Origin of the sequence: Marinobacter sp. Hex_13 (genome assembly GCF_001566815.1) — a bacterium.
Classification (GTDB): domain Bacteria; phylum Pseudomonadota; class Gammaproteobacteria; order Pseudomonadales; family Oleiphilaceae; genus Marinobacter; species Marinobacter salarius.
In genome coordinates this window covers 1-94,236 of record NZ_LSMM01000084.1, presented here as the reverse complement: position 1 = coordinate 94,236, position 94,236 = coordinate 1, and the positions used below count along the sequence as shown (strand labels likewise).

The window sequence follows — 94,236 nt, the reverse complement described above, 5'->3', positions numbered from 1 at the left end:
GTAGGCCTTGGACACACCATTGAGCACGAAAGTGCGATCGTACAGCTCCGGCGTGGCGTTCAGGATGTTGCAGAACGGCTGACCGGTCCACAGGATCGGCTCGTACATGTCGTCCGTGGCGATCATGATCTGCGGATGCTTCTTCAGCACTTCGCCAATTGCCTTCAGCTCGTCCAGGCTGTAAGCCATGCCACTTGGGTTGGACGGGCTGTTGATCACGAACAGGCGGGTGCGCTCGGTGATGGCACTTTCCAGCTGCTCCGGGGTGATCTTGAATCGGGTGTCGGCGCTGGTTTCGATGATAACCGGTTTGCCTTCAGCCACCAGTACCATATCCGGGTAAGATACCCAGTACGGCGCGGGAATAATGGCTTCGTCGCCCTTGTTCAGTGTGGCCAGCGCGAGGTTGAAAAAGCTCTGCTTGCCACCACCACTTACCAGGATCTGGTTGGCTTCGTATTCCAGGCCGTTGTCCCGTTTGAACTTCGCAATGATCGCCTTTTTCAGAGCGGGCGTACCATCCACGGCGGTGTACTTGGTCTGGCCGTTGTTGATGGCTTCGATGGCCGCCTGTTTGATGTGATCCGGGGTATCGAAGTCCGGCTCGCCGGCACCCAGGCCGATAATGTCCTGGCCAGCAGCGCGAAGTTCCGCTGCCTTGTTGGTGACTGCGAGGGTGGGAGAGGGCTTGATTGCCTGTACTCGGCTGGAAAGTTGAAGGTCCAAACTTGCGCTCCTTAAAGCTGCGTCTGATAGGGCTCCGGCGGCGTCGGGGTAGTGGTTTCCACCATGTTCAGGCCGCCTTTGACGATTCAGATGGTATCATGAAGCCCGCGTGACGATAAGTTTCTCTGCAGATTGCATCTTTTGATATTCGCGGTGCAATGCGTTGCCCAGATCACTTTTGATTGAACGAAGGATGTCTCCAGACTATGGCCACTTCAGAAACCGGCGCGCTCATGAAAGACGGCGCCTTCAAGGTGGATTCCCCGTTTCAGCCAGCTGGGGATCAGCCCAAAGCCATTGATGGGCTGGTGGACGGTATCCACTCCGGCCTGGCACACCAGACGCTGTTGGGTGTGACCGGCTCGGGCAAGACCTTTACCATTGCCAACGTCATTCAGCAGGTGCAGCGGCCGACTATCATCATGGCCCACAACAAAACCCTGGCAGCCCAGTTGTACGGCGAGTTTCGTGAGTTTTTCCCGGACAACGCGGTGGAGTATTTCGTTTCCTATTACGACTACTACCAGCCCGAAGCCTATGTACCATCGTCCGATACGTTCATCGAAAAAGACGCCTCCATCAACGAACATATAGAGCAGATGCGTCTGTCGGCGACCAAGGCCCTGCTGGAGCGGCCGGATGCCATCATCGTTGCCACCGTATCCTCCATTTACGGCCTGGGTGATCCCCAGTCCTACCTGAAAATGATGTTGCACCTGGACCGGGGCGACCAAATCGACCAGCGTCACATCCTCCGGCGCCTCGCCGAGCTGCAGTACACCCGCAACGATGTCGAATTCCACCGGGCCAATTATCGGGTGCGGGGAGATGTGATCGATGTGTTTCCGGCAGAATCCGAGAAAGAAGCCATCCGCATTGAGTTGTTCGATGACGAGGTGGAAAACCTCAGTTACTTTGATCCCCTGACCGGTGAGGTTCTCCGGCGTGTGCCCCGTGTCACCATTTATCCGAAATCCCACTATGTCACGCCAAGACAGAAAGTGCTGGATGCCGTTGAGCGCATTAAGGTCGAGCTGGATGAGCGCCTGCAGCAATTAAGGGACAACAACCGCCTGGTGGAAGCGCAGCGTCTGGAAGAGCGCACCCGGTATGACATTGAGATGATGTTGGAGTTGGGCTACTGCAACGGCATCGAAAACTACTCGCGGTACTTGTCCGGTCGCCAGCCGGGCGAAGCGCCTCCGACGTTGTTCGATTATCTGCCAGCCAATGCGATGCTGGTGGTGGACGAATCCCACGTCACCATTCCCCAGATCGGCGCCATGTACAAGGGCGACCGGTCCCGTAAGGAAACTCTCGTGGAGTACGGCTTCCGACTGCCTTCTGCGCTGGATAACCGGCCCATGCGCTTTGACGAGTGGGAACGGATTGCGCCGCAGATGCTGTTCGTCTCCGCCACCCCCGGTAACTACGAAGCCGAGCATGCAGGGCAGGTGGTTGAACAGGTGGTGCGGCCAACCGGCCTGCTGGACCCGGAAATCGAAGTTCGCCCGGCCTCTACCCAGGTGGACGATCTGCTCTCGGAAATCCGCTTGCGCACTGACGTCAACGAGCGGGTTCTGGTGACCACGCTCACCAAGCGTATGGCCGAAGATCTGACAGACTTCCTGATGGAGCATGATATCCGTGTGCGTTACCTGCATTCGGACATCGATACCGTAGAGCGTGTTGAGATCATCCGTGACCTGCGCCGGGGCGAGTTTGACGTACTGGTAGGCATCAACCTGCTGCGGGAAGGTCTGGATATGCCAGAAGTATCGTTGGTGGCTATCCTGGATGCCGACAAGGAAGGTTTCCTGCGTTCGGAACGTTCGCTGATCCAGACCATTGGGCGGGCTGCGCGTAACCTCCATGGCAAGGCGATTCTCTATGGCGATCGGATCACCGGTTCCATGCAGCGGGCGATCGACGAAACCGAACGCCGCCGAACGAAGCAGGCGGCCCATAACGAGGAGCATGGCATCACGCCGCAGGGTCTGAACAAGAAGATCGCGGATATCATGGAAGGCGCCGGTGGTGGCGGTGGTCGCGGTCGCCGTAAGGCCGAGCGTCCGGGCGAGAAGGCTGCCGAGGAGGCAGAGAAGTACCGTGCCAAGGCGGGTAACCGCTCTCCGGAAGAGGTTCTCAAGGAGATCACCCGCCTGGAGGACGATATGTACAAGGCCGCTGCGGATCTCGACTTCGAGACGGCTGCCAGGTTACGGGATGATATTTCCGAGCTTAAAGAGGCTGCCTTGCGGACTGGCTAACGCCTTGGTCCTACTATGACCGCTGCCTGCAACGGTTGGATCTTGCCGTAACGGGACATGCGGTCGAACACCCGGCGGTCTACCGGCAGGTATTGCTTGTCAGCGACGGTCTCACCAACGTCCGTGTCGATTTCCGGGTCGTGCAGGTATACAAACTGATCATCCATCGCACACACCGTCACCCAGTGGGGCACGCGGCTGCGATTCAGTTGCCAGGTGCTGATCAGGATCACCGGCACGCGGCCATCGTGGAGCGCAGCCTCCATACCATCCAGGGTGAGCGGGTCGTGATGGAGTTCGATGCCGGTCTGGCCGATGTCGTAGAGAAAGCCTTCGTGCACCAGCTCCAGAACCCGCTTCTTGTCGTCGTTGCGAACCGTGTCCTTGAATAGGGCACCTTCTTTGCTGATGTAGGCGCTGGCGTGGAACCCGCGATGCCAGGCCGCCAGTGCCAGGCCGTGGGGGCCGCAGCCGCCGTGGCCGGCGAGCATAAAGATGGTGGTGGCCTCACGCCAGAGTTTCAGTTCTTCCAGGGTGGTCATCGGCTGCTGTTCATCCAGGGCCGCCATGGCCATGATCAGGGCTGCCGGGCCGCAGGAGAATTCTGTGGTCTGGGGGTAATAGGGTACCGCCGGAAATTCCCGCGAAGGTTCGTAGAACAGGATGCGACGCTCGAAGCGCAGCGCGGTGCCGTGGTCTTCGTAGTAGTCCCGATAGGTGCCGAACTGGCGATAGCCCAGGCGTTGGTAGAGCCGTATCGCCGGGGAGTTGTCTTCCCGCACTTCGAGTCTCATCACGATGCGGCCGGCGTCGACCGCCGCAGCTTCCGCCTCACGAACCAATTGCTCGCCGATATTGCGGCCGCGTTCGGCTGGCGACACCGCGATGGAATAGATTCGCGCCAGCCGGGTGGCCGCGCTCATCAACACCAGGCAGTAGCCCACAAGTTCGTCGCCGGCCAATGCGACAATCAGGCGATCCCGCGGCATATCCAGGAAGCGCCGGAAGCTGCGCCGTGAGATCCGGTCTTCGGTGAAGCAGCGGTTCTCCAGCTTTACCAGTGCGTCCAGATCATCGCTTGTGGCGTGACGAAAAGCGAGTGATGTCATAGTGAAAGAACTCTGGATAACTCAAATGTGGCGGCTTCGCCGGATTCAGCTTTGACGGCTATTATGAGTGAGTGCCGACGTTGCCGATAGCATGCAATCATGCGTAAAAGCACGCATTTCGTGCTAATTGTAGGCTAGAGCGTTCCGGCGTATTGTTGCGAGATTGTACAGGCACCGTCGACGCATGGTGGGCCTGTGTTCCCCAAGCTTCCGGCACTGCCTTCATGGAGGAATGCCACTGATGTCACGATTGTTGATTGTTGTTGACCGCGCCAAGGACTGGGCACCGTATTACCCCAGTGAAGACGTGCTGACTTTTGATCAGTATCTACAGTTTTCCGCGCCCACTTCCAGTCGGGTGCGGGTGATCAACCTGTGCCAGAGCGCCCGGTACCTCAGTCGTGGCTATTACTGTTCACTGCTGGCTGAGGCTCGTGGCCATCATGTGGTGCCGTCTGTGATGACGCTCAACGACCTCAGCCGCAAAGGGCTGTTCTCGCTGCAGTTGGATGAACTGGATGCGAGCGTGATCAATTGGCTTGAGGAAGCCGGGGCTGAGATCGAGCCCGCCGGTGACAATAACCACGCCACGCGGGAAGTGCGTGTCCGCACGTACTTCGGGCAGGCGGAACATGGGGATTTGAAGCCGGTTGCACGCGCGTTGTTTGATCGTTTCCCGTGCCCGGTTCTGGACGTGGTGTTCCGCCGTGGCAAAACCTGGCAGATAGCGTCCATGAAGCCAGGCTGTCCCGCCGACCTGAAAGGGAAAGAACAGGATGCCTTCGCGGCGGCGTTTGACCGTTTCAGCAGCATGGTCTGGCGCAAGCCCCGTACCCGCCGTCGTTATCGGTTTGATCTTGCGATGCTGGTCAACGAGGACGAGGAAATGCCTCCCAGCGACAAAGAGGCGCTGGAGAAATTCGAGAAGGCTGGCCGTAAGCTGGGGATTAACGTGGAGCAGATCGGCCGCCGTGATTATATGCGGCTGCCGGAATACGACGGCCTGTTTATTCGCGAGACTACTGCCATCGATCATCACACCTATCGTTTCGCCCGCAAGGCCGAGGCCGAGGGCATGGTGGTGATCGACGACCCGGTGTCGATCCTGCGTTGTACCAACAAGGTCTATCTGGCGGATCTGTTGAAGAACAACAAGATCCCGACACCAAAAACCCTGATTCTGTCGAAAGATCAGAAAGACAGCGCTGAACAGGTGATTCGTGATCTGGGCTTTCCTGCCGTTATCAAGATTCCTGACGGTGCCTTTTCGCGGGGAGTCACCAAGGCGGAGGATGAAAAAACGCTGCGGGCGGGCCTGAAAGAGCTGTTCAAACAATCGGCACTGGTACTGGCCCAGGAGTACCTTTACACCGATTATGACTGGCGTATCGGGGTGCTTGGCGGCCGGGCCATCTATGCCTGTAAATACTACATGGTGGAGGGACACTGGCAGATCTACCAGCACGGTGGCGCGGAAGTGGACAGTGGTGGTTTCGATACCATGCCGACGTACGAGGTGCCCCGGAACGTCATCCAGGCAGCGCTCAACGCCACACGTCTGATCGGCAATGGCCTTTACGGTGTGGACATCAAACAGTCTGGTAACCGAGTGGCAGTCATTGAGGTAAACGACAACCCCAGCATTGATGCCGGGGTTGAGGATCGATTCCTGGGAGGGGAGTTATACACCCTGATCATGCAGGAGTTCCTGTCCCGCATGGAGGAAAAGCGGCGTCGCTAGACAGACGCCCTGTCAGTTCTCGGTATGGGCGTGCCATATCCTGAGGCTGCCGAACCACGCGTAGCGGCCAAGGTCCTCGCTGATCTGACGGGCGTCAGGAAGTGCCTCAGACTCAGGAATCTCCATAAACAGTTCCATATGGACCCGGTTGCGGAGGTAATGCAGCCGTAGCCGGTTGTTGGACGGCAGGTTTTCTATGTGTTGGTGAAGTACCTCGCGGATTTCCGCTCGAGCGGGCAGTTGCTCGGAGGTCTGGGGGTGGATTTCGTCGTTCTCGGCATCAATGTGGAAATTGATGTCGAGAATGTTGTCCAGGGCATTGCGCATGGCTTTTACCACCTGCATTCCTATCTGATGCCCTTCGGAGACACTGATCTCCGGCGACACCACGAGGTGCACATCCAGCAGGATGTCATGCCCCATGCGCCTGCTGCGAAGTTCATGCACGTTGCGCACGCCGTCGGTCTTACTGGCGATGTGTTTCAGTGCTTCGGTATCTTCCGGGGACAGGCCTGTATCGACGAGTTCTTTCACGCTGTCGCGGGTGAAGCGCCAACCGATGTGAATGATGATCCCGGAGATAATCACTGCCGCGAGAATGTCCAGCCACAGATAGCCCAGCATGGCGCCGATGGTCGAGAAGAGCACCACCACGGAGGAGAGGGCATCAGTGCGGCTGTGCCAGGCATTGGCGATGATCAGGTCCGAACGGATCGCTATGCCAACCCGGCGTGTGTAGCGATAGATCCATTCCTTGCTGGCAATGGAGATGACGGCTGCCACCAACACCGGCCATTCGGGAATGTTCACAGCGCCGCCATCAAGCAGTCGCAGGGTGTTATCCCAGGCCAGGGCCGCGCCAACGGCAATGAGGATGCTGCCGAGCACCATGGTGCCCATGGTTTCTATGCGTTGGTGGCCATAAGGATGGTCCTGGTCTGGCGCTTGACGGGACACCCGCATGACACCCAGTACGACCAGGTCCGATGCGACATCCGTAAAGGAATGAATGCCATCCACCAACAGCGCCTGGGAATGAAACAGCGTTCCGGCGATGACCTTGAGAATGCCCAGTACACCATCCAGTAGCATTCCGATAACGGTTACACGCGATGCTGCCCTGCGCTCCTGGGGGAGTCCCTTGGGTTCTTGGGAGGAAAAGGTCTGCTGGTCCGTCATTGAGGTTCTCCGTGGGCCTGATCGTCAGTATAACGAACCTGCCACTGTATGTTTTATGCACATGGGCGGAATCGCTGAATGACGTAACATTCTGTGACTGAACTGCCTGTCGTGACAGAAAAGTCTCCGTAACTATTTGATATTTATAAATAAATAAACTGATCAAAAAATGATCAATCTGTAGGCTGGCGCGAATATCAAGGGTTCGGCCGCGTTGCCCCGCGATTTTCAACAGGGTTATCCACAGATTCCGTGGAAAAGGTCACAAGAGCTTAACGCTACAGACATTTAGCCGTCATATTTAAGGTGTAGGGCGATGCTGTGGAAAACTTCCGGTATACTCCGCATCGTTCTCGATCAGGGAGATTGTGTATGTATGGCATTATGCGCGAACTGCTGTTCCGGCTGCCACCGGAGACTGCTCATAACCTGACGTTGTCGGGGCTCGATATGGCAGGAAAGCTCGGGTTGCTCCAGGCGCTCGTCAGCAAGCCGGAGCCGCTGCCAACCAAGGTGATGGGCCTGGAGTTTCCCAATCCCGTTGGGCTGGCTGCAGGGCTCGACAAGAACGCTGATCATCTGGATGCCCTGGGCGCATTGGGATTTGGGTTTATCGAAGTAGGCACTGTCACGCCTCTGGCTCAGCCCGGCAACCCGAAGCCGAGAATGTTCCGGCTCCCTGAGCACAGCGCCATTATCAATCGGATGGGTTTTAACAATCATGGCCTTGAGCACCTGCTGGATCAGGTGGACAAGCGTCGTTACGCCGGCGTACTGGGTATCAATGTCGGCAAGAACAAGGCCACACCCAACGAGGAATCCGAGTCAGATTATCGCAAAGGTATCGCGGCGGTGTATTCCCGCGCTGACTACATCACGGTGAATGTATCATCCCCCAATACGCCCGGTCTGCGGGATCTTCAGTTTGGCGACTCTCTAAAGGGCCTGATGCACGCCATCAAGGAGGAGCAGGCACGTTGTGAGAAGGAACATGGGCGCTACGTGCCGTTGGCGGTGAAGATCGCCCCGGATATGGACGACGACGGAGTGCGCTTTGTGGCCAACGCTCTGAAAGAGTCGGGGCTGGACGGTGTCATAGCCACCAATACCACCATCAGCCGCGAGGCCGTTGCCGGGCATCGGTACGCGGAAGAAGCTGGGGGGCTCAGCGGGGCGCCGGTAAAGGCGTCTTCCACCCGGGTGATTCAGGCTCTGTATGCGGAACTGGGAGAGTCGTTACCGATTATCGGGGTAGGCGGCATTACCGACGGTGACAGCGCGGCTGAGAAAATTCGTGCCGGCGCAAAGTTAGTGCAGATTTATACCGGTTTTATCTATCGCGGTCCGGCGCTGATCCGGGAGTCGGTCGACGCGATTCGGCGTCTGACTTGATGCGGTGGTGAGAACGGTGTGCCATGAGGTGTGCCAGGAAGTGAGGCCAGAAATAAAGTGGGCCCGCTTAGCGGGCCCGTGCGGGGAATAAACCCCGTGGCGTTTCATCGCATGGTACGGGTCGGGAGGACCCGTTTGGGTTGCTCTGGGTACTGCGCCAAATTGTGTGTTGTTGAAAGATCAGATTAAAGATTCGGGGTGCTGACAAACAACGTTATGCCGTTACGTTTGCCAGTCTGTGGATGCCGGATACGCCGGTCATGCCCTCCCATTGATCTGTGCGGCCTTCTCGCCACCCGTTGAGCCATTCCTGGCGAACTTCCGGCTGTTCCAACGGGCAACTGTCTTTTGCTTTACCGGACACGCCGGCCAGGTAACCCCGTTTGAATGCACGAGCGTACATATCTCTTTTCTGTCTTTTCATGCCGTTCCTCACTGATGGATTAACAGAACAAGCGTGTACACATCTGCCGTGGCCGAGACTTGGGGCAACCCTTCCGGGGTAACCCACTATTGTCAGGTATGGCCAGAGCAGTCAGGATCCTGTTAACAGAGAGCCCTTTGTTGGCTCCCCGGAACGACGCGTCACCTACAAGGTAAGACTAAGCCAGCGCCCTTGTACACTATTTATTTCATCTATATGAAGCTTCTCTTATAGTTGTGTGACATAACAAGCCAGTGAAAACCTCGGAAAATGCGCTAATCCCACGACCTTAGCCATCGTAGAAACGACTCAGGAGTCGAACGTGTCAGACCTTAACTTTTTCGTAACCTGCCCCAAGGGCCTGGAGTATTTGCTGGAGGACGAACTGCGTACCTTCGGCATGGACCCGGTCCGGAACGCACCGGCAGGTGTCTGGGCCAACGGCACCCTTGAAAGTGGCTATCGTGCCTGCCTGTGGTCGAGGCTCGCAAACCGGGTCATCCTTCATCTGGCGGACGTGGATGCCACCTCCGGTGACCAGATGCTGGGGGGGGTGACGGATCTGGAGTGGCAGCAGCATATTCCGATGAATGGCAGTTTCCGCGTCAACTTTGTGGGTCAGAACGAAGCCATCCGAAACACGCAATATGGTGCCCAGCGAGTCAAGGATGGCATTGTGGACCGTCTGCGCAGTGCCAGTGGACAGCGGCCTTCCGTGGACGCCAAAAACCCGGATGTAACGGTATCCGCACGCCTGAATCGCGGCAAACTGTCGGTAGGCATCGACCTGAGCGGCGACAGCCTCCATAAGCGGGGCTATCGCACGGAAAAGGGGGCAGCGCCACTGAAGGAAAATCTGGCGGCGGCTCTGCTGACGAGGTGCGGTTGGCCGGAGCTGGCGAAAGCCGGCGGCGATTTCATCGACCCTATGTGTGGTTCCGGCACGCTGGTGATTGAGGCTGCCATGATGGCTCTGGATCTGGCGCCCGGCCGCAAGCGCGAACGTTTCGGTTTTGAGCGTTGGCTGGGCCACCAGCCGGACCTGTGGTTGTCACTGCGCCAGGAAGCCGAGAAGCGCGCCTATACAGGCAAGCAGGGCATTGAGGGGCGCGTTCCTGCCTTCCTGGGCTTTGACCAGGATCGAGGGGTGATACAAACCGCAGGGAACAACCTGCAACGGGCTGGCCTGGAAGGCATCGTAACCATCAAGCAGCAAGGAGTTGACCAGTTCAGCCGCGAAGAGGCCTGGGCCGAGACTGGCCTGGTGTTGGTTAACCCTCCCTACGGCGAGCGCCTGAGCGAACGCAAGGAGCTGGGCGGTCTTTATCGCAGCCTGGGTGAAGCCGTTAAGGAAGCGTTGCCGGGCTGGCGGTTTGGCGTATTCACCGGTGCGCCCGAGTACGGCAAATCCATAGGCCTTCGCAGCTACAAGCAGTACCGTCTCTACAACGGCAAGTTGCCGGCGCAGTTGCTGTTGTTCAACGTGGATGACGCCAGCGCCATGACACCGCGGGAGCCCGATGTACCTGGCGAGGTGACGCCTCGCATCGCCAATGAAGAGCGCGCTGCGATGCTGCGCAATCGCCTGAAGAAAAATATGAAGACCGTCGGCCAGTGGGCCCGCAAGCAGGGTATCGGCTGTTACCGCCTGTATGACGCCGATATGCCCGAGTTTGCACTCGCTATTGATGTCTACGAGGGTCGTGTCCACGTTCAGGAGTACGCTGCTCCCAAGTCAGTCGACGAGCGTTCCGCACGGGAACGGTTGGCCGAGGCTCTGGCGGTGATTCCCGACGCCATCGGTGTCGAGCGGGAAGACATGGTCTGCAAGCAACGACAGCGGCAGACAGGTACCAGCCAGTACGAAAAGCAGGCAGCCAGCGGAGAGTTTTTCAACGTTCACGAACATGGTTGTGTTCTGAAGGTGAACCTCAAGGATTATCTGGATACGGGCCTGTTCCTGGACCATCGACCAGTACGCAACTGGATTCAGCAGAATGCTGCGGGCAAGCGGTTCCTGAATCTTTTCTGTTATACCGGAGCGGCCACCGTGCACGCAGCGGTCGGCGGCGCGACCCGTTCACTGAGCCTGGACATGTCGAAAACCTATGTGAACTGGGCTCAGGAGAATCTCGCGCTTAACGGTGCGGATGCATCCCATCACCGGGTGGAGCAGGCGGATTGCCTGGCGTGGCTGGCGGGCAAGCCAACCAGCGATCAGCGTTTTGACCTGATTTTTATGGACCCGCCCACCTTCTCGAATTCCGCCCGCATGGCCGGGGTACTGGATATTCAGAAAGACCATGGCAGGTTGATACGCCAGGCGATGCAGCGGTTGACCTCAGAGGGCCTGCTGATTTTCTCGACCAACTTCCGGCGCTTCAAGCTGGATGAGAGCCTGGAAGAGGAGTTCGCCATTGAAGAAGTGACCCGGGATACCCTGGACCGGGATTTTCAGCGCAATGCCCGAATTCACCGGTGCTGGCAGGTCAGAACTCGTATTTAAAACCGGTTGAGAACTGGAAGGTGTTCGCGCCGGTTTCGGTGTCTTCAAATAACCGGCCACCTTCCAGGACGATGAAACCGTTATCGATAACCTCGAAATCCAGGCCAAGCAGCCAACTCACGCTGAAGGAACTGTCCGGATATTCGTCCGCGATTGAGGCGTAGGGCGAGTCATCGTCAGGATCGGCTTCCCGGGCCTTGCCCAGCGGAGTCAGAGTGGCAACCCCCTGGACGTGGGAAAACCCGAACTGGGCATAGGCGTTGGCGTAATCGGTGATCGGGTAATGGCCGCCGATGTACCAACTGGCGAAGTACTCGATGTCCAATTCCAGTTCGTTGTCGATTTCGGCGGTGGTGGTACCCGCACCTGCGCGGATCTCCACGTGAAAATACTCGGAAATATGCGTTCCAAGCACCATGGATCCTGTGGTTGACCAGGCTGTTTCGAGGGTGTTCTGGCCTACAGACCGGTGGTTGAGTCCGGTGGCCAGAATGCCGACGTAGGTCATGCCTTCGCGGGGAACTTTATCCTGTGCGCTGGCCATGACCGGTGTGAGCAATGCTGCGGAAAGCGTGGCGGCCGTGAAGAGGTGTCGCAACAGCGTGTTCATTGTTATTGGGCTTCCTGGCGTTGTCGGATTCCGACAGATTCTGCCTTCTGTAACTGTTTGTTACGTCGACACAAGTCACAGTTCGCATTGCCAGCGACGTTGTAGGATGGGGTTCAGTCGAAGAAGCCTTCCTCACGTGCAATCAATAACAGTGCATAGACCCCGTTTTCGGGCAGTTGAGGTTCCAGGCCTTCGTCGGACAGCAGTTGCCTGCGTCGGTCGTCCAGCGCTTCCCGGGGCAGGGACGTGACCAGTTCTTCCATGCCCGCGATTTCGAAGGGCGCGTCCATGGCGACGGCGGTGAAGATCAGATCCACCAGGATTTCGTCCGGGTCCATGCCGTCCACGTAAACCGTCTGGTCGGGCAGGTCCTGATGAAGCTCCTGGGCCAGTTCGATCAGGGGTACGCCCTGTTCTTCCAGGTAGAGCAGGTCGATATCGCCCAGGTCGGCGTCTTCCGGTATCCATTCGTCGGCCGGGGCGATGACGACGGTTTTCATCTGACCGTCTTCCAGTGACCAGGCCATGGCCACGGGGAACAGAACGTCGTCGGTCTGGCAGTATTCGATATCAAGAAAACGCGGTGCGGGCAAGGTACACTCTCCGGGTAGCCGGGCTGCGCGGGCAGCCGTTTTGTACGGATATGACGTCGGGCGCCATCATGCCATACTGGCGCCGCAATTATCAGTTTATCAGGGACATCATGGAACACGCTGAATTTAACACCAATCTGCTCGAATTTCTGAACGCATCACCGACCCCCTGGCACGCTGTAGCCAGTATGAAGCATCGTCTTGATCAGGCGGGTTTCAAGGCCCTGGATGAGAAAGAAGACTGGGAACTGGAAGCGGGGCAGGGCTATTACGCCATCCGTAACGGCTCATCCATCGTGGCGTTCCGCACTGGTCGCCGCGACCCCGCGGAAGCCGGTATTCGTATGGTGGGTGCCCACACCGACAGCCCCTGTCTGAAGGTGAAACCTAACCCGGAACTGCGCCGCAAGGGGTTTTTCCAGTTGGGTGTGGAAGTGTACGGCGGCGTGTTGCTGAATCCCTGGTTTGATCGTGACCTGTCCCTGGCGGGTCGGGTCACTTACGTGGATGAGTCCGGGTCGGTGAAAGACACACTGATCAATTTTCGCAAGGCCGTGGCGTATATACCCAGCCTCGCCATTCATCTGGACCGGGAAGCCAACAGCAATCGCACGGTTAATCCACAAACCGATCTTCCGCCGGTATTGATGCAAGTGCCGGAGGACGACACCACCCGCTTCACCGATCTGCTGACCGACCAATTGGCCACGGAGGCCCCGGGTGTCCGCGTTCGTAAAATTCTGGGCTATGAACTTGGCTTTTACGACGCCCAGCCAGCATCGCTGGTGGGGCTGCGCGAGGACTTCATTGCATCGGCACGGCTGGATAACCTGCTGAGCTGTTACATAGGGCTGCAGGCTTTGATTGAATCTTCCGGAGACGAACCGGCGCTGCTGGTGTGCAACGACCACGAGGAAGTGGGCAGCATGTCGGCGGAAGGGGCTCAGGGGCCGTTCCTGTCAGCGGTTCTGGACCGTTGGTGCGGTACGGGTCGGGCGCGCGCGATTGCCCGCTCGATGATGATCTCTGCGGACAATGCTCATGGTGTCCACCCCAACTACATGGACCGGCACGACGAGAACCACGGCCCGCTTCTGAACCAGGGGCCAGTGATCAAGGTCAACCATAACCAGCGTTACGCCACCAACAGCCGCTCAGCAGCGTTGTACCGCCACATCAGTGATGAGCTTGACCTGCCATATCAAACTTTTGTGGTGCGCAGTGACATGGGGTGTGGAAGCACGATTGGCCCGCTCACTGCCGGTAATCTTGGGGTGACAACGCTGGATATCGGTGTGCCACAGTTTGGCATGCACTCAATCCGGGAAATGGCAGGAACCAGAGATGGGGTGACGTTGTTCCGGGTGCTGCGGGAGTTCATGCAGCGAGAGGAGGTGCTGTAAATGGCTCCCCGAGCTGGGCTCGAACCAGCGACAAACGGATTAACAGTCCGTTGCTCTACCAACTGAGCTATCGGGGAACAAAGTCGGAATGGCGCGCATAATAGGGACTTTGCCCGGCGGCGTCAACCCCATGAATTGAAAGGTTAAATTTTGTACGACCACAATCTGTATTACAAGCCACCGCTGTGGTTGCGCAATGGCCACGTCCAGTCTGTCTGGCCGACTCTGTTTCGCAAGGTGTCACTGACAGAGCCGGTCAGGGAATCGCTGCCAACAGAGGACGATGACGAGTTACATCTGGATTGGTATCGCCAGGGGAACGACCGGTTGGCGGTGTTATCCCACGGCCTGGAAGGGCACAGTCAGCGTCCTTACATGCAGGGATTGGCGCGGGCGCTGTTGAACGACGGCTGGGATGTATTGGCCTGGAACTTTCGTTCGTGCGGCGGTGTGATGAACCACCAGCCCCGCTTTTACCACAGCGGCGCAACCGGCGACCTGGACAGGGTCGTGCAGCATGGACTTGCTCAGGGGTATGGAAAAGTGATGCTCTCGGGCTTCAGCATGGGCGGTAACCTCACTCTGCTATACCTCGGGCAGAAGTCAGAGCAGGTGGATAGCCGTATCTGCGGCGCTATCACCTACTCCGTACCCTGTGACCTGGCCGGCAGTGCCGATACGCTGGCCCGGCCCAGCCGGCGTATCTATATGCAACGTTTTCTGCGTGACCTTCACGCGAAGATGGAAGAGAAGTCGAAACGATTCCCGGGGCTGATCGATATTACCGGGTTCGAAAAGATTCGCAGTTTCCATGAGTTTGATGATCGCTACACCGCCCCGTTACACGGTTTCCGAGATGCCAGGGACTATTGGGACAACTGTTCTGCCTTGTGGACTTTAAAGGACATCCGTGTGCCGGCGCTGATGGTTAACGCTGCCGATGACCCGTTCCTGTCCCGGCAATGTTTTCCAGAATCCCGTGCGCAACTGGGCGCTTACGTGAGGCTGGAAGCGCCCCGCTGGGGCGGCCATGTCGGCTTTGTTGAGCACGTTCAGGATGGCTATTACTGGTCGGAGCGGCGGGCTGTGGCGCATGCCCGCACGCTGGTGGCTTAAAGCAGGGCTATTCCCTGAGCATGGGTTCCAGTACTGGCCAGATGTTATCGAGCAACTGACCCTGCGCTTCTGCCGTTGGATGAATGCTATCGCCCTGCATCATGCCTTCCTGGTCATAGATACCTTCCAGGAAAAAGGGGAGTAGTTCGGTCTCGTACTGGTCAGCAAGTTCGGGGTAAATGTCCGCGAAGGCGCGGGTATATCGCTGACCGTAATTGGGCGGAATCTGCATGCCCACCAGCAGGGTTTCGGCGCCCGCCTCCTTTACCTGCTCAATCATCCGGGCCAGGTTCTGGCGGATAACGTTGGGCGGAAATCCCCGCAAGCCATCGTTACCACCGAGCTCGATGACAACAACGGCGGGTTCGTTCTTATCCAGAAGATCCGGCAGGCGGCGCAGACCGCCGTCGGTGGTTTCGCCGCTGATGCTGGCGTTCACCACCTGCCAGTGGTCCAGGCCCTCGCCCTCGAGCCGTTCCTGAAGCAGAGCCACCCAGGATTCCCCGGTTTGCACGCCATAGGCTGCGCTGAGGCTGTCGCCAACGATCATCAGTGTGCTCTGGCTGGCCTGAGCCTGGGCACCAACACACATTAAAGCGAGAAAAACTATTGATCTCAGGCGTAAAAATACCGTATGCATAGAGGTCCTGTGTTCAAGACAACCGTTGTGGAGAGCTCGTGAGCGACTTAAGTGATCACAAACCGGATAATGTTAGCCCCATGCTGAAAGTCAGTAACCTGACGCACAAGGTCAGCCTGGAGACAGATACGTTGACGATCTTGCAGGGGGTCAGCCTGGAAATCAACCGGGGTGAATCCGTCGCCATTGTCGGGCGCTCCGGCTCCGGGAAAACCACGTTGTTGGGGCTGTTGGCCGGATTGGATACCCCATCTGATGGCACCGTTGAACTTGATGGTTCGGTGATCAGCAAGCTCAGTGAGGATGAACGCGCGAAACTCCGGTCCCGCCGTGTTGGCTTCGTGTTCCAGTCATTCCAGTTATTGCCGGCCCTGACCGCGCTGGAGAACGTTATGCTGCCGCTGGAGCTGGGCGGTTTCGATTCTCCGAAAGCCAAAGCAAAGGAGTTACTGGAACGGGTCGGGCTTGGCGAACGGCTCTCTCACACCCCGAGGCAGCTTTCCGGTGGCGAACAGCAGCGGGTGGCCATTGCTCGCGCCTTTGCCTCCGAGCCGGCCATCCTGTTTGCCGACGAACCCACGGGCAATCTCGACAACCGCACTGGCGCTGACGTATCCGACCTGTTGATGACCCTGAATCGGGAGCAGGGCACAACATTGGTCATGGTGACCCACGACGAACGGCTTGCCGCCCGCTGTGGCCGACAATTCAATATCGAGGCCGGTGTATTGACCGAGCCCTCGACGGCCCCTCAGCCAGAAGCGGTGAACTGATGGCGGCTTCAAAGAAACTCATGTCGGTCAAACGTGACTGGCGGGAACGGGATGTTCGTGTGGTGCTCTCGGCACTGATCATCGCGGTTGCCACGGTAGCAACCATTGCCCTGTTCGCCAGCCAGTTGCAGCGTACCCTGGTGTCGTCAGCCAGCTCTTTTCTTGCCGCGGATCGCCAACTGGAAGCGGAAAACGGCCGCCCGATTCCTGAGGGTTGGATGCAGGAAGCCGAGCAAAGAGGGCTGGAAACGGCCCGTATGGTCGAATTCTCCACGATGGTCTTTGGTGCCGGGAATTTCCAGCTGGTGTCGGTCAAAGCGGTGAACAACGCATACCCGCTGCGGGGCGAAGTGGAATACCAGGAGGGTGCGGAGGCGCCGAGGCAAACGGTTGCCCATGGACCTGCGCCGGGCGAGGTCTGGATCAACCCGCGTTTGCTGCGACTCCTGGAGCTCGAATTGGGAGACACCCTGGAGGTTGGCAATCAGGGGCTGATCATTTCTGGCCTGCTGGTGCGTGAGCCGGACGGCGGCTTCAATATGTCCGCTCTGGCGCCGCGGGTAATGATGCACGTGGATGACGTTGGCGCCACCGGTGTGATTCAGGAGGGCAGTCGGGTTGAATACGTGTACCTGTTTGCCGGTGAAGAAGCGCTGCTCGACGATTACTACGGTTGGCTGCAGCCACGTCTGGAGCCCAGCCACGAGTGGGAGGGTGTGCGAGACGGCGAGACCTTCTCCCGCTCCCTGGAACGGGCTGAGCGTTTTCTGTTGCTGGGTGGCAGCCTGGCGGTGATGTTGGCGGCGGTCGCCGTGGCGGTCGCCAGCCGTCAGTACGCGTTATCGCAACGGGATACTGTCGCGCTGTTGAAAACCCTGGGGGTTCGCAGCCAGGGAATAGGCCGCCTGTACCTGCGTCGATTGGCTCTGTGGGGTATTGTTGGTGCCGTTGGCGGCCTGTTGGTGGCCTTACCTCTGTATTGGCTGCTGTCCAGCGTGTTGGGGGATGTGCTGGAGCGGCAGATAGACTACCAGATTGATCCCAATGCGTTGGCGCCGGCGTTGTTGACAGCGCTGGTGTCGCTGTTTGCCTTTGCGTATCCGCCCATCCGAAGGCTGCGGAATGTACCGGCGATGCGGGTGTTGCGAAGCCAACCTGGCGAATCCGGCCGCGAAGCGATTCCCGACCTGGTGATTGCAGTCGTCGCAATCTTTGGCTTGGTATGGATGTATGCCAGGGAAGTGTCCCTGGTGTTGTCCCTGCTTGGTGGGCTTGCCTTGCTGCTCGGTACTCTGGGCCTGCTTGGGTGGTTGATGGTCACTACGCTGCGCCGCATCAGTGGTGGTGGGAACGCCTGGCGGCTGGCACTTGTGGGTCTGTACCGGCATCGCCGAGCCAGCCTGTCCCAGATTGCGGTCTTCGCCATGACGTTGATGCTGGCGGCCACGCTGATCCTTGTCAGAACGTCCCTGCTGGACGACTGGCAGTCGCAATTGCCTGAAGACACGCCCAATCACTTCCTGATCAACATCGCCCCGGAGGCGGTGGATGAGGTGGATGCATTCTGGGCGGAACGCGGGCACCCACTGGAGAAGCTGTATCCCATGGTCCGTGGCCGGCTTACCGAGTTGAATGGGAAGCCGGTGAAGGAAGCCGTGACCAAGGACGAGCGGGTCGGTGCCCTTAACCGCGAGTTAAACCTGACCTGGATGGAAGAATTGCCGGAGGACAACGGCATTGTTGCTGGCCAATGGTTCACGAACGGGCAGACCGACGGTGTCTCCATTGAAGCGGAACTGGCTGGAAAGCTCGGTGTAGAGGTGGGGGACGAGCTTGGCTTCACCATTGGCTCGGAGAAGATCACGGAAACCGTGACCAGTGTTCGTACGGTCCAGTGGGACAGCATGAAACCCAATTTCTACATGGCGTTTCCTCCGGGAGGTGGGCTGGAAGACATGCCCGCCACGTGGATTACGGCATTCTATTTGCCGGCAGACCTGAAATCCCAGCTCAACGATTTTTCACGCCGGTTTCCCACGGTTTCCGTACTTGAAATCGACCATGTGATTGAGCGTATTCAGGAAATCGTACGGCAGGTTACCCAGGCTATCGAAGCGATATTGGCGTTGATCCTGGCCGCCGCTCTCGTTGTAATGGCTGCGGTAGTCAGTGCCACTATGCAGGATCGGCAACGGGAAGGTGCACTGCTGCGGACTCTGGGCGGCCGACAGACACTGCTGGTAAGGAGTACCATGCTGGAATTCGCGTTGCTGGGATTCTTTGCCGGTATTCTCGGCGTTGCGGCTGCGGAAGGCGCCGTCTGGGCGTTGCAGTTCCGCATGTTTGAAGGCGAGTTCCGTTGGCACTGGCAGACCATACTGCCCATCCCACTGTTCAGTGCCCTGGTGTTGGCGCTGTTCGGTCGCTGGCAACTGAAGCCCGTATTGAGCGTATCGCCGATGCTCCTGCTCAGGCGACTTGAATAACAGAGGCGATTCGGGAGTTAACGGTAGTTGGAGAGAATTTCATCCAGTGTGCCGTTCTCCCGGAGGGCTTGGAGTTCCCGGTTAAACGCGTTGGCAAAAGGTGCCCACTCCTTCCGGAGCATCAGTCGGAAACCGTATTCGCTGAGCTTGGTCGAGGTAGTGGTGAACTCTCTCTGGAGCCCCTCGTTCCTCAGGATCCACTTGCCAACCAGGCGATCTGCGATCGCGGCGTCGAGATCTTCGCCATGGAGAACGTACAGGAACATGTCCCGGTCCTTGGAGACGTCAAAGCGCCTGATGTCTCCTGACTCAAAGTACGGTTCCAATGCGGGGTAATGGTAACCGAGGTGGGTTACCAGGGTTTTCGAAAGCAGATCTTCAGGCACTTCAAACTGAAACGCTGAGTCTTTCGGCACAAACAGGACTTCTTCAATATTCACCACGGGATCTGTGAAGACAAAATCCTCGGGGTTGTCAGTCCATTCCTTCGCCCGGGTGGTGCCGTCTATGTAGCCGTCCATCAGCATCTGATCGACCCGTTTGCGGGGAATTTTTTCGGCGACAACGCGATAATCCAACTGCTTAGCCACCAGGACAACCACGTCCCACATGATGCCGGACTGTTTGTCGCCTTCTGTGATCAGGTAAGGGGGGTAGCCATTCGGCGAGACGTTAAATCGGAATACTCGCTCTGCGTCCTGTGAGGGAGCTTCCTCGTTAGCGAATGCAGTTGCGCCGCAGAGGGACGTAAACAGGAGTGCCAGTGACGCAAAAGAGATCAGGATGTGCCGACTGGATGAGTCTTTGCGCATAGATGCGAGGCTCTGTTTCAAGGAGATATTCTAATCCGGCTACATCCCTGCCAGCTACTGCGGAATTGTCACTGTTTATCCTGTCAATTTCAATGACATGATTTGAATGTTTTTGTAGCGTTGAGTGTCGGCCTGTATTCCCTGAAAGGCCTGAAACACCCGGCCTGAGCCGGGTGCCGGGCGTTACCCGATCAGGCCCAGGCGCGCTTCAGAACCGCGCGAGCATCTTCGAGGCTAACCTCTTTCGGATTGAACATCATGGCGCCGTCGTCCATGGCCATTTCGGCGATGGTATCAAGCTGGTGCTCCTCAACGCTGCCGGTTTCCTTGAGAGTGCGGGGCAGTTTGCAACGTTTGTGGAGCTCGTCTCGCAGTTTGCGCAGGGCTGATATGCTGGCTTCTGCGCGGCGGCTGGCCGGTGTGGCGGAATAGACATCGGGTCCTTCAAGGTAGAGCAGCAGCTCGCCCAGCGGTGCCCGGATCGACTCGAGGTTGTACTCCAGTACGTAAGGCAGGTACAGGCTCATGCACAAACCATGGGGCAGGTGGCAGATGGCGCCGGTGGCGTGCCCGAGGGCGTGAACCAGTCCCACCATGGAGTTCGAGAACGCGATACCAGCCATGGTGGAGGCCTGCGCCAGCTCCAGCCGGCCATCGCTGTCCTTCGGGTTATCCATGACCTGCAGCAGCGAGGTGCTGATCTTTTTGACCGCCGCTGTGGCATAGGCATCACTCAGCGGGTTCTTGGCCATGCAGGTAAAGGCTTCGGTGGCATGGGTCATGGCGTCCATGGCGGTGGCAGCCGTGATGTGCGGAGGCAGTGTCAGTGTCATCCTGGGATCGATCACGGCCGCATTGGGCAGCAGGAATGACGAAGTGAAGGGGAGTTTCACCGATTTGGTTGTGTCAGTGATGACGGCTACCGACGTTACCTCCGAGCCTGTACCGGCGGTGGTAGGAACCACCAGGAACGGTTTCAGGGGATGTTTGATCACCCCCGCGCCGCTGTAGGCGGCAATGTCATCTCCGCCTTCTGACACCAGAATGTTCACGGCCTTGGCGGTATCGATGGCAGAGCCACCACCCACCGCAATGATGGAGTCGCATTTCTCGCTACGATAGATGCCGGCAATGTCCCTGACCACGTCGGTGGACGAATCCGGCGGTACATCGTCGTAGATGCTGATAATTTCCAGCCCGCTTTCCTCGCAGGCCGCGACTACCGGGTCCAGAAGGCCGGCGGCTCTGACACCCTTGTCGGTTACGATCATCGGGCGCTTGGCGGCGAGGCCGGTGAGCTCGTAAGGAATATGCTCAAGAGCCGCTTTGCCGGCGATGACTTTGACCGGGCAGAAAAACTCGTAATATTGGTTCGTCATTATGCTCTTACCGTCTCGACAAAATGGGTTGCAACCTTGAGGTAGATACGGGCTGCGCTGAGGAGTTTCTCAGGCAGGTGAAGGTTTGAGGGGTATTCCTTTACCGCACGTTTCGCCACCAGCTTGGGCAGGATGAAGGTTTCAAGCCGATTGAGGACGCGGGTCATGCGAATGGCATAACTGATATCGCCATCCACCAGCATGCGGTCATTGGCGAACGCCACCGAGGTTTTCTCCTGGAACGAGAGCACCAAGAAGGCGTGAGCGATGTGCTTGAACTGAATGGACAGGTCCACCGGGCGAGGTGCGGAGTCCCCATGGTAATGAAAGCGGCCATTCCCGGTGTGCTCAACAATGAGTCGTGACCCGTCTGGCATCACCATCATTTCAAACAGGAAGCCATCGGGCAGGGCCCGGGCTTCCTTTTGCACCGCAGAATCAATTTCACTGACAGCCTGGAGCGCGCGCCCCATCACCTGGAACATCAGCTCCACATAAAGCCGCCGGGCCTGGAACACCATCGGCTGGATACGTTTCGCAAGCATGGCAATCGTCCGATTGTTGTTTAAGTACATCGATTTTTAGAGTTATTGCTCTAAAAGTCAATGCGGACGATGACGTCAGTTCTGCGTCAGTTGGGCCAGCTTGCGTTTTGCTTCCTCGGCCACCTCACCGCCGGCCTCTGCTGCGGTGCTGTAATACTGGATGGCTTCCTGGCGTTTACCCTGCTTGACAGCAACATCACCCAGCCGCAGGTAGGCGATTGATGTCGGCACAACCTGATTGGCCTGGCTCAGGTGTTCGCGGGCTTTTTCATAATTGTTCAGCTCCAGGGCATTCAGGCCGCTGTGAAGCTGGTAAGTGAACATCTCCGGATACAACGACGTGGCCTTGTCGAAGTCTGCGGCGGCTTTATCAAGGTTTTCTTTGGCCCGGTAGATGCGCCCACGAAGTGAGTAGAAAGCGGCTTCTTCCGGTTCTACCTTGATGGCCTCATTCACTTTGGCGAGAGCTTCGTCCAGCTTGTCGTTGCTGGCCAGTTTCATGGCTTCGTCATAGGCATCGTAAGCAGGCTGGCGGCTGCGCAGGAACGACAGCTTTTTCTCGTAGGTTTCTTCGCCCCGATAGCCGCCCGCGCCAATTTTATTGACCAGTTCCTGGTTCTCACGAACGCGTTTCTGTGACGGCGGGTGAGTGGCGAACATGCCTTCAATGAAACTTGTGTCACGGTCCTCAGAGAGCCGCACAAACACTTCCTGCAACTCCACCGCTGCCTGTGGGTCGTATCCGGCGGCTTTCATGTAACGAATGCCGTAGTGGTCGGACTCCAGCTCATCACCCTGGCTGTATTGGGCGAGTGCGAGTTGCGCCCCCATGGCCGCGCCGCCCATAATCAGGCCGGCCCATTCGTTATCAGAGAGGGCAAAACCCAACCCCGCCACGCCTGCGCTGATCAGCATGCCTTGCTGCATGCGCTGGACACTGTGGCGAGCGGCGGCGTGAACAATTTCATGGCCAAGGACTGATGCCAGCTGGGCTTCATCTTCCAACTCCATCAACAAGCCACGGTTGATGGCAATCTTGCCACCCGGGAGCGCCCAGGCATTGGGCACACTGCTGTTCAACACCACGAACTCGTAGGGCAGGTCGGGCCGATCACTGACCTTTGCCAGCTTCTGGCCTACCTGGCTGACGTACAGATTCAATTCCGGGTCGAGATAGAACTGGCCGCCCTGGGTTTGCTGAGTGGGCTTGTACTGCTCACTGCCAATGGAGAGTTCCTGGCTCTCGGGAATCAATGACAGCTGCTTTTCGCCGGTTACCGGGTTGACTGAACAACCGGCGAGGAAGGCCACCAGCACAAAAACGGAAAGATGTCGAAAGCCTTTGTGAACGTTCACGATAAACTCCTTGTTTGAATACCTGGGCAGACCCTGGCAGATATCCGCGGTCGCCATTGCTGGGCATTGGGATGTTTATACCATATCCCTGTGAGCGCCTGTGATACTACCCGTAAGAGCTTGTTGTGTGGAGGCTTTGTCGGCTTTGCGGTATGATCAAAGACTCCAATTCCCGTTTTATACCGCATCCGGAACGACTTCATGAGCAACTATCTGGAACTCATTGCCCTGGTCTGGTTTTTGATCTGCTGGCTGGGCTATTCCGAGTATTCCAGGCGCAAGGCCAATGATCGACCCTGCCTGTCCAACACACTCGACCTATACCGAGAAGACTGGATGCGCGTGATGCTCCGCCGGGATAACCGCATATCCGACGCGTCCGTGGTTGGCAATCTTGAGCGCAACGGGGCCTTTTTTGCATCCAGCTGCCTGTTGATCCTGGCCGGTATCATTACTGCGCTGGGATACACCCAAGAGGTCATGGAAGTGTTCAGTACCATGCCGTTTGGCACCTTGCCCAGCCGGGAAATCTGGGAAATGCGGATGGTCGTGTTGATGGTGATTTTCATCTACGCGTTCTTCAAGTTCACCTGGTCCATGCGGATGTACAATTTCGTCTCCGTGCTGATTGGCAGTGCACCGCTGACAACCGATACCAAGGCAAGTCCTGCTGCCCGGGAAGCCTTTGCAAAGAGCGCCGGAAGGGTTTGCAATCTTGCGGGCGATGCCTTCAACCTTGGGTTGCGCTCTTACTATTACGCGTTGGCCGTGGTTTCCTGGTTTATCCACCCGCTGGTATTCATGGGTGCCTCTACCTTGATCGTCATCGTTCTGTACCGTCGGGAGTTCCGTTCTACCGCGCTGAGGGCGCTGCGAGACGGCAAGGTGTTCGAGGAGCCGCTGCCAAAGTCGGACACTGAGAAAGACTCCGGTAAAGAATCGGATAAAGAAACCCAACACTGACGTGATGAGCCGAACGTTATGAAAGATTCCATTGGGATGGATCGGGTGCGCCGGTTTATCGACACCCTGAACCAGGGGCGAGAACTGGGTTTGACGGTAACCGCGGTAAAAAATGGGCAGTTGACGCTGTGCCTGCCGTACAGTGACCGTATCATCGGTAACCCGGACACGGGAGTGATCCACGGTGGCGCCATCACGACGTTGATGGATACGGCGTCTGGTTCCGCGACCCTGTGCGCCCTGGACGAATTCGAGCTATGCCCGACTCTGGACCTGCGAGTGGACTACATGCGCCCGGCCGAGCCCCGTAAACCGGTATATGCTCGGGCGGAAGCCTACAAGGTTACCCGCAACATTATTTTTACCCGTTGCGAGGCCTTCCAGGACCCCGGTGAGACCATCGCGAACTGCGTGGGCACCTTCATGCGGATCGGCAGGGAAGCAACCCCGAAATCCTTCCGCGATCTGATTACCGGAGGCGAAGAATGACCAACCCGGAAATCCTCCGCTATACCCAGGAAACCGGTGACTTCTCCCGCATGCTGGAAAGCATCCCTTACGCCCGGTTTATCGGCCTGGAGTGTGATCGCTATGGCGATGACCTGATCTTCCGCCTGCCGAAGAAGGAAGAAAACCTGGGCAATCCGATACTGCCGGCCATCCATGGCGGGGTGATTGGTGGCTTCATGGAGCTTTCTGCGTTGATTTACCTGATGATGTCCCAGGAAACCCTGCGCATGCCCCGCATTGTGGATTTTTCCCTGGATTACCTGCGTGCCGGCCTCGACCGCGAGACCTTTGCGGAATGTCAACTCACCCGCCAGGGCAACCGCGTAGCCAATGTGATGATCACCGCCTGGCAGAAGTCCCGCTCCCAGCCCATCGCGACCGCACGGGCGCACTTCCTTCTGGAAGACTGAATTCGTTGGATCGGGGTTGAAATGCCCCGGTCTAGCCCCATTTCTGGTTCTAACAACTCAGGCACTGGTGCAGGCAAGCAGTTGAGGATGGGCTTACGAAACACGCCTCGAGACGTCCCTGTGCGGCTCGGGCTCCGCCATCCATGGCTCCGCACGGTTTCGTAAGCCCATCCTCAACTGCTCGCCCGGGCTCCGTGCCAGAATCAGTATTACTCAATAGTCGGGTGGCGTGGGTTTGAAGCCCTGTCCAAAACCGTGTGGAGCCATGGATGGCGGAGCCGAGCGTACATGGACGTATTCACAGCGTGTTTTGGACAGGGCTTCGAACCCGCGCCGCTCCACCGAAGCAAACACAGCAGGAGACAAAACAAGCCATGACGGTTGAATCGCAAAAAGAGACCCTGGGTTTTCAGACCGAAGTTAAGCAGCTGCTTAACCTGATGATCCACTCCCTGTACTCCAACAAGGAAATTTTCCTTCGTGAGTTGATTTCCAACGCGTCGGATGCGGAAGACAAACTGCGTTTCGCTGCATTGAAAGACGACAGCCTGTTCGAGGGCGACCCGGAACTGAAAATCCGCCTCGACTTCGATGCAGAAAAGAACACCGTCACGCTGAGCGACAACGGTATCGGCATGAACCGGGACGATGTTATCCAGAACCTGGGCACCATCGCCAAGTCCGGCACTGCGGAGTTTCTCAAGCAGCTTTCCGGTGATGAGAAGAAGGACAGCAAGCTGATCGGTCAGTTTGGTGTCGGCTTCTATTCCTCATTCATCGTGGCCGATTCCGTGGAAGTGTTTACCCGCCGCGCCGGTGCACCGGTGGAAGAGGGCGTTCATTGGCAGTCTGCGGGTGATGGCCAGTTCACCATTGAGAATGTGGACCTGAACGAGCGCGGCACGCAGATCGTCCTGCACCTGAAGGATGACGCCAAGGAATTTGCCGACGGTTTCCGTCTGCGCAACCTGGTGAAGAAGTACTCCGACCACATTTCTTTCCCGGTGGTGATGAAGTCCGAATCTGAAGAAGAGGGTGAAAAGGGCGAGTATGAGACGGTCAACGACGCCACCGCCCTGTGGACGCTGTCTCGCAGTGAGATCAAGGACGAGGAGTACAAGGAGTTTTACAAGCACATTGCCCACGATTTCGAAGACCCGCTGACCTGGTCGCACAATAAGGTGGAAGGCAAGCTCGATTACACCAGCCTGCTGTATGTGCCTGGGCGTGCGCCGTTTGACCTGTATAACCGGGAAGCGCCCCGCGGCCTGAAGCTATACGTGCAGCGCGTGTTCATCATGGACGACGCAGAGCAGTTCCTGCCGTTGTACCTGCGCTTCACCAAGGGTGTGATCGATTCCAACGACCTGTCACTGAACGTCTCCCGTGAGATCCTGCAGAACGACAGCACCGTTGAAAGCATCCGTACAGCGGTGACCAAGCGGGTTTTGGATATGCTGTCCAAGCTGTCCAAGAAAGAGCCGGAGCAGTACCAGAAGTTCTGGAATGAATTTGGCACTGTGCTGAAGGAAGGCCCGGCGGAAGACTTCAGTAACCGCGAGAAAATCGGCGGCCTGCTGCGCTTTGCGTCCACCCATACCGGTGAGCAGGCGCAGACCGTGTCTCTGGATGAGTACATCGGCCGTATGAAGGAAGGCCAGAGCAAGATCTACTACATCACCGCCGACAACTTCATGGCCGCCAAGAGCAGCCCGCACCTGGAAGTGTTCCGCAAGAAAGGCATCGAGGTGCTGATCCTCTCTGACCGCATCGATGAGTGGATGATGGGCTACCTGAACGAGTACGACGGCAAACAGTTCCAGGACGTTGCCCGTGGTGATCTCGACCTTGGCGAAGTGGAAACTGAGGAAGACAAGAAGCACAAGGAAGAGGCTGCCGAGGAACACAAGAACCTGCTGGAGCGCATCAAGACCGCACTGGATGACCGGGTGCAGGAAGTGCGGGTAACCAACCGCCTGACTGATTCACCGGCCTGCCTGGTGGTTGGCGACTTCGATATGGGCGCGCAGATGAAGAAAATCATGGAAGCGGCGGGCCAGAAAGTGCCCGACAGCAAGCCGATTTTCGAGATCAACGTTGAGCATCCGCTGGTTCAGCGCCTTGAGAACGAGCAGGGCGAGGACCGCTTCAAGGAGCTGTCTGCCGTATTGCTGGACCAAGCCACATTGGCCAGTGGTGAACAACTGCAGGACCCGGGCGCGTATGTAAGCCGCCTGAACCGCCTGCTGCTTGAGCTTGCCAACTAAGGCCGCCTGATGCAGCAGATTATCGTGGACGTCGATATCAGCCCTGATGAGTGGATCAAGCTCTATCAGGGTTCGGCGACGGACGTCCACACCAGGGCCCGGGACGGGCGTTCCGTCCGCTTCCCGGCCCGTATTCTCTCCCGCTTTTACCTTCGTGACGGCGTCCAGGGCAGTTTCCGTATCCTGTTTGATGACCAGGGCAAGTTCGTCAGCGTGGAACGCTTGTAATTCCGGCCTACCAACGCCCTTAAAAGTTCTCTACAATTCCCACCCGTTTATTCCTTGATCAATTCGTGGAGCCCCAATGCGAATAATCCTTGCCCCAATGGAAGGGCTGGTTGATGCACCCATTCGAGAGACACTGACAGCCGTTGGTGGCATCGACCGGTGCGTAACGGAATTTATTCGCGTGACTCAGGGCATGCTGCCGCCCCGTATTTTCTACAAATACGCCCCGGAACTGCACAACGGCTGCGAAACCCAGGTTGGCGTGCCGGTGGCCGTTCAACTGTTGGGCTCGGACCCCGTCCAGATGGGCCGGCATGGCGCCAAGGCGGTGGAGCTGGGCGCCACACAGGTTGATATCAATTTCGGTTGCCCCGCCAAGACTGTGAACAAGCACAAGGGTGGCTGTGTGCTCATGCGCGAGCCCGAATTGATGCAGCAGATTACGGAAGCGGTTCGTGCCGCCGTACCTGCCCATGTGCCGGTGACCGCGAAAATGCGTCTGGGGTACGATGACCGTTCCATGGGCGTTGCCTGTGGCCAGGCGCTGGAAGCGGCCGGCGCGTCCGAAATCGTGGTTCACGCCCGCAGTAAGGTGGATGGATACAAGCCGCCGGCTTACTGGGAAGATGTGGCCCGAGTCAGGGAAGCGGTTAATGCACATGTGATCGCCAATGGCGAGATCTGGACCGTGGCGGATTACTGGCGCTGCCGGGAGGTCTCTGGCTGTGACGATGTGATGATCGGTCGTGGGCTGATCGCCCGACCGGATCTGGCACGGCGGATTCGTGCCAGCCAACGTAAGGAATCGGTGGCGGATATGACCTGGCCCGAGGTGGTCAGGCTGGTAGAGGGCTACGCCGTTGCGCTGCAGGAACGCCTTGAAGACAGGTTCGTGACCGGCCGTATCAAACAATGGCTGAACTATCTGCGTGGCGGCTACGCGGAGGCCCAGTGGCTGTGGCCCGAAGCCAGAAAAATCCGTGACGTGGCGCCCATGCTGGCTTGCCTGCGACAGCCCGTCCCGGTGACTGAAGCTGCATAGATCTGTTCACGTTTACTGCTCCGGAATTCCATTCTCCAGCTACACTGCTATGAAGTGACGCATCCATCGTATTGGTTACGGTACCGCTAAAAACCGTGGAGAGGGAGAAATGAACAACGCCTGCAAGAGCCTGGTTGCTGCCTTTCTGGCAAGCACCGTATCGCTGTCGGCTGCCGCCGACTCCGTCAAGGTCACCCCGCTTGGGAGCCATGATGGCGAATTCTGCGCCATGGACCGGGCGCTCATCTTTGAAGACCCCAATGGCACCCGTATTCTCTATGACGCCGGTCGAACCGTTGCGGGTGCCGATGATCCCCGATTAGGCAACATTGATGTGGTGCTGGTCTCCCACGTTCATGGCGACCATGTGGGGGATCGCCATATCCGCGACGTCAATCAGGGTAGCTGTGGTGGGCCGGAGGTTCCGGTGGTGGTGCTTCCCGAGTCCAATTCCGTGAACATCACCGCCGCCAAGAAGGCAAAGATCGTAACGGGTAGCGAAATGCCGGCGTTTTTCGCCAGCAAGCTCAAAAGCGTTGAGGGTAATCCAGAGGATTCACTGCTGGTGAGGTTCGGGGCTGAACGGGTGGTGGGCGGTGTGGCCATCACGACCGTGCCCGCCGTGCACAGTAACGGCCTGTCGCCGAGCTTTCTCACCGGCCCGCTGGCGGAATACCTGAAAGCGGCGGGCGTCGGCGCCAGTGTCGGACCGCCCACCGGCTACGTGCTCACGTTCACCAATGGCCTGGTGGTGTACCTGTCCGGCGATACCGGTATCACCGCTGAGCAGAAACTGGTTGTCAAAGACCACTACGGCGCCAGCCTTGTGGTTCTCAACATCGGTGACACCTACACCACGGGCCCGGAAGAGGCGGCCTACGTGGTAAATGACCTGATCAAGCCAAACGCGGTGATCGCATCCCACGCCAATGAGGCTGCCACAAAGGAGGGCATTGTCCGGGACGGAACGCGCACCAAACAGTTCATCAGCCTGTCCTCAATGCCCGTTCACGTTCCTCTTAGTGGCAAAACCATGAGCTTTGATGGTACTGCCCACTGCACCGACGGTTGTTGAAAGGAAGGCTGGCCGTAGCGGTCAGCCTTCCATTTCTGATGAGTATTGCCCCAGGGTGGCCAGGCTGTTCAACTTGGCACGTTTAACCATTGCGGCCTGGGCAGCTTCGCGGTTGGAGGAAATACCTGCCCAGGCTTTCTGGGCCGGCTCCTGCAGTGCCCGCCCGTAGGAAAAGCTGAGTGTCCAGGGCAGGGGCGGGCCACTGTTCATGGCGTTCAGGTTCAGGGTCGCTTCCGCCGGGGTCTGGCCACCGGACAGGAAGTTGATACCAGGCACCGCTGCCGGCACCACACGCCGGAACACTCCCAAGGTGTGTTTTGCCACGTCCTCTGGGCTTGCCTTCTGGCCATTGGCGTTGCCAGGCGTCACCATGCTGGGTTTGAGGATCATGGTCTCAAGCTCAACACGATGGCGTCGCAGGGCCTGAAATACCTCGTTGATAACGGCCTCGTTCACCTCCGCGCTTCGCTCGATGCTATGGTTGCCATCGATCAGCACTTCGGGTTCCACAATGGGCACCACGCCGCAGGACTGGCAGATGGCGGCATAGCGTGCCAAGACCTCGGCATTTGCCTCGATGGCAGCGCGACTGGGGTTGGTATCGGTGATGTGGTAAACGTTCCGCCACTTGGCAAACCGCGCACCGAGTTGTTTGTAGTCTTCAAGCCGTTGGGCTAGCCCATCCAGGCCCTCGGTAATCTCATCACCGGGTGCATTAATCATCGGGCCCTTGCCCTTATCCACCTTAATGCCGGGCACAATGCCCTGTTTTGCCGCCACAGAGGGTAGGCTGGCGCCATCGTCCGCGTGCTGTCGCAGGGTTTCCTCGAACAGGATCACACCACTGACGTACTCTCCCAGCCCCGGCGCAGCGAGAATCAGGTTGCGGTAGTGTCGTCGGTTTTCTTCGGTGGATTCCACACCAACCGCCTTGAACCGTTTGGCGATGGTTGGGTTGCTCTCGTCCGCCGCCAGAATGCCCTTACCTTCGCAGACCAGTTCACGGATGGTGCTTTCAAGCTGTTCCTGAGTGTTCATCCAAAACTCCCGTCGCTATGCCAGTGAACGTTTAAAACTCTGGTTTCAAACCCCGAGTGTTCAGTATAGATCTTCAGCAAGCAGATCACAGTTATCAACCGGTAACTCGCGGGAGATATGGTGATAAACAAAAACTATTACATTGGTACGAAAAAACAACCTGAACTAATAGTGAAAAATGGGAGTACATTGACTAGATTGGTAGCTGATTGGTTCAGTTTGTCAGTGCAACAACGATCAATGAAACAGTGAAATAGATGGTAGCAACCCACGGAGAGAGTGATATGAGCGGAAACGAAGGTAAATGCCCGGTTATGCACGGGGCCCGCACAAAGCTGCAGGACGAGGGGCCGGGTGTCAACGATTGGTGGCCGAACCAGCTGAACCTGGGTATTTTGCACCAGCACAACCCCAAGTCGAACCCGTTGGGGGAAGACTTCAACTACGCCGAAGAATTCAAGAAACTTGACCTGCCTGCGGTCAAGAAAGACATCGAAGCCGTATTGAAAGATTCACAGGACTGGTGGCCCGCGGATTACGGCCATTACGGTCCGTTCATGATCCGTATGGCATGGCACAGCGCCGGTACCTATCGAACCGGTGATGGCCGCGGTGGTGCCGGCACCGGCAACCAGCGTTTCGCGCCCATCAACAGCTGGCCTGACAATGGCAACCTGGACAAAGCTCGCCGCCTGCTATGGCCTGTCAAACAGAAGTATGGCAACAAGCTGTCCTGGGCCGACCTGTTTATCCTGACTGGCAACGTGTCCCTTGAGTCCATGGGCTTCAAGACCTTTGGTTTTGCCGGTGGTCGTGAGGACATTTTCCAGCCCGAGGAAGACATTTACTGGGGTGCGGAAAGGGAATGGCTGGCCACCAGCGACAAGCCGAACAGCCGTTATTCCGGTGATCGCGATCTGGAAAACCCCCTGGCTGCGGTACAGATGGGGTTGATCTACGTGAATCCGGAAGGCCCGGATGGGAACCCGGACCCGCTGGCATCGGCTCGTGACATTCGCGAGACCTTTGCTCGCATGGCGATGAATGACTATGAAACAGCAGCCCTGACTGCTGGCGGTCACACCTTTGGTAAGACCCACGGGGCCGGTGATCCCGACAAAGTTGGCCCAGAACCGGAAGCAGCGCCGATCGAAGAGATGGGCCTGGGCTGGAAGAGCAGCCATGGCAGCGGCAAGGGCCGTGATGCTATCACCAGTGGTCTCGAGGGCGCCTGGACGCCCAGCCCCACCCAGTGGGACATGAGCTATTTTGACGTGCTGTTTGGCTACGAGTGGGAACTGACCAAGAGCCCGGCCGGCGCCCAGCAGTGGCGGCCGAAAGGATTGACCGAGAAAGACATGGCGCCTGATGCGGAAGATCCGTCCAAGCGCGTGGGAATCATGATGTCCACCGCCGATATGGCGATGAAGCAGGACCCGGAATACCGCAAGATCTGCGAGCACTTCCATAAGAACCCGGAAGAGTTTGCGGACGCCTTTGCTCGCGCCTGGTTCAAGCTGACGCACCGCGATATGGGCCCGAAAGCCCGCTATCTCGGCCCGGAAGTGCCGGCAGAAGACCTGATCTGGCAGGATCCGGTGCCAGCGGTCGATCACGAACTGATCAATGCCCAGGACATTGCTGACCTTAAGAGCAAGATCCTGGGAGCGGGTCTGTCGGTCTCCGAGCTGGTTTACACCGCATGGTCTGCCGCGTCGACGTTCCGTGGCTCCGATCTGCGCGGTGGGGCCAACGGCGCCCGCATCCGCCTGGCTCCCCAGAAAGACTGGGAAGTAAACGAGCCACAGCAACTGGCGAAGGTGCTGCAGGCGCTTGAAGGCATCCAGAAGTCCTTTAACGATGCCCAGTCGGGCAACAAGAAGGTTTCCCTGGCTGACCTGATCGTGCTCGGCGGTAATGCCGCGGTTGAGAAGGCCGCCAAGGATGCAGGCCACAGCATCGACGTGCCGTTCTCACCAGGACGCACCGATGCAACCGATGACCAGACGGACGTTGAAGCCTTTGACTGGCTCAAGCCCGAAGCGGACGGCTTCCGCAACTATCGCCGCGCGGCGTTCACCGTTTCCGACGAGGAAATGTTGATCGACAAGGCGCAGTTGCTGAACCTGAGCGCACCGCAGATGACGGTACTGGTAGGTGGCTTGCGGGTACTGGGTGCCAATTACAAGCAATCGAAGCACGGTGTATTGACCAACTCGCCGGGCAAACTCACGAACGATTTCTTCGTGAACCTGACCGACCTTAACACCGAGTGGAAGCCAACATCGGCTGACGCGGACGTGTTTGAAGGGCGCGATCGCAAAACCGGCGACGTGAAGTGGACCGGTACGCGTGTGGACCTGATCTTCGGTTCCAACTCGCAGCTTCGCGCGGTGTCTGAGGTGTATGCCCAGGCAGACGCGAAGGAGAAGTTCGTCAAGGACTTCGTCACCGCCTGGAACAAGGTGATGAACGCGGATCGCTTCGATCTGTCGTGATTGAATGCCCGCACCAAAGTGCGGGCATTTCGATAGTAAAACGGCGTTTCAATGAAAGTTGAAACGCCGTTTTTTTATGCAAGTTCTGCTATTCAGAGCCCCTGGGCCCCCCTGCGAAGCCAGTCATGCACAAACGCCAGCTTGTGGCGCGCGAAATCCGACAGAACAAAGGGGTACAGATCAGACAGACCCATTGACCGGTTTACATGGTTCACGCCCATGGCGATGGACGCGGCGATATGGATCAAACGCTGGGCGTCTGGTTCTGAATAGGGATCCCAGTTCGGGCCTGGCACTTCCGGAGAGGTTAAACCGGAGGCCACAAAGCTGTCGGTCAGGTCCGTCAGGTGTAACAGATGCGCCGCGGTTTCCGCCCAGTCTTCATGGGGATGGGCTGAGGCATAGCTGGTGAGGTAGAACTTTTTCCAGTCCTGCGGCGGGCCGTTCTCATAGTGGTGCTGAAGTGCACCCGGGTAACTGATGCGCTCGTCACCAAACATTGCGCGGAAGGCATCCAGGAAGTCCTCACGCAGGCTCAGACGCCACCAGAGCATGTGGGCAATCTCATGGCGCATGTGGCCAATCATCGTTCTGTAGGGCTCTTCCAGCGCCTCCCTGCGGGTGGTGCGCAGCACCGGGTCTGCTTCTGCGACACTGATGGTGACGACGCCCTGGGCGTGGCCCATTGGCACCGGAGTAGGGCCCTCGGCGAGCATATGGAACACCGGCCTTGCGCCGGGGTCTTCCGGGCGAAACCAGTGCCAGCGACCCAGATTATCGATCACCCAGCGTTTGGAGGCCTCGGTTTGGGCCCAGTTGGGGATGGCGTTGGCAATCGATGGGTCTGGTGCCAGCGCCGTCATTGCACAGGCGCGACAGAAAGCGCCTTGCTCCGGTGCGATCCAGTTGCAGCCAATCACGTCCCGGTTGGCGCAGAAGGGTGGCATCGGTAGAAATGCTCGCGCCTGGGGGTCGTAGGCCACAGGCGTACCGTCAGCCGTAGCAAGATTATCAAACCAGAGAGAGCCGGAACCGACGGGATTGGCGAAAACGCGCATAAAGAAAGTCTTCCAGCGGAATGGACTTCGAGTATAGGAATTGACTGCGCCGGATGTCCAACGCTGCGTTGACGGGCTTGTCAGATATTTCACATGTGTAGTATATTTGATTCACATGTGAAGTAACTGGATGACTAATGGACAAGCGGTTTTTCTATCTCCTGAACAAGGCCCGCCATCGAGTATACAAACACGCTGACCAGCGCAGCGAAGAAGCGCTGGGTATTTCGGTCACCCAGGTGGGGGCTCTGTTGCTGGTTGCGGGTGACGAGGGGTGTCTGCTGAAGGATCTGGCCCACAGCCTGCACCTGAACAGTTCCGCGCTGACGGGGCTGGCCGGGCGGATGGAGAACAAGGGCCTGCTGGAGAGACGTACCTGTGACAGGGATGGCCGTGCATCCCGCCTGTATCTCACCGATGTCGGGCGCGAGAAAATCGAGAGCGCCAAACCGCTGATCACGGAATTGAACAATCGTATGACCGAGGGTTTCAGTGACGAAGAAGTGACCGTCATCCTTAAGTTCCTCAATCATCTCGCCAACGATTTCTGACACCAGGGCAAGGTATTCGGCAAGTATCAGGAGAACTATCATGAGTGCCAGGGAGTCTTCATTACCCCCAACCAATAGAAAGGATGTGCCCGTCACAACGCCGGGTGGTCATCGAATCCAGCTTCGGGTATTTCCTGCGGCTCAGTCCAGTTCGGTCGTCATCGTAGCTGGCGCTATGGGTGTGGGGCAGCATTGCTACGAGAAATTCGCACGCTATCTGAGCAGCCAGGGCTTTACCGCGATAACCTTCGATTATTTCGGTATGGGCGCCTCCCAGAACAGCCATCTTCGGGATTGCCCGGTCAAGGTGACGGAGTGGGGGAGTGAAGACTGCCGGGCGGTTATCGACTTCGCCCGGCAGCATTACCCAGGGCAGCGTCTTCAATGGATTGGGCACAGCGTCGGCGGCCAGTTGCTGGGTATGACGCCGAACGTAAACGATCTGGATCACGCGGTTACCGTCGCCTGTGGCAGCGGCTATTGGCGTGAGAATTCACCACCCACCAAACGCATTGCCTGGTTTCTGTGGTATTTCATGGCACCTGTCAGTGTGCGGATGTTTGGCTATTTTCCCGGAAAGCGCCTGAACATCGTGGGTGACTTACCGCCCAATGTGATACGCCAGTGGCGGCAATGGTGCCTCGACCCCGAATACGCGGTGGGGAAAGAAGGCCGGGCACTGCGCGATCAGTTCGCTGCGGTAAAGGTACCCATTTCCGCCGTCGCCTTCTCTGATGACGAAATGATGTCCCGGCGTAATGTTGATTCACTGCACAGTTTCTACACTCACGCGGCTGTCACCATGCACCGAGTTCATCCGAAGGAGGTTGGCGAAAGTCGCATTGGCCATCTTGGGTGGTTCCGCGAGCAATATGAAACGTCGATCTGGCAAAACACGTTGCTGCCACTGCTTCGTTGATCGGGCAGAATGTTCACTCTGGCGGGCGCTTCAGTGCGCCGATTTTCGCGCCCGCCAGAATCGAGCGATGGCCGGTTTAACGCTTACGCCATGAACCAGGATCGACAGGGCGACCACCACCAGGGTCAGGTGAATCAACTCCAGGGCAATGTTTTCCGGTAGCCCATGTTGGATGGCGTACATCAGATAGTAGAGAGAACCAATGCCCCGCACACCGAACCAACCTGCGAGATTTCGCAACCGGATCGGCGCCTTGCTGCCGAGCAGGCCAAGGTGAACACTGATGGGGCGGGCGACGAAGAACAGAAAGGCGGCGAAACCAACCGCGCGCCAGCTCCATGAATCCCAGAACAGGGAACCGCCAATCAGCAGGACCAGAACGATTTCTGCCAGCCTCTCCAGATGTTCGTTGAATATCAGAGAGCTCTGATGCACATGGGCGATGGCCAGCGGCGCCTCGCCCGGATAGGTTTCTCCGGACGTTGCATCTGAATAGGACTGCTTAAGACCGGCCAGCTTCAGTTCGGTATGCCGCAATGCCACTGCCGCGCTGAATACTGCCAGAAATCCCCAGGCATTGACCAGAAGACTGATGCCATAGGCAAACGCAATCAGGCCCAGCCCAAGGAAACTTTCCAGAAACTCGGAGTGGGTGAACGTGGTGCGCAGTTTCTGAACCAGCCAGCCGACCAGGCAGCCGGCCACAATGCCGATGACGATTCCCGCGCCGCTGGCCCAGACAACATCAACCGCGAACCATCGCCACCCGACGTCTCCCAGATCATGCAAACCTAACAGTCCGAGCCCCAGCATCACGAAAGGAAAGGCGCTGCCGTCGTTCATTCCGGCTTCACTGGTTAGCGCAAACCGCAGCCGGTCAGGATCATCGGCATGCCGAACCTGTACTTCGGTGGCAAGCACCGGATCGGTGGGCGCCACTACGGCACCAAGCAGTACGGCTGCGCCTAGGGGCAGGGCCAGCCAGAAGTATCCAAACAGCGCCACAATACCCACGGTCAGCGACATTGACACAACCGCCAGTCTCAGGGGGTTGCGCCAGCGCCTGAAGGTCACCGGGGCGGGCATTTTAACGCCCGCGCAGTACAGCGAAATCAACACGGCTATTTCGGTCAGTAGTTCCAGCAGTGCGGATTCTTCAAGAGGGTTGAAGTGGAACAGTCCAAAGCCCATCGGGCCGACAACAAAACCGACCAGCAGGTACACAATGGCTGACGTGGCAGGCCCGTTTTTGATGTAGGACGCCGTAAAGCCCACTAACAGAAGAAGGGCGCCCAGTAATAGAAACCAGGTAGCAGTGGTCATAGGTAACTCAGTAAGAGAGTGGTGAAGTAAAGGCCTCGCGGTAATCGAGATTCCTAACGATGCGCTCTTATCCGGAATTCTGCCAGCGGAAAGCCCCGAGTTTCCTATACGGTTCAGTAATTACCGATGCGGCCGCGGGTATCGGTGAATCGGGGGCTTGACCTAAACTAAGGTTTAGGTCTTATCGTCCATAACCACATCCACAATACAGCGAGGAGACCAATATCATGAGTCAGGACATTGAGGTGGGCGTTATCTATGGCAGCATCCGTGAGGCCCGGCGTAACAACCCTTATGGGGAGGTAACGGCATGAATACAGCGGTTAAGGAAGACTCTATTTCCCTGAACGGAGCACGTGTTCTGGTGTTGGGGCGTTCCGATGCGGTCCTGGAAGCGGTGCTGGGTGAACTCACGGCCCTGGGTATCGATGCCCAGGGCACGGCTGAGCCTGAGAAGGCAACGGAGCGTTACGACGCCCGGAATTATGATCTCATCGCTCTTGGGCGGGGGCTTCTTGGTGAAGCCGGCCAGTCCCTCAAAGCACAGTTCCGGGAGCGCAACGCCGATGTGCGCTTACTGGATACCTACGCCCCCTTTGCGGTCTATGAGATTGCCACGGCTCTGGAGTGCTCGTACCCACCGAATGTGGACCTGGAGCCTTACCTGGCACGCATCGGTAGTGAGGGGCCCATGGCACCGACCCTGGAGACTCTCAAAGAACTCCATGAGCGCCATCCGGACGCCATCCCGTTCGAGGCCATTGATGTACTGCTGGAGCGCGGCGTGAATATCGCCCCGGATGCCGTAGAAGACAAGCTGGTCCATGGCAGGCGCGGTGGTTACTGCTTTGAGCACAATGGCCTGTTCAAGAGAGTGCTTGAGGCCATCGGTTTCCACGTGGAAGGCCTTTCCGCCCGTGTACGCTGGAATGCAGCACCCGGCACCGCCCCGCAGCCATACTCTCACATGGCGCTAAGGGTTGTTGTGGACAACGTGCTGTGGCTGGTGGACGTGGGTTTTGGAGGCTGCGTACTCACGACGCCGCTCCGCATGGACACGATAGAACCCCAGGCCACTTCCCACGAGACATTCCGGCTGATCCCGTTCGGGCCGGGAATGCTGCTACAGATGTGGATAGACGAGCAATGGAAGCCCGTCTACGAGTTGTCTGGAGAACCCCGTCTGGAAGGTGACTACGAGGTTGCCAACTGGTACACCGCTGAGCACCCGGATTCACACTTCCGGAGAAACCTGATGGTGGCTCGCACCAGCACGGAGGCACGCTACACACTGCTGAATGGCCGCTATACGGTCCGTTATTCCGATGGCCGTACTCACCGGGAGGTCCTGGAGGCAGATGGTATAGAACGGGTGCTGGCGGATACATTCCAACTGCCGGTGCAACCGGACTGGCGCCCAATGATTGAGCGTGCTGCCTTGCTGACCGAGCGCTAGCATGGCCCCTGCTGAAATCAGTCCCTCGTGAGGGCCTGATTCACGGCCTGCGCTGCATGGATCGCCGTTGTGTCATACAGCGGGACGGGGGTATCGGTCTGCTTGATCAGCAGGCCGATTTCCGTGCATCCCAGGATGACCGCTTGCGCACCTTGCTCGGCCAGTGAGTTGATGACGGCCAGATACGCCTCCCGGGAAGGCGCCTGGATCTCGCCCTGGCAGAGTTCTTCGTAGATGACCCGATGAACCTCCGCCCGCTGGGGAGCATCCGGTGTGACCACCTCAATGCCAGCTGCTTCCAGGCGCTCGCGGTAGAAGGCCTGCTCCATGGTAAACCGTGTGCCCAGGAGCCCCACGCGCTGGATATTGTCCTGTGTCAGCACCTTCGCTGTGGCATCGGCAATGTGAAGCAGGGGGATGTTGATAGCCTCTTCAATCTCCGGCGCTACTTTGTGCATGGTGTTGGTGCCGATCATCAGAAAATCCGCTCCCGCGTTCTCCAGGGAAAGCGCTGCGCCGGAAAGAATTCTGGCGGTTGCCGGCCAGTCTCCCTGGTGTTGAAGCGCTTCAATTTCCGCGAAGTCCACGCTATAGAGCACCAGCTTTGCGGAATGCAATCCGCCCAGACGTGATTTCACGCCCTCATTGATCAGCCGGTAATAGGTTTGAGTGGATTCCCAACTCATACCGCCAAGAAGGCCAATGGTTTTCATAAAACGCTCCCTGTTCTAACAATGGTAGACACGATGAGACTAACAAATACGTCCGTAGCTGTATTGGATAGTTGAACATCTCAGGTATTCGGGGCAATGTGGAACTTCCCGAACATACGCATAGGAGCGGTGCCGTGAGTAATGTATTGGAGTCTGCCGAACAACGTTGCGACGCTATCGAGGCACCCTGCAGTGCAATTCAAACCATACTGAGCCCTCGCATCACGGATCTCGGTGGGTTTTCCGTGCGCCGCCTGCTACCGACTGCAAAACAGAAAATGGTTGGCCCCTGGATCTTTTTTGATGAAATGGGGCCGGCGGATTTTCCGGCGGGGCAGGGCATCAATGTGCGCCCGCATCCGCACATTGGCATAGCAACCGTGACCTACCTGTTCGAGGGCGAGATTCTCCATCGGGATTCCATCGGCAGCCTCCAGCCCATCCGCCCCGGCGACATTAACCTGATGGTGGCCGGCCGTGGCATCACCCATTCTGAACGTGAACGCCCCAGCATCACAGTAGAGGATCACCGGCTGCATGGCCTGCAGCTCTGGCTGGCGCTGCCGGAAGACCACGAGGAGACAGAGCCAGCTTTCCATCATTATCCAAGTGACGATATCCCGGCGATCACCATCCAGGATGTCCCGGTACGGGTTATGATCGGTAGCGCCTATGGTGTGGTTTCGCCGGTGCGACAATTCAGCGACACCCTATATCTGGAAGCCTCCCTCAAGGCCGGGCAGACACTCGAGCTGCCCGATGCCCCCGAACGTGCTGTTTACGTGGCCCAGGGCGGCCTGACGGCTCATGGCTCCGAACTGCCAGCGCACAGTATGACTGTGTTTGCTCGTGAACCGGGTGTATCCGTCACCGCTACGGAAGACACCCGCATCGCGGTGATCGGCGGTGAACCGGTAGGCCGCCGGTTTATCGAATGGAACTTTGTATCGTCCCGGAAAGAACGAATCGAGCAGGCCAAGGACGATTGGCGGGCAGGGCGGTTTGATAAGGTGGTTGGGGATGAGACGGAGTTCATTCCTTACGAATAAAGCGCTTTCCTGTTCGGGTTATGGTTGAATGAAATTTGACCAGATAGGCAGTCGCGTGTCTGTGAAACAGGATTGCGGTCGGAGCAACTGTCATGAGCGAGGATGTGCTTTCCGGATTGCTTCGTCGTATTCGCCTGCGGGGAGCACTGTTCTTCCATGTTGAATGTGCAGGTACCTGGGTGATCGAGGCGCCCGCCTCGGTCTTGATTTCTGGCACCGTCCTGCCGGCCTCTGAGCACCTGATGGAATACCATGTTGTGCTGCATGGCACCTGTTGGGCAGGCATAACGGGGGAGCCATCGTTTGAAATGAACGCCGGGGATGTCATTCTCTTTCCCCATGGTGATGCCCATGTGATGTCCTGTGCTCCCGGACTCCGGGCGGAGCCCGACCTTCCATTCCTGATTGCAAATCTCAAACGGCGTGCCGGCTTACCGTTTATGGTGCACCAGCAGGACAACAAACGCGTGCGTCCGGCCACTCCTCATGACGAAACCGACATATCCCAGCCAGTTGCCACGCTGTTGTGCGGCTTTCTGGGATGCGATCTCGGCCCCTTCAATCCTTTGCTCACGTCATTACCACGGATTATCCATGCTCGGGCCAGCGAGTTGTCTGAAAACAGCTGGACCGGCCAGTTGGCCAGGCTTGCGCAAGCCGAATCTGGCGCGAGACGGCCTGGTGGTGAAGCCGTTCTGGAACGGATGAGTGAAATGATGTTTGTGGATCTTATCCGGCTTTACCTGAGCACGATGCCGAAAACGCAGACCGGATGGCTCGCGGCCTTGAAGGATCGGCACCTGAGCCGGGTTCTCAGCCTGATGCACAGCCAGCCGGCGGAAGCCTGGACCCTGGAAAAGCTCTCGAGTCATGCCGGCCTTTCGCGCTCGGCGCTGCAGGAGCGTTTCGTTGAACTGATTGGGCGGCCACCCATGCAGTATCTTCGATGCTGGCGGATGCAGGTGGCGTCCAACCTATTGGTTGAAAGTAACGCCAAGCTGGCCACCATCGCCCATAAAGTGGGTTACGAATCGGAAGAAGCGTTCAGTCGCTCGTTCAAGCGTGCCGTTGGACAAGCCCCGGCGACCTGGCGCCGGGAGAGGTCGTTCCATGAACTCCGGTAGATCAGTCATGCTTGCCGGGCGGATGATCATTTTGCCCGAACCGGAATGCCTCCACTATGTTCATGTGAGCTGCGTGCCCGGTTTTCCTCAGGGAAGAGAGTAGGTTCGTCGCCACGACAACCTCATACCTCCACGGAATCCGGGAGAACGATCATGGAAGCAACTCAAGTTTTTGATGAAAACAAACTCAATGCCTTTGTCGGGCAGGTTCTTGGAGACCTTGGTGGCGCCTACAGCGCCGCCCTGGTCAAGATGGGTGATCGGCTAGGCCTGTATCGGGAGCTACAAAGTGGCGGGCCGGCAACCTCGTCTGAACTCGCCGAGAGAACCGGCTATTCCGAGCGCTATCTACGGGAATGGCTGGCCCATCAGGCGGCCTCGACTTACCTGGACTACAATCAGGCAACCAGGCGTTTCCGATTGCCTCCGGAGCAGGCGATGGTATTCGCAGATGAGAACAGCCCGGTTTATATGATTGGGGGCTTCGAAAATGCCTTTACTACGTTCGAGAACGAACCAAAGGTGCGCGCTGCGTTCCGCACAGGTGAAGGCGTTGCCTGGGGTGACCAGGCTCAATGTATGTTCTGTGCCGTTGCCAAGTTCTTTCGCCCAGGCTACGTGCATAACCTGGTTCAGAGCTGGTTGCCCGCCCTGGACGGTGTGGTAGAGAAGCTGCAGCGCGGAGCCAGAGTTGCCGATCTTGGCTGCGGCCATGGACACTCCACACTGTTGATGGCAGCGGCGTTTCCAAACTCGACGTTTGTGGGGTTCGACTTCCATGGGGGCTCCATTGACTCTGCCAATGCACACCGTGAAGAACACGGCCTTGACCCCGGCCGAGTGCGCTTTGAACAGGCGACGGCGAGTGATTTCGAGGAAGGCGATTTCGATCTGGTAACCTGTTTTGATGCCCTGCACGACATGGGAGACCCAGCGGGTACGGCCGCCCATGTGTTCGAAAAACTCAAACCGGATGGCACCTGGATGGTGGTTGAACCAATGGCCGCCGACGAACTCAGTGATAACTTCAACCCGGTTGGACGGCTGTTCTACGCAGCATCCACCAGTATCTGTGTGCCCACAGCCCTGGCACAGAAGACTGGTCTCGCGCTCGGCGCTCAGGCGGGAGAGCGAAAGCTGACAGAAGTAATCAAAGAAGGCGGTTTCCGCAAGGTCCGCAGAGCGGCGGAAACTCCGTTCAACATTGTTCTGGAAGCGCGCGCCTGAACTCGGTGCATGAGGTTCCAGGGGAAATATCGCCTGGAACCTCTTCGCGAACCGCAATTTTGTTCAATACCCGCTTCGGTGTTCGGGGCAAACTCCGCTCATAACCTGAACGGAGAATACCATCCATGAGCCTTTCCCTGATTCTGCCCATGTCCGCGTTTGCGTTGGCGGCGTCCATTTCCCCGGGGCCGGTCAACCTTGTTTGTCTGAGCAGTGGCACCCGCTATCCGGTTTCCCGGGGGCTGATCTTCGTAACCGGGGCAACCCTGGGCTTCATCGCACTGTTCGTTGCCGTGGGGCTGGGGCTCTATTCGCTGCTGACCATGGTGCCGATGCTGGAGACGTTGTTGCGATGGGGCGGTGTCGCATTCCTGCTTTATCTGAGTATAAAGCTGGCCATGGACAGCGGTCAGCTACCGGAAAAAGGTGTTGATAAGGCGCCGGGCTTCGGTACCGGGGCAATCATGCAGTGGCTGAACCCCAAAGCCTGGCTGGCCTCGGCGTCTGGCATCGGCGCCTATACCAGCGCCAACGACTTGAACCAGATCCTGTTGTTTGCGTCGCTCTACCTGCCGATTTGTTGGTTGTCCCTGGCGTGCTGGGTGTATGCGGGGGCTTTCCTGCGGCGATACGTGCAGCGGCCTGCGGTGCTGGTGACCATCAACCGGACTTTGGCTTTATTGCTTGCGATCAGTTGCCTGTATCTGGTGACTGGTTGAGGACTGTCGATACTGATTCGGCGTTGCCGCCATCAGCCGTTTGAACGTGCGCTGGAAATGAGGCTGGTCGGCGAAGCCTGCGTTCAGTGCCGCCTCGGCGATAGGGGTGCCGTTGGCGAGCTCAAGGCGCCCTAGCTGGATGCGGCGGTTGAGAAGATAGGCGTGGGGCGTAAGCCCGAAATATTGACGGAACGCCCGGATCAGGTGGCCAGCGCTGTAACCGGAAATTTCACAGAGCGTATCCAGCGATACGTCTTCTGCCATGTGGTTGTCCAGATAGCGCGCCAGCTCAGTCAGGGTATCCGGCGCCTTTGGTTGCTGAACCACCGGTTGCCGGGCCAACTCATGCATCAGGTCTGACAGGAACTCCACCACTTCGGTCTGCTTGTCGAGAAGGTCACGCTGAGCATCCAGAAGACACTCTGCCATGCGGCAGTAGCGTTCATACCAGATGGGCTCCGAGAGGGTTGCAGTGGCAATGTCCTGCCAGTGTGGGGTTGGCAGCAGCCCGGCCCGAAACCGCAGATCTGTCAACCATCCGGTATCCACATACAGCATCAGGTAGGCCCAGGGCTGGTTATCGATGGGATTGCAGGAATGAACCCACTCCGGGTTCATCAGTACCAGATCACCAGCGCGAACATGGAAAAGATCCTCCCGATACTGATAGGTGCTTTCGCCGCCGGTAATAGCGCCAATGGACCATTGCGTATGGCTGTGAGGGGCATAACAGACTTGGCGTCCGTCGCTGACCTTGCGTAATTCCACATGGGGCAGTCGGGCATCGCGCCAGAAAATGGGTTTACTCACGGTGGTGTTGGTCATGCCCGCCATCATATCCTCAGTGCGTTACGTGCCCCTGGGCGCAAACATAATGATGGCCATGCCCGTTAAAGCCACAGCCGTGCCCACCAGATCCCAGACCGTTGGCCGAACGCCATCCACGGCCCATAACCAAAGTATCGCCATAAAGATATAAACACCACCATAGGCTGCGTACACCCGGCCAGCGGCCGTCGGGTGCAGCGATAACAACCAGGCGAACGCGGCCAGGCTCAGGGCGCCGGGGATCAGCAGCCAGATGGTCTTGCCTTCCCGCAGCCACAGATAGGGCAGGTAGCAGCCGACGATCTCGGCCAGGGCGGTCACTAAAAAGAGGCCGACGGTTTTCAATTCTGGCATCACGCTGCTGTTTCCCGTTCAGTATCAGTCGGCGGCTTTCTCCGCGTTCATTTAGCCATGCTTCCGCTTGTACAGCCTGAGTATACCTCGAACCGTTACATCCAGCTGGCTGCCGGATGTGTAATCACCCCGTACCACGTAGTTGGCCCGCTCTTCGGAGATAAGCTTTTCGATCTTATTCTGGGTATTGCCGTCGCCCCATTTGTCACCGTCGAACACCGCTAGACTGCACCCGCCCTGCGCCTTCACCATTTTCATTGCCGGGATATCGGTGTCACCGTCGCCGAAATAGATCATGTGGTCGAAGGGCACGGGGCGTTCACCGGGTTCGATGTATTCGTTAATGGTGACGTTGTCCCAGCTGTTTTCGATGCCTTTGTTAATGCGGAAAAGGTACTGGGTTTTTGTGGTGTAATCGATGGCTACAGCGGGCCACTTGGCATGCCCTGTGGCTTCATCATAGTGATAGCGGCACCCAAAAATCTTCTTGAAATGCTTCGCCACCGGCGTGCCGCGAATCATCTCTTCCAGCCCACTGGAGACAATGTAATGGCTCAAGGCAATACCCTGGTCGCTGGCGAAGCGGTTGATGGCGTCAAACCAGTCCACGACTCCAGGGAACAGGGGGATGGACTTTCCGTAGGCCTGTAGATTCTCCGGTTTCAGCTCATCCCGCTTGCCCTCATCGTGGGCGCGTTTGGCCAGTTCGCCGAGGTAGGTGAGTATCTCATCGCCGTCCCGCTCACGGTTCTTGCGATTCACTTCCGGCCAGAAGTCGGGATGCTCGTTCAAACCCAAAGCCGGCATCAGGCCGTGTTCGGCGCAATTGCCTTTTGCGAGGGTGCCGTCGAAGTCATAGATCAGAGCGCATTGCATTGTCTTTTTGCCTTCTTCTCATGGATGACATCAGCGTAGCTGGTTATCGCAAACGACGCCCAGCGAGGCGATCTTTCTGGGCCCGGACGGCCTCTGTCAGAAAATCCATCAGCGCATGAATCCTCACCACGCCTCGCAGGTCCGGATGCATCAGAAACCACAGGCCGTATTCCAGCTCTGGGATGGGGTCGGTGAGTTGAACAATGTCCGGGTCCTCGTCCGCGAGATAGCAGGGCATCACGGCCAGCCCCATGCGGGAACGAATGGCGCTGAGGATGCTGACCAGAGTATCCACACGGTAAACACAGGCCTGCTTCAATGCGTGGTTATCCATCCACTGGTCCACGGAGGAATCTTGAAGCCTTGGCCCGGCACCAATCCAGGGCTCACTGGCAAGGGCTTCTATGGAGGTTCCCGGCGTCAGGCCGAGGTCTTTGTGAGCATAGACAGCCTGGCCGAGGGTTGTCAGTGGCCGGCCAATCAGGTTTTCCGGTGGACGGTTGGAGGGACGTATAGCCACGTCCGCCTCCCGACGTGTGAGATTGAACAACTGGTTGGACACCGCAACATCCAACACAATGCCTGGGTATTTGTGCCGGAACTGCGTGAACAACGGTGCCAGCACGCCCATCAGCAGAGAGTCCGTTGTGGTGGTCCAGATCTCGCCACTGGGCTCCAGGTCACGGCCGGCCACCTTGCGCTCGGCGGCCAGGGCGGCCTCGTCCATGACCTTTGCCGTGTCTGCGAGTTCTTCCCCTGCCAGTGTTGGCCGATAACCTGTGCGGCCTCTCTCAAAGAGAATCACCCCAAGGCGCTGCTCAACATCGCCCAGCCGCCGGAACACCGTAGCGTGGCTCACGCCCAACGCCCGCGACGCGCCTGAGAGCGAGCCAGAAGTAGCAATGGCGAGCACCAGTTCAAAGTCATTCCACGCCAGATTGCACCGTGTTCTCGCGGAGGCGGCGGGCGATTTTTTGGGTTGTTTATCTGTTCGTTTTTGCAAAGTCTGTTCTCGATTCTAGGGAATAGTTTGCAGTTTAGAACAAGTTTAGCATGTACCTGAACTCATACGACAACCAGTGCGATCCGCCACAAGGTGCGGCGCCAGGGAGGATAGAGACATGTTGATCTCAGCAGAAAAGACCTACCTTAGCGGTGGCAATTCGCTGGCTTTCCGCGAGCCGGCAGACGGTAATGCAAAAGAGTTGCACCGGAGCAGCATACCGCTCAGATATCGCGATGGGATGGGAGGCGTCAATCTTGAGCAAGTGAAGCGGGATCAGCGCAGGGCGCGTCGAGACCTCATGCGGGCGATGATCCGGGGCCTGAACCGGCTGCTACGTCTGCACTAGAAGAACGCTCCGGCTGCGGCACGCCAACCGGTGCTGATCGTTCAGTGTTGCTATAGTCAGATAACAAGCACTGATACCGGAGCGCGAAATGACCCAGAATATGGAATTGATCGAGCGGATTGAGCGTATGCGCGATCTCAATCCGCTGGACGCCGCTGAAGAACTGATGCAGTCACCCGTGGACGATATTCAGTTTATCCTTTCGCGATTGCCTGCTGAGCAGGCACAGCTCATCGCTTCACACCTGGGAGATCTGTCCGCACCGGAAGAAGCGGCGACCCGCGCAGTGCTTTCCGGCATGGAAGAAACCGTCGGCGAACTGATGACGCCGGTAACAGCAACATTACCGGACAGCTACACCGTGGCGGAGGCGCTGACCTTCATGGTGAAAAGCGCCGATGTTTCTGAGATCAGCTACATTTTTGTGACGGATAATGACTGCCTGGTGGGTGTGGTCGGCATGCGGGACCTGATTCTGGCCAAACCCTCTGAGGCGCTGGCTACCATTATGGTGCGAGAGCCGTTTGCGTTCCAGGAAGGCACGCTGGTGAAGGATGCAGTCAGTGAAGTGCTCTACCGACACTACCGCATGTACCCGGTGGTGGACGAGCAGCAGCACGTAGTGGGCGAGGTGCGGGGTTGGAAGCTCTACGAACGCATCGCATCGGAACTCAGCGCCCAGGCCGGTTCCCAATACGGTGTGGCAAAGGAAGAACAGATCAACACACCGGTGCTTGCGGCCTTTCGCATGCGACATCCCTGGCTGCAGGTGAACCTGATTACGGCGTTCGCTGCTGCCTTCGTGGTCGGCATGTTCGAGAGCACCATCGCACAGATTGTTGCGTTGGCGGCCTTCCTGCCGGTTCTTGCCGGGCAAAGCGGCAACACCGGTTGTCAGGCGCTGGCCATTACCCTGAGGGGCATCACCCTGGGGCAGATCAATGACTATCCGATCCGGCGATTGCTGCGCAAGGAAGTTCTACTGGGCGCACTCAATGGCGCTGCCGTCGGCGTCATTGCCGGTATTGCCATGTTTGCTTACGCCTTGTCCACCGATTCGGCCAACCCGGCCATGCTCGGCCTCGTAATCTTTATTGCCATGGTGGGCGCTTGCATGGGCAGCGGCATCTTCGGGGTGGCGGTGCCGTTGGTGCTCAAACGGTTCGGCGCCGACCCGGCCACCGCCAGCAGCATCTTTTTGACAACCTTCACCGACATTATCGGCATGGGCCTGATGCTGTTCCTTGCAACCTCGTTGGTGCTGTAACCACGTTGCCTGACAACAGGCTCGCTTTTCATCACTATGCGGGTTCTTTGAAGAGTTCCTTTCAAGCGGGAAAACACGCCAGCTTCACGTTTACGGATGCCGTATTTCTTGAACTAGCGCAGCTGACTGTCCTTGCTGCCACGGCGATTGATACCACCATGAGACGTTTCGTGTTTCTCAAGACTAGACTGACACGCAACGCAAAGTTGAACCCCGGGAATCGCTTTGCGGCGCGCTTCCGGAATCGCACTGTCACACTCCTCGCAATGGGTGGCACTCTCGCCGCTCACCAGTTGGCTGCGTGCGCGCTGCACCTCGTCGTCTACGCTCGCGTCGATCTGATCCTGAACGGCGCCATCCCGGGACCAACCACCTGCCATAGCGCTCTCCCATCTTTGCAAAAGTCGTGTAAAACTGCGTCTGACCCGTTTCGTACGGTGCGCTAGTCTGGAAAACTGCTCGTACTCTCAATGACTTTGAATCACTGTCAATCATTTTCCAGCTTCTGCGCGGCTGCCCGCTATCGTCATAATCGCCGTGCAAGCTACATTCTGTTATTAAAAAAGAAAGGTGCCTTTGTGTCCACCAGCGTCCAGATAAGCGACATTAACCTTACCTATCCAACCGAGTCCGGCACCGTCGCGGTGCTCAACAACGCTTCACTCACGATCCCGCCCGGCGACACACTGGCGATTACCGGCCCCTCCGGAAGCGGGAAAACCTCGCTGCTTCTGTTGCTATCCGGGCTCCAGCGCCCGACCAGTGGAGAGATCCTCGTGGGCAATCAACGCCTGGGCGAGATGGATGCAAACACCCTGGCCGACTGGCGCAGCGAACACCTGGGCATCATCTTTCAGTCCTTTCATTTGTTGCCGGGCCTGACGGCACTTGGGAACGTTAGTCTGCCGCTGGAAATCGCCGGGCAGGCGGATGCCCGCGAGCAGGCCCTTTCGATGCTGGAGGCGGTCGGCCTTACCCACCGGCTGCAGCATTATCCAGGACAGCTTTCCGGGGGCGAGCAACAGCGTGTCGCGATCGCACGGGCACTGGTGCACCAGCCAAGCCTGCTGCTGGGCGATGAGCCCACCGGCAACCTGGACCATGCCACTGGCGAAAAAGTGCTCTCACTGCTGTTCGACCTCCACAAGGAAAGCAAATCCACCCTGGTGCTGGTGACCCACGACGAACGTGTCGCGGAGCGCTGCCAGCACCGGGTCCGGATGGATGTTGGGCGCCTTTATGAAGCGTAACGCTCAGACAAAGCCGCTGTGGATGCTCAAATTCGCGATCACCGATCTGCGATCGCGCATCTCTGCGCTCAAGGTCTTTCTCGCCTGCCTTATCCTCGGCGTTACCCTGGTGGCCGCTACGGCCAGCCTCTACCGGGTGATCGAGCAGAGCCTGCTGGCGGATACCCGCATGCTGTTGGGTGGTGACGTGGAGCTGGATGCCAGTGAGCCGTTACCAAGTGACGTGATCGATTGGGTAGGGCGCACCGGGACTCTTTCGCTGGTTCGGGAGTTCGACACGATTGTCAGTGGCGAAAGCGGTGACGGCTTCTTTCGCGCTGAGATCCTGATTCCGGATGCGGCCTATCCGCTCTACGGTGAGTTGCAGCTAACGCCGGATCAGTCGCGTGCCGAGCTAACCGCACGCAAGGATGGCCGATGGGGCGCGGTCATCGACCCCTTGCTGGCCGAACGCCTGGGCCAGACCATCGGGGACCAGATCGAAATCGGCGCGGCCACCTTTCGCATCAGCGGCCTGATCCAGAAACAGCCGGACCGTCGCCTGAATGCCAACTGGCGTGGCCTGCCCATCATGATTTCCGAACAGGCGGTCGAGGCGACGGAACTGATCCGGCCAGGCAGCCGCGTGGACTACGAATACCGGGTGAAGACCGACCAGAATCTGGATACGTGGCTGGCGGACTTCGAACAGGCATTCCCGGAACCAAACTGGGACACCACTACCTTCGCCGAGCGCAGCGAACGCATCGCCGAACGGCTGGACCAGATTGCCACAGCGCTCATCCTGATTGCCTTCACCACGCTGTTTATTGGCGGCCTCGGTGTCGCCAACAGCATACACGCCTACCTGGATGAAAAACTGGGCACCATCGCCACCCTGCAGACACTCGGCCTGCGCCGTAAACCATTGGTGGCCATTTACCTGTTGCAGATCGGACTGCTGGGCAGCCTGGCTGGCCTGATCGGAGGCGGAATCGGACTGGGATTCTCCGCGGTGGCGATATCCCTGGCCGGCGACGCCTACGCGCTGTCCGGGCCCGAAGGGGCAGGGGGCTGGTTATCCCTGTGGTTTGTTCCCTTGCTGCTGAGCTGGCTGTTTGCGGTACTTACGGCCTACGTCTTCGCGCTACCGGCCCTGGCCAGGGCCCTGGCTGCGTCACCGGCTGGGCTGTTCCGGGGGCAGGTACAGGCCGCCCGTAACGAACCCCGCACATGGCGGATCGCGAGCTACGTGCTGCTGGCGATCTATATCAGCGCCACCTTGTTCTGGTTGCCGTCGCCGCAACTGGGATTCCTGTTCCTGCTGGCGGTGGTCGTACTCTGGGCCTTGCTGGAGGGCATCATCAAAGGGCTGCGGCGAGGAGCCAAAGCGCTGGAACACAGCGGCTTTGCTGACCGCAAGTTCGCCCGGCGGCTGGCGCTCGCCAACCTCCACCGGCCGGATTCGCCACTGAGGGCAACGTTGTTGTCGCTCGGCACCGCGTTGACCCTGGTGGTGGCCTGTACCCTGATGGTCACCACACTTCTGAGAGCACTGGAAACCACGATCCCGGCGGAATCCCCCGCGCTGATCCTCTACGAAGTGTTCCCGGACCAGATGGAGCCGCTCACGTCCGGCCTTGAATCGCTGGACCCGTCCAGCAGAACGGAACTTCTGCCACTGGTTCGCGCCCGAATGGCCGCCATCAATGAAGAGCCCATCCCAGACGCGCTCGCTGACGACCCCCGAGCCAGGCGCGAAGCCATGGGTGACGAATACAAGCTCACCTACCTGGCGGGAAATCCGGAAGGCCTTGAGCTGGTAAAAGGCAATTGGTGGAGCACTCCGGCCCCGGAAGGGCAGCCCGCCTACATGGCGATGGAAGACCGCGAAGCCAACGCACTCGGGCTAACGGTGGGCGATCGGATTGAGTTCACGGCCCAGGACCAGCCGATTGTCGTCGAAATTCGGGCCATCTACCGCCAGAAAGGCCTACAGACCCGATTCTGGTTTGAAGGCGTTCTGCAGCAAGGCGCCCTGGATGGATTGATCAGCCTTTACGTCGGCGCGGTCTACCAGAGCGACCCCGCCGCCAAGGAATCGCAGCAATGGCTGGCCAGCAACATCCCCAACGTCATCACACTGCGCACGGCTGACTGGCTTGAAACTGCGGGAGATCTGCTCAACAAGGCAGCCGCTGGCCTTGCGGCGGTTGCGTCCGTCAGCCTGCTGGCAAGCCTGTTGGTGTTGTCCAGCGTGGTCAGCGTCAGCCGCAGGCGCCAACTCTACGAGGCCAACCTGCTGCATTGTCTCGGTGCCCGGCACCAGGCCATCCGGAACTCCATGCTGCTGGAAACCGGCTTGCTGACCTTTCTCGCAACGGTGTTTGCCACGGCGCTGGGTTCGCTGATCGCGCTGCCGGTGGCAGACCTGGCGCTCAAACTGCCAGCGGGAGATCTGTGGTGGATCGGCGCACTGGTGGCCGGCGTCGTCAGCGCGCTGGCGTTGCTGGGTGGCTTGCTGCCCACGTTGAGGGCGATGCGGCTGAATCCGGCGGTTCTGTTGCGGGATGGGTAATTGACTGGTTACATCGCCCTCGCGAACAACCCAAAGGGCAGGGCCTTCAACACGTAACTGAGCGGTGTCCAGGGCCACCAGGGCACATAGGCGCGGCGTACCTCGGAATCGATCGCTTTCACCAGAGCTTTTACGCCGGTTTCCAGATCCACCCGGAAGGGGGCGTTCTTGGTATCGCGGTTGATGTCGGTGAGGATGTAGCCCGGCATGATGTTGCTGACGTTGATGGGCTTGCCCTTGGTGTCCAGTTGCAGGCCTTCAGCCAGTGACGCTACGGCGGCCTTGGTGGCTGCGTAGACGTTGATAGGGCCACGGAAGCCGCGAACACCGCTGACTGACGACATCAGTACCAGATGCCCACTGTTCTGTTCCCGGAAAATCTCCATCGCCGCCTCGCTCTGGGCAATGGCGGCGATGAAGTTGGTTTCCGCCGTCTGCCGGTTGGCGGCAAAGTGCCCGCGCCCAATCGGCTGGGAGCTGCCAATACCTGCATTCACCACCACGCGGTCAAGGCCGCCCAGCTCTTCCCGAAAGCCCCGGAATACCTCGAACACCTGCTCGTAGTCGCACACGTCCAGGCCGCGGACCAGCACCCGAATATCGGGGTAGGCCTGCTGTAATTCCCGCTGTAATGCCTCCATCTTATCCGCCCGCCGCGCACAGAGCGCAAGATTACAGCCCTTGGCGGCCCATTCGCGGGCCATGCCTTCACCGAGGCCGGTGCTGGCACCGGTAATCAGAATGTTCTTTCTCATTGGTTATGCCTTGGCTGGTTCGATTTGTTTGAGATCAGCCTAGCATGATTGGGTGAGTTTGGAATTGGGTGACGCGCCTTAATCTACGGTCCTCGTTAGCCCCGACTCATGCAGCGCATTGCCAATCGCCTGATAGGCTCTTTCCGCTTCCGACAGGGCTGCATAATCGCGTGCGCAAACCGCGACGATAACCGCTTCATCGGGTGCCTGGGGGTTGAGCAGGCCGATATCGCAGGAGCGGGCCACCTGGGTGCCGGTTTTGTGGGCGAAATGGGTGCCCGCTGGCAAGCCCCCTGCAATCCGGTGATCACCCGTGGTGATTTCGGATAGATACCCCAGCAATTGGTCCGTGTGGGCGTCATTCAACAGTTCGCCCCTGACCAGTTGCTCCAGCAATGCCCCGAAGGCTTCGAGACTGCCTGAGTTGATTCCCCGCTGGTAATAGCGCTCAAAGGCTTCACGCACGCCTTTGGCATCCGCCTCTCTTGCAGTAATGTTGAGTTTTTTCAGCAACATATCGTACCGCGCCTGGTAGGTGCGGGCGGTTTTCAGATCGATGAAATCACGATTGGTCAGCACCGAAACACTGGGGTGAACTTCCCTGTATGCGTCGTAGCGCACCTGGAGGATCGTGGTAATCGGCCCCAGCCCTTCGGGAACCAGCCGTGCCACATCCTCTCCGAATGATTTCTCGCCAAGAAAACGTATCAACATGTCGGTTGCTGTGCTGTCACTGTCGACAATAGAGCGTCTGTTGAGCTCTTCCAGGCTGTAACGGGCACCGGGGTCCACCCAGAGCAGATCTCCAGTGCCATCCACATAATCTGCAGCCCGGAGAGTGAGTTTCTGCTCCAGATCCAGGCCTTCGTTCTCGGCACGTTGCATCAATACGATGGCTAGCGGAATTTTGACGGTAGAGGCCAGATACCAGTCCTGGTCGATGTTATGAGAAACCTTCTGACCCGTACCCAGATGACGGATGTAGACCCCGAGATCGCCAGAGAAGGTTCGGTCAATGCGTTCGATTTCTTTCTGCAGAGTCGGGGACCAGTCATCGGCCTGGGCCGCAGAACCCAGGCTGAGAACGAAGAGGGCCAACAGTGCCGCACCGGCCTGCGAGAAGATAGGTTGCAGATTCATGGGGCTCCCTGTTTGCGCCGGGTTACAAATGCTAAGGGTTCCAATGCTGCGTGCACAGTCCGACGGCTGTCAACGAACCGCCAGTTACGATCCGGTAGCCTTCAAGCGATCTTCATCTATTACCGCTAAACCTGATATGCGAAGGTTGCGTTTATACGGAAAGAACCCAACTGCGGCGCAGGGAGTATCCGAAATGGCGAGCAAAGGCGAACGTATTGACGGTCTGGATGCCCTTCGGGGCTTTGCCATCTTCGGTATCCTGCTGATTAATATTCAGGTGTTCTCGGGCTGGGGGTTCGTCTCCGCTGACACAAGGCAAGCGTTAACCTGGTCGGAATGGGACGAACCCATCGCCACCTGGCTGGACATCCTGGTGCGGGCCAAGTTCTATAGCCTGTTCTCCCTGCTGTTTGGTTACAGCTTCATGATGCTGGCCCAGCGGGTACAGCAAAGCCCCGTCCGCTATCACTTGCGGCGAATGCTGGGGCTGCTGGTTATTGGCACCGCCCATTCCCTGTTCCTATCCCCGTGGGACATCCTCATGCTGTACGGGGTAATGGGGCTTTTCCTGGGGGCCTTCCTGAACGTTCGCGCTCCAACGCTGGCTGCCTGCGGCGTTGCCCTGCTGATAGTCACGGCTGTAGCACTCTGGTTCGCGCCCCAGTTGGGGTTGGCGGATCTCGGAAGCGGCACTTCACTGCGCCTGCTGCAGGACAATGTGCCAGCCCTGAGTGGGGGGAGTTACCTGGAGGTGGTCGAAGCCAATGCCTACCTCAGCGTCAGCGTGTTTCTGGATCGGATTGAACACCTGCGCCCCCTACGGGTGATGGCGATGTTTCTATTTGGCGCCGCTGCTGCCCGCCTGCACCTGGCGGAGCGCAATTCGGGCCATGTCCGGCTATTGATTGTGGTGGCACTGGTTGGCCTGGTGGTCGGCACCGCCCTGGCCATGGCCGAGGTCAAACTGGGTGAAGAGAGCCTGGCCCACAGGGTTGTAAGTTTGCTGGGCGGTGTAGGCGCTCCACCGTTGCTTGCCATGGGCTATGGTGCCGTTCTGCTGCTTTGGTGGCGGGGCAGGGGACGCTTGACCGGGGCGGTTCGCTCGGCCCTTGCGCCAACCGGTCGTATGGCACTCACCAACTACATTCTGCAGTCCGCCGTCTGCATCTGCGTGTTCTATGGCATGTGGGGCGACCGCTTCGCCTCACTCTCGCTCGCAGCGCTGATGCTGTATTCAACGGTATTTTTCATGGCCCAGATGATCTTCAGCGCTGTCTGGCTGCGGCTGTTCACCCAAGGGCCCCTGGAATGGCTCTGGCGCTGGCAGATGAAGCGCAAGCGGCCGAGGTTGCTCCGGACATCAACAGTGACATGAAAAACGAAAATACGATTCTGTGATATTTGCGGTCAATCATTCTTTATCTCTTCAATACATTGGTAGAGCCCGGCAAGGGTTCTCCAGGGCAGTTCAGGCTCTTTATCGTCTTTTCCTTCAGCCAGATCGTCTCACCCTGATACGGATGTTCTCTCCAGTCTTCTGTCACCTCAATACAAAAACCGGGCAAATCGGGCAGGCGTTTGATAAAGGTTTTTGGATAACCTTCGGGCTTTTCACCAATAATGGCAGAATCCGAGTTTTTCAGATCGACGGCTGATTGTTGCGAAGCACAACCAATAAGGCCTATGCCCAAAAGTATGGTGAAAATGCGCTTCATAGCGTGGACCCATCCAGATCTTTCACATAAACATGAGTCGTCTTTGTATGCTCGAAACCGATAGACGGGTAAAACCCATGGGACTCCGAACGACTCACATTGGATCGTACCACAACCCGTGACAGCCCTTTGGCGCGGGACCAGTCTTCAACAGCCTGAACGAGCAAGCGCCCAACACCCGCCCGTCGAACATTGGCGCTCACAACCAGCCCAGTGATCTCAGAGGTAAACAGCTCACGGATAGAAATACGCCTCTCGGCGACCGCCCACCCAACCACTGCGGCATCTGAAATAGCCACCCATATCTGATGGCTCGGGGATTCCAACAACGCCTCTAGCCATGCCCCAGTCTGAGATTCGTTGGAGGAATACCCCCATTCCAGAACAAGGTGGTGTATGCCCGAGAGGTGTTCAGCTGTTCCTTGCTGGATCGAGATATCCATATTCATTCAAAAGACCTGCTTCCAGAGTTCATCGTTACCTCCCAACCCGTAGGTAAAAAGGACCGGATGAGGTTGTTTGTCGTGTTATACCTGCGTTTCATTCGGAATCCGTTCCAACAGGTCGGTAACGCCAACATCCATGCCTGCCTGCGACAGCAACGTTGAAACTTGCCCGCGATGGTGGGTTTGATGGTTAAAGAAATGGAGAACCAGGCTCGAATACCGCTTGTTGGCGGAAACACCTTTCATGTTGTGATAACTGAGAACAATATCCAGGTCGCCTTCGGAGAGATGGGATATCCAGTCGATAATCTGGCGATCCAGCCAGATCCGGTGTTCCTTCAAGCCGTCCAGATCGTCAAAGACAATCTGATCCAGGCTCTTAGGGTTTTCAAGATCAACGACAGCCTGAAATGAGTCCAGGCAGGATGGGTGGGTCACGAAACGTTTGAACCATAGGGTGTCAGCCACAACGATGTGATTGAGCGTTCCCAGAATGGAGCCGAAGAAGGCCCCACGGTCCTTGGTTAGCTCCGAGGCGGAGAGGCGACCGGCCGCTTCGTAGACCTTTGCGTTCATCCACTGATTGTAAGCGGCCAATAATTGGAAATGTTCTTTCAGACCCATCGGGGCTTCTCCCAGGTGGAGGGTGTCACTTCAAGTACACTGCTCTCATTTTACGCACGCACACCGAGCCTCACAGCGAAAGAAAGCGCTCGAGGCGTACCCGCTCGTCCTGCAACGCTGGCTTGAACGCGGCGTCGCCTGGGGCATGTCCGCTCACATACCCTGGCTCTAGCTCCAATTGCCCATCACGTACGGCGGCATTAGCCCAGCCTATGACATGACCGCGCCACAGCATAGGTAGTGCATAGTAACCACGCACCCGTTTTGGTGCCGGAGTGTAGGCCTCAAAACGGTAGGCCCAGCCCCAGAAACGCTCAAAGCGATCGCGGTCCCAAACTAAAGGATCGAAGGGCGCCAGTAGGCGCAGGCGGTCATCCAGCATATTGTCACTCGCAAAGCGGCGACTGCCAGGATTCTCGCCGATGGGCCAAAACCAGCGACAGCCATCGACTGTCGCCTGGGGCAGGCGAGCCTTTGCACGCGCGAGTGCTTCACGACGACGCTCGCGCCACTGCGGGACCGCTGAAGAACTCACGCTCGTTACCAGGCGGCTGAGCGTAGCCGCAGGCAGCGGGGCATACTTTGCGACTGCTACGTCGACCAATGCGTCCAGTGTGGTATCCGGGTTCACCGCGTCGTGCCCATCAGCGAGCGGCGGCGCATACAGGCGTACCCCGGCTTCGCGCCTTGCCACACGCAGCATCCCACGATAATGCATGCCGTCCAAGAGCTGCGTACTGGCACGGCTATTACCGCCGAACCAATTCTTGGTGGTGCCATGCTCGAAGGCTGAGTCCACCTCGCGCGGGTGAACGACACCACGGCTTTGCACAAATTCCTGCACCGCCTGCGCCTGTTCCCAGCGTGAGCGTGGCCACTCGGTGCGCGCCGTGCGCGGGTGCATAAGGCGCTGAGTGGTGCGGGGCAGAACCCCGTAGTTGATAAAGAAATCTTCCTCGATCGCCAGGCGCGGGTAGCGAGCTTCCAGGTCACCCGCCTGGTAGTCGATAACACGATGGCGGAGCATCAAATCCTGCGCCCGTGCCGGCGCTCGTATTGGGTCGAGCTGGACAAAACCCAGTTTATTAATCGCACGTGCCAAAGTGGTCGGCTTGAAGAGACTGCGCGAGATGGCGTAGCGGCGCAAATGATCCATGGTGAGGGTAGCGGTCATAGTAATCAGTTGCCTTACTTGTCCGGCTGAATCGAGATGTGCCGGTCCGGCGGCGGCAGTTTGGGTAGCATGGCTTCCGCATCAACCGTGCGGGTAGCGAAAAAGGCTTCCGCCGCTTCAATCAGAGCCGCCTCGGTTTTGAGGATACCAAGATAGACCGGCCATTCGGCGTCGATCAGTTCCGTGCTGTAAAAATTCGGATCGACTTCCACCAACTTTGCCAGAAACCGGAACTCCATTTCGTTCATGACGGCGTAATCGCAGCGTTTGTTCAGAAACATGCCCAGCATCTGTTGGGCATTGTAAGAGTCATGGCGGGCCAGGTTGGTACCAATCCGCCGCTCAAGTTGATCACTGTAGACAAACCATTTTCGCAGACAGATGCTGCCATCAAGATCATCGAAGGAGGCCGGTTGCCGGCCAGGTTGTGCGAACAGACGATCACGCCAGGTTAACACCGGTCCGACGGCGTGCATCCGGCTTGGTAGCGGCATCCACAACGGGTTGGCAAAAACCGCGTTGGCTTGTCCTTTTTCCAGGGCCCAGGCCTGGCGCTTGCGCGGCATCGGGCGGAAACCGGCTGTAATACCGGCCTCCAGGCTGAACTCATTGATCACCTCAACCAGAATGCCCTTGTTAAGGGTGTCACCGTAATAAAACGGCAGAAAACCCTCGTCCGACCCCATAATTTCGAGCGTTTGAGAAGAAACTGGAAGGCACCAGAATGCGACGATGATCAGCAAACCTACTCTCATGAAAATTCCTCTTATGCTCCGATCAAAGGCTAGGAGCGCCTACTGTACCGGGGTAAGTCCTCTTTTGAGACTGCAAAGGCCTCTAGGAGTCGGCTTCATAACTGATCAAATCCACCTCCGCTGCCTGCATACGCAGAGGGACGAGGGCCTGATACGCGGCGGAATCGTGCCATCTGACAACGACCTCCATGCTTGGGAAGCGGATAACCACGGTATCTGTATGAGGGTGTTGCCCGCTCAAGACTCTTGCTTGCGTGCCGCGAAGCACAAGTTCGGCGCCCCAGGGCTCCAGGGTATCGGGGACTTGGCGGCGGTATTCTTCCCATCTGGCTGGGTCTTTTATGGTGATTTGGCCGATTACGTAGGCTGTCATTTGTGGACCTATCTTGTTGTCGGTTTTGTTTTCCGTATCGGTTCTCTTTCGCTAGGCTACCAGCAATTCACATGGAGGCGAACATGAAAGGATTCCGCGCTTTAGTCTGTGCATTGTTAATTTCTCTTCCTGTCCTGGGCTATTCCGGCACGTTGGTACTCTCGCAACATCTGGCCTTGGAATATCCGGAGCCTGAACAGATCTCCCATTCGAGCAACATGCTCATCCTCAAATACGACGATTGGGCATTGTCCCATCAGGTTGTGGATGGAGAGTCGATGTATTCTCAGGTGGACCTCACAGGTGTTACTGGCAAGTTTATTCAATCCATATTCATTCCTGAAAAGCGCTCCGTACTACCAAACTGGCTGCAACTGCTTGCGGAAGAGCAGGGCAGGGTATCTGTCCGTGTTTGACCGGGCAGCCATTCATCACATCGTGATTCAGGGGACTGAAGAGCGGTATCAAGAGGTGATCAACAACATCAGGGAGCTTACGAGCTAATCTCGGAATCAGGCGAATGCGACGAAGCGATGAAGTTTGTTCCAGAACCGCTAAGCCCCGGAGAAAGTGCTCTGAAATGGTTGTCCAGGGAAGCCAGAAGCAAATTCCTGAAAACGCTTGCTGAGAACAAGGAGCACTATACTCTGTGCGTTAAAGCTGCTGCTTACCGTATGGCTCAGTGTTTTCATATGGCGGCGTTGGGGGGTTAAATAGATCTGTCCCGGATTTCTCGCTGAAGCGCCAACACAAAATAACCGCGGGGCTTTTTCTACAGCTTCAACGCCTGAGTTGGGCGGCAATTTCGTCGACTCCTACTGTTGCTGGAGATTATCCAATTGAGCTCTGCCTTTTTTCGAGCCGATAACGCAAGAAGGTTTTATCTGCGACCTCTAATTGCCCATTTTTACGGAAGCCTAAACGCAGCAAGCCTTTAATATTCTTCCTCGTGGGCGGGAGGAGCACCGTGACCGCCTCGAAACCCATTTCTCCAAAAGCTCGACGAATTATTTCGCTGTAGAGGGTTTTCCCTAATCCCCAATGATCCGGGTGCAGTACTAATCCCAAGTCAGCTTCCCCGTTCTCGCGTTGTAATCCACCCCAGCCGACAAACTGACCATCAACGACAAACGCCCACGGACCGTAACCATCTTCTTTCCATAGCCGTTCTTTTGCAGCAATAAATTCCTCGCAGTCGCTTTCCCCGAAACAACTGGTTGCCAAAGGCATATGCCGCCGCACCAACGGATTATTCATTAGTTCGATAATTTCGGAGCTATCGACTTCCGTTAGCCGCTTGAATTCAGTAGTCATCACTGTTCACTTTGCCGCCCAACGCCTTGCAGCAGGGGCGCGACGTCAGGAGCGTCCCTTGCCTGCATTTGTTAACTTTCGTCTTTAAGATTTTCTGGCAGTTTCACCTTGCCGCTCTCCACGAAATCACCTAGCGTTCGTAGCCGACGATAATGTGCCATAAGAACTTTTAACGTAACCTCGGGATCTGCTGTTTTGTCCTGAAGTTCCTTCAAACTTTGAAAGCCTAGGTGCTTTGCGAGCTCCTCAGACATATTATTTAATTCTTTTGCCTCAGATGCCGCGAGCGAAGCATATTCGCGGTTCTGCTGCCGCCGGCGCTTCGCTATATCGAGCCTCGCGCGGTCAATTCGTTTGAATGCCTCAACTGCGGTAACACCTGCGCCCAATAAGATTCCTACTGACTTGGCCACCTGAAGGGCAACATCAGGGTTTATCAGAAGGTCTATCCATCCTGGAGAAGCATACTGAATAGACTGAACGGTTGGGCGCTGTTGCTTCGGAATTTGATTGAAAAGCACCGCATAAAGGTTTACGTAGCTGTATCCGCCCTGCCACGGATATTCATGGAATGTCTTGTTTACTCTGTCGACTATTCTAGGATCTAGCTCTTGGGAGCTATCAAAATGAAAAACAAACGAATGCGCTTGCTGGTAGGCATAGGGGAATCCGTAAAGGTCTTCCAGGGCCCAACGTTCATCCATTAATACTCGGTAGATGCCAGTGTCTTCCACACTTACTCCCTTGAAAGTTAACAGCAGTTAGACCGACGTCTCAGTGATTGCCAAAATTTGACCGCTTCGTTATTACGTTTCACGATCTCGGAAACCCCTTAAATACTCGTTAAAACTAGCCGTAAATCCAATAACTTGCAAAGCGAAACAGCCCAGCTGGCAGGTTCTATACTGCGCAATCATGAGGCGGTCGCATTTCCGCAATCATAAAACAGTCCAATGATTCCGGAGACCCCGAAAACAAAAAAGGCCCGAAGCTTTAACACTTCAGGCCTTCTCATCACTCACTGCAGTCAATCACCTCAACCGCACTTGCTATCGCCGCAAGACAGGCAAGTCGCACACCCGTCCATCACGATCACCGCCTTGGTGCTGCACTTGCCGCACATGGTGGCGTTGGGCGGGTAGTCGCCGGCTTTGTCGTCGTTCGTGGCCGTGGTGTGGCTGGCTTCGAATTCGGCGCGTTTTTCGGCGAGGATGCGCTTGGTGACTTCGCTCATTTCCTCACTCTCAATCAGGCCAATGGCCTTGAGGTGCTTCTCGATCACGGCGCCAATTTCAGCGACGAGAGAGGGCATGAACACGCCGCCTTTCTTGAAGTAGCCGCCGTTGGGGTCGTACACGCTGCGCAGTTCTTCCACCAGGAAGGTGACGTCGCCGCCTTTGCGGAACACGGCGGAGACAACGCGGGTGAGGGCGATTACCCACTGGAAGTGTTCCATCGACTTGGAGTTGATGAACACTTCATACGGCTGCCGGCTTTCGTGGTCGGTGCCTTCGTTGAGCAGGATGTCATTAATGGTGATGTACATCGCGTGCTCGGCCACCGGCGGTTTGATCTTGTAGGTGGTGCCCAGCAGGAAGTCCGGCCGTTCGATGTATTCGTTCATCTCAACCGGTTTGTTTTCCGGCTGCGCGGCTGGCTGAGCTGCTTCTGGGTCGGCTTTCTTTACGCGGTAGCCGACGATTTTGTTGCTGATTTTAACGGTCATGTTCGTTGTCCTGTGTCGGTTCCCGGGATCAGTATTTGCCGTAGGTGCCTTCTTTAAGCGCATCAAACAGGTTGGCGGCGTTATGGAGCTCGCCGTCGTACTCCACCTGTTCGTTGCCCTTGAGGGTCACCTTGCTGCCGTCGTCCAGGGTGAATTCGTACAGTGTGTTTTCCAGGTCTTTCTCCTGAACCAGCACGCCCTGGAAGGCTTCCGGGTTAAAGCGGAAGGTGGTGCAACCCTTCAGGCCTTTGTCGTAGGCGTACATGTAGATGTCTTTGAAGTCCGGATACGCGAAGTCCTGGGGCACGTTGGCGGTCTTGGAGATGGACGAGTCCACCCACAGTTGGGCCGCGGCCTGGATGTCCACGTGCTGCGCCGGCGTCACGTCTTCAGACGTGGTGAAGTATTGGGGCAGGCGCTTGTCTTCTTCTTCGGAGAAGGGCATTGCACCGGGGTTAACCAGGTGGCGATAGGCCAGCAGCTCGAAGGAGAATACGTCGACTTTTTCCTTGGTCTTGCGCCCTTCGCGGATGATGTTGCGCGCGTAGTGGTGCGAGAAGCTCGGCTCGATGCCGTTACTGGCGTTGTTGGCCAATGACAGGCTGATGGTGCCGGTGGGCGCGATGGAGGTGTGGTGCGTGAAGCGGCCACCTTTCTCGGCCAGTTGCTCGATCAGCTCCGGCTCTACGCCGGCGATCTGCTGCATGTACTTGCTGTACTTGGCGTGCAGCACCTTGCCTTTGAGCTTGTCGCCCAGCTTGTAGCCGTCCTGGGACAGCTGCGGGCACTTGGTCAGCATCTTTGGAGTAACTTCAAACTCGTCATCCATGATCGGCGCCGGGCCTTTCTCTTCGGCCAGGGCCAGGGACTGGCGCCAGCCTTCCACGGCCATTTCACGTACGACTTCTTCGGTAAACTGCACGGATTCGGACGAGCCGTAAGGCATACGCAGCATGGCGAGGGTGGAGCCCAGGCCGAGGATGCCCATGCCGTGGCGGCGCTTGTAGGTGATTTCGTGGCGCTGCTCTTCCAGCGGCAGACCATTGATTTCCACTACGTTGTCCAGCATGCGGGTGAAGATGCCAACGACTTTACGGTACTTCTCATAGTTGAAGCTGGCCTTGTCGGTGAACGGGTAGTCCACGAACATGGTCAGGTTCACAGAGCCCAGCAGACAGCTGCCGTACGGGGGCAGGGGCTGTTCGCCACAGGGGTTGGTGGCGCGGATGTCTTCGCAGAACCAGTTGTTGTTCATCTGGTTGACCTTGTCGATCAGGATGAACCCTGGCTCGGCGTAGTCGTAGGTGCTGGTCATGATGGTGTCCCAGATGAACTGGGCTTTCAGGGTGCGGTAGATGCGGCACGCAACCTTGCCTTCGCCATTGACCACGTAACCCTTCTGGATCGGGAAGTCGCGGTACACGAACTGGGTTTCGTCGGACAGGTCCAGGCCTTCGTCTTCCACTTCTTTTTCAGTGACGGGGAACGACAGGTGCCAGTCGTCGCCGTTGCGCACGGCTTCGATGAAGTCTTCGGTGATCAGCAGCGACAGGTTGAACTGGCGCAGGCGGCCGTCTTCACGCTTGGCCTGGATGAAGTCGATGACGTCCGGGTGGTGTACGTCGAAGGTGGCCATCTGCGCGCCACGGCGGCCACCGGCGGAAGACACGGTGAAGCACATGCGGTCGAAGATATCCATGAACGACAGCGGGCCGGAGGTGGTGGCACCCGCACCGGCAACGTAGGCGCCGCGGGGGCGCAGGGTGGAGAATTCATAACCAATACCACAACCGGCTTTGAGGGTGAGGCCGGCTTCGTGGTTTTTTTCCAGGATGTCGTTCATGGAGTCCTGAACGGAGCCAGACACGGTGCAGTTGATGGTGGACGTGGCTGGTTTGTGGGCTTCCGCACCGGCGTTGGAGGTAATGCGGCCAGCGGGGATGGCACCGTGGCGCAGGGCCCAGACGAATTCTTTCTTGTGCTTGGCACGGTTGGCTTTGTTTTCCACTTCGGCAAGGGCAGTGGCAACACGCTCGTAGGTTGCTTCGATGTCCTTATCGACGGGTTCGCCGGTCTTGGTTTTGAGTTGGTACTTGCTGTTCCAGATGTCCAGCGAAGCTTCCTGCATTGGAATTGTTGTTATCACTGCCTGTGCTTTAGCGTTCATTGCCACCCTCGGATGTCCGGTATGTCTTTTGATGGCCGTTGCAAACCGCAGCCGGCCATACCCCATGTGTCGTTAAGATGTCTCAGCCTGGAAGGCCGTTATGCTTCAGATCCGGTGAAACACTAGATCTGGTGTTTTTCTAACCTGCTGTCCGCCCTGGAAAGGGCGTAACAGCGGGTTTTCAGGAAAGATGGTCACCCGCGTGGTTTACTGGCGCGCCGTTTGTGGTGAGCGGGCCGAGCAAACCCTATATATGGGTGAATATGAGATGAGTATAACAGGATATAGTGGTCTGTGAATAAGAAGACAACTATAGATTGCGGCTCATAGCGAAAGAAAATCAATGGATGAATGCTTGAATATCCTGAAATGCCCGCAGAAACGCCGCGTTGAGGCATTTTACTGGAAACCACTAGATGTTGTGGTCAAAAACTGCGCAGCGAAAAATCTGAAAAAAGGTTCATAAAGTCAGTTAAATGTGACCGATGCACGTACCCGTTTTGTACCTGTCGCTAAAGTAGTGATGTGGAGTCGTAAGAGGTAGTGGCCCACAGGAAGTGAAAACTACTATAAAAGGAACATAATAATGAAAGGCCTGAAACGAACACTGCTTGCGCTGGGCGTCGCAGGGTTGCCTGCTGCCGCAATGGCAGACATTGTGATGCTGGAGGACAGCGCAATGGGAAACATTACCGGCCAGGCCGGTGTGTCCATTGAGCTGGAAACCAAGATCAATATGGACCGCTTTATCTATACCGATGAAGGGTCGCTGACGATCAGCGATATCAGCATCGGCGGTGCGGAACGGACAGACTTCTTTGGTTTCAATGGCCTGGGTGGGCCAGATTCCAATGATCTGCTGGACAACATCCGTATCGATATTGATGTGCTCGCCGACGGCGATGCGGCCATCAATATCCGCCCGCAATTCTTCAATGCTATTGATTTCCGTGTGACCTCCGGTGCGTGGGAATTGTGGGGGCAGGGCGGCCAGAACACGGCGCTGATGGACAACCTGTTCATTGAAGGTGTGTTGGGGCGTGGCTCTATTCACATTGATACAGACACCGACGTCATGCGGCTACGTTCTGCGTTTGCCATTGAGGTGATGGATTTCGATGTGCCGTTTGCGGCCGTGGGCATTCGTGGCCTTTCATTGACCGGTGCGGACTACGATCAGACCTTCCCGAGCGTGTTGGACCTGTTCGCGGAAGTGGACCTGTACATCTACAACGGCCAGCGTGCAGACGGTGGTTCCTCCCTGGCGATCGATATGCCCAGCTTTGCGGCGGACATCGGAATGCAGGAGGTGATTGTGGGGCAGGCCTCGATCGGCCAGATCTTTATTGATGACCTGGCGATCACCAATACTCAGATGCGGGTGTACGGTCACTAGTGACCAAACGGTCTACGGGGCATGCAAGGTGCCCCGTAGACGAGTTTGCCGGCGAGCGTGATTAGCCCAACAACAAGCTGTCGTCGTCCACTTCCAGCCCGCGCTGCTTCTCGAACAGTTCCAGCAGGTCTTTCACTTCCAGTCCTTCCCGGTCCTGGCCGGCGATGTCGAACACCACCTGGCCCTGATGCAGCATCACTGTGCGGTCGCCGACTTCCAGCGCCTGTTTCATGCTGTGGGTGACCATCAGCGCGGTGAGCTTCTGTTCTTCGATGATCTGTGTGGTCAGGTCCAGCACGAAGGAGGCGGTTTTCGGGTCCAGCGCGGCGGTGTGTTCGTCCAGCAACAGGATGGCGGAGGGTGTCAGGCTGGCCATCAACAGGCTTACGGCCTGGCGCTGGCCGCCGGAAAGCAGGCCCATCTTGTCGCCCAGCCGGTTTTCCAGGCCCAGGTTGAGGGAGGCCAGGCTGGATTTGAACTGGTCCATATAGCGGGCTTTTACGGCTGCGCTCAGCCCACGGCGCTGGCCACGTTTGATGGCCAGGGCCAGGTTTTCCTCGATGGTCAGGCCTTCACAGGTGCCCGCCAGCGGGTCCTGGAATACACGGGCTACCCGGCCGGCACGCTTGTGGGTGGGCAGCTTTGTTACGTCCTGGTTGTCGACGATGATGTTGCCGCTGTCCACCATGACCTCACCGGCGAGGGCGTTGAGGAAGGTAGACTTGCCGGCGCCGTTGCTGCCAATCACGGTGACGAATTCGCCCTGGTTGACGGTCAGGCTCATGCCTCGGAGGGCCGGGTTTTCCAGCGGCGTGCCCTTGCCGAAGGTGAGGGTCAGGTCGGTTGCTGTAATCATGCTTCCTCCTCAGGCCTTTTTGCGGGTAAGCCGCGCGGCAATGGACGTGCGAACACCGGGCAGCACAATGGCCAGGGTGACCAGCACGGCGGTGATCAGGTTCAGGTCCTGGGCCTGTAGCCCCAGGAAGTCAGCGTTCAGTGCCAGGGCAATGGCCAGGCGGTAGACGATGGCGCCGATCACACAGGCAATCAGGGCTCGGAGAACTGTGGACGGCGTAAGCACGGCTTCACCACCGATCAGTGAGGCCAGGCCAATCACGATCACGCCCACACCCATGGTCACGTCTGCAGCGCCCTGGCTCTGGGCGAACAGGGCACCGGCGAGGCCTACCAAGCCATTAGAGACGGCAACCCCCAGAACAATCATGGCACCGGTGGCGATACCCTGGGCGCGGGCCATTCGCGGATTGGCGCCGGTGGCGCGCATGGCCAGCCCGGTTTCGGATTTCATGAAACGCCACAGCAACAACAGGCTTACCATCACCACGAGGATGAACAACAGTACCGGCACCTGATGGTAGGCAAGGCCAAGCTCGTACCAGGGTGTGAGCACGGTTTCCTCGGTGAGCAGGGCAATGTTGGGCCGGCCCATGATGCGCAGGTTCACGGAATACAGCGCGATCATCGTGAGGATGGACGCCAGCAGGTTGAGAATGTTGAGTTTGACGTTCAGCAATGCGGTTACCGCACCGGCACCCATGCCGGCAATCACGGCGGCGCCGGTGGCCAGCCAGGGGTTAACGCCTTCAATGATAAGGACGGCTGCCACGGCGGCGCCCAGGGGAAAACTGCCGTCCACGGTCAGGTCCGGGAAGTCCAGTACGCGAAACGAAAGGTAGATACCGAAGGCGACCAGCCCGTAGATCAGGCCGGTTTCGATGGCGCCATAAAAGGCAATGTTACTAAGCATGGGATAGGGTCACCGTAAATGAAAACGGGCAGCCCTTGTGAGGCCGCCCGCTAACAGTGGGTTACTTGTCGCTGTTTACGACTTTTTTCGCGTCGCTGATCAGGTCGTCGGACAGGGTAATGCCCATGCGCTCTGCGGCAGCGGGGTTCACGAACAGTTCCAGGGTGTCCACGGATTCCACATTCATGTCACCGGGGTTGGCACCTTCCAGGATGCGGGCCACCATGGCGCCGGTCTGGCGGCCGTGGTCGTAGTAGTCGAAGCCAAGGGCAGCAACGGCGCCACGGCCGACGGTGGCGGTGTCAGCGGCGAAGACCGGAATGCTGGCACGCTCGCCCACGGAGATGACCGCTTCCACGGCGCTGATCACGGTGTTGTCGGTGGTCAGGTAGATGGCGTCTGCTTTGCCCACCAGGGAACGCGCAGCACCGAGCACTTCCGAGGTCTTGGTGGCGGCGGCTTTAACCAGTTCCATGTCACGGGCCTGCAGGCGCTCTTCAAGCAGCTCCACCAGAGCCACTGCGTTGGCTTCGCCGGGGTTGTAGACGGTGCCGATGCGTTTGGCGTCTGGCACCACCCGCTCGAGCAGGTCGAGGTGGCGTTCGATGGGCAGCATGTCGGTCACGCCGGTGATGTTGGCTCCCGGAGCCTTCAGGCTTTTCACCAGCTTGGCGCCGACTGGGTCGGTTACCGCTGAGAAGACGACTGGAGTCTGGCGAGCGGCGGCGGCCATGGTCTGGGCCGACGGCGTGGCGATGGCGACGATCACGTCCGGGCCTTCACCCACGAATTTGCGGGCAATCTGTGACGCGATGGCGGCGTTGCCCTGGGCGCTTTCGTGCATGATACGAACCTGTTCGCCGTCGTTATATCCCTGTGCTTCCAGTTCGTCCCTGATGCCCTGGTAGACAGCATCCAGTGCCGGATGCTCCACAATCTGGGTGATGGCGACTACTCGCTGCTCGTCGCTCTGTGCCATGGCGGGTGCAATGGCAGCCATTGCCAGCAGGGCGGTGCCGATCAGCGTGCGCAGAATCTTGTTGGCCATAAACCGGTCTCCGGGTCTGTTCAGACTGTTTGGCGCGCCGGGAGATCGAACGCGCGTTTAATAATGGGGCGGGAGTTTATCACAGGCTATTGGATTGATGGGTAAGGGAAGGTACCTTTTACAGGGATTTGCGCGGCAGTATGCCAGCTTAAAAGTACATGTGATGCGGAATAGTTTTAGTTCCGTCACGTTTTGATGGTGACGGCTGTGGTGAAATAGGCTACTAAAGTCTAATGCAGTGCAGCCCTTACATAATAAAAACACTGATAACTCAAAAATAACACAACGCAAGGAAGGTCCATGGACACTACTGACAAACTCCCCCTGGATATGGTTTATCACTGGGAACACGCCAAAGCGGATTCCCTGTACCTGACTCAGCCCATTGGCGACGGCAAGGTGGTTGAATACACCTGGAAGCGCGCGGTGGACGAAGCCCGCCGGATGGCCTCGTACCTGAAATCCCTGAACCTGCCGGAGAAGAGCCGAGTCGGGATCATATCCAAGAACTGCGCGCAGTGGATCATGTCGGACTGGGCCATCTGGATGGCCGGCCACATCTCCGTGCCGCTTTACCCGACCCTGAACGCGGATACGGTGAACTACATCCTTAACCACAGCGAATGCGACGTTCTGTTTGTCGGTAAGCTGGACGACTGGGATCAGATGAAGTCCGGCGTGCCGGAGTCCGTGCGTTGTATTTCCTACCCACTGAGCCCGCCCAACGATTTTGAAACCTGGGACGACCTTGTGGGCAAGTACCCGCCACTTGAAGAGAACACCCAGCGGGATGCGGATGAACTGGCCACCATTGTGTACACCTCTGGCAGCACCGGCCGGCCGAAGGGCGTTATGCTGAGCTTCCGTAATATGGCATTTGCGGCTGCCGGTGGCACCCAGGTGCTGGGCGTGGGTGCGGAAGAGCGCATGCTGTCTTACCTGCCGCTGGCGCACGTTTTCGAGCGCACGTTTGTGGAGCTGGGCTCGCTGTACTCCGGTTTTCAGCTGTTCTTTGCCGAGTCGCTGGATACCTTTGTCCAGGATCTGCAGCGGGCACAGCCGACGCTGTTCCTGTCAGTGCCCCGCCTGTGGGTGAAATTCCAGCACGGCGTTTTGCAGAAGCTGCCCAAGGAGAAGCTGGAAAAGCTGCTGAAGGTTCCGCTACTGAACAAGGTGATCAAGAAGAAGGTGCTCAAAGGGCTGGGCCTGAACAAGGTCAAACTGGCTGGCAGTGGCTCCGCACCTCTTTCCAACGATGTGCTGGACTGGTACCGCAACCTGGGGCTGGAACTGCTGGAAGGCTACGGCATGTCCGAGAACTTTGCCTATTCCCACATGAACAAGCCTGGCCGTTCCCGCACCGGCTACGTGGGTGAAGCACTGCCCGGCGTGGAAATGAAGATCAGCGACGAGGGCGAAGTGCTGGTGAAAAGCCCGGCCACGATGATGGGGTACTACAAGGACGAAGAGAAAACCCGCGAAACCTTCTCAGAGGACGGTTTCCTGAAAACCGGCGACAAAGGCGAAATCGACGAGATGGGACGCCTGAAGTTGACCGGCCGCATCAAGGAAATCTTCAAGACCAGCAAGGGTAAGTACATCGCCCCCGCACCGATCGAGAACCGCCTGATGTCTCACGAGGCCATCGAAATGGTGTGTGTCTCCGGGGCCAACCAGACGCAACCCCACGCGCTGGTGATGCTGGGCGAGGAGATTCGTCCGAAGATGGCTGATGAAGCATTCCGCAAGGACATCGAGGCCAGCTTCAAGCAGTTGATTACGGACGTCAACAAGACCGTGGACCCTCACGAGCAACTGGCGTTCATTACCGTGGTCAGCGATGAATGGTCCATCGAGAACAGCTTCCTGACCCCGACACTGAAGCTGAAGCGTAATGTGGTGGAGGATGCGTATCAGGAAAATGTGGACTCCTGGTACGCAAAACGTGAGCCGGTCATCTGGCAGTAGAGAAAACCGACGTAAGTCGCATAGGGAAAGCGCTGAAACGGGCATAAACTGAAGACATATTCAGGAGGGAATATGACTCAGTTAGCCCGGTTTCAGAAACGCATTTATGACATGATTCCGCTCTCGGAAGCATTGGGTGTGGAGCTGGTTTCCTATGACGGCCATGCGTTGTTGGTCAGTGCTCCGCTGGCCCCCAACCACAACCACCAGGGGACTGGCTTCGGGGGGAGTGTCTACTCGGTTGCAGTGATTTCCGCCTGGGGGTTGGTTGAGCTGGTATTGACCGACTTGGGATTGGCCGGAAAGGTGGTGATCCAGGTAGGTGAAATTGAGCACATTGAGCCGGTAGACACGAACTTCTTCGCCCTGTGCCGCCTCCCCGGCGGTGAAGTCCCTGACCGATTCCGAAAAAGCCTGGCCCGCCACGGCAAGGGCAGGCTTTCCCTGATTGCTGAAGTGTATTGCGGCGAACCCACCACGGAACCCGTCAGAGAACCCGTTGCGGTTTTCCAGGGCCGTTTTGTGGTTCAGGGCGCGCAATCCCGTTCGGTGATCTAAGCGGACTTCCCGGCTGCCGCTTGAAGGCGGCGAACGTCAGCTAATGGCCCGGGTGTCGGAAATGGACTTGCTCATGAGGATGATCGGAATGATGCCGGCCAGCACGATAATCAATGCCGGCAGGGCGCTGTGGGCGAGCTTCTCGTCCGAGGCAAACTGGTACACGTAGGTGGCCAGGGTTTCAAAATTAAAGGGCCGCAGGATTAACGTCGCCGGCAGCTCCTTCATACAGTCCACGAACACCACCAACGCCGCTGTAATCAGGGTGCCCCGCAACATCGGCAGGTGAACCTTCAGCAGTGTATTGCCCGGTGTATGGCCCAGGGACCGGGAGGCCATGTCCATACTGGGTGTAATTTTCTGCAGGGCACTTTCCACACTGCCAGCGGAGACCGCCAGGAAGCGAACGGTATAGGCGAACACCAACGCAAAGGCGGTACCACTAAGCAGCAGCCCACTGCTGACCCCGAAGTTGTCCCTCAGGATGCCATCCACCCAGTTGTCAAAACCGGCTAGCGGCACAATCACGCCCACTGCGAGCACGGCCCCGGGCATGGCGTAGCCCAGGCTGGAAAGCCGCATCATCACGCGCATGCCCCGGGTATCGTGCAGGCGGCGGCTGTAGGCGAGGGTGACGCCAATGATCAGCGTGGTCAGCGCGGCGGTTCCCGAGAGAAACAGGCTGTTGAGCGTGTTGCGAACGAAGTCCGGGTTCCAGCTTTCGTCGAAGTACTCCCAGGCATAGTGACCAAGGGTGGCGGCTGGCAGCAGGAAACCGAAGATCACTGGTACGGCGCACACGGCCACGCACACCCACTGGCGCGGGCGTGACAGGGTAAAGCGGCGGATTGGCTCGCGGTTGTCCCGCGCTGCGAATTGTTGCTGTTTGCGCCGGGAATAGCGCTCCAGGGTCACCAGGATAACGACGAAGGCCAGCATGGTGGTGGCAATCTGCGCGGCGCCTCCCAGATTCCCCAGGTTCATCCAGGTGTCGAACAGGCCGGCGGTCAGGGTTTGTACCGCAAAGAAATCCACCGTACCGAAGTCGTTCAGGGTTTCCATCAATACCAGCGACAGGCCAACCGCTACGGCAGGCCGGGCAATCGGCAGCACCACCCGGAAGAAGGTGCTGATGGCGGAATGCCCCAGGCTACGGCTGACCGCAAACAGGGAAGGGGATTGCTCCAGGAACGCGGCCCGTGCCAGCAGGTATACATAGGGATAGAGCACCAGGCCGATCATCAGGGTGGCGCCTTCCAGGCTGCGGATTTCGGGGAACCAGTAGTCGGCGGCGTTGTGCCAGCCAAACCAGTCCCGCATGGCGGTCTGAACCGGCCCGGCGTAATCCAGAAGGCTGGTATAGACATAAGCAATGACATAGGCAGGCACCGCAAAGGGTAGCAGCATGGCCCATTCAAAAAACTTGCGACCGGGAAAGTCGCACATAGTGACCGCCCAGGCGCTGGCGAGGCCGATAACCAGCGTGATGAAAGCCACGCCGGCCATGAGTTGGAGTGTGGTAACCAGATAGCGGGGAAGCGTGGTGTCCAGCAGGTGAGGCCAGATATTCTCTTCCGGAAACAGCGCCAGGATAAGCACCGACAGTACCGGAAGCGCCACGATGGCGGTGGTCACTGCGGCGGTGATCAGCCAGCGTTTCGAGGTCCGTTTTGCCAGCAGGGGGTATCTCGCCCCGGTCTGTTCAATGGCCTCGGACATAGGTTTCCTTTGGGTGAATTGGGAATAGGGTGCGGATTGTACAAAAAAGCCGGGACCTGAGTCCCGGCTTTTTCAATACATGGCTGGTTTAGTTGTCGTAATCGACGCGATCAACCATCTTCACCGCTGCGCTGCGGTTTTCCGCGATTTCCTGGAGAGACAGGTCGTCCGGGTTAATCTCACCCCATTCGGCCACCATGCCGGAGGGCTTTACGTCGGGGTTGGCCGGGTATTCGGTGTTGGCCTCGGCGTAAATCTGCTGTGCCTTGGGCTCTGACAGGAACTCCATCAGGCGGATGGCGTTGTCACGGTTGGGCGCACTTTTGGTCAGGGCGATACCGCTGATGTTGATGTGAGTGCCACGGCCAGCCGCGTTGGGGAATACCAGACGTACGGACTCGGCGGCCTCGCGCTGGTTCTCGTCGTTCAGCATGTTGCCGTAGTAATAACTGTTACCGATGGCAATGTCGCACTCGCCGGCATGGATGGCCTTGATCTGGTCACGGTCACCGCCCTGGGGCTTGCGTGCCAGGTTGTCTTTCAGGCCTTCCAGCCACTCTTCAGTGGCTTCTTCGCCATGGTGGGCGATCATGGAGGAGAACAGGGCAATGTTGTAAGGGTGCTTGCCGCTGCGGGTACAGATGCGGTCATCCCACTTTTCATCCGCCAGTTGCTCGTAGGTCGTGATCTCGCCTTCTTCAACACGTTCCTTTGAGGCATAGATCAGCCGGCCGCGGGTGGTGAGGGCGAACCACTTGCCGTCAGGATGACGAAGGTTCTGCGGGATGTTGCTCTGCAGAGTTTCGTTTTCAATGCCTTCAACGAGGTCGCGCTCAACCAGCTCGTTGATGCGGGAGATATCCACCGTCATCACCAGGTCCGCGGGGCTGTTGCGTCCTTCACGCTCCAGTCGCTCTGCCAGGCCTTTCTTGGCGAAGACGACGTTGGTTTCGATCCCGGTTTCTTCCTGGAATGCATTCAGCAGCGGTTCCAGCAGGTAAGCCTGGCGGTAGGAGTAGATGTTGACCTCGCCGTCAGCGCTGGCCTGCAGGGGCAGCGCGCAGGCTGCTGCGATGGCAGTCGCCGCAAGTTTCATTTTCATGGTAGGTATTCCTTTATGGTTTTGGGTAAGGGGTGATCTTTATACGTGTAGTGAGACGTAATGGTAGTTAACAATGCCAACTATTCTTATTTGTGTTGCGCTGAGTGTCAATACACCGTTGCCAACTTATCTCGGAAATGGTGTTATGCTTCGGAAGACTATAAAAACTATGTAAAAAGTGGTGGGCATACAGACTATGGTTGGGAATGATCGAAGAGTGCACGGTCGCACAGCAATGAGTGCGAAGGTTCGGGTTACCCATGAAGAACTTGGTGAATTCGTGTTCTCAACCAGGGACATTTCCGATGGCGGCGTTTTTATTGTTGTCGACACCGAACCCTTCGCACCGTCGATCGGTGACAGTGTTCAGGTTCAGGTGCAGGGCCTTCCGGTGCCTGCTCCCGTGCTGGATATGGTGGTGGTACGTAAGACCAACGACGGTTTTGGTCTACAGTTTGCGGATCAATAGACGGTGCTCACCTGAATGATATTCAACAGATCTTTCTTCCCTATGCGGCTTATCGTCGCCGTTCTGCCATTTGTCCTGAGTGGGTGCGCATCCTATTACACCCACTACGCGGTGTTTCCCGCTGAGAATTCGGCTGGCGAAGATCGCCAGGTAAAATTGACATGGCAGACTGCCGAATACCCCGGCTGGTGGGTGGCGGATAACCGGTCCACACCCATTACCGTCGAAACCCAATGCAGCGCCCGTGAATGGCGTCTGGTGGATGACAGCCATGAAGACTCCGCCAACCAATCCTGCGGGGAGGGTATCCGGGCCTGCGGTAACGAAGGGCTGGACCGTGTTGCCCGCACGGGCGCGTCGGCAGCTGGCAAGCGCTGCATGACGATAAATGCGGACGATCCGGCGGCACGCGTCACCGATATTGGTTCGTCACTGGATCTGCTGGTGTCCTGTGAGCCGGTCAAGACCGTTCGGGGTAGTGGCGATGATGCCGACAACATCGACTATATCCGGGCTTCAACGGTGCCTTACACTATCTATAGCCGCAAATCCCCCCGTGGATCACTTCACGCCCGGCCGCCGGAACTGGATGATTCGGTTTGTGACGACGAATAGCAGGGCAGCGACCTGTCAGTAATGTGAATGGTGTCACGTTGCTACATTTTGTTTCCTGATGATAGTTTCGGTTACTCCCTGTCGCGTTCCGGTTACTTCACACTACATAAATGTAATGGACTCTTTCTGAGCGGGCGTCACAATAGTGATTATCGATTCGTGCACGTGTTAGAGGTGTCCCGTGGGAGTCCGTCAAAAGAAAATTGCTGTACACGATCTGGAGATTGGCATGTTTGTGTCCGATCTCGATCGCCCGTGGCATCAGACGCCTTTCCCCATCCAGGGCTTTCACATCCGCTCCCAGAACGACGTGCGTTCGCTGGTGACTCACTGCAAGTGGGTGATTATCGATGAGGCCGAGGTTCGCGAGGCCATCGATCAGAGCAAACCCGGAAAACGCATCTTCAGGCGCCCGAGCAAACGCTCAGGGCATGAGCGAGATTCGGTACAGTTGCCGCCTCTCAATATCAAGGAGCCGGTCAAGTACGACTCCGTAACGACCATGCGCAGAGAGCTGAAGGTGTCCAAGAAGCTGATGATCGATGCGGAAGCGTCGCTGAATCGGGTTTTCGAGGCCATTCGTCAGCATGAAACGCCGGACCTTAGAGGGGTGGCTGTCGTCACCCAGAAAATGGTTTCCAGCGTTGTTCGCAATCCCGATGCCATGCTGTGGCTCAGCCGCACCCGTCACCATGACAACTATACGTATCGGCACTCCCTGAATACGGCAGTATGGGCGCTGGTCTGTGGTCGTCAGTTGGGTCTGAATGAAGGCCTTCTCAATCACCTTGGGCTGGGCTGCCTGCTGTCTCAGGTTGGCAAGCTGGACCTTCCAGCCCGCATTCTTGCCAATGAGGGCAAGCTGGATTCCGAGGACTTCTCCGTGTACCGCACTTACGTGGAGCGCGGTGTTGCGAAGCTTGCGGACAGCGGTTTATCCCGTGCGGCTCTCAGTGTTGTGCAGGGCCACCGCGAACGGCATAACGGATCCGGTTTCCCGGAAGGTGTCCGGGGCGACCGGATTCCACTGCTGGCCAAGGTGGCGGGGCTGTCGGAATATTTCGAGACACTGATTGGCCCGCGGACTTCGGCGGAGCCCATGACGCCGGCCCGCGCTGTGACGCTGTTGTATGAAATGCGCAACATTGAATTCCAGGAGGACCTGGTAGAGCAGTTTATCCAGGCCATTGGCATTTACCCCACCGGCAGCCTGGTTGAGCTTAACGATGGTCAGCGCGGTATTGTGGTTTCCCATGCGCCGGAGCGTCGGTTGTGGCCGAAGGTTATGGTGATGACGGACTGCTATCACCGGCCGTTGAAGTCCGCCCGGATCGTGGACCTTGCAAAATACAATGAAGGGCGTGGCGCGCATGACACTCTGACAGTGGCCGAGTGCCTGCCCCATGGCACGGAAGGGTTGAACCCGGAGCACTACGACGTCACTGGTGCGGAGTCCCGCTGGAACCTGTCACGCATTGTCGGCGCCTGATACGGCTCGGGTTATCGAGCAATTATTGAATAAGTACCCTGAGCTGTTTCTTCACCCATCGGTAGGTACCTTCGGGGCGGAAGTTCACCAACAGCTCGGATTCTCCTCCGGATTCACCCGCAACAAAATACTCCACAGACGCTGACTGCCAATCGAAAGAGTGCACCACCACATCCTGATCGCGGGTGCTGATGGCTTCAATGGTATCCAATTGCGGCTGATCGGCTATCTTGCGTACCCGCACGGTTTTGATGGCGGTGTCCGAAGCAGGGAATTCCGCCACATAATCGTCCAGGTAATAACGGTTGGCCAGTTGGGTGCTGATGGTGTCCAGTTCCCGCGTGAGATAACCCTCGGCGTCCTCGACATCCACATCCTCCAGGCTGCGAACGGCGTTGAGGATGCGATCGCGCTTGCTTTGCAGGTCCTCCCGATACTCGACGTCGTCGTCACGGTCCTCTTCTTCGTCCGGGCGAGGGTCTGCGTTGGCGATTTCCTCTTCGGTGGGTGGGTCTTCACAAAGCTCATCGTCGGCTGGGTAGAAGCAGATGCTTTGCAGCAACTGGTTGGCGGGAGACGGCGAGTTGCCACCTTCGGCGAAGTCGTTTTCAGGAACATTGAAGTCGATCGGCGCGTCCAGGTCGGGTAGCGCGGCATTCAGTTGTGTAATAACCCGCTCCCGTATGTCGATGCCCTGGCCATTGGAGAGGTTCAGGCTCCAGTTGAGCGCCAGTAGAAACCGCGTCATGTTGATCAGGGTAACTTCATCCTGGATCAGTTGCTGTTCTGTCAGTCGGTGGTTCTGCAGTCCTTCGTCGGTGGTGCCTGGTATCTCCAGCGCGGTTCGCAGGTCCGGGAAGAATTCCAGAGGGGTGACAATGGACCGCGCGGGAATCCCATCCGCCAGTTGCAGGTTGCCGACGCGAAGGCTGATCCGTTCGCCGGGGTAGTAGTTGAAGCGTCCGTTGGCGTCGGTGGTGCCGTTGCGGCTGGCTGTGGAATAGGTAAGCCCGGAGATACCTGCCGGCATGAGCTGCCCCGTGCGTGAACCGTCATCTCCGCCGCTGCCGTCGCCACCGAAGCACCCGGCCAGTAGGACCGTTAATGCGAGCGGGCAAATCAGAGACGGTAATGCAGATGTGTAGTGAACGGATCTCATGGTGGCGCGTACATTCCCTGGCGTTCGGTCGGTGGTGCAAGACCTTTTGTAAGTTGTTGTAACCGGCATTATAAGGACGGCATTGGTGCCATATCGGGAAACCTGTCGCAGTTTGGGGTTTTAGTCGGCGTAGCGGGATTGCGCCGAACTACTTGAATTTCACTTTCCGGGCCTCCAGTTATAACTTTTGTTTTTTCTATTCCACTATTGGGCGCGGCAGCAGCATTGTCGGCGGCCCCTGCAGCTCTGGATTCACTATGACCAACGCACTTGAAATCGAAGGTCTGGTCAAGACCTATGGCGACGGCTTCCAGGCCCTGAAAGGGATTGACCTGCATGTCGCCGAAGGTGACTTTTTTGCCTTGCTAGGACCCAACGGGGCGGGGAAGTCCACCACCCTTGGCATTGTTTGCTCACTGGTGAATAAAAGCGCGGGCAAGGTTCGGGTATTCGGATCTGACATCGACACCCATCTATCGGACGCCAAACTGAACCTGGGTGTTGTGCCCCAGGAGTTCAACTTTAACCAGTTTGAGAAGGTGTTCGACATTGTGACCACCCAGGCGGGCTATTACGGTATTCCTCTGAAGAAGGCATCGGAGTCCGCAGAAAAGTACCTGCGCCAGCTTGGGCTCTGGGATAAGCGCAATACGCCGGCCATGATGCTGTCGGGGGGCATGAAGCGGCGGCTGATGATTGCCCGGGCGCTGGTGCATGAACCCAAGCTGCTGATCCTGGATGAGCCCACGGCCGGGGTGGATATCGAGTTGCGCCGCTCCATGTGGACGTTCCTGGAAGAGATGAACCGACAGGGCACCACCATCATCCTGACCACCCACTACCTGGAGGAAGCGGAAGCCCTGTGCCGCAATATTGCCATCATCGACCACGGCAAGATCCTGCGTCACACCAGCAAGCGAGCGTTGTTGCAGCAGTTGAGCTCTGAAACCTTCGTGCTGGACACCGCCGAGCCGTTGACGGAAGCACCGGTGCTCGACGGTTTCTTCAGTCACATGGATGACGAGGGCGCCCTGGTGGTGGATGTGGAAAAGGGCCAGAGTCTGAACGGCATGTTCATCCAGCTGGAAGAGCAGGGCGTTCGCGTGGTCAGCATGCGCACCAAAGCCAACCGACTCGAAGAGCTGTTTATCCGCATGGTTGAGGACAACAACCCCCGTAACGCCACCCAGGGAGAAACCGCATGAGAACGGATGCGATGCTGACCGCGTATAAAACCATCGTCACCCGTGAAATCCGTCGCTTCATGCGGATATGGCCACAAACCCTGTTGCCACCGGCGGTCACCATGACGCTGTACTTTATTATTTTCGGCAACCTTATTGGCTCGCGCATCGGGGTGATGGGCGGCTTCGATTATATGGCGTTCATTGTTCCAGGGCTGATCATGATGTCGGTGATCACCAGTTCCTACGCCAACGTGGTGTCGTCGTTTTTCTCCATGAAGTTCCAGCGCAGCATTGAGGAGTTGCTGGTGTCACCTGTGCCCAACTGGGTGATCCTCGCCGGCTATGTAACAGGTGGTATGTCCCGGGGATTGGGCATTGGGTTGATCGTAACGCTGCTGTCACTGGGCTTTACGCAGTTGTCGATCCATCATCTGCCGATGGTGATCCTGACGGTGTTCCTGACATCGGCGCTGTTTTCGTTGGGTGGTTTCATCAACGCCATGCTGGCGACCAAGTTTGATGATATTTCCATTGTGCCGACCTTTGTTCTGACACCACTGACTTACCTGGGCGGGGTGTTCTACTCGATCGACATGCTGCCGGGGTTCTGGCAAGGGGTGTCGATGATCAACCCGATACTCTACATGGTGAATGCCTTCCGCTACGGTATTCTAGGCGTGTCGGATGTTAATCCCTACGTTGCCCTTGGTATGATTCTGCTGTTTATTGCCATTCTGTCTGCCATTTCCCTGCGCATGTTGGCGCGCGGTAAGGGCATACGTCACTGATGAACGTTTCCCAGGATTGATCATGGCCCTTAATGATGCCCCGCTGGGCAAATCCAGCGACTACCCGGATGCCTACGATCCGCAATTGTTGTTTCCCGTGGCACGGGAGGAAAACCGTCGCCGCATCGGCCTGGAGGATGGCCGCTGGCCCTGGTTCGGGGAAGACTTGTGGCAGGCCTGGGAAATTTCCTGGTTGCGCACCGGGGGCGTGCCCGCAGTCGCCTGGGCGGAAATTCGGGTGCCTTCGGCGTCGCCGTCGATTATTGAGTCCAAGTCTCTCAAGCTGTACCTGAATTCCCTGAACCAGACAGTGTTTTCCTCCGCCGATCAGGTTCGGGATGTGATTGCCCGTGACCTGTCGAGCGCAAGCGGTGCGGCGGTCAATGTAGACCTGCACAGTGTTGATCAGGGAGCGAGAGCGGTCGGTCGGCCGGAAGGCTTCGTGCTGATCGACGACGAGGATGTGGAATCCGTGGGCTACGACTACAACCCGGACAGCCTACAGGCGACGGGTGATGTGGTGTCGGAGAAACTGTGCTCGCACCTGCTGAAAAGCAATTGCCCGGTCACCGGCCAACCGGACTGGGCAACGGTGCTGATCGATTACACCGGCCCGGCGATGGACCGGGCAGGGCTGCTGCAATACATCGTGAGTTTTCGCCAGAAGCAGGACTTTCATGAGCACTGTGTGGAAACGATGTTTACCGACCTGATGGCCCGTTGTCAGCCGCAGAAGCTGTCGGTGTGCGCCCGTTATACACGGAGGGGTGGTCTGGATATCAACCCCTGGCGCAGTACCGACCCGGAAGAGGCGGTAGGGCCACGGTTGATCAGGCAGTAGGTGTAAAGGCGGGAACGGTCAGGAATCCTCTTCCTGGCGCAGTCGCTCAGCGGCATCCTCGAGCGCAGACAGGATGGACTCCCGTTCCCGTTCGGTGATTTTTTCCGAATCCAGGTACATGGCAAAGCCGCTGCGTTCGTGCTCAAGGAAACTGCGGTTGGGGCCCATGTCGCGGCGGAAATCCACCACTTCGTAGATGGAGACCGGGCGGCCGAAGCCTTTCACGGTGATCTCGCCCTTGTCGCGGCACATGATGCGGTCCTTGATCAGCGAGAAGGTTTCGTAGGAGATCAGGATTTCACCGGGTTCAGCCAGGGATTCCAGGCGGCTGGCCAGGTTCACTTCCTTGCCGATGATGGTGTAGTCCATGCGGTTCTCGGCGCCGAAGTTGCCAACGGTGGTGTAGCCTGTGCTGATGCCCATGCGGATTTCCAGCGGTGTCTTGATACCCTGGCTGCGCCATTTCTGCCGCATGATTTTCATGTGTTTGCGCATTTCCACCGCCATGGACACGCAGGCGAAGGCGTCTTCTTTCTGGCCCCGGCTGGTGGGATCACCGAAGAAAATCATGATGGAATCGCCAACGAACTTATCGATGGTGCCACCGTATTTGAGGGCCACTTCCGACATTTCGTTGAAGTAGTGGTTCAGCAGTTCCGTCAGTGCTTCCGGCTCCATCTCTTCGGACAGTTCTGTAAAACCCTTGATGTCGGAGAAGAAGACGGCCAGTTTCTTGCGTTGTGTTTCCAGCCGCACGTCCCTTTCACCGGTAAAGATGGACTGCCACACCTGCGGTGACAGGTACTTGGAGAGTTTGTGGGACAGGGCAATGGATTGTTCCCGCTGATTCTGGATCTGGGTTTTTGCCATCATCAGCGCGCGGGCCTGCTGATGGGAATAGAACGCAGTCACACAGATATAAAGGCCGGTGGCACTGATCGCGATAATGCTGGTGATCATCGGCGACTGCAGTGACTCGGCGGGGCCCACGATGGCAACGCCGATGGCGCCGCAGGCGGCCATGATCATGGTGCCTAGCAGCCACTGGCGGATGCCGCCCACGATCAGGCAACTGAACATCAGCATCAGTGCCACGGCGACCGAGGGTATCGCAATCAATCCAATGCAGCCGACGAATCCACCCCCGATGGCGCAATCCGTTAACAGCATTTTCTGGCGAATACGGGATGAGTTACGGAGAAACGTTCGCCGGGTAAGTTGATGGGCAATGTGTGGCCAGGTCAGGGCGCCTGAAAGCAGCCACAGCATCCACAAGCCGAAGACGTCTTGCAGTACGCCTGACACAATAATGCCGGCAGTCGCCGTATACGCCAATATCCTGCCCTTGTAGTCGGGCATCGGCGGAATGGCGATCGGATGGTTCTGCGCGTCAAGCATGGCGGCCTTGCCGGCACTGGTACTAGCGTTACGCAGGTCAATCGGTGCGCTCATCATTCAGAAACGGATCCGCCCGACGAGCATATCTCTGAACATCACCCAATCGCCCATCAGGCTGTACAGTGGGTGTTTGAAGGTGGCAGGTCGGTTTTTCTCAAAGCCATAGTGGCCAACCCAGGCAAACCCGTAGCCGATGACGGGCAGGAGCAACAGATAGAGGAACTTGGCCGTTACAATGGCGTAGAGTGTAACGAGGATAACCAGTAGGCTGCCGACGAAGTGAAGCCTGCGGCAGTTTACATCGCTATGTTCTTCAAGGTAGTACGGATAGAAGTCCGCGAAATTGCGGAATGTTTGCTGTTGGCTCATAGGGCGTCTACCGGCTCGCTTATCGTTTTTAAGGTAGATAGTACTGTCTGATAGTGGAAAGTACTTAGACTAAAGACTAACAGTAAACCATCTGTCCCACAATTCATACGGTCGTTTGGCCCGAACTGACGTATTGAAATCAACCACAGCGAGGCGATATGACAGCAGTAATGGAAGCCCTGTTAAAACGATCTTCAGAGCCACGCCTGGAGGCGCCAGCACCGGACCCGGCAACGCTTGAAAATGCCTTTGCCTGCGCCGCGAGGGCGCCGGACCATGCGCTGCTTCGGCCCTGGCGGTACCTGATTATTGAGGGAGACGAGGCATTGAACGCCCTGGGTGAATTGTTTGCCGCCACCTGTGGCGACGGCGCCTCGGAAAAGGAGCGGGAAAAACGCTGCAAGAAGGCACTGCGGGCGCCTATGGTGATCGTTGGCGTTGCGTCTTACCAGTCCCATCCCAAAGTGCCGGAGATCGAGCAGTCCATGTCGGCCGCGGTGGGGATGGGGTATTTGTTGTTGGCTCTGGAGTCCGCCGGGTTTGGAGGCATGTGGCGTACCGGTGCCATGGCGCACGATCCAGCTATCAAGCGAGGCTTGGGGCTGCAGGACAATGAGATCATAACCGGGTTCCTGTATACCGGCAGTGTCAGTGCGCACAAGCCCAGCATACCCAGGCCTGAACCCAAAGAGTTTGTCAGGCGCTGGCCCCACTAGTTGCCGCCCCGTTGCCCCCGCCCCCGGCGCGGGGGAAATCCCTTGCCGCTTTCCGCCCTCAATTTACGATTCGGATAAGCCGATACCTGCCTCAGCCCGCACACCGCAACACCTCCTGAAAACTGGCATCGCGATTGCTTTTACCTCTGCAAGAACGCACAAACGGCAAAACGACCAACGCCGTGTGCAGGAATCGGAGGCACTATGGCAATTTCCCTGGACAAAGCATTAGGCATTCATCAGCACGCCCTGGAAGGCAGGGTAAAGCGTGCGGAGGTGTTGGCCAACAACCTCGCCAACGCAGATACCCCGGGCTACAAGGCGCGGGATGTGGACTTTCAGGCGATGATGCAGAAGGCCCAGGACAGCATGAGTGGTTTCGGCATGACCCGTACCCACGAGTCCCATATGGACACCTCGCCCATGGGCGCGGACAGCGAATTGCTCTATCGGGTACCGCACCAGCCGTCCGTGGACGGCAACACGGTGGATGCCCAGCAGGAGCAAACCCGTTTCATGCGTAATGCCATGGATTACCAGGCCAGTTTCCAGTTCCTGGACGGAAAGGTTTCAGGCATCAAAAAGGCACTCTCTGGCCAGTAAAACTGGGCGCAGCCATTAATTGAGGAGCACCATCATGTCTCTGGGTAACATTTTCGACATCGCCGGTTCCGGTATGACAGCCCAGTCGCTGCGGCTGAACACCACTGCGTCCAACATCGCCAATGCCGAGACGGCCAGTTCCAGTACGGATCAGACCTATCGCGCCCGCAAGCCTGTTTTCGCGGCGATACAGCAGTCCATGCTGAATCCGTCTCAGCAGAGCATGGCGTTTGGCAGCGACAACGGCCCGGGGGCAGGCGTTCGGGTTGAAGGCATCGTCGAGAGTGACGCCGAGTTGCAGATGCGCTACGAGCCTGATCATCCCGCCGCGAACGAGGATGGGTACGTGTTCTACCCCAACGTCAACGTGGTTGAAGAAATGGCGGACATGATGTCGTCGTCGCGCAGCTTCCAGATGAATGTGGACATTATGAACAGCGCCAAATCCATGATGCAGCGTATCCTGACCCTGGGTCAGCAGTAACCGAGCGAGGATTGAATCATGAGCGTAGTGAATAACACGACAGACGCTTCGGATGTGCTGAGCCAGTATCGAGTGCAGCAGGATCAGGCCAAGAGCGGAAGTGAGCTGGGCAAGAACGAGTTCATGGAATTGATGATCGCTCAGCTCAAAAACCAGAACCCTCTCGAACCTCAGGACAACGGCGAATTCATCTCTCAGCTGGCGCAGTTCAGCTCCCTGGAGGAAATGCAGAGCCTGTCCGGCAGTGTCGACGATATGGCCAGCCAGTTCCGCTCCACCCAGGCACTGCAGGCCTCTGCAATGGTCGGGCGTACGGTCTTGGCACCTTCATCCATTGGCGTGCTTGGCGCGGACGGTGAGATATCCGGCAACGTTTCCGTTCCGGCAACCACATCCGGGCTGAGAATCACCATTGAGAATGAGTCCGGTGAGCAGGTCCGGCAGATTGATATGGGTGAGCAGCAGCCTGGCCAGACAGCGTTCAGCTGGGACGGCAAGGATGGCAACGGCAACAGTTTGCCACCCGGACGCTACAAGGTGGTCGCAGAAGCCTCGTACCCCGGCGGGCTTGAGCAACTCGGCACCATGGTCAGCGCCAATGTCGACAGTGTGTCGCTGGGGCAGGGTGGCAGCATTACTCTGAACCTGGCCGGCATGGGCTCCATCGCGCTGCAAGATGTTCAGCAGATTAATTGATACCGGTGAAACAGTAAGAGGTGGAGTATGGGTTTTAACACAGGTCTTAGCGGTTTAAGGGCGTCATCGGTTGATCTGGATGTCACCGGTAACAACATTGCCAATGCGAGCACAGTAGGTTTCAAGAGCAGTCAGGCGCAGTTTGGCGACCTGTACGCTAGTGGTTTCCTGAGTGCCGGCACCAATCCGATTGGGGACGGTGTGCGGGTGCAGGACGTGAAGCAGAATTTTGGGCAGGGCAATATCAGTTTCACCGACAACGGCCTGGACCTTGCCATCAACGGTGACGGTTTCTTTGTGCTGAATAATGGCGGTGAGGTGCGGTATTCCCGTGCCGGCCAGTTCGGTGTCGACAAAGACGGGTTTGTCACCAATAACCAGAACATGCGGGTTCAGGGCTTCGTTGCCGATGAAGACGGTAACCTTTCCGGTATTCGTGGTGATCTGCAGGTTGAAACCGATAATCTGGCGCCTCGTCGGACCACGAATCTACGCTCGGACCTGAACCTGGATTCCCGGGAAACCGTGTTGGAACGCCGAGTTGCCGATATGGGTGATTACACGGCGCCCGCCGGCTCCACCGGTTTTCCGTCTGAAACCTTCGAAATCACCTACGCAGATGGCAGCGTGGTTAGCGTGCCCATCAACGCGGCGGGATCGACTGATTTCTCAGCGGCTGACGTTGTGGATGTGCTCAATGGGCAGGACGGTCTCTCTGCCTCCGCGACCACCACCTATGAGGGGATGTCCGAGGCGGACTTGAACGCCGCCATTGCGGCTGGCAACTTCAGCTTTGACCTTGCGGTAGGCGGGGTCACTGTGCCCGTTGATACGACAGGTGTGACCGATGCGGCTTCGCTGGTCACTGCAATTAACAACGCCCAGGCGCCGACGATCTCGGCGTCGCTCACAGGCGGTAACCTGAGGCTGATCGACAACCGTGGCAACAACGTCACCGCCGGTTTTACCAGCGACGGCCCGAACCCGGCACCGGAGACAACCGTTGGCACGGTGAGGCCGCAGGCCGATCGGGAGATTACCGATATTGCGTCAACCAGCGGCGCCACGAACCTCACGGATTCATGGAACGCACGCAACATTGAGATTACCAACCAGTTCAATCCGCTGGATCAGCGTACCTACAATCACGCAACATCGACCACCGTTTACGACAGCCTGGGTAACTCTCACGAGATGACCCAGTTCTACGTCAAGCAGCCAGCACCGGGTAATGGTGTGGGTGTCAGCGAGTGGTCAGTGTATTTGCAGATAGACGGTGAATTTGTTGCGGGCACCGATCAGAACCCCTATCAGGCTCGCTTTGACCAGGATGGGGAGCTGCAGTCCGTGAATGGTGACCCCAATGGCGAAATTCTGATCAGTGACTGGACGCCGAAAGACGCCGATGGCACGCCGAACGGCGCTGACGGTCCTCCAGCACCCGGAGAGGTTATCACCACGCCGATTCCAGAGCCCCCCACCACCTCGGCCTTCGTTCTGGACCTTGGCAATACCACCCAGTACGGGAGCAACTTTGGCGTAAACGACCAGCGCCAGAACGGGTATGCCACTGGCAGGCTGTCGGGCCTGGATGTGTCCGACCAGGGCGTGCTGTTCGCCCGCTACACCAATGGCCAGTCGCAGTCCCTGGGGCAGGTGGCCCTTGCATCGTTCAACAACACTAACGGACTTTCGCCTGTCGGGGAAACCACCTGGGTTGAAACCTTCGAGTCCGGCCAGCCCATTATCGGTGCACCTGATACCGGAACCCTGGGGTCGATCAAGGCCAGTTCCATCGAGGAGTCCAACGTGGATCTTTCGGCGGAACTGGTGAATCTGATCATTGCCCAGCGTAATTACCAGGCTAACGCCAAGACGATTGAAACCTCCGATGCGGTTACCCAGACCATCATCAACCTCCGCTAATTCTGAAATGTGAACATGGCACAACTCCTGCTTGAACATAGGAAAGACTGGAAACAGTCAATATTCCGGCAGGAGTTTTCCCATGGACAAAGCCCTCTATATAGGAATGTCCGGCGCCAAGCAGAACATGCTGTCCCAGCGCGCCCACGCCAATAACCTGGCAAACGTCAGTACCACCGGTTTCAAGGCGGATTTCGCCCAGGCCCGCAGTATGCCGGTTTTTGGTGAACATCATCCCACCCGTGCCTATGCCATGGCAGAGAGGCCCGGAACAGACCTGTCCGCCGGTGCATTGATGGACACAGGCCGCAAGCTGGACGTCGCCGTTGAAGGTGATGGCTGGCTGGCCGTCCAGAATCAACAGGGCGAGGAAGTATTCACCCGTTCCGGCAGCATGCAGATCGACGTCAATGGCCTGATGCGTCTCTCCAGCGGAGAGATGGTCATGGGTAATGGCGGACCGGTGGCGCTGCCGCCGTTCGATAACGTGCAGATTGGCGCGGACGGAACCATTTCCGTGGTTCCCGTTGGCGGTCCGCCGGACCAGTTGGTTGAGGTGGATCGACTGAAGCTGGTGAACCCACCCCGGGAGGCGCTGGAAAAAGGTGCAGATGGCTTTATCCGTCGCAAGGCGGACCAGGCGCTGGATGGTCCAGAGCCGCCTGATGCCACTATGCGCGTCGCGTCGGGGTTTCTGGAAAGCTCTAACGTCAACGCCGTGGAAGAGATGATCTCCAACCTGCAGTTGTCCCGTCAGTATGAAATGCAGGTAAAGATAATGACCACCGCCAACGAGAATGCCGAGGCGTCGGCACGACTGTTGCAGAACCTCTGATAAACCCTATGAACATCGCCCGGGTGAGCGCAGAAGCGGCAAAAATCGGCCGCATTGAAAACGCCCCCGGCAAGGAGTAGACGACATGCATCCAGCACTTTGGGTCAGCAAAACCGGGTTGAGCGCGCAGGACACCAATATGTCCACGATCTCCAACAACCTGGCTAACGTGAACACCACTGGTTTCAAACGCGACCGCGCGGTGTTTCAGGATCTGCTGTACCAGATCGACCGGCAACCCGGTGGTCTGAATACCCAGAACTCGGAGCTGCCGTCCGGCCTCCAGCTGGGTACCGGTGTTCGCATTGTCGGCACCGCCAAGCAGTTTTCCCAGGGCAATCTGGAAGTCACCGAACAGCCCCTGGATATGGCTGTGAACGGCCGTGGGTTCATGCAGATCCTGCTCCCGGACGGGCAGATCGCCTATACCCGCGATGGCCAGTTCCAGTTGAACTCCAACGGCGACATCGTTAACCCGGACGGCTACCTTCTTGAGCCCAATATCAATGTTCCTGAGAATGCCACCAACATCACTATTGGCAAAGATGGCACGGTTACAGCTGTGACGGATGATCAACAGGCGCCACAGAATCTTGGCCAGATTACCCTTGTTAATTTCATTAACCCTCAGGGCTTGCAGGCCATCGGCAACAACCTGTTCAAAGCCACCAATGCCAGTGGAGATCCGGCGGAAGGTGTGCCAGGTCTCTTAGGTCTAGGGTCTCTGGAACAGGGCATGGTGGAGTCCTCCAATGTGGAAGTTGTGGAAGAATTGGTCAACATGATTACCACCCAAAGAGCTTATGAGATGAACTCGAAAGTGGTCTCCGCAACCGACCAGATGCTCCAGTTTATTACGAATAATATAGGCTAACCCTGAGAGGGCGCAGGGAGAAGAGTTATGACGCGTGCGTATCATGGAAACAGCAGATTGAGCCAGATCAGTTCGGTATTGATGATTGCTGGACTGGTCATACTTCAGGGATGTACGGCGCTTAGCCGAGAACGTCCTGTGCCGGACGACCCCGCCTATACGCCGGTTCGAGCGGATAATATGATGCAGCGTGACCCCAACTCTGGCGCCATCTACCAGTCGTCTCGCAACTACAGTCTTTACGGAGATACTGTGGCTCTGAACGTTGGTGATGTGCTCACAGTTAATCTGGAGGAGTCTACCCGCGCTAGCAAGAATGCCGACACCCGTATTATCAAGGACAATGAAATCACATTGCCCGAGCCAAACATTCTGGGCAGGAACAACTTTGGGATCGGTACTTCACTTAACAAAGAGCGTGATTTTAAAACCAGAGCCGATGCTGATCAGAGCAACAGTCTTGCTGGCAGCATTACAGTCTCGGTGACTGAGGTGCTGCCTAACGGCGTGCTGAGAGTACGAGGCGAGAAGTGGCTGTCCCTGACCAACGGTGATGAGTATATCCGCCTGACGGGGCTTGTTCGTCCGGAGGACATCTCACCCGACAACACCGTGGCCTCCAACCGAATTGCTGATGCCCGTATTGCCTACGGTGGTACTGGTGACTTTGATCAGGCCAACCAGATGGGTTGGCTGGCGCGGTTCTTTAACAGTGAGTGGTTCCCGCTATGAAGATGCTGAGGTTTGGGTTACTGATGATTGCGCTCTCCGTGATCGCAGCGCCTGTGCTGGCAGACCGCCTGAAGGATCTGGCGCGCATCAAGGGTGTGCGTAACAACCAGTTAGTGGGTTACGGGCTGGTGGTTGGCCTGGATGGTACCGGTGACAAAGCGCCGTTCACCAACCAGACCTTTCGCAACATGATGACCCAGTTCGGCATTACCCTGCCGCCGGGCGTAAACCCCAATCTTGCCAACGTGGCTGCGGTTACCATCACGGCCAACCTGCCTCCTTTCGCCAAGCCAGGCCAGGAACTGGATATTACGGTGTCGTCCATCGGCAACGCCGATAGCCTACGTGGCGGTACTCTGTTGATGTCGCCGTTAAAAGGGGCTGACGATCAGGTCTATGCTATGGCCCAGGGTAGCCTGGTGGTCGGTGGTTTTGGCGCCCAGGGTGCCGACGGTTCGCGGATCACTGTGAACGTTCCCAGTGTTGGCCGGATTCCCAGTGGCGCCACTATTGAGCGGGAGGTTATGTCTCCGTTCACCCGTGGCGATACCATTACCTTCAACCTGTTGCGGGCTGACTTCACGACGGCTCGCCGGGTGGTGGAAGCGATCAATGGTCAATTGGGCCCGGACATGGCGTATGCCCACGATGCGACCTCGGTCTCCGTCAAGGCGCCGAGGGACCCATCCCAGCGCGTAAGCTTTCTGTCGATTCTGGAAAACATTGAGGTTAATCCGGCGGAAGACGCTGCCAAGGTGGTCATCAACAGCCGCACCGGCACCATTGTGGTAGGGCAGAACGTCAAGGTCAGCCCGGCGGCGGTGACCCACGGTAACCTGACCGTCACCATTGAAGAGAATCCCGAAGCCAATCAGCCAAACCCGTTCACCGATGGTGAGACGGTGATCGAGCCCAATACCCAGATCGCCATTACCGAAGATCCGGCCCGAATGTTCCAGTTTGGCCCGGCGGTCACCCTGAACGAGATTGTCCAGGCCGTGAACCAGGTAGGTGCGGCGCCCGGTGACGTAATGGCGGTGCTCGAAGCCCTCAAACAGGCCGGCGCCTTGCGCGCTGAGCTGATTGTGATTTAGGGGGCGTGATGCAGGATTCCAGTCTCCAGAAAGCCCAGGTTTACACCGATTTCGGCGGTCTGAACGCGCTGAAGGCCCAGGCCAGGACCGACAAGGAAGCGGCGCTTGAGGAAGTGGCGAAGCAGTTTGAGGGCCTGTTCCTGTCGGAAATGGTCAAAGCGATGCGCAAGGCCGGTGATGTGTTTGCGGAGGGTAACTACCTCAACAGTCAGCAGTCGGAGTTCTATCGAGAGATGTTCGACAGCCAGTTGAGCCTGACGCTATCGCAAAAGCAGGGCACCGGTATATCCGATGCCCTGGTGCGCCAGCTAAGCCGGCAGATTCCTGGCATGGATGAGAAGGGTGAGCCGATGGCGGCCCATAAGACCGCGCTGGCGGACTATGATCGTAGTATGCCGGTGCTGTCTCCGCGCCTGCCCGAGCAGATGGACAAGGTGAATCAGGTGGCTGACACCGCCCGCAGAGAGCCTGCACAGGAAATCAGCACCGTCATGCCAAGCCGGTTTGAGTCACCGGAACAGTTTGTCCGTGAACTCCTGCCCGTCGCCGAAAAGGTAGCGGCGCAAAGCGGTATCAACCCAAGGTTGATGATTGCACAGGCGGCACTGGAAACCGGTTGGGGCCGGCACATGATTGAAGGCGACGGTGGTTCTCCCAGCTTTAACCTGTTCGGTATCAAGGCAGACACCCGCTGGCAGGGTGAGTCCGTAAACATTGCCACCACGGAATTCCGCGAAGGCGTGCCGATGAACGAACGGGCCGCGTTCCGGGCCTACCCGGACTATGAATCCAGCTTCCGGGATTATGTCTCGTTCCTCGAATCCAATCCCCGTTATCGGGATGTGCTGGCGGCCGCGGACGATCCCGAGTTGTTTGCAAACCGGCTTCAGGAAGCGGGCTATGCCACCGATCCAAACTACGGTGCCAAGATTCGCCGCATTATGAACAATGACTCCATGGCAACGTTGTCCATGGGTACGGGTAGGGCTGAGGAGTAAGCATTATGGCAGGACTTATCAATATTGGTCTGACCGGTATCCTCGGACACCAGGCGGCGCTGAACACCACCGGTAACAACATCACCAATGCCAACACGCCGGGTTACAGCCGTCAGGAGGTGCAATTTGAAACCCAGTCGGCGCAGCGCACCGGCGCGGGCTCTATCGGTACCGGTGTCAGCATCACCAACATCCGTCGCCTGGCGAACGAATATCTGACGCAACAGGTGCGTGAAGACACCTCTTTGTTTGGTGAGCAGGAAGCGCTGAACTCGGAATTGTCGCGCCTGGATAACCTGCTTGGCGGCGAAACCACCGGCCTGAGCAATGCCCTGAACAATTTCTTCGCGAGCCTGCAGAATGCTGCCGAAGATCCGGCATCGTTGCCCCAGCGCCAATTGGTGTTGAGCGAGGCGCAACAGGTGGTGAACCGCTTTGAAGCCCTGAATCAGGAATTTATTCAACAGCGGGAATCCGTCAAGACCCAGATGGAGCAGGGCGTCAAGGACGCCAATACACTGTTGAAAAGCATTGCACAGCTGAACCTGGCGATCTCCGAATCCCCCGGCTTGGCCCAGGGCCGTGAACCCAACGAGTTGCTGGATAAGCGCGACGAAAAACTGCGTGAGTTGTCTGAACTGGTCAACATCAGCGTGGTGCAAGCGGAAGGTAGCCAGGTGAACGTGTCGCTGCGCAATGGGCAGGCGTTGGTGGTTGGTGACAGGGCGGCACAACTGGGAACCCGCGATAACGCGGAAGACCCGACCAGATTGGAATTCACCCTGACGACCGGTGGCCGGACCCTGAACGTGGACAGCCAGGTCAACGGCGGCAAACTCGGCGGTTTGCGGCGGTTCGAATCAGAGGCCCTGCAGCCTGCTTTTGCCGAACTCGGCCGGGTTGCGATTGCCTTGTCCGAAACCCTCAATCATCAGCATGAAATTGGCATGGACCTTGAGGGCGATCTGGGGGGGCTGTTTTTCAGTGACATCAACTCCCAGGCGGCCCAGCGCGGCCGGGTGATTGCCAATACCAATAACGGAGCCCCGCGGGACGCTCAGCTTGCGGTCGAGATTATCGACAGCTCCCAGCTTCCCGCCGGCAGCTGGTCCTTGCGGTTTGGCGGCGACGGTCGGAACTTCGAATTGGTGGATCGGGCCACGGGTGAGGTGGTCAACCAAGGCCGCCTGCCGGACCCTGTTCAGTCCGAAATATCCATGCCGGGGTTCAATATCCGTATTGAAGGGGGAACCTTCAATGCCGGTGACAGTTTCCTGATCGAGCCAACCCGGAACGCGGCGGCCAATATCGGCCTGGAAGTCAATCGTGAAGAGGATCTGGCCTTTGCGAGCCCGGTAAGGGCGGAGGGTTCTGCAGGTAATACCGGTGATGCCACTATCAACCAGGGCAAGATGCTGGATGTCAGGGATCCGTTTACCAATTCGTTGCTGAGCAATTTCCGACAGGACGGGCAACTGGACCCACCACTGGACATCCAGTTCCGTGACGATGGTGGCCAGCTGGTCTATGACATTGTTGACGCCAACACGAACACGGTGCTGCAGGCAGGTGATGCCGCGGCAGTGCCTCCGGTCAATGTGTTCCAGGCAGGCCAGTCCAACAAGCTGTTTACTGAGGATCCGCGCTCGCCGGATTATTTCGGCTTTCAGTTCGAAATCTCCGGCAACCCAAGGCCCGGAGATTCGTTCAGTATCAATTACAACACCAACGGTGTCTCAGATAACCGCAATGCAGAGTTCCTGGCGGCGCTGGGAACCGAGAATACCCTTAACAATGGCAGCCAGAGTTTCGCCGAGGGCTACGCAGGGTTGGTGGAAGACATTGGCGTAAAAACCCGGCAGAGCCAACTGGATAAAGACGCCGGCAGCACGCTGCTGGAGCAGTCCACCAATCAGCGGGAGTCCGTCTCTGGCGTCAACCTGGACGAAGAGGCCGGCAAGCTGATCCAGTACCAGGCGGCCTACAATGCGTCCGCCCAGGTGGTGAGCGTGGCCCAGGATTTGTTCAATACCCTGTTGCAGAGTTTCCGGTAACAGTGCGAGGTGATGTGACATGATCAGAATTTCATCACAACAGATATTCTCCGGCGGTATAAACCGGCTGCAGGAACTGAATAGTAGCCTGAACCAGACCCAGGAGCAGATTTCGACGGGTAAGCGGGTCAATAAACCGTCAGACGACCCGGTTGCGGCGGCGCGTATCCTGAAGCTTGATCAGGAGCTGTCCCGGATCGAGACCTATCAGCGCAACGCTGGGCTCGCAGAAAACCGGTTGCAGCAGGAGGAAAGCGCGTTGGCCAGTTCGGTGGATGTTATCCAGCGGATACGGGAGCTGACCGTCCAGGCTGGTAACGGCTCGCTGTCACCAAATGATCGCAAATCCATCTCCTCGGAAATGAAAGAGCGCATCGGGCAGCTGGCCAACATCGCCAATACCCGTGATGCGTCCGGCGAGTACATTTTCAGTGGTTTCCAGGGTTCCACCGCGGCTTTTGGGAAAGACGCATCCGGCAGTTGGGTGTACCAGGGTGATGAGGGCCAGCGGGTGCTGGAGATCGACGATGGCGTAACGGTGCCTATCAGCGATCATGGTAAAGGCATCTACTCTTCGGTTCCCGCAGCAGTGTTTGCCGAGAGTGACCCTGGCAATGCGGCCGCCGCTCGAATCGATGGTATTCAGGTGATCAATGATGGCGCATTGTCGGCGGTTTCACCGGACGATATCACCATTACCGTTGATACCGTTGCGGGAACGGTCAGTGCTGTGAATAGCCGCACCGGCGATCCCCTGACTGTGACTCCAGCGGCGTATACCAGTGGTGAGTCCTTCGAAGTTGCCGGTGTGCAGGCGACGATTACCGATGCGGGCGATGGCGATGAGTTCACCCTTCGCGCGGGGGAGAGGCAGTCGGTGTTTGCTACCATCGAAAACCTGATTGACGGCCTCGATAACATCGACAAAGGTTCGCCGGCCGGGCAGGCGGCCTATGACGACCTGATCGCAGCGTCTTTGCAGAATCTGGACAATGCCCAGGAAAGCATTGTTCAGAAGCAAACGGAAATCGGCGGGCGCCTGAACGCCGTGGACTCTACCAAATCGTTCCTGGAAGACTCGTCTGTGTACAGTGAGGACATTCGTTCGCAACTGCGTGACGTGGACTACGCCGAAGCTATCAGCAACTTGAGCTTCCAGAGCTTCGTGCTGCAGGCTGCACAGCAGTCGTTTGCCCAGGTCTCCCAGCTGTCGTTGTTCGATCGCTTGTAAAAAGCCTGCCGGAACAAGGAAGTCCGGCACTTGTTATTGCTTTCAGATTCAACCTCAGTATAATCCCCAGCACTCTCCGATGGCGGCGTGGTGAAATTGGTAGACACGACGGATTCAAAATCCGTTGGGGTAAAACCCGTGGCGGTTCGAGTCCGCCCGCCGCTACCATTTACGATCCGCACAGTGCGGTGTAAACAGTCCATCCAATGAACGTCT

The 94,236-nt window shown here is 57.6% G+C and carries 90 protein-coding genes and 2 tRNA genes; 51 read left to right on the top strand and 41 right to left on the bottom strand.

The genetic code is table 11. The annotated features are described in order from the left end of the window. The coding region (locus AXW11_RS19650) for an aminotransferase class I/II-fold pyridoxal phosphate-dependent enzyme (protein WP_286792615.1) at window positions 1–726 on the bottom strand (726 nt) is incomplete at its 3' end. 233 nt (window positions 727–959) lie between these two features. Here AXW11_RS19650 and uvrB point away from each other — a divergent pair. Further along, window positions 960–2,996, top strand: a complete 2,037-nt coding sequence (gene uvrB, locus AXW11_RS19645; RefSeq protein ID WP_227517948.1) for an excinuclease ABC subunit UvrB — start codon at window positions 960–962, stop codon at window positions 2,994–2,996. Here uvrB and rimI read toward each other — a convergent pair. Further along, window positions 2,993–4,105: a ribosomal protein S18-alanine N-acetyltransferase gene (gene rimI, locus AXW11_RS19640; RefSeq protein ID WP_091641955.1), complete on the bottom strand. Its 1,113-nt coding sequence runs from the start codon at window positions 4,103–4,105 to the stop codon at window positions 2,993–2,995. The two genes, uvrB and rimI, sit on opposite strands and share 4 nt — an antisense overlap. A 241-nt stretch (window positions 4,106–4,346) precedes the next feature. Here rimI and AXW11_RS19635 point away from each other — a divergent pair, with 241 nt between their 5' ends. Beyond that, window positions 4,347–5,846 (top strand): RimK family ATP-grasp domain-containing protein, encoded by a 1,500-nt coding sequence (locus tag AXW11_RS19635; protein ID WP_041333093.1) that lies wholly within the window; start codon window positions 4,347–4,349, stop codon window positions 5,844–5,846. A gap of 12 nt (window positions 5,847–5,858) precedes the next feature. Here AXW11_RS19635 and AXW11_RS19630 read toward each other — a convergent pair whose 3' ends face one another. Further along, the gene (locus tag AXW11_RS19630; RefSeq protein ID WP_091641957.1) at window positions 5,859–7,025 is read right to left on the bottom strand and encodes a cation diffusion facilitator family transporter; all 1,167 of its coding nucleotides are present in this window, start codon (window positions 7,023–7,025) and stop codon (window positions 5,859–5,861) included. A 372-nt stretch (window positions 7,026–7,397) separates the two neighbouring features. Between AXW11_RS19630 and AXW11_RS19625 the strand changes: the two genes are divergently transcribed. Further along, window positions 7,398–8,417 carry a quinone-dependent dihydroorotate dehydrogenase gene (locus tag AXW11_RS19625; RefSeq protein ID WP_041333094.1) on the top strand — a complete coding sequence of 340 codons (1,020 nt, stop codon included), beginning with the start codon at window positions 7,398–7,400 and terminating at the stop codon, window positions 8,415–8,417. Between the two features lie 214 nt (window positions 8,418–8,631). On the opposite strand, the gene rmf is transcribed toward AXW11_RS19625, so the two are convergent. Beyond that, window positions 8,632–8,841: a ribosome modulation factor gene (rmf, locus tag AXW11_RS19620; protein ID WP_040474610.1), complete on the bottom strand. Its 210-nt coding sequence runs from the start codon at window positions 8,839–8,841 to the stop codon at window positions 8,632–8,634. A gap of 322 nt (window positions 8,842–9,163) precedes the next feature. Here rmf and rlmKL point away from each other — a divergent pair, with 322 nt between their 5' ends. Further along, window positions 9,164–11,347: a bifunctional 23S rRNA (guanine(2069)-N(7))-methyltransferase RlmK/23S rRNA (guanine(2445)-N(2))-methyltransferase RlmL gene (gene rlmKL / locus AXW11_RS19615; protein ID WP_075196905.1), complete on the top strand. Its 2,184-nt coding sequence runs from the start codon at window positions 9,164–9,166 to the stop codon at window positions 11,345–11,347. On the opposite strand, the gene AXW11_RS19610 is transcribed toward rlmKL, so the two are convergent. Together AXW11_RS19610 and AXW11_RS19605 are read right to left on the bottom strand one after the other, a co-directional pair. Next, window positions 11,331–11,957, bottom strand: a complete 627-nt coding sequence (locus AXW11_RS19610; protein ID WP_075196904.1) for an outer membrane beta-barrel protein — start codon at window positions 11,955–11,957, stop codon at window positions 11,331–11,333. The two genes, rlmKL and AXW11_RS19610, sit on opposite strands and share 17 nt — an antisense overlap. Window positions 11,958–12,070: 113 nt before the next feature. Beyond that, window positions 12,071–12,550: a hypothetical protein gene (locus AXW11_RS19605; protein ID WP_036208396.1), complete on the bottom strand. Its 480-nt coding sequence runs from the start codon at window positions 12,548–12,550 to the stop codon at window positions 12,071–12,073. A 110-nt stretch (window positions 12,551–12,660) separates the two neighbouring features. Here AXW11_RS19605 and AXW11_RS19600 point away from each other — a divergent pair, with 110 nt between their 5' ends. Beyond that, window positions 12,661–13,953, top strand: a complete 1,293-nt coding sequence (locus AXW11_RS19600) for a M18 family aminopeptidase (protein WP_041336509.1) — start codon at window positions 12,661–12,663, stop codon at window positions 13,951–13,953. A gap of 1 nt (window position 13,954) precedes the next feature. Here AXW11_RS19600 and AXW11_RS19595 read toward each other — a convergent pair. Further along, a tRNA-Asn gene (locus tag AXW11_RS19595) sits at window positions 13,955–14,030 on the bottom strand. 73 nt (window positions 14,031–14,103) lie between these two features. Between AXW11_RS19595 and AXW11_RS19590 the strand changes: the two genes are divergently transcribed. Further along, window positions 14,104–15,069 (top strand): YheT family hydrolase, encoded by a 966-nt coding sequence (locus AXW11_RS19590; protein ID WP_091641960.1) that lies wholly within the window; start codon window positions 14,104–14,106, stop codon window positions 15,067–15,069. A gap of 7 nt (window positions 15,070–15,076) precedes the next feature. On the opposite strand, the gene AXW11_RS19585 is transcribed toward AXW11_RS19590, so the two are convergent. Continuing rightward, complete coding sequence (locus AXW11_RS19585; protein WP_041333102.1) at window positions 15,077–15,709, bottom strand: arylesterase; 633 nt, start codon at window positions 15,707–15,709, stop codon at window positions 15,077–15,079. Between the two features lie 80 nt (window positions 15,710–15,789). Between AXW11_RS19585 and AXW11_RS19580 the strand changes: the two genes are divergently transcribed. Beyond that, the gene (locus AXW11_RS19580) at window positions 15,790–16,482 is read left to right on the top strand and encodes an ABC transporter ATP-binding protein (RefSeq protein WP_082040509.1); all 693 of its coding nucleotides are present in this window, start codon (window positions 15,790–15,792) and stop codon (window positions 16,480–16,482) included. Continuing rightward, entirely contained in the window at window positions 16,482–18,968 is a 2,487-nt protein-coding gene (locus AXW11_RS19575) for an ABC transporter permease (RefSeq protein ID WP_041333106.1), read from the top strand. Before AXW11_RS19580 ends, AXW11_RS19575 begins: the two co-directional genes overlap by 1 nt. A gap of 17 nt (window positions 18,969–18,985) precedes the next feature. Here the strand turns inward: AXW11_RS19575 and AXW11_RS19570 are convergent, their stop codons facing one another. The 4 genes from AXW11_RS19570 to AXW11_RS19555 all read right to left on the bottom strand — a co-directional run bounded on the left by AXW11_RS19570 (window position 18,986) and on the right by AXW11_RS19555 (window position 23,060). Further along, on the bottom strand, window positions 18,986–19,780 hold the full coding sequence (locus AXW11_RS19570) for a substrate-binding periplasmic protein (protein ID WP_041333109.1): 795 nt from the start codon (window positions 19,778–19,780) through the stop codon (window positions 18,986–18,988). A gap of 191 nt (window positions 19,781–19,971) precedes the next feature. Then, window positions 19,972–21,159: an iron-containing alcohol dehydrogenase gene (locus AXW11_RS19565; RefSeq protein ID WP_041333110.1), complete on the bottom strand. Its 1,188-nt coding sequence runs from the start codon at window positions 21,157–21,159 to the stop codon at window positions 19,972–19,974. Continuing rightward, on the bottom strand, window positions 21,159–21,704 hold the full coding sequence (locus tag AXW11_RS19560; RefSeq protein WP_007154360.1) for a hypothetical protein: 546 nt from the start codon (window positions 21,702–21,704) through the stop codon (window positions 21,159–21,161). The genes AXW11_RS19565 and AXW11_RS19560 overlap by 1 nt, the downstream gene beginning before the upstream one ends. A 75-nt stretch (window positions 21,705–21,779) precedes the next feature. Beyond that, entirely contained in the window at window positions 21,780–23,060 is a 1,281-nt protein-coding gene (locus AXW11_RS19555) for a M48 family metalloprotease (protein WP_041336510.1), read from the bottom strand. Window positions 23,061–23,261: 201 nt separating this feature from the next. Between AXW11_RS19555 and AXW11_RS19550 the strand changes: the two genes are divergently transcribed. From AXW11_RS19550 to AXW11_RS19520, 7 genes are all read left to right on the top strand, one after another. Beyond that, window positions 23,262–24,023: a DUF599 domain-containing protein gene (locus AXW11_RS19550; RefSeq protein ID WP_036208375.1), complete on the top strand. Its 762-nt coding sequence runs from the start codon at window positions 23,262–23,264 to the stop codon at window positions 24,021–24,023. An 18-nt stretch (window positions 24,024–24,041) separates the two neighbouring features. Further along, window positions 24,042–24,512: a PaaI family thioesterase gene (locus AXW11_RS19545; protein WP_041333114.1), complete on the top strand. Its 471-nt coding sequence runs from the start codon at window positions 24,042–24,044 to the stop codon at window positions 24,510–24,512. Continuing rightward, window positions 24,509–24,943, top strand: a complete 435-nt coding sequence (locus AXW11_RS19540) for a PaaI family thioesterase (protein ID WP_007154356.1) — start codon at window positions 24,509–24,511, stop codon at window positions 24,941–24,943. The genes AXW11_RS19545 and AXW11_RS19540 overlap by 4 nt, the downstream gene beginning before the upstream one ends. Before the next feature lie 374 nt (window positions 24,944–25,317). After that, window positions 25,318–27,210, top strand: coding sequence for a molecular chaperone HtpG (gene htpG, locus AXW11_RS19535; RefSeq protein ID WP_075196898.1), 1,893 nt, complete (start codon window positions 25,318–25,320; stop codon window positions 27,208–27,210). Window positions 27,211–27,219: 9 nt separating this feature from the next. After that, window positions 27,220–27,438, top strand: a complete 219-nt coding sequence (locus AXW11_RS19530; RefSeq protein WP_036208369.1) for a DUF2835 domain-containing protein — start codon at window positions 27,220–27,222, stop codon at window positions 27,436–27,438. Between the two features lie 76 nt (window positions 27,439–27,514). Next, window positions 27,515–28,480, top strand: a complete 966-nt coding sequence (locus tag AXW11_RS19525; RefSeq protein WP_036208366.1) for a tRNA dihydrouridine synthase — start codon at window positions 27,515–27,517, stop codon at window positions 28,478–28,480. A gap of 109 nt (window positions 28,481–28,589) precedes the next feature. Then, window positions 28,590–29,555 carry an MBL fold metallo-hydrolase gene (locus AXW11_RS19520; protein ID WP_091641962.1) on the top strand — a complete coding sequence of 322 codons (966 nt, stop codon included), beginning with the start codon at window positions 28,590–28,592 and terminating at the stop codon, window positions 29,553–29,555. 21 nt (window positions 29,556–29,576) lie between these two features. On the opposite strand, the gene AXW11_RS19515 is transcribed toward AXW11_RS19520, so the two are convergent. Beyond that, window positions 29,577–30,593, bottom strand: coding sequence for a class I fructose-bisphosphate aldolase (locus AXW11_RS19515; protein WP_075196897.1), 1,017 nt, complete (start codon window positions 30,591–30,593; stop codon window positions 29,577–29,579). A gap of 284 nt (window positions 30,594–30,877) precedes the next feature. Here AXW11_RS19515 and katG point away from each other — a divergent pair, with 284 nt between their 5' ends. Further along, window positions 30,878–33,091 (top strand): catalase/peroxidase HPI, encoded by a 2,214-nt coding sequence (katG, locus tag AXW11_RS19510; RefSeq protein ID WP_075196896.1) that lies wholly within the window; start codon window positions 30,878–30,880, stop codon window positions 33,089–33,091. 92 nt (window positions 33,092–33,183) lie between these two features. Here katG and AXW11_RS19505 read toward each other — a convergent pair whose 3' ends face one another. After that, window positions 33,184–34,149: a zinc-binding metallopeptidase family protein gene (locus AXW11_RS19505; RefSeq protein WP_041333119.1), complete on the bottom strand. Its 966-nt coding sequence runs from the start codon at window positions 34,147–34,149 to the stop codon at window positions 33,184–33,186. 137 nt (window positions 34,150–34,286) lie between these two features. Here AXW11_RS19505 and AXW11_RS19500 point away from each other — a divergent pair, with 137 nt between their 5' ends. Both AXW11_RS19500 and AXW11_RS19495 read left to right on the top strand, forming a co-directional pair. After that, window positions 34,287–34,700 carry a MarR family winged helix-turn-helix transcriptional regulator gene (locus AXW11_RS19500; protein ID WP_036208355.1) on the top strand — a complete coding sequence of 138 codons (414 nt, stop codon included), beginning with the start codon at window positions 34,287–34,289 and terminating at the stop codon, window positions 34,698–34,700. A 40-nt stretch (window positions 34,701–34,740) separates the two neighbouring features. Further along, complete coding sequence (locus AXW11_RS19495; RefSeq protein ID WP_091641965.1) at window positions 34,741–35,619, top strand: alpha/beta hydrolase family protein; 879 nt, start codon at window positions 34,741–34,743, stop codon at window positions 35,617–35,619. A 30-nt stretch (window positions 35,620–35,649) separates the two neighbouring features. On the opposite strand, the gene AXW11_RS19490 is transcribed toward AXW11_RS19495, so the two are convergent. Then, window positions 35,650–36,942 carry a cation:proton antiporter gene (locus AXW11_RS19490; RefSeq protein ID WP_091641968.1) on the bottom strand — a complete coding sequence of 431 codons (1,293 nt, stop codon included), beginning with the start codon at window positions 36,940–36,942 and terminating at the stop codon, window positions 35,650–35,652. Between the two features lie 310 nt (window positions 36,943–37,252). Between AXW11_RS19490 and AXW11_RS19485 the strand changes: the two genes are divergently transcribed. Continuing rightward, window positions 37,253–38,398 carry an arylamine N-acetyltransferase family protein gene (locus AXW11_RS19485; RefSeq protein ID WP_091641971.1) on the top strand — a complete coding sequence of 382 codons (1,146 nt, stop codon included), beginning with the start codon at window positions 37,253–37,255 and terminating at the stop codon, window positions 38,396–38,398. 17 nt (window positions 38,399–38,415) lie between these two features. On the opposite strand, the gene AXW11_RS19480 is transcribed toward AXW11_RS19485, so the two are convergent. Continuing rightward, entirely contained in the window at window positions 38,416–39,111 is a 696-nt protein-coding gene (locus tag AXW11_RS19480) for an aspartate/glutamate racemase family protein (protein ID WP_091641974.1), read from the bottom strand. A 134-nt stretch (window positions 39,112–39,245) separates the two neighbouring features. On the opposite strand from AXW11_RS19480, the gene AXW11_RS19475 reads away from it, so the two are divergent. The 4 genes from AXW11_RS19475 to AXW11_RS19460 all read left to right on the top strand — a co-directional run bounded on the left by AXW11_RS19475 (window position 39,246) and on the right by AXW11_RS19460 (window position 43,230). Then, window positions 39,246–40,160, top strand: a complete 915-nt coding sequence (locus AXW11_RS19475) for a pirin family protein (protein WP_091641976.1) — start codon at window positions 39,246–39,248, stop codon at window positions 40,158–40,160. A gap of 92 nt (window positions 40,161–40,252) precedes the next feature. Beyond that, window positions 40,253–41,284 carry an AraC family transcriptional regulator gene (locus AXW11_RS19470; RefSeq protein ID WP_091641978.1) on the top strand — a complete coding sequence of 344 codons (1,032 nt, stop codon included), beginning with the start codon at window positions 40,253–40,255 and terminating at the stop codon, window positions 41,282–41,284. Window positions 41,285–41,437: 153 nt separating this feature from the next. Next, on the top strand, window positions 41,438–42,511 hold the full coding sequence (locus tag AXW11_RS19465; protein WP_091641980.1) for a class I SAM-dependent methyltransferase: 1,074 nt from the start codon (window positions 41,438–41,440) through the stop codon (window positions 42,509–42,511). 125 nt (window positions 42,512–42,636) lie between these two features. Next, window positions 42,637–43,230 (top strand): LysE family translocator, encoded by a 594-nt coding sequence (locus AXW11_RS19460; protein WP_091641981.1) that lies wholly within the window; start codon window positions 42,637–42,639, stop codon window positions 43,228–43,230. On the opposite strand, the gene AXW11_RS19455 is transcribed toward AXW11_RS19460, so the two are convergent. The 4 genes from AXW11_RS19455 to AXW11_RS19440 are packed head-to-tail and all read right to left on the bottom strand — an operon-like array spanning window position 43,189 to window position 46,291. Further along, window positions 43,189–44,055 (bottom strand): AraC family transcriptional regulator, encoded by an 867-nt coding sequence (locus AXW11_RS19455; RefSeq protein WP_036208526.1) that lies wholly within the window; start codon window positions 44,053–44,055, stop codon window positions 43,189–43,191. The genes AXW11_RS19460 and AXW11_RS19455 overlap by 42 nt on opposite strands. Window positions 44,056–44,079: 24 nt before the next feature. Beyond that, window positions 44,080–44,412: a YnfA family protein gene (locus AXW11_RS19450; protein ID WP_036208334.1), complete on the bottom strand. Its 333-nt coding sequence runs from the start codon at window positions 44,410–44,412 to the stop codon at window positions 44,080–44,082. A 51-nt stretch (window positions 44,413–44,463) separates the two neighbouring features. Next, window positions 44,464–45,288 carry an HAD family hydrolase gene (locus AXW11_RS19445; RefSeq protein WP_091641984.1) on the bottom strand — a complete coding sequence of 275 codons (825 nt, stop codon included), beginning with the start codon at window positions 45,286–45,288 and terminating at the stop codon, window positions 44,464–44,466. 43 nt (window positions 45,289–45,331) lie between these two features. Further along, window positions 45,332–46,291 (bottom strand): LysR family transcriptional regulator, encoded by a 960-nt coding sequence (locus tag AXW11_RS19440; protein WP_052479410.1) that lies wholly within the window; start codon window positions 46,289–46,291, stop codon window positions 45,332–45,334. Window positions 46,292–46,409: 118 nt separating this feature from the next. Here AXW11_RS19440 and AXW11_RS19435 point away from each other — a divergent pair, with 118 nt between their 5' ends. Together AXW11_RS19435 and AXW11_RS19430 are read left to right on the top strand one after the other, a co-directional pair. Beyond that, the gene (locus AXW11_RS19435; protein ID WP_007154336.1) at window positions 46,410–46,640 is read left to right on the top strand and encodes a hypothetical protein; all 231 of its coding nucleotides are present in this window, start codon (window positions 46,410–46,412) and stop codon (window positions 46,638–46,640) included. Window positions 46,641–46,728: 88 nt separating this feature from the next. Next, window positions 46,729–47,907: a magnesium transporter gene (locus AXW11_RS19430; protein ID WP_041333132.1), complete on the top strand. Its 1,179-nt coding sequence runs from the start codon at window positions 46,729–46,731 to the stop codon at window positions 47,905–47,907. 113 nt (window positions 47,908–48,020) lie between these two features. On the opposite strand, the gene AXW11_RS19425 is transcribed toward AXW11_RS19430, so the two are convergent. Beyond that, window positions 48,021–48,287, bottom strand: coding sequence for a DksA/TraR family C4-type zinc finger protein (locus tag AXW11_RS19425; protein ID WP_091641986.1), 267 nt, complete (start codon window positions 48,285–48,287; stop codon window positions 48,021–48,023). A gap of 198 nt (window positions 48,288–48,485) precedes the next feature. Here AXW11_RS19425 and AXW11_RS19420 point away from each other — a divergent pair, with 198 nt between their 5' ends. Then, on the top strand, window positions 48,486–49,157 hold the full coding sequence (locus tag AXW11_RS19420) for an ABC transporter ATP-binding protein (RefSeq protein WP_258955191.1): 672 nt from the start codon (window positions 48,486–48,488) through the stop codon (window positions 49,155–49,157). After that, window positions 49,147–51,714, top strand: coding sequence for an ABC transporter permease (locus AXW11_RS19415; RefSeq protein WP_258955192.1), 2,568 nt, complete (start codon window positions 49,147–49,149; stop codon window positions 51,712–51,714). Before AXW11_RS19420 ends, AXW11_RS19415 begins: the two co-directional genes overlap by 11 nt. 8 nt (window positions 51,715–51,722) lie before the next feature. Here the strand turns inward: AXW11_RS19415 and AXW11_RS19410 are convergent, their stop codons facing one another. After that, window positions 51,723–52,469, bottom strand: a complete 747-nt coding sequence (locus AXW11_RS19410; protein WP_036208318.1) for an SDR family oxidoreductase — start codon at window positions 52,467–52,469, stop codon at window positions 51,723–51,725. A 78-nt stretch (window positions 52,470–52,547) separates the two neighbouring features. Beyond that, window positions 52,548–53,609: a serine hydrolase gene (locus AXW11_RS19405; RefSeq protein ID WP_036208315.1), complete on the bottom strand. Its 1,062-nt coding sequence runs from the start codon at window positions 53,607–53,609 to the stop codon at window positions 52,548–52,550. 193 nt (window positions 53,610–53,802) lie between these two features. Between AXW11_RS19405 and AXW11_RS19400 the strand changes: the two genes are divergently transcribed. Next, window positions 53,803–54,984 carry a DUF418 domain-containing protein gene (locus AXW11_RS19400; RefSeq protein ID WP_091641992.1) on the top strand — a complete coding sequence of 394 codons (1,182 nt, stop codon included), beginning with the start codon at window positions 53,803–53,805 and terminating at the stop codon, window positions 54,982–54,984. Between the two features lie 43 nt (window positions 54,985–55,027). Here the strand turns inward: AXW11_RS19400 and AXW11_RS19395 are convergent, their stop codons facing one another. The 6 genes from AXW11_RS19395 to AXW11_RS19370 form a co-directional block, all read right to left on the bottom strand. Continuing rightward, a complete protein-coding gene (locus tag AXW11_RS19395; RefSeq protein WP_091641995.1) occupies window positions 55,028–55,324 on the bottom strand; it encodes a hypothetical protein in 297 nt (98 codons plus the stop codon). Beyond that, window positions 55,321–55,773, bottom strand: a complete 453-nt coding sequence (locus AXW11_RS19390) for a GNAT family N-acetyltransferase (protein WP_075196882.1) — start codon at window positions 55,771–55,773, stop codon at window positions 55,321–55,323. Before AXW11_RS19390 ends, AXW11_RS19395 begins: the two co-directional genes overlap by 4 nt. A gap of 78 nt (window positions 55,774–55,851) precedes the next feature. Further along, entirely contained in the window at window positions 55,852–56,394 is a 543-nt protein-coding gene (locus AXW11_RS19385) for a DinB family protein (RefSeq protein ID WP_091641997.1), read from the bottom strand. A 70-nt stretch (window positions 56,395–56,464) separates the two neighbouring features. Beyond that, complete coding sequence (locus AXW11_RS19380; RefSeq protein ID WP_286792617.1) at window positions 56,465–57,550, bottom strand: DNA glycosylase AlkZ-like family protein; 1,086 nt, start codon at window positions 57,548–57,550, stop codon at window positions 56,465–56,467. Window positions 57,551–57,582: 32 nt separating this feature from the next. Further along, window positions 57,583–58,323 carry a substrate-binding periplasmic protein gene (locus tag AXW11_RS19375; protein ID WP_091642002.1) on the bottom strand — a complete coding sequence of 247 codons (741 nt, stop codon included), beginning with the start codon at window positions 58,321–58,323 and terminating at the stop codon, window positions 57,583–57,585. An 82-nt stretch (window positions 58,324–58,405) separates the two neighbouring features. Beyond that, window positions 58,406–58,696, bottom strand: a complete 291-nt coding sequence (locus tag AXW11_RS19370; protein WP_041333152.1) for a DUF1330 domain-containing protein — start codon at window positions 58,694–58,696, stop codon at window positions 58,406–58,408. 83 nt (window positions 58,697–58,779) lie between these two features. Between AXW11_RS19370 and AXW11_RS19365 the strand changes: the two genes are divergently transcribed. Continuing rightward, window positions 58,780–59,112, top strand: coding sequence for a hypothetical protein (locus AXW11_RS19365; RefSeq protein WP_041333154.1), 333 nt, complete (start codon window positions 58,780–58,782; stop codon window positions 59,110–59,112). 415 nt (window positions 59,113–59,527) lie between these two features. On the opposite strand, the gene AXW11_RS19360 is transcribed toward AXW11_RS19365, so the two are convergent. The 4 genes from AXW11_RS19360 to AXW11_RS19345 form a co-directional block, all read right to left on the bottom strand. Continuing rightward, the gene (locus AXW11_RS19360; RefSeq protein WP_041333157.1) at window positions 59,528–60,010 is read right to left on the bottom strand and encodes a GNAT family N-acetyltransferase; all 483 of its coding nucleotides are present in this window, start codon (window positions 60,008–60,010) and stop codon (window positions 59,528–59,530) included. Window positions 60,011–60,081: 71 nt separating this feature from the next. Further along, window positions 60,082–60,744 (bottom strand): hypothetical protein, encoded by a 663-nt coding sequence (locus AXW11_RS19355; protein ID WP_091642005.1) that lies wholly within the window; start codon window positions 60,742–60,744, stop codon window positions 60,082–60,084. A 302-nt stretch (window positions 60,745–61,046) separates the two neighbouring features. Further along, a complete protein-coding gene (locus AXW11_RS19350; protein ID WP_036208278.1) occupies window positions 61,047–61,736 on the bottom strand; it encodes a TSCPD domain-containing protein in 690 nt (229 codons plus the stop codon). A gap of 28 nt (window positions 61,737–61,764) precedes the next feature. Continuing rightward, on the bottom strand, window positions 61,765–63,903 hold the full coding sequence (locus AXW11_RS19345; RefSeq protein ID WP_091642008.1) for an adenosylcobalamin-dependent ribonucleoside-diphosphate reductase: 2,139 nt from the start codon (window positions 63,901–63,903) through the stop codon (window positions 61,765–61,767). A 586-nt stretch (window positions 63,904–64,489) separates the two neighbouring features. Here AXW11_RS19345 and AXW11_RS19340 point away from each other — a divergent pair. Further along, window positions 64,490–65,299, top strand: coding sequence for a DUF6160 family protein (locus AXW11_RS19340; protein ID WP_041333163.1), 810 nt, complete (start codon window positions 64,490–64,492; stop codon window positions 65,297–65,299). Between the two features lie 61 nt (window positions 65,300–65,360). Here AXW11_RS19340 and AXW11_RS19335 read toward each other — a convergent pair whose 3' ends face one another. The 3 genes from AXW11_RS19335 to AXW11_RS19325 all read right to left on the bottom strand — a co-directional run bounded on the left by AXW11_RS19335 (window position 65,361) and on the right by AXW11_RS19325 (window position 68,115). Then, window positions 65,361–66,155, bottom strand: a complete 795-nt coding sequence (locus AXW11_RS19335) for an ABC transporter ATP-binding protein (RefSeq protein ID WP_007152408.1) — start codon at window positions 66,153–66,155, stop codon at window positions 65,361–65,363. A gap of 9 nt (window positions 66,156–66,164) precedes the next feature. Further along, a complete protein-coding gene (locus AXW11_RS19330; protein ID WP_091642011.1) occupies window positions 66,165–67,067 on the bottom strand; it encodes an ABC transporter permease in 903 nt (300 codons plus the stop codon). A 61-nt stretch (window positions 67,068–67,128) separates the two neighbouring features. Then, window positions 67,129–68,115 (bottom strand): ABC transporter substrate-binding protein, encoded by a 987-nt coding sequence (locus tag AXW11_RS19325; RefSeq protein WP_091642014.1) that lies wholly within the window; start codon window positions 68,113–68,115, stop codon window positions 67,129–67,131. A 300-nt stretch (window positions 68,116–68,415) separates the two neighbouring features. On the opposite strand from AXW11_RS19325, the gene AXW11_RS19320 reads away from it, so the two are divergent. Then, on the top strand, window positions 68,416–70,083 hold the full coding sequence (locus tag AXW11_RS19320) for an AMP-binding protein (RefSeq protein ID WP_036208260.1): 1,668 nt from the start codon (window positions 68,416–68,418) through the stop codon (window positions 70,081–70,083). A 72-nt stretch (window positions 70,084–70,155) separates the two neighbouring features. Continuing rightward, entirely contained in the window at window positions 70,156–70,641 is a 486-nt protein-coding gene (locus tag AXW11_RS19315) for a thioesterase domain-containing protein (RefSeq protein ID WP_036208256.1), read from the top strand. Window positions 70,642–70,677: 36 nt separating this feature from the next. Here AXW11_RS19315 and AXW11_RS19310 read toward each other — a convergent pair whose 3' ends face one another. Further along, window positions 70,678–72,360, bottom strand: a complete 1,683-nt coding sequence (locus AXW11_RS19310; protein ID WP_091642017.1) for an ABC transporter permease — start codon at window positions 72,358–72,360, stop codon at window positions 70,678–70,680. An 88-nt stretch (window positions 72,361–72,448) separates the two neighbouring features. Then, complete coding sequence (locus AXW11_RS19305) at window positions 72,449–73,462, bottom strand: Fe(3+) ABC transporter substrate-binding protein (RefSeq protein WP_036208249.1); 1,014 nt, start codon at window positions 73,460–73,462, stop codon at window positions 72,449–72,451. Window positions 73,463–73,658: 196 nt separating this feature from the next. On the opposite strand from AXW11_RS19305, the gene AXW11_RS19300 reads away from it, so the two are divergent. From AXW11_RS19300 to AXW11_RS19290, 3 genes are all read left to right on the top strand, one after another. After that, a complete protein-coding gene (locus AXW11_RS19300; protein ID WP_036208246.1) occupies window positions 73,659–73,931 on the top strand; it encodes a PilZ domain-containing protein in 273 nt (90 codons plus the stop codon). Between the two features lie 15 nt (window positions 73,932–73,946). Continuing rightward, on the top strand, window positions 73,947–74,546 hold the full coding sequence (locus AXW11_RS19295; RefSeq protein ID WP_036208231.1) for a hypothetical protein: 600 nt from the start codon (window positions 73,947–73,949) through the stop codon (window positions 74,544–74,546). Window positions 74,547–74,727: 181 nt separating this feature from the next. Next, window positions 74,728–76,035 (top strand): HD-GYP domain-containing protein, encoded by a 1,308-nt coding sequence (locus AXW11_RS19290; RefSeq protein WP_036208228.1) that lies wholly within the window; start codon window positions 74,728–74,730, stop codon window positions 76,033–76,035. Window positions 76,036–76,057: 22 nt separating this feature from the next. Here the strand turns inward: AXW11_RS19290 and AXW11_RS19285 are convergent, their stop codons facing one another. After that, entirely contained in the window at window positions 76,058–77,065 is a 1,008-nt protein-coding gene (locus AXW11_RS19285; protein ID WP_081899287.1) for an organic solvent ABC transporter permease, read from the bottom strand. Window positions 77,066–77,451: 386 nt separating this feature from the next. Here AXW11_RS19285 and AXW11_RS19280 point away from each other — a divergent pair, with 386 nt between their 5' ends. Genes AXW11_RS19280 through queF form a run of 3 tightly spaced genes read left to right on the top strand, consistent with a single transcriptional unit; the run spans window position 77,452 to window position 80,010 of the window. Further along, complete coding sequence (locus AXW11_RS19280) at window positions 77,452–78,399, top strand: ABC transporter ATP-binding protein (protein ID WP_036208221.1); 948 nt, start codon at window positions 77,452–77,454, stop codon at window positions 78,397–78,399. Beyond that, the gene (locus AXW11_RS19275; protein ID WP_036208218.1) at window positions 78,396–79,169 is read left to right on the top strand and encodes an ABC transporter permease; all 774 of its coding nucleotides are present in this window, start codon (window positions 78,396–78,398) and stop codon (window positions 79,167–79,169) included. Before AXW11_RS19280 ends, AXW11_RS19275 begins: the two co-directional genes overlap by 4 nt. Window positions 79,170–79,191: 22 nt before the next feature. After that, window positions 79,192–80,010, top strand: coding sequence for an NADPH-dependent 7-cyano-7-deazaguanine reductase QueF (queF, locus tag AXW11_RS19270; RefSeq protein WP_036208215.1), 819 nt, complete (start codon window positions 79,192–79,194; stop codon window positions 80,008–80,010). 18 nt (window positions 80,011–80,028) lie between these two features. On the opposite strand, the gene AXW11_RS19265 is transcribed toward queF, so the two are convergent. Together AXW11_RS19265 and AXW11_RS19260 are read right to left on the bottom strand one after the other, a co-directional pair. After that, the gene (locus AXW11_RS19265) at window positions 80,029–81,465 is read right to left on the bottom strand and encodes an adenylate/guanylate cyclase domain-containing protein (RefSeq protein WP_036208212.1); all 1,437 of its coding nucleotides are present in this window, start codon (window positions 81,463–81,465) and stop codon (window positions 80,029–80,031) included. Next, the gene (locus AXW11_RS19260) at window positions 81,466–81,777 is read right to left on the bottom strand and encodes an Mpo1-like protein (RefSeq protein WP_036208209.1); all 312 of its coding nucleotides are present in this window, start codon (window positions 81,775–81,777) and stop codon (window positions 81,466–81,468) included. It abuts the gene before it with no gap. Between the two features lie 158 nt (window positions 81,778–81,935). Here AXW11_RS19260 and AXW11_RS19255 point away from each other — a divergent pair, with 158 nt between their 5' ends. The 13 genes from AXW11_RS19255 (at window position 81,936) to AXW11_RS19195 (ending at window position 94,188) form a co-directional block, all read left to right on the top strand. Continuing rightward, entirely contained in the window at window positions 81,936–82,493 is a 558-nt protein-coding gene (locus AXW11_RS19255) for a nitroreductase family protein (RefSeq protein ID WP_075196861.1), read from the top strand. A gap of 204 nt (window positions 82,494–82,697) precedes the next feature. Next, entirely contained in the window at window positions 82,698–83,096 is a 399-nt protein-coding gene (gene flgB, locus AXW11_RS19250; protein WP_036208203.1) for a flagellar basal body rod protein FlgB, read from the top strand. Window positions 83,097–83,130: 34 nt separating this feature from the next. Next, complete coding sequence (gene flgC, locus AXW11_RS19245) at window positions 83,131–83,580, top strand: flagellar basal body rod protein FlgC (RefSeq protein WP_036208201.1); 450 nt, start codon at window positions 83,131–83,133, stop codon at window positions 83,578–83,580. An 18-nt stretch (window positions 83,581–83,598) separates the two neighbouring features. Then, the gene (locus AXW11_RS19240; RefSeq protein ID WP_036208198.1) at window positions 83,599–84,276 is read left to right on the top strand and encodes a flagellar hook assembly protein FlgD; all 678 of its coding nucleotides are present in this window, start codon (window positions 83,599–83,601) and stop codon (window positions 84,274–84,276) included. A gap of 27 nt (window positions 84,277–84,303) precedes the next feature. Continuing rightward, window positions 84,304–86,202, top strand: a complete 1,899-nt coding sequence (locus AXW11_RS19235; protein WP_075196860.1) for a flagellar hook protein FlgE — start codon at window positions 84,304–84,306, stop codon at window positions 86,200–86,202. A gap of 82 nt (window positions 86,203–86,284) precedes the next feature. After that, on the top strand, window positions 86,285–87,037 hold the full coding sequence (locus AXW11_RS19230; protein WP_091642020.1) for a flagellar basal body rod protein FlgF: 753 nt from the start codon (window positions 86,285–86,287) through the stop codon (window positions 87,035–87,037). 85 nt (window positions 87,038–87,122) lie between these two features. Next, window positions 87,123–87,911 carry a flagellar basal-body rod protein FlgG gene (gene flgG, locus AXW11_RS19225; protein ID WP_091642022.1) on the top strand — a complete coding sequence of 263 codons (789 nt, stop codon included), beginning with the start codon at window positions 87,123–87,125 and terminating at the stop codon, window positions 87,909–87,911. Window positions 87,912–87,992: 81 nt separating this feature from the next. Next, a complete protein-coding gene (gene flgH, locus AXW11_RS19220) occupies window positions 87,993–88,643 on the top strand; it encodes a flagellar basal body L-ring protein FlgH (protein ID WP_374700689.1) in 651 nt (216 codons plus the stop codon). After that, complete coding sequence (locus tag AXW11_RS19215; RefSeq protein WP_041333180.1) at window positions 88,640–89,737, top strand: flagellar basal body P-ring protein FlgI; 1,098 nt, start codon at window positions 88,640–88,642, stop codon at window positions 89,735–89,737. Before flgH ends, AXW11_RS19215 begins: the two co-directional genes overlap by 4 nt. Window positions 89,738–89,745: 8 nt before the next feature. Continuing rightward, on the top strand, window positions 89,746–90,735 hold the full coding sequence (gene flgJ, locus AXW11_RS19210) for a flagellar assembly peptidoglycan hydrolase FlgJ (RefSeq protein WP_041333184.1): 990 nt from the start codon (window positions 89,746–89,748) through the stop codon (window positions 90,733–90,735). A gap of 5 nt (window positions 90,736–90,740) precedes the next feature. After that, window positions 90,741–92,789: a flagellar hook-associated protein FlgK gene (flgK, locus tag AXW11_RS19205; RefSeq protein WP_091642025.1), complete on the top strand. Its 2,049-nt coding sequence runs from the start codon at window positions 90,741–90,743 to the stop codon at window positions 92,787–92,789. Window positions 92,790–92,808: 19 nt separating this feature from the next. After that, the gene (flgL, locus tag AXW11_RS19200; protein WP_041333186.1) at window positions 92,809–94,020 is read left to right on the top strand and encodes a flagellar hook-associated protein FlgL; all 1,212 of its coding nucleotides are present in this window, start codon (window positions 92,809–92,811) and stop codon (window positions 94,018–94,020) included. 81 nt (window positions 94,021–94,101) lie between these two features. Further along, window positions 94,102–94,188, top strand: a tRNA-Leu gene (locus tag AXW11_RS19195). The last annotated feature ends 48 nt before the right edge of the window (window positions 94,189–94,236 follow it).

Coding starts and splice junctions, on each gene's coding strand:
- AXW11_RS19370 (WP_041333152.1), bottom strand. CDS start 58,696: ATGACAGCCTACGTAATCGGCCAAATCACCATAAAAGACCCAGCCAGA.
- AXW11_RS19360 (WP_041333157.1), bottom strand. CDS start 60,010: ATGACTACTGAATTCAAGCGGCTAACGGAAGTCGATAGCTCCGAAATT.
- flgJ (WP_041333184.1), top strand. CDS start 89,746: ATGCAGGATTCCAGTCTCCAGAAAGCCCAGGTTTACACCGATTTCGGC.
- AXW11_RS19635 (WP_041333093.1), top strand. CDS start 4,347: ATGTCACGATTGTTGATTGTTGTTGACCGCGCCAAGGACTGGGCACCG.
- AXW11_RS19540 (WP_007154356.1), top strand. CDS start 24,509: ATGACCAACCCGGAAATCCTCCGCTATACCCAGGAAACCGGTGACTTC.
- AXW11_RS19465 (WP_091641980.1), top strand. CDS start 41,438: ATGGAAGCAACTCAAGTTTTTGATGAAAACAAACTCAATGCCTTTGTC.
- AXW11_RS19550 (WP_036208375.1), top strand. CDS start 23,262: ATGAGCAACTATCTGGAACTCATTGCCCTGGTCTGGTTTTTGATCTGC.
- AXW11_RS19310 (WP_091642017.1), bottom strand. CDS start 72,360: ATGTCCGAGGCCATTGAACAGACCGGGGCGAGATACCCCCTGCTGGCA.
- AXW11_RS19340 (WP_041333163.1), top strand. CDS start 64,490: ATGAAAGGCCTGAAACGAACACTGCTTGCGCTGGGCGTCGCAGGGTTG.
- AXW11_RS19240 (WP_036208198.1), top strand. CDS start 83,599: ATGAGCGTAGTGAATAACACGACAGACGCTTCGGATGTGCTGAGCCAG.
- flgB (WP_036208203.1), top strand. CDS start 82,698: ATGGCAATTTCCCTGGACAAAGCATTAGGCATTCATCAGCACGCCCTG.
- AXW11_RS19610 (WP_075196904.1), bottom strand. CDS start 11,957: ATGAACACGCTGTTGCGACACCTCTTCACGGCCGCCACGCTTTCCGCA.
- katG (WP_075196896.1), top strand. CDS start 30,878: ATGAGCGGAAACGAAGGTAAATGCCCGGTTATGCACGGGGCCCGCACA.
- AXW11_RS19480 (WP_091641974.1), bottom strand. CDS start 39,111: ATGAAAACCATTGGCCTTCTTGGCGGTATGAGTTGGGAATCCACTCAA.
- AXW11_RS19505 (WP_041333119.1), bottom strand. CDS start 34,149: ATGCGCGTTTTCGCCAATCCCGTCGGTTCCGGCTCTCTCTGGTTTGAT.
- AXW11_RS19500 (WP_036208355.1), top strand. CDS start 34,287: ATGGACAAGCGGTTTTTCTATCTCCTGAACAAGGCCCGCCATCGAGTA.
- AXW11_RS19285 (WP_081899287.1), bottom strand. CDS start 77,065: ATGCCGGCAGGTATCTCCGGGCTTACCTATTCCACAGCCAGCCGCAAC.
- AXW11_RS19275 (WP_036208218.1), top strand. CDS start 78,396: ATGAGAACGGATGCGATGCTGACCGCGTATAAAACCATCGTCACCCGT.
- AXW11_RS19445 (WP_091641984.1), bottom strand. CDS start 45,288: ATGCAATGCGCTCTGATCTATGACTTCGACGGCACCCTCGCAAAAGGC.
- AXW11_RS19485 (WP_091641971.1), top strand. CDS start 37,253: ATGAATACAGCGGTTAAGGAAGACTCTATTTCCCTGAACGGAGCACGT.
- AXW11_RS19435 (WP_007154336.1), top strand. CDS start 46,410: ATGTTGATCTCAGCAGAAAAGACCTACCTTAGCGGTGGCAATTCGCTG.
- AXW11_RS19320 (WP_036208260.1), top strand. CDS start 68,416: ATGGACACTACTGACAAACTCCCCCTGGATATGGTTTATCACTGGGAA.
- AXW11_RS19580 (WP_082040509.1), top strand. CDS start 15,790: ATGCTGAAAGTCAGTAACCTGACGCACAAGGTCAGCCTGGAGACAGAT.
- AXW11_RS19515 (WP_075196897.1), bottom strand. CDS start 30,593: ATGAACACTCAGGAACAGCTTGAAAGCACCATCCGTGAACTGGTCTGC.
- AXW11_RS19330 (WP_091642011.1), bottom strand. CDS start 67,067: ATGCTTAGTAACATTGCCTTTTATGGCGCCATCGAAACCGGCCTGATC.
- AXW11_RS19300 (WP_036208246.1), top strand. CDS start 73,659: ATGGTTGGGAATGATCGAAGAGTGCACGGTCGCACAGCAATGAGTGCG.
- AXW11_RS19520 (WP_091641962.1), top strand. CDS start 28,590: ATGAACAACGCCTGCAAGAGCCTGGTTGCTGCCTTTCTGGCAAGCACC.
- queF (WP_036208215.1), top strand. CDS start 79,192: ATGGCCCTTAATGATGCCCCGCTGGGCAAATCCAGCGACTACCCGGAT.
- AXW11_RS19380 (WP_286792617.1), bottom strand. CDS start 57,550: ATGGATCATTTGCGCCGCTACGCCATCTCGCGCAGTCTCTTCAAGCCG.
- AXW11_RS19625 (WP_041333094.1), top strand. CDS start 7,398: ATGTATGGCATTATGCGCGAACTGCTGTTCCGGCTGCCACCGGAGACT.
- AXW11_RS19400 (WP_091641992.1), top strand. CDS start 53,803: ATGGCGAGCAAAGGCGAACGTATTGACGGTCTGGATGCCCTTCGGGGC.
- AXW11_RS19530 (WP_036208369.1), top strand. CDS start 27,220: ATGCAGCAGATTATCGTGGACGTCGATATCAGCCCTGATGAGTGGATC.
- AXW11_RS19235 (WP_075196860.1), top strand. CDS start 84,304: ATGGGTTTTAACACAGGTCTTAGCGGTTTAAGGGCGTCATCGGTTGAT.
- AXW11_RS19415 (WP_258955192.1), top strand. CDS start 49,147: ATGAAGCGTAACGCTCAGACAAAGCCGCTGTGGATGCTCAAATTCGCG.
- AXW11_RS19365 (WP_041333154.1), top strand. CDS start 58,780: ATGAAAGGATTCCGCGCTTTAGTCTGTGCATTGTTAATTTCTCTTCCT.
- flgG (WP_091642022.1), top strand. CDS start 87,123: ATGCATCCAGCACTTTGGGTCAGCAAAACCGGGTTGAGCGCGCAGGAC.
- uvrB (WP_227517948.1), top strand. CDS start 960: ATGAAAGACGGCGCCTTCAAGGTGGATTCCCCGTTTCAGCCAGCTGGG.
- AXW11_RS19425 (WP_091641986.1), bottom strand. CDS start 48,287: ATGGCAGGTGGTTGGTCCCGGGATGGCGCCGTTCAGGATCAGATCGAC.
- AXW11_RS19455 (WP_036208526.1), bottom strand. CDS start 44,055: ATGACCAACACCACCGTGAGTAAACCCATTTTCTGGCGCGATGCCCGA.
- AXW11_RS19230 (WP_091642020.1), top strand. CDS start 86,285: ATGGACAAAGCCCTCTATATAGGAATGTCCGGCGCCAAGCAGAACATG.
- flgC (WP_036208201.1), top strand. CDS start 83,131: ATGTCTCTGGGTAACATTTTCGACATCGCCGGTTCCGGTATGACAGCC.
- rmf (WP_040474610.1), bottom strand. CDS start 8,841: ATGAAAAGACAGAAAAGAGATATGTACGCTCGTGCATTCAAACGGGGT.
- AXW11_RS19630 (WP_091641957.1), bottom strand. CDS start 7,025: ATGACGGACCAGCAGACCTTTTCCTCCCAAGAACCCAAGGGACTCCCC.
- AXW11_RS19325 (WP_091642014.1), bottom strand. CDS start 68,115: ATGGCCAACAAGATTCTGCGCACGCTGATCGGCACCGCCCTGCTGGCA.
- AXW11_RS19390 (WP_075196882.1), bottom strand. CDS start 55,773: ATGAATATGGATATCTCGATCCAGCAAGGAACAGCTGAACACCTCTCG.
- AXW11_RS19545 (WP_041333114.1), top strand. CDS start 24,042: ATGAAAGATTCCATTGGGATGGATCGGGTGCGCCGGTTTATCGACACC.
- AXW11_RS19305 (WP_036208249.1), bottom strand. CDS start 73,462: ATGAAAATGAAACTTGCGGCGACTGCCATCGCAGCAGCCTGCGCGCTG.
- AXW11_RS19490 (WP_091641968.1), bottom strand. CDS start 36,942: ATGACCACTGCTACCTGGTTTCTATTACTGGGCGCCCTTCTTCTGTTA.
- flgK (WP_091642025.1), top strand. CDS start 90,741: ATGGCAGGACTTATCAATATTGGTCTGACCGGTATCCTCGGACACCAG.
- AXW11_RS19215 (WP_041333180.1), top strand. CDS start 88,640: ATGAAGATGCTGAGGTTTGGGTTACTGATGATTGCGCTCTCCGTGATC.
- AXW11_RS19570 (WP_041333109.1), bottom strand. CDS start 19,780: ATGCGCAAAGACTCATCCAGTCGGCACATCCTGATCTCTTTTGCGTCA.
- AXW11_RS19405 (WP_036208315.1), bottom strand. CDS start 53,609: ATGAATCTGCAACCTATCTTCTCGCAGGCCGGTGCGGCACTGTTGGCC.
- AXW11_RS19345 (WP_091642008.1), bottom strand. CDS start 63,903: ATGAACGCTAAAGCACAGGCAGTGATAACAACAATTCCAATGCAGGAA.
- flgH (WP_374700689.1), top strand. CDS start 87,993: ATGATTGCTGGACTGGTCATACTTCAGGGATGTACGGCGCTTAGCCGA.
- AXW11_RS19575 (WP_041333106.1), top strand. CDS start 16,482: ATGGCGGCTTCAAAGAAACTCATGTCGGTCAAACGTGACTGGCGGGAA.
- AXW11_RS19430 (WP_041333132.1), top strand. CDS start 46,729: ATGACCCAGAATATGGAATTGATCGAGCGGATTGAGCGTATGCGCGAT.
- AXW11_RS19560 (WP_007154360.1), bottom strand. CDS start 21,704: ATGCTTGCGAAACGTATCCAGCCGATGGTGTTCCAGGCCCGGCGGCTT.
- AXW11_RS19565 (WP_041333110.1), bottom strand. CDS start 21,159: ATGACGAACCAATATTACGAGTTTTTCTGCCCGGTCAAAGTCATCGCC.
- AXW11_RS19265 (WP_036208212.1), bottom strand. CDS start 81,465: ATGATGAGCGCACCGATTGACCTGCGTAACGCTAGTACCAGTGCCGGC.
- htpG (WP_075196898.1), top strand. CDS start 25,318: ATGACGGTTGAATCGCAAAAAGAGACCCTGGGTTTTCAGACCGAAGTT.
- flgL (WP_041333186.1), top strand. CDS start 92,809: ATGATCAGAATTTCATCACAACAGATATTCTCCGGCGGTATAAACCGG.
- AXW11_RS19335 (WP_007152408.1), bottom strand. CDS start 66,155: ATGATTACAGCAACCGACCTGACCCTCACCTTCGGCAAGGGCACGCCG.
- AXW11_RS19600 (WP_041336509.1), top strand. CDS start 12,661: ATGGAACACGCTGAATTTAACACCAATCTGCTCGAATTTCTGAACGCA.
- AXW11_RS19495 (WP_091641965.1), top strand. CDS start 34,741: ATGAGTGCCAGGGAGTCTTCATTACCCCCAACCAATAGAAAGGATGTG.
- AXW11_RS19375 (WP_091642002.1), bottom strand. CDS start 58,323: ATGAGAGTAGGTTTGCTGATCATCGTCGCATTCTGGTGCCTTCCAGTT.
- AXW11_RS19260 (WP_036208209.1), bottom strand. CDS start 81,777: ATGAGCCAACAGCAAACATTCCGCAATTTCGCGGACTTCTATCCGTAC.
- AXW11_RS19450 (WP_036208334.1), bottom strand. CDS start 44,412: ATGCCAGAATTGAAAACCGTCGGCCTCTTTTTAGTGACCGCCCTGGCC.
- AXW11_RS19585 (WP_041333102.1), bottom strand. CDS start 15,709: ATGCATACGGTATTTTTACGCCTGAGATCAATAGTTTTTCTCGCTTTA.
- AXW11_RS19350 (WP_036208278.1), bottom strand. CDS start 61,736: ATGACCGTTAAAATCAGCAACAAAATCGTCGGCTACCGCGTAAAGAAA.
- rimI (WP_091641955.1), bottom strand. CDS start 4,105: ATGACATCACTCGCTTTTCGTCACGCCACAAGCGATGATCTGGACGCA.
- AXW11_RS19280 (WP_036208221.1), top strand. CDS start 77,452: ATGACCAACGCACTTGAAATCGAAGGTCTGGTCAAGACCTATGGCGAC.
- AXW11_RS19410 (WP_036208318.1), bottom strand. CDS start 52,469: ATGAGAAAGAACATTCTGATTACCGGTGCCAGCACCGGCCTCGGTGAA.
- AXW11_RS19525 (WP_036208366.1), top strand. CDS start 27,515: ATGCGAATAATCCTTGCCCCAATGGAAGGGCTGGTTGATGCACCCATT.
- AXW11_RS19470 (WP_091641978.1), top strand. CDS start 40,253: ATGAGCGAGGATGTGCTTTCCGGATTGCTTCGTCGTATTCGCCTGCGG.
- AXW11_RS19460 (WP_091641981.1), top strand. CDS start 42,637: ATGAGCCTTTCCCTGATTCTGCCCATGTCCGCGTTTGCGTTGGCGGCG.
- AXW11_RS19395 (WP_091641995.1), bottom strand. CDS start 55,324: ATGAAGCGCATTTTCACCATACTTTTGGGCATAGGCCTTATTGGTTGT.
- AXW11_RS19255 (WP_075196861.1), top strand. CDS start 81,936: ATGACAGCAGTAATGGAAGCCCTGTTAAAACGATCTTCAGAGCCACGC.
- AXW11_RS19315 (WP_036208256.1), top strand. CDS start 70,156: ATGACTCAGTTAGCCCGGTTTCAGAAACGCATTTATGACATGATTCCG.
- AXW11_RS19385 (WP_091641997.1), bottom strand. CDS start 56,394: ATGGGTCTGAAAGAACATTTCCAATTATTGGCCGCTTACAATCAGTGG.
- AXW11_RS19295 (WP_036208231.1), top strand. CDS start 73,947: ATGATATTCAACAGATCTTTCTTCCCTATGCGGCTTATCGTCGCCGTT.